The following is a 115,343-nucleotide window of genomic DNA, read 5'->3' on the forward strand; positions in this document are numbered from 1 at the left end:
TTTAGATAAAGATTCAAATGCTTCTATTATACTCGCAGGAATCCTTGCATTAATTATTGGAGTGGGAGTAGCAAGATTTGTATTTACATCTTTACTTCCTCCTATGCTTGAAGATTATTTAACTGTTAGTTTTGCTGGTATTTTAGCTTCTGTTAATTATGCAGGATATTTAGCTGGTTCTATTTTTGCTGTATTCATAAAAGATATATATACAAAGGTAAAGTTTTTTAGACTTGGGATGATTATATCTATTTTAACAACCTTAGTTTTAGCTACAACACATAATGAAACTTTATGGTTAATCTCAAGAATAATCGCAGGATTTGGAGCCGCTATGGCTTTAGTTGTAGGTTCTGCAATTGTAATGTACAAACTAAAAATAGATAATAAAACAAAAGCCATGGGGATACATTTTTCAGGAATTGGGTTTTCTATTTTAGTTACTGATTTAATTGTTCGTGCAGTATTTTATTTCCATGGGACTTGGCAAGAAGCTTGGTTAGTTTTAACTATTTTTGCCTTTTTTGCATCTTTTTATTCTATGTATATTTTATCTTTTGGTAAAAGAGTAGATGCAAATGTGGTAAAACACCATTTTGATATAAAACTGTTTTCACCCTTTGTAATACTTCTTATTATTGCATATTTTTGTGAAGGTGTTGGGTTTGTTGTTCAAGCAACTTTTATTCCTGATATTATTAATTCACTTGAAGGTCTAAAAGGATATGGTAATCTTACTTGGACTCTTGTTGGACTAGCAGGTATTCCCTCTTGTATTATTTGGATGAATTTAGCACACAAATATGGAAGTGTAAATATAATCATTATTGCTATGTTATTACAAGTAGTTGGAATACTAATTTCAGCCCTTACAAATAATCTATACCTTAACCTATTATCTGGTGTTTTATATGGAGGTACTTTTATAGGTCTTGTAGCACTATTTATGAGTCTAGGAGGCAAACTTTCAGGTGCAAACCCTGTTGTTCTAATGGGAGCACTTACAACTGCTTATGGAGTAGGACAAGTTTTAGCACCATTATATAGTATAGCCTTAATAGATAAATTTGGAAACTACACTTATGCACTTTATTTAACTGCTTTTATTGTATTTTCAGGTGTAGTATTATTGTTTATCTCAAAAATTCTAAATATAGTAAAGGAATAGAAAGATTTTTTACAAATCTTGTTAAAAGAAGTTATTAAATATAAGTTCCCTTTAAAATGGGAACATCTTAAAGGAATAAATATGCCATATATAAATGTAAAAATGACCCACGAAGATGGAGGGGCAACAAAAGAACAAAAAGAAAAACTTTCAAAAGGTATAACTGAACTTTTTTCAGAGATTTTTGGAAGAGGAGCTTCAAGTGCTGTTGTTCTTATAGAAGAGGTTTCTACTGATAATTATGCAATTGGTGGAAAAACAATTACAAATATAAGAGAAGAGCAAAAAAAGAATTGATTTAAATCATACTTTTACCTTTTTCTTTTGGCTAAGATTCATTTATTTCTTGAAAAATGGATTAATATATGAAAAAGTTTTTTAAACAATTTAAAAAAGTAAATACTGAACCTATTGAAAGAGCTAATATTATTTGGTCTTGGATAGGTTCATTTGTAGGTATTTTAGCTATCTCTTTATTTCACAGTGATATTCTAAATGATAATGATTTAACTTTAGTAATTGGTTCTTTTGGTGCAAGTGCTGTATTAGTTTATGGAGCTGTAAATTCTCCTCTTGCCCAACCTAGAAATCTCATTGGTGGACATATTTTATCCGCACTTATAGGAGTTATATCTTTTAAACTATTTCATAATCATATATTATTTTGTTCTGCTTTTGCAGTTGCCACTTCTATTTTGATTATGCAAGTAACTTTAACACTTCATCCTCCAGGAGGTGCAACAGCCCTCATTGCTGTAATTGGCAGTAATCAAATACATGATTTAGGATTTTTATATGTTTTATATCCAGTAGCATCTGGAGCTTTTATTCTTTTGATAATTGCAGTAGTTGTGAATAATATCCCTGCACATAGACATTATCCACATTCACATAAAATTTTTAATTTTAAATGGTTTGAAGAAGATTGATTAATCTTTTTTTACATAAACTTTAAATTTCCAAGCTGGGCTTTTTATTTTGCCATCTTCTTTGATTGCTTCATAATCTCTTTGTTGAGCTAAATCCCAAGTTGAAAAATCAATAGGTTCTAAGTATGCATCTGCTTCTCCTGAATAATCAACTTCACTTAAATACATTTTATCAACATACTCAAATAAAGTTTTATAAATAGTAGCCCCACCTATTATAAATAATTCTTCCTCTCCTTTTTCTCTAGCACAATTCAAAGCCTCATATATATCAGAAAATGTCTCCACACCTTCATATTCAAAACCACCTTTTGTTAGTACAAGTGAAGTTCTATTTGGTAAGGGCTTACCTATTGATTCAAAGGTTTTTCTTCCCATTAAAATATGGTGCCCGGAAGTTATAGTTTTAAAGTTTTTAAAATCCTCAGAGATATGCCATAGCATTTCATTATTTAAACCTATTTCCCAATTCTTTCCATAAGCTACTATCATTGATACTATCATACTGTATTCCTTTTAATTGGTTCCCAATAAAAAGGAACCATTTTTATATATCTACTTTTTGACAAAAGAAGGCAATGATTTGCCTTTTGGCTATACTGCCATTACACCTTTTATATGCTCATGAGCTTGGTAATTACTAAGTTCAAAATCTTCCATTTTAAAATCAAAGATATTTTTGATATCTGGATTTATTTTCATAGTTGGTTTTGCAAAGGGTTCTCTTGTAATTTGTAAGTTTGCTTGTTCTATATGATTTGAATAAAGATGTGCATCTCCAAAAGTATGTACAAAATCCCCTACTTCTAAATCACAAACTTGTGCAACCATCATAGTCAATAATGCATAAGAAGCGATATTAAAAGGTACTCCTAAAAATATATCCGCACTTCTTTGATAAAGTTGGCACGATAACTTTCCATTTGCCACATAAAATTGAAAAAAAGTATGACAAGGAGGAAGTGCCATTTTTTCTATTTCTGCCACATTCCAAGCACTTAAAATAAGTCGTCTCGAATCAGGATTATTTTTGATTTGTTCTATTAATTCAGATACTTGATCAATATCTTTTCCATCATTTGTTTTCCAACTTCTCCATTGGCTTCCATAAACAGGGCCTAACTCTTTTACAGTATCACTATTTTCATATCCTAAAGCAACACCTTGATTATCTGCATTTGCAGTCCAGACTGTTTTTTTGCCTATGATATTTTCTGCCTTATCACCATAGTGAATTTCAGCCAATCTTCTCTCGTCAGTTGAACCTTCTAAAAACCAAAGAAGCTCTGAAATAATAGCTTTCAAATGACATTTTTTAGTAGTTACTAAAGGAAAACCTTCACTTAAATCAAATCTCATTTGGTAACCAAATACTGATTTTGTTCCTGTTCCTGTTCTATCTTCTTTTAGTGTTCCATTTTCTAATACATGTTTCATCAAGTCTAAATATTGCTTCATTTCGTTCCTTACATAAGTAGTAAATATACTACTAAATATTGAAGAATATTTTACCTAAGATTATATATTTTATAAATAAATTTTGTTTAAAAGATAAGTAAATCTATTAATGTGTAAGAAATATATAACATCAAGCAGGCAACTGATATATCTAAGATTTTCCAAGTAATTGGTTTTTTAAATAAAGGAATTAAGACTCTAGCTCCATAACCTAATGTCAAAAACCAGCTAGCTGAAGCTAAAGCAGAACCTAAAATAAAATATATTTTTAAGTTGTCTTCAACATTAGCTCCAATTCCACCTATTAATAAAACTGTATCTAAATATACATGAGGATTTAAAAAAGTAAACATAAAAAGTAAAGTAAATACTTCTTTGATAGGATTTGTTTTTATCTCATTATCAATTTTTAAACTCTCGTTTTTAAAAGCTGACTTAAAAGACTTAAAAGAATAAAATAATAAAAAAACTATTCCAAAAATTGCAATGCCATTTATAAAAGTTTGGTTTCCTTTTATAAAAGCACCCAGTCCAAAAACTCCTAAAGTAATCAAAACAAAATCTGAAATAATACAAATGAGTGTTGCTTTTAATACATGTTGCTTAAGTAATCCAAGCTTTAAGATATAGGCATTTTGAGCACCAATTGCCACTATTAAAGATAAGGCTACTATGTAACCTTTTATAAAAATATCAAATTCCACTAAATATAACTTTTAGCTAAATGTATAATTCCTGAAACTATAAATTGAACGGCAAGTGCTCCAACAATAAGTCCCATAAGTTTTGTTACTACATTTTGTCCAGTAACACCTAAATATTTTTTAATATAGATTGAGTTTCTTAGTATTAAATAAAATATCAAAGCATTAATACAAAAAGCCATAACCAAAGTAAAAAGTTCCATAGTATTTTCAACTTGATTTTTAAAAATAATAATTGTAGTAAAAAGTCCAGCTCCAAAAGCAATTGGAATACCTATTGGAATAACTGCTAGTTCTTCATCTTTTTTACTATCTCTTGTACCATCTTGATTTTCATTAGAAGAACTTCCTCTTACCATAGTAATAGCCATCAATAATAAAATCAATCCACCCATAACTTGAAGTGAATCTTCTCCTATACCAAATAGTTTTAAAACTAAATCTCCACTAATCAATACAACAAAAAATGCCACTACAATAGTAATAGTTGTTTTTCTAGCGATTGTAGACATTTGTGTTTTTGAGATATTGGGACTAAGAATTGACAAAGCAATTGCACTTATTCCAATAGGATCAATTATTGCAAAAAATGTGATACTTTGTTGTAAAAAATTTTGAAAAATTTCCAATTAATTCATTCCACCTTTTAAAGCCATTTTTTTCTCTATTCTATGTCCTATAAAACTTAATACAGAAGTTATACAAAGATAAAGTAATGCTACAATTATCCAAGTTTCAAAGGGAGAAAAAGTATTTGCAACAATCTCTTTTCCAACTTTTGTCAAATCTGTAATAGAAATAACTGAAACCAAAGAAGAATCTTTTACTAAAGCAATCATTTCACCAATAAGTGTTGGCAAAGCTCTTTTAAAAGCTTGAGGTAAAATTATATATCTCATAGCTTGAAAGTTAGATATTCCCAAAGATTTTGAAGCTTCTAGTTGACCTTTATCAATAGATTGAATAGCACCTCTTAAAATCTCTGCCATATATGCACCAAAGAATATACCTAAAGATAATACCCCTGCTACAAAACGATCAAATTCAAAAATATTTGCAACAATAAAATAAAATAAAAATATTTGAACTAATAAAGGAGTTCCCCTTACGATTGTTACATATACCGTTGCTAAATCTTTTATAAATACTATTGGAGATAGCTTCATAAAAGCAACAATAATACCAATAAAAAAAGTTAAAACAGCTGCAAAAAAGGATATTTTTAAGGTTATCCATAAACCATTTAAAATAGGTCCTGGTTTTGTTACTGTTTTTGTAGCAATATAATCGCCACTATATACATTTTCACCCACTTTATACTCAAATAAAAAACTACTATCTAACTTATTAAGAGTTATATTTTCATCACCCTTAATATAGTATTTGCCATCTTCTAATACTAGTTTTCCATCTACTGGGGCTTCTATTGTTATAGTTTCTTTATATGCAAAATATTTAGGAACAGAACTCCACTTCCAAACATAATTAATATTTGAAGCTGCTGCATATAAAAAATATCCTAAAACAATAAATAAAGCTAAGGCAATGATATGCCCTAGCTTTTTATTTTGTGTCCATGATTCTCTTCTTGCCATAGATTATTGAACTCTTTTTAACCAAGCAGTATCTTTCAACCACTTATCATTTAACTTACCATAGAAATCAACTACTTTGTCACCCTTCATTTGTCTTAAAAAGTTATTTAACCAATTTAAAAAATCAGGATCACCTTTTCTAATTGCCCATGCTAAAGGTTCAAATGTTAAAGGTTCATCTAAATGTACTAATTTATCTTTACCTTTATCTGCCATAAATAAGATATTGTATGGTTGGTCATAAACAAATGCAGTTGCATTATCATTTAACACTTCACTTACAGCATCTGCTTCAGTTTCAAATGTAACAATTTTTGCTTTTTTATAAAATTTTCTTATTGCAATTTCAGCTGATGTTCCAAGTTTTGTAACAATTGTATATTTTGGATCATCTAACTGTTTTGCAGATGTGATTTTACCTTCTAAAGATTTGTTCATTAACATAGTTTGTCCAACTACTAAATAGGGATCTGCAAAATTTACTTTTAAGTTTCTTTGTTGAGAAACAGTCATACCAGAGATAATAATATCACATTTTCCAGTTACAAGTGCTGCAACTATACCATCCCAAGCTGTAGGAAGAAGTTTTAATTTAACTCCTATATCTTTAGCCATTTTTTTAGCAACATCCACATCATAACCAATAATTCTACCCTTTTTATCTTTCATTTCAAAAGGCATATATCCAGGTTCTAAACAAACTTGCATTTCACCTCTTTCTAAGATTTTATTCAATGTAGAATTCTTCCACAAATTTATATCCGATGCCACTAAATTAACTGTAGCAAATACTAAAATAGCTAAAAGCGTTTTTTTCATTTTTCTTCCTTTTTTATTTAATGTGTTAAAATTTCATTTAAGAATTTTTTTGCTCTATCACTTTTTGGATTTTCAAAAAATTCTTTTGGTGTAGATTCTTCAACTACAACACCATGATCCATAAATACTATTCTATCTCCAACTTCTTTTGCAAACCCCATCTCATGAGTTACACATACTATTGTAAAGCTTTCGTGGGCTAAATCTTTCATTACAGCTAAAACATCACCGATTGTTTCTGGATCTAAGGCAGAGGTAGGCTCATCAAAAAGTATTATCTTAGGCTTCATTGCTAAACTTCTAGCAATAGCAACACGTTGTTTTTGACCACCAGATAAATCCCCAGGATAAGAGTTCGCTTTATCTTCTAGTTTTACTTTTTTTAAAAGTTCCATTGCAATAGTGCTAGCATCCTCTTTTTTTATATTTTTGACTAAATTGGGTGCTAAAGTAATGTTTTCAAGTATAGTTAAATGGGGAAAAAGATTAAAATGTTGGAATACCATACCAACTTCGCTTCTTATAGTTTGTAGATTTTTTTTGCTTCCATGGATATCGATGTTATCAACAAAAATTTCACCGCTATCTATTTCTTCTAAACCATTAATACATCGGATTAATGTTGATTTCCCTGAACCTGAAGGCCCACAGACCACAACAATTTCACCTTTTTTAACATTGAAATCAATTCCTTTTAAGACATGAAACTTGTCATAAAACTTATCGATTTTCTTCATACTTATAATATTATCCATCATCTCTCTTTAATTAGACTAAGACGATATCATAGCTAAATTTATTTTAACATTCCTATAGAGCATGTATATAATTTATACATAAAATAATCTTTTGCTTAAATAAACTATGGGTACAATGCAAATTTTATTTTAGGAGAATAATTGAATAAAAAACTATTAGAACTAAGAGCAGACTTTTTACTTTTAACTGTCGCTATTGCTTGGGGTGTGACTTTTTTAATGGTACAAGATGCTATTAAATCTGTACCTGTTTATGCATTTTTATTTTGGCGTTTTGGAATTGCTACTATTTTAATGGCAATAATTGCATATAAATATTTTGACAAACTAAATAAACAAACTATACTTTATGGAGTTATTTTGGGTTGTTTTTTATTTTCTGCTTTTGCTACTCAAACCTTTGGCTTAGCCTATACAAAAAGTTCAATAATAGCTTTTTTAACAGGATTAAATGTAATAATTGTACCTTTTTTAGCCTATGTTGTTTTTAAAGAATATGTTAGAAAAATGGTTTTTATAAGTTCTCTAATAGCCGTTTGTGGTCTGTATTTATTAACTATGAGTGGAAGTTTATCACTTGGAAAAGGTGAAGTATTAGGAATTATATGTGCTTTACTTTTTGCTTTACAAATACTCTTTACTGACAAATATTCAAAAAGAGTTAATGTATATCTCTTAGTACTGTTTCAATTTATAACTGTAACAATATTATCTTTATTATTTTCACTTAGTTTAGATAGTGTAACTTTTGATTTGGATTTTAATAATACATTTTTAAAAGCACTAATAATCACTTCTATCTTTGCAACTGTTTATGCATTTTTGATTCAAACTTATATGCAACAGTTTACAACTCCTACAAAAACAGCAGTTATTTTTTCTATGGAACCTGTAAGTGCAGGTATTTATGGCTACTTTGTAGGAAATGAACTTTTAAGTTCAATCCAACTTTTTGGAGCTACCTTAATCATACTCGCCCTACTTTTAGCGGAAATCAAATTCAAAAAAAAGTAATTTACTTTTAATTTACCTCATAGTTTTACAATTTCAATATAAATTTTATTTTGAAGAGGTAAAACATGTTAAGCAATCAGTTATTTGATATCAAAAGTATCCATGACTCATACAAAAAAGGTGTAACACCTAAAGATATTGTAACTGAGGTTTACAATAGAATTAAAAAAGTAAATGATGATGGAATATTTATTCATCTACAGCCAATAGAAGATATATTTGCTCAAACTTCATCTTTAGAAAAGATGAATTTAAGTGAAAAACCACTTTGGGGAATCCCTTTTACAGTAAAAGATAATATTGATGTGGAAGGTATTCCTACAACTGCTGCTTGTCCTGCATATGAATATATTGCAAAAGAAGATGCTTTTATAGTAAAAGTTTTAAAACAAGCAGGTGCCATTTGTATAGGAAAAACAAATCTAGACCAGTTTGCAACTGGTTTAGTAGGAATTAGAACTCCTTATGGAGCACCTAAAAATGCCCTTGATGAAAAAATCATTCCAGGTGGTTCTAGTTGTGGTTCAGCGGTTGCTGTTTCTCACCAATTATTTAGCTTCTCCCTTGGAACTGATACAGCAGGTTCTGGAAGAATCCCAGCAGCACTTAATAATCTAGTTGGACTAAAACCAACTTTAGGAGCTTTTTCAAAAAGAGGTGTTGTACCTGCTTGTCTTACAGTTGATGCTGTTTCAGTTTTTGCTTTAAATATTGAAGATGCTTATGATATTTTTGAAATTGCTAGCAAACATGACCAAAAAGATCCCTACTCTAAAAAAAGACCTAAAAACAAATATAAAAATACCCAAGATGTAGTTGTGGCTATTCCAAATAGCGATTCTCAAATCTTTATTGATGATGAAATTCAAAGAAAATCATACCAAGAGACAATCTCACTTATAAAAGAAAAAGGTTTTAAAACTATTGAAATAGATTTAAAACCTTTCTTTGAAGTTGCACAATTATTATATGAAGGTACTTGGTTGGCTGAAAGATACACTGTAATTGGAGATATGATAAAAAATCAACCAGCTGATATTTTAGATATTACTAGAACACTAATTCAAAAAGCAGAAACCTTTTCTGCAAGTGATGTATATAGAGATATTTATAGATTTAATGAACTTAAAAAAGAGATTGAACCAGTGTTAGAACAATTTGACATCTTATGTTTACCTTCAATGCCAAGGGTTGCAAGTGTAAAAGAGATAGAAGATGACCCAATAAAAGCAAACTCTAGACTTGGTATTTATACAAACTTTGTAAATCTATTAGACCTAAGTGCCATAGCAATTCCAGTAAATAAAAGAGAAGATGGTTTTGCAGGAGGAGTTACAATCATAGCAAATGCCTTTGAAGAACTGATGCTTGCAAAGTTTGCAAAATATATCCAAAAAGATATGACTCTAACTTATGGAAATAGTAAGGTTGAAGTAAAACTAAGTGACGATGATACTTTTGGAGTAACTTACGATGAAATAGAAGTGGCTGTTGTAGGAACACATCTTAGAGGAATGCCACTAAATAAAGACCTAGTTAAATTAAATGCAAGGTTTTTATATGAAGCAAAAACAACTCCAAATTACAAACTTTTTAAACTTCAAGATGAAGAAATACTAAAACCTGGGCTTATTCAAGATGAAAATGGAGTTTCTATTGAACTTGAAGTTTGGGCAATACCAATTGAAAATTTGGGAGAATTTGAAAGAACTATTCCAAAACCCTTATGCATAGGTTCAATTGAATTAGAAAATAAAAAAACTGTAAAAGGTTTTTTATGTGAAGCAAGTGCCTTAATTGGTGCAAAAGATATTTCAAGTTTTGGTGGCTGGAAAGCTTTTTTAAATTCAAATCAAATTAAAGGATAAAAAATGGAAAGAAGAGATTTTATGAGAATAGCAGGTGCTGCTTCAATACTGCCTTTTTTAAGATATTTACCAACCCAAGCAAATGCAGCAACGGGAAGCAATGGTGTTTTAGTAGTTGTTAGTGGAAACAATATCAATAGTTTAGATTTACATAGAAAAGGTACAAATAGACCTAGTTATCAAGTTACAGTAAATATTTATGACAGACTTGTGAAATTTGGAGTTAAAACTCTTCCTGATGGTTCAATGGCTTATGATTCTACAAAAATAGAGCCAGAAGTTGCCCAATCATGGGAATTTTCAGATGATAAAAAATCAATTACTTTTAAAATCAATCCAAAAGCTAAATTTTGGGATGGTACACCAGTTACTGCACATGATGTAAAATGGTCTTTTGATAGAGCTGTTACTTTAGGTGGTTTCCCAACTGTACAGATGAAAGCTGGTTCTATGTCAGATCCTAAACAGTTTGTTGTTGTTGATGATATGACATTTAGAATTGATTTACCATTTCCTTCTAAATTAACACTTCCTGATTTAGCTGTTCCAATTCCTTTTATTATCAACTCAAAAGTTGCTAAAGCACACTCTACTGCAAATGACCCTTGGGCTACAGAATATTTACATAAAACTCCTGCTGGTTCAGGACCATACAAAATTTTAAGATGGGATCCGGGTCAACAATTTGTTTACCAAAGAAATGAAGATTATGCGATAGCTCCAAAACCTGCAATAAAAAGAGTAATAGTAAGAGAAGTACCATCAGCTTCAACTAGACGAGCATTATTAGAGAGAAAAGATGCAGACCTTTATACAAATGTTCCTCCAAAAGATGTAAAAGAGTTCAAAGAAGGGGGTAAAATAAAAGTTTCTGGTGCTCCTATTGATAACTGTATACATGTTTTAGGATTAAATGTTAAATATAAACCTTTTGATAATAAAAAAGTTAGACAAGCTATTGCTTATGCTATTCCTTATGAAGAGATTTTATCATCAGCAGCTTATGGAAGAGGAAAACCTATGTTTGGAGGATCTAGTAAAACTCCATCAAATATTGTATGGCCTCAACCATCTCCTTATAATACAAATATAAAAAAAGCTAAAAAACTATTAGGAGAAGCTGGTTTCAAAGATGGGTTTGAAACAACACTTTCGTATAATTTAGGTCTTGCATCATGGCAAGAACCAACAGCACTTCTAATCCAAGAAGGATTGAAAAAAATAGGTATAAAAGTTAAACTAGACAAAATCCCAGGAGCAAACTGGAGAACAGCAGCACTTGTTGAAAAAAGACTTCCTATGCACTTAGAAAACTTTGGAGGGTGGTTAAATTATCCTGATTATTACTTCTTCTGGGCTTATAAATATGGACACTTATTTAATTCATCTAATTATAAAAATGAAAAGATTGAGAAACTAACAGATGAAACACTTCATATGGAAATAGATAATCCAAAATATGAAAATATGATTAAAGAGATGATTGAAATAGTTTATGATGATGTTCCTAGAATCCCATTATATCAACCATATCTAGATGCAGCAATGCAAAAAAATATTGATGGCTATGCTTCATGGTTCCATAGACAGCTTGATTGTACAACCATTACAAAATCATGAAAAATAAAGTAACTCAGATATTAAATAGATTGTTTCAATCAATCCCTTCGATTATAGGTATTGTAATAATCTCTTTTTTATTAACACGAGCGCTTCCAGGTGACCCAGCAGTCTATTTTGCTGGGGCTATGGCAGATAAAGAATCAATCGAGCAAGTACGGGTTTCTTTGGGTTTAGATAAAGGTATTGTTGAACAATTTTTTATCTATGTACAAAATCTTTTTCATGGTAATTTAGGTATGTCTTTAAATACTGGTATTCCTGTTTTACAAGAGTTAACTACTAGACTTCCAGCATCATTGGAATTGACTTTTTTAGGGCTAAGTTTTGCATTAATAATTGCAATTCCCTTAGGAATTTTATCAGCTACGAAACCTGGAACTTGGATTGACCATCTAACTAGAGTATTAGTTACTATGGGAGTATCTTTGCCTACGTTTTTTACGGGACTTTTTTTGATATATATTTTTTATTATCTTTTAGGAGTAGCACCCTCTCCTATTGGGAGACTTGATATTTTATATTTATCACCTCCCCATGTAACAGGATTTTATACTATTGATTCTTTGTTAGCAAATGATATGGAGACATTTTGGGCAAGTGTAAGACAGCTAATGTTACCTGCAATTACACTAGGAATATTTGCTCTAGCACCAATTGCTAGGATGACAAGAGCTTCCATGTTAAATGCTTTGTCAAGCGATTTTATAAGAACTGCAAGAGCAAATGGTCTGCCAAGAAGTAAGATCCTAATAACTTATGCCCTTAGAAATTCTTTATTATCAATACTTACAACACTAGGAATGGTTTTTTCATTTCTTTTAGGTGCAAATGTATTGGTTGAAAAAGTATTTTCTTGGCCTGGGATTGGTTCTTTTGCTATTGAAGCACTTGTGGCTTCTGATTATGCAGCGGTTCAAGGTTTTGTACTTACTATGGCATTACTTTTTGTTGTAGTAAATTTAACTATTGACATAATTTTAACTCTTATTGACCCCCGTGTCTCTATAGATAATTAGGAAAAAATATGAAACAATTTTTTACACATTTTAAATATATTTTAAAAGATAATTTAATTACAGCATTTTCATTTTTCATGTTTTTTGCCTTTGTATTTTTGGCTATATTTGGTTCGGCTATTGCACCTTATGATCCACTTTTAACAAATGCACATGCAGTTTTATCTCCTCCCTCTTGGGAGCATCTATTTGGAACTGATAACTTAGGAAGAGATGTTTTAAGTAGAGTAATAGTTGCTACAAAACTTGATTTATGGATAGCTTTTTCAGCAGTAATTTTATCCTTTATCATTGGTAGTGCTTTTGGGGCAATTGCTGGTTATTTAGGTGGTTGGGCTGATAAAATAATTGGTCGATTTTCTGATGCAATTATGGCTTTTCCACTTTTTGTTTTAGCAATGGGAATTGTGGCAACTTTAGGAAATTCTATTGAAAATATTATTTATGCAACAGCTGTTATTAATATACCTTTTTATGCAAGAGTAACAAGAGCCGAAGTTCTAATAAGAAGAGATGCAGGATATGTACAAGCTGCAAGACTTAATGGAAATTCAGATTTTAGAATCCTTGCTTTTCACATATTTCCAAACTGTATGCCTCCTATGATGATACAAATTTCTCTAAATATGGGTTGGGCAATATTAAATGCAGCAGGATTATCATTTATAGGATTAGGTGTTAGACCACCTGATGCAGAGTGGGGAATTATGGTAGCTCAAGGAGCCACATATATTGTTTCAGGAGAGTGGTGGTTAGCCTTATTTCCAGGACTTGCACTTATGCTTGCAGTATTTTGTTTTAATCTATTAGGTGATGGATTAAGAGATTTAGTAGACCCTAAAAAAAGAACATAAGGAGCTAATATTATGTATTCATTTTTAAAAATAGATGAGTTATCAATAGATTTTAAAACACGAAATGGAACAGTTCATGGACTAAAAAAAGCCTCAATGAATATCCAAAAAGGTGAGATTTTAGGAGTAATTGGAGAGAGTGGTTCTGGTAAATCAATTACAGCTTTTACAGTAATGGGATTATTAGATAGTGCAGGAAGAGTAACAAATGGAAAAATAGAGTTTGAAGGATTTACTTTAACAACTGCAAAAGAAAAAGATTTTAAAGAAATCAGAGGAAGAGAAATCTCTATGATATTTCAAAATCCAAGAGCTGCTTTAAATCCTATAAGATGTGTGGGTAAACAAATAGAAGATGTACTTATTTGTCACCACCAAGCAAGTCCACAAAATGCAAAAGAAAAAGCGATAAAAATACTAGAAAAAGTAAAAATAGTAAACCCACAAGATAGATATTGGTCTTATCCTTTTGAACTATCAGGGGGAATGTGTCAAAGGGTTATGATAGCAATTGCAATTGCTTGTAATCCAAGACTTTTAATAGCAGATGAACCAACAACAGGCCTTGATGTTACTACACAAAAAGTGATAATGGATTTAATTAAAGATTTGGCAAAAGAGCATCATATGGCTGTTATGTTAATAACCCATGACCTTGGAATGGCAGCAATGTATTGTGATAATATTTGTGTTATGCAAAAGGGTGAGATAGTAGAAAAAAATAGTGTTTATGAACTTTTTACAAAACCAAAACACCCATATACAATAAAACTAATAGCAGCATCCCCTGGTCCAAAATCTAAACTTTCAGATTTGACTGCTATTCCAGAAGAGATGGAAGGTGAAAAGATAGTCTCAAAAAAGCAAATACACAATGAAATAACAAAAAAAGGTGAAGTTATTTTAGAAGTTTTAAACTTAGTTAAAAAGTTTCCTCTAAGGGACAAAAGTAGCCTCTTTGCAAAGAAAAAAGAAGAGAATACTTTTACAGCGGTAAATGGAATCACCTTCAATCTAAAAAAAGGTGAAAGTTTAGGGTTAGTAGGAGAATCAGGTTGTGGTAAATCTACAACATCAAATATGATTACAAAACTTTTAGATCCAACTTCTGGTGATATAATTTTAGAAAATGAGAATATCACAGCTTACACATCTAAACAATTTGCAGCCATGAAACAAAGAAATAAAATACAAATGGTATTTCAAGATCCAACAGATAGTTTAAATCCTAGATTTAATGCTTTTGATTGTATTGCAGAGCCCCTTAGACGACTTTTAAAAATGAGAGACAGAAAAAAAATAAAAGAAAAAGTAGAAGAATTATCTTTAATGGTAGGACTTCCTATTCATTTACTCTCTAGATTTCCCCACCAACTTTCAGGTGGTCAAAAAGCAAGGGTAGGAATAGCAAGAGCAATATCAGTAAATCCAAAGATATTGATTCTAGATGAGCCAACTTCTGCCCTTGATGTATCAGTTCAAGCTGTAGTTTTACAATTATTAGATAGATTAAAAAAAGAGTTAGGTATGAGTTATATTTTTGTTTCACATGATTTAAATGTTGTAAAACTATTATGTGAAAGGGTTATTGTGATGAATAGAGGTGAAATAGTTGAACAAGGAACTGTACATGATATTTTAGAAAATCCACAAAAAGATTATACAAAAAAACTCATTGCATCGATTCCTCATTTTGAACCAAATAAACTAAAAATGGCTTAATTTGCAAAGAAGAAGAATAGGATATAATTTCACATGAAAAATATATTAAAGTACCTTACTGTGTTGTATGTTGAAGATGATGATGAAGTAAGAGAAAACATCACGAATACTATTTCAAATATTGTTAAAAAAGTCTATTCTGCCTCAAATGCAAAAGAGGCTTTAGAGATATATGATGAGATAAAACCTGATATTATCTTCACAGATATTGATATGGAAGGGATGAATGGACTTGAACTTATCAAAGAGATAAGAGAAGAAGATAGCCAAACTCCAGTTGTAGTGCTAACAGCTTATAAAACAGAAAGCTTTCTTATGGAAGCTGTCTCTTTACATCTAGAATCTTATATCATAAAACCTATCTCTTATGCTTCTTTAAAAGAGGCTTTATTTAATTGTTCTCAAAAATTATTAGAAAGAAATAAATTTGAAATAACATTTCAAAATGGCGCTAAATATAACTTGCACAACCATATATTTACCAATAATAAAAATGAAATAGAAAAACTACAAAATAAAGAGAGACTTCTTTTAGAAACGTTAATTGAGTATAAAAATGAACTTGTTTTTTATGATATTTTAGAAGAAAATGTTTGGGAAGGTGACCTTTTAAATAAAGGGACACTCAAAGTACTAATTGGAAAACTTCGTCAAAAAATAGGGAAAGAGTGTATTTTAAATGAAAACGAACAGGGTTATAGGCTTTTAATTTGATAGGAAATAAATATAAACTACATGTATCTTCCATAATAATTATTGGATTATTTTTATCTATATCTGTTAGTTATATTATTAATAATATTGAAGAAAAAAATATACAAGGTAGATTTCAAAATATAGTCGATAATAAAACAAAATCTTTTTATAGAGAAATTTTATTAAATCTCGAAACTCTTTACAGCTTATCAATTCTTTACAATAATGGTCAAACTCCTACAAAAGACCAGTTTTCAAAAGAAGCAAAAAAAATAATACAAAGACATGATGCTATTCATGCTTTAGAATGGATTCCAATAGTTCCAAATGAAAAAAGAAAACTTTTTGAAAAGGATTTTTTCTTTACAAAAGAATCAAAAAATAATAATATGAAAAAAGTAGAATCAAAAGATAGGTATTTTCCAGTATATTATGTTGAACCCTTTTTAAATAATGAAAAGGCCTTAGGCTTTGATTTGTCAAGCGATAAAAATAGATTTGAAACTATAAAGAAAGCTTTAAAAACAAAAAGCCCACAAGTTACTCAAGCAATAGAGTTGGTACAAAAAAAGAACAAAAAAGGGTTTTTAGCTTTTTTGCCTATCTTTGATGAAAATGAAGATATCAAAAGTTTTGTTCTTGGTGTTTTTGTTATAGAAGATATATTTAAAAAATCAATTTTAGAAGAAGATGAAACTTCAAACGAGATAAATTTCAAAATATTTGATACTACAAACAATATAAATGAAGAGATTTATTCTCACAACTCTTTAAATAAAATATATAAACACCTAAAATATAAAAAAAACTTACCAGTTATTTGGTCTAGACAATGGACTTTTCAAGCAATACCTAGTTTGAAATATATAAATGAAAGAAGAAGTTTTGTTACAGAACTAAGCTTATTTATTGGAATCCTTTTGACAATCATAGTTTCTTATAGAATCAATAAATTTTATAACTTGAAATATGAATCAATACAAGAGCTTAAAAATAAAGATGAGATTTTGTATATCCAATCTCGTTATGCCACAATTGGTGAAACTCTATCAAATATCGAGCATCAATGGAGAAGTCCCTTATCAAAAGTATCTTCAAATATCATCTCCTTACAAAGTGAGATAGAGTTTAAGGGTATGCCATCCCAAGAAAAACTCCAAAATTCACTTAATAATATGCAAAATACTTTAGTGTATATGAGTAATCTTGTAGATGAATTTAAAAATTTCCATATTCAAGATAAAATCAAAACTAACTTCTTATTTGATGATACGTTAGATATCGCCCTAAAACTTTTAGAACACGATTTTACAAAATTAGAATTAAGAGTTAAAAGGGATAATAAAAAGAATCAAGTAAGAATATATGGCTATCAAAATGAATTTTCACAAGTACTTATTAATATCTTATCTAATTGTAGGGATGCCTTTATAGAAAGAAGAGTAAATAAGCCTTTAGTGGAAATATTTACCTATGAAACAGATAATAAAAAGTTTATAACCATAAGAGACAATGCAGGTGGAATAGATGAAAAACATATAGAAAATATATTTGAACAATTTTTTAGTACAAAACAAAGTTCAGGTATAGGATTGCACTTATGTAAAATGATTATAACTGAACATATGAATGGAAAAATAAACGTAAAAAATGGCACCTTTTATATAAACAAAGAGAAATGTACTGGTGCCACATTTACAATAGAATTTCCTATTTAAAAAATTTATATTTCTTTAGATAAATACTCATACAAGTATAACTGTTTTCGCAACTCTTTTATTGAATCCAAATTTAAACCCTCTTCTATCCAAGATTTTATATTTTGAGGGATTTGGAGTGGTTTTAAAAGCTCTTCTTTTTTCTCTTTTGATATTTTTTCATGCTCACTTAAAACTGAAACATGTGATAAAATAGAAGTCAAACCCAAATCTCTTATTTGTGCTATCTCTTCTACTGTTTTCCCATCTTGAATTAACTCAAAAGTCTCTAAATATGTTTTCGTAAGTTTTTTCAAAGAAACTTTATTTTCTAGTTTTTCACTAAACTCCTCTTTTATACTTTTACATAAAGATAAAAAACTCTCACCATATTTTTCATATTTTACAAGACCTACTCCATTGATATCTAGCATCTCTTCTTTTGTAAGGGGAAGTTTTGAAGCTAGCTCTTTTAGAGTTTTATCCCCAAATATTACATATGCTGGTACTTCACTCTCTTGGGCTATCTCTCTTCTTAAGGTTCTAAATTTCTCATATAACTCTTCATCAAAACTCAGTTCCGTAACTTCTTCTTCAATCTTTTGAGCAATACCAAGTTTATCACTATCTATTAGAACTTTTTCATTTCCTTTTAGTATCTCCATACCAAGATTACTGATTTTTAATGCTCTAAATTCACCTAAATTTAAAGCTTGTATATCTATAAGTTTATCAGCAATAGCCACCCACTCATTTTTACTTTTATCTGCTCCCAAACCATAAACACTAAGTTTATCATGTGCAAACTCTAAAAGCTTTTGATTTTTTGAACCCCTTAAAATATCTATAATATGATTTGCTCCAAATCTTTGACCACTTCTATAAACAGCACTTAAAAACTTTTGTACATCTATACTCACGTCAACTTGTTCAATATCACCTTTTGTACAATTATCACACAAGGTTTTACAATCTTCACACTCATCTTCAAAATAGTTTGCGATAATTTTATGACGACAATTATTCGATACACAATACCGATACATGGCTTCTAGTTTATCAAGTCCTGTTTGCTTATATCCTGTATCTATGGCATCTTCTATTTGTATTTTTCTTTTTACCTCATCGGATTTTGAGTAAAGTAAATATACATAAGACATATCCCCATCTCGCCCTGCTCTACCTATCTCTTGGTAGTAGTTTTCAAGTGTTTTTGGTAAGCTTGTATGAATAACAAAGCGGATATTTGATTTATCAATTCCCATACCAAAAGCAATAGTTGCCACAACGATATCAATCTTCTCATAAACAAAATCATCATAAACTTCATCTTTAACAGCTGGTGATAATCCAGCATGATAAGCCTTAGCTGTATATCCACTTTCACATAAAAATTGTGCCGTACTTTCTGCTTCTTTTCGAGTAAAAGTATAGATAATCCCACACAAGCCTTTATGTACTTTTAAAAAACTTAGTATCTGTTTTTTACCATTTGAAATTCGAGGTTCAACTTTTATATCAAGGTTATTCCTAACTGTTTTTGCCCTAAAGTGTTTTGCCCCTTGTAAGTTTAAATTAGAAGCAATATCAGCTTCCACCTTTTTTGTAGCAGTTGCAGTAAATGCAGCTATTGGAGTATGAGGAAACAATCTTTTTAATTTATCAAGGTTTCTATACTCAGCTCTAAATTCATGTCCCCAAGCAGATACACAATGGGCTTCATCTATTACAAAATAGTTGATATTGATTCGTTGTAACACTCCTACAAAATCATTTGAAGTAAATCGCTCAGGTGCCACATAGATAAACTTCAACTCCCCTCGTAAAAGCTTCTGCATAGTAAAGCCATTTTCTTCACCACTTTGTGATGAACTTATCATGTCAGCTTTTATATCCAAGTCATTGAGTGCTTTTATCTGGTCTTGCATAAGGGCAATAAGTGGAGAGATTACAACTGTCGTTCCCTCCATAAGAAGTGCTGGAAGTTGATAACAAAGTGATTTACCACCACCAGTTGGTAAGATGGTCAATACATCTTGTTTATTGATAATACTATCTACAACTTCCTCTTGAAAGCTTCGAAAGTGTTCATGTCCGAAAATATCTTTTAGTATTTTGTGTTTATTATTCATTTTGTGATGGTATCATAGTTTGAGTTAGGGGAGTATGAAAAGCTTATTTAATCTATTTAAAAGACCTTATAATTGATTTGTCTTATATTCATTGGTTCTAATTCTTCTTTCAATTTCACGCTCTACTGCACTAACTGCATAATTTTTATTGCCACCTTTTATAGAAGTAATTATCTTATCACAATTTTCACATATAAATTCAGTTTTCTTAATAGAACTATATCTATCATAATTCGAACTATCATTATAAACTAATGAAGCATCACAACAAGGACAATAACACCATAAACTTAAAACTTGTTCCCCTGACCACTTCCATCGCCATTTAGCTTGATAAATTGTGTCTTCTACATATGATTTAAATTCTGGTTCTTTTAGCTTACCTTTAATAGTCTTAATAATTGTTATAAGACCAATAAATGCAAAAATAAAAATTAATAGTAAAAACCATCCAGAAAAAGAATAAGACTGAAAGATAGCATTCCAACACAAAGTTATTCCTGCCCAAATCCAAGTAAAAAAACTAATTACATAATCTCTTAGAACTGGAAAATATAAAAGAATTACTCCTGCAATAACAGAACCAATCACTGTATTTCTAATCATTATGTAAGAATCTTTATTCATTATTTCTCTCAATAGCATTTATTTGTTACTATTACATTTTATATAAAATATCCTTAATTATTTAATTCTAATATTCTCATAAATACCTAAAGGTCTTTACTTTCTCTTACTTTGTATGGACAAAGTAAGCAAAACCACCAACGGCTTCAAAGCCCTTTGGGTTCCCTCTCTTATTATTTTTATCTTCTCTACTTGGCAAAACTCGTTTATTAAAACAGTTGCCAATCTTGTTTAGAAAAGAGAAAAATAAACGCTCGGCTTTTGCAAATGTTGGAATAAAAGGTGGGATAAGGACATTTACATTTTTGATTTGTTTAGTCTTTTATCTTTTTCTTGTGTTTCTTAATTTATTGATAGGTTGAACTTCTAAGAGAAAGTAACAACCAAAGAGATTTCTTTCTACATCTGCAGGAGCCGAATATTTATTTTTCATTTTGGAGAAAGCTGAGGACTTATTTGAGTAAAAAAGAGTGATAAACTCACTCTTTTTTAGGAGTTCCGCAAGCTAGAAATTAAAAATAATAAATGAGGGAACCTTTGACTCCGAAGCCGTAGTTGCTTTTGCTTACTTTTCGTCAACACAAAAGTAAGAAGAGCGAAGAGGTTTACCTCTTCAAGAAAAATCTTTATAATAAAATTCAATTTATCTTCATAGAATTGTGCAGTAATTCAATAGAAATAAGTATTTACATATATTCATAGATTAAATATACTCATTTCAATATTTAAAATACATATTAAGGAAAAAACAATGGATAAAAAAGTTTATTTTATAACAGGAGTTTCTCAAGGTTTAGGCTATGAGATGACAAAACATTTTTTAAAGGAAGGTCATATAGTTGCAGGAACAACAAGAGATATTAGTAAAATAGATACTACATTAAGTACAAATACCAATTTTTTAGCTTTAGAAATTGATTTATCAAATAGAAAAGATATTGAGACTTCAGTTAATCAAGTGATTAGGAAATTTTCTAGGATTGATGTTCTTATAAACAATGCAGGATATGGATTATTTGGTGCTATAGAAGAGCTTAGCCAAAAAGAGATAGAAAACAATTATAATATCAATGTTTTTGGACTAATCAATGTATTAAGTGCAGTTTTACCAATAATGAGAAAACAAAGAAATGGACATATTTTCAATATCTCAAGTATTGGTGGATTTATTGGTACTTTTCCTGGTTCTGGTATTTATTGTTCTACTAAATTTGCCGTTGCTGGACTAACAGAAGGTTTAAAAGCTGATGTAGAAGAGTTTGGTATAAAGGTGATACTTGTTTATCCTGGATATTTTAGAACCAATTTTTTAGAATCTACATCAATGAAAGCACCAAGTAACGAAATTTCAGATTACAAAGAAGCTAAAAAGATGGTATCAACGCATCAAAATGATATCAATCAAAATCAACCAGGTGATCCTAAAAAACTCGCAAAAATGATTTATGAAGTTTCACTATTAGATGAAGTTCCTTTTCATTTATTTTTAGGCTCAGATTCGTACTCTTATGCAAAAAATAAAATAGATACTCTGGAAATAGAGTTGGAAAAAAATAAAGAGTTAAGTTTTAGTACTGACTTTTAAATTAAACAAGAGCTTATCCCAAGAGGCTACACCCTCGTAGTCATCAAAAGAACGAAAAGCATTATACCCAAAAGTATTTTTTAGTATCTCATATTTATTATTCATTATGAGATACTATCATACTTTGAGTTAAATAGTATTTTTCCTGTTTTGCCCAAATTGAGGCAATAATTGACCTTGCAATATTATACCAAATACTAAAGATAGCACCAGGAAGAGCACTTAAAGTACTAAAATATTTTATAGAAAGAGCTACTGCTAAACCTGAGTTTTGCATCCCCACTTCTATAGCTACAGATTTACACTCTTTTTTATCATAACTAATTAGCTATATAGTATCCACCTAGGATAAGTTATGTAATACAATACCAGCTAATAGCTATAAACCAACAGTATGAATTTTTGATTCATTTAAAACTACTACAATCGCAATGATAAACACAATAGAGATAATAGACAAAGAAGCAAATAAATCTTGATTTTTCTCAATATATTTATTAAAGAAATAATTCACTATTACACCTATAACAACTTGTGCTAATACTATTTTTAAGATACTAGACAATATACTTGAAGCTGGTACGGGTACGTTTTGTCCTACATAAAATAATGTCAAATAAGGAGTTATTACTATAGATAAAAGTATAGAAACAACTGTCATACTTATGGATAATGCCACATCAGCTTTAGCTAAATATGCTATTACATTTGAAGCAGTACCATCAGATACTGCACCTACTAAAATCATTCCAAAAGTAAGTTCTGTAGAAAAGTCAAAAGCTTTTGAAATAACAAAAGCAGCCAAAGGCATAAGTAAAAACTGTAAAACTACAGTTAATCCAATAGGCTTAGGCTTTTAAAGGTCTATATAAATCTAACTAAAAAAAGATTCATTTTTGTACAATTTTTTTAATATCTCATATTTGTTATTGATAATTAAGATATTTATATAACTTAAACTAAAGCGAAAAAAAAGATTGTTCTTTTTAGAATTTTAAGATTTTAGTATTAAAATAACAGAGGTAAGATAGCCTCTGCTTATTTTATTTTAGGAGATATAAAATTAATTAATACTTTTTTTCAACCAACTTTTCGCATCAGTCACTTTAATATTTTTTTGAAAATTGAATGTTAATTCTTTATCCCATGCTACTCCATCTTCTCTTGCAAAGGCAAGTCTATACTTAGCAGCTATATTATTTTCATCTTTTTCTATATCTTTATTTAAGTCAGCCATATTCAATAACTTCCTTTCAAAAGGCTCTCCCATAACCTCCTCAGTCACATCAGCTAATTTAGCATAAGAAATTGTATCTCCAGCTACAAAAACTACTTCGTTTCTAAGCTCAGGTACAAAAGTAATCTCGGCTGTTAATATTCCAATATCTTCAGGAGTAGTAACAGTAACTTTATAATCCCAATCACCCAAGGCACAAACTACTTTTTCTTTTAGATTTACAATTCCAAAATGTGGAGAAAATAGATAACTAGTAAATATTCCAGTAGATACAATTACCCAATTAGTAATATTTTGAGAATGTAATAACTCCCGAACATCATATTGTTCATCCCAAACTGGTTGACCACTTCCTTTTCCAACAATATCATAATCCACACCAAACTGCCATGGAATATAATTAGTAACTTTTGCTTTTAATACAGCACTAGTAATCTTAATTTGTGTACCTTTCCCTCCTACAAAACCACTACAGTTTACAACGGTTTCAAATTCACAAAAGATTTCACTTAACTCTTCTATTGAATCATTTTGTAAATCGCCGCTTACAACTTCTATCCCCTTAGATTCAAACTCTTTAAGCCTTTGTTCTTTTTCTTTGCTTGGAGTTATTATCGATTCTTTTTTAAGTAATACATATAAAGAGCATTGCTTAGTTTTTATTTTTTTACTAAAGGCATCAATCATTGACATCCCTAGTTCCCCTGCTCCAATTATAAGAATTTTACTATTATTTGAAATATTCATTATCTTTCCTTGTCTTAATTTATTAACAAGGTAAGTATATTTTTTAGACGAAAATATGTAAATAGAGATTTCTATAAATCTTATGCATAATTCTATAAATATAGATCTATTCTAAATTGTACTCAGCATAAGATACTTTTGCATCCTTTGGAGAAAATCCAAAATACTTTTTAAACTCCCTACTAAAGTGTGAAATATTTTCATATCCTACTTTTGTAGCTACTTCATTTACTTGTAGATTTTCTTGGATAATTAGATCCCTTGCTTTTGTTAAACGAATTTTTTTTATATATTGTAAAGGAGTATGTAAAGTGATTTTTTTAAAATGAGTATGAAAAGACGCCACACTCATATCCTCTTCTCTTGCTAAAGATTCTATATCTAAATTATTTGAAAAACCATTATGAATACTCTGTAGCGTTCTTGCAATTTTTGCTTCTTTTGAAGACTTATCAAATAATTTATATAAAAATTTTGCATTTTTACCTTTTAGAATTCTATAAAATAGTTCTTTAAGAAGTGCCTTACCTAAGATTCTTGACTCTTCTTTAGACTTTATAACTTTTATCAATTTATATAAAAGATCTTCTATCTCAGGAGTAACACTATCGACAAAAGTTCCTTGTAAAGTGTCTGTTAGTTCATCACTGAAATCTTCAGATAATTCTTGGATAAGCTGATATATCTCTTTTTCATCTATTGAGATAATCATACTTATCATCGGCTCTTCTTGTGAGGCAAAATATGTTTGACCTTCAAGGGGTAATTTTGATGATGCAACTAAATAATTACTTTTATTGTATTCGAGTACATGATTATTTAATTTTACAGTTTTACTATTTTGAAAAGTAAATACAACCCAATTATCGTAAACACATGGGCTTAAAACCATAGGTGAGCTTACTTTAAACAATTTTAGATTATCTAAGTAAGTATTATAAAGACCATCTTCTTTTAGTAGTTTTTCAAGTTCATTAAGTAATTTTTGATTCATATATTTTTTAAACTCCGGACATGCTTACCAGGAGCCATTCCAAAATAGCTTGAATACTCCCTAGAAAACTGAGAAGTACTTTGATATCCCACATAAAAAGAAGCACCTTCTATATCCATATTTTCTAAAGTCATCAATCGTTTTGCTTCTAAAAGTTTCAGCTTTTTTGCATATTGTAGTGGGCTTATTCCAGTAATAGTTTTAAAATGCTTATGAAAAGATGAAATACTCATGTTTACTGATTTTGCGATATCATCCATTAAAAAAGTTTCGTGCAGATTTTGATTTATAAAAGTAATTGCTTTAGATATTTTATAGGAATTGCTTTCTATAAAAGCTAGTTGTTGTAACTCTATATTTTGATTTGAGACTAAAAGTCTATAAAGTATCTCTTTAAGATATATTTTTGATAAAACCTCTACATCTTTTGGTGTTTCATTCAATTTTACTAGTCTTAAGATAGAACCTTTTAAATTATCATCTAAAGTGTAAGTTGAAGCAGAAAAATTTGTAGTATCTACTTTATTTAAATTCATAGAAAACTCTTCAAAAGCTTGGAATATCTGCTCTTGAGAAAAAAGTATTTGTATAGATATAAAAGGCTCTTTTTCGCTTGCTTGTATAACTTTCCCAGATACTGCTAAAAAAGTTGAAGAGATAAAGTAAGATGCACTATCGTACTCAAATATTTTATCACCCACCATTACAGTTTTTGAGCCTTGTAAGATTATAAACAGTGATGGTTCATACATTGTGTGTAGAACCTCACCACTACTTAAAGATTTGAAGATTTTTACAAATGGTATATTTGTATTATTTATCCCTTCCTCTAAACTTATCTTTTTAACAATTTGTTTTAGTTGTGATAAACCATCCATCTTCAAACCTTTTATGTATAATCATTTTATAATATATTTCTTTAAATAAACCCACCATTTACTTTTATAGTTTGCCCCGTAATCCAATGGGCTTTATCACTACTAAAAGCTCAATCACGTCTGCAATATCTTCAGTCTCACCAAGTCGTCCAAAAGAGTTCATTTTGCTTAACATCGTAATTTGCTCCTCTGATTTACCTTTCATAAATAGTTCAGTTTTCACAGGTCCTGGTGCGATTGCATTTATAGTTATACCTTTTACACCAAACTCTTTAGCAAGTTGTCTAGTTATTTGCTCAACTGCTCCTTTAGATGCAGCATATACACTTGTACTCTTACTCATCTGCTCTCTTTCAAACTCTTTTATGTGGAAATTGTATTAAGATTTAGAAATTAAAACTACTCCAAGATTGCTATTATATTCTATAATTTTTAAAATAAAAAGGAAAGGAAAGTCTCTTTGGAAATTAGATTAAAAGATAGTTTTATGCCTAATCTTAGAGTATTAAGATTAGGCATATTAGAATATTAAATTCTATTTTTAGTTTTTTTCTTCTTGTTTTGCTCAAAAAGAAGCGATAAGTGATCCTGAAATATTATACCAAATACTAAAAATAGCACCTAGTAAAGCACTTAAAGGAGTGAAATAATTAGTTGCAAGGGCAACTGCTAAGCCTGAATTTTGCATTCCCACTTCAATAGCAACAGTTTTACACTCTTTTTTACTATATCCAAATAGTTTTGCTGTATAAAAACCACCAACTAAACCAGTCAAATTATGTAAAATAACTCCCATCAATAAATATAAACCTATTGTCTCAATTCTTGAATGATTTAGTCCAACAACTATTGCGATAATAAAAACAATTGGAACTATTGATAAGACAGCAAAAATATCATTATTTTTATCAATAAATTTATGGAAAAAATAATTTACAATAACACCTAAAACAACTGGTGCTAAAACTATTTTTAATATACTTAACAACATACTTAAAGCAGGAACAGGTACAGTTTGCCCAACATAAAGCAAGGTTAAATAAGGTGTAACTATAATAGATAAAAGTGTAGAAACTATTGTCATAGTGATTGATAAAGCAACATCTGCTTTTGCCAAATACTAAATATAGCACCAGAAAGTGCACTTAAAGAAGAAAAATATTTCATAGCTAGAACAACAGCTAAACCAGAGTCTTGCATACCAAGTTCTATATCTACTTCACAAAATAATATCCAGTGATTAGTCCTAAAAGATTATGACAAATTATTGCTAACATCAATGATAAGAACATTTGCATTTTGATTTGTTTAGATTTCTTACTTTAGTAAATTTACAAAGGATAGTTTGAACTTTCTTTATTCTCAGACTTTGATGAAGCCCAGTAGTTTTAAATTTTTTTCGGAAAAAGTCGAGGATGTGTTTGAAATAAAAAAGAGTGATAAACTCACTCTTTTTTATAAGTCCCGCAGACTAGAAAATAAATTTAGCCTTGCCTTTATCAACTAGTCTGGTTGCTTTTTTGTTTCTTCTTTTCAAAAAAAAAAAAAGAAAAGAGTGGAGAGGTTTACCTCTTCAAGATAAAAGTGGAAACCCTTAGGAGTTAATTTTTAAATTTTGCCTTAGCCTCTCTAAAAGTAGTTTCCAAACTATTCCATGCAGATTCTACGCTCTCTTTTACAGATTCGTATGTCTCTTCTACTGATTCTTTTAAGTGTGTTAGTTTTCTTTTACCCCCCATCAAAATCAGTTTCTAGTTTTCTGATATGTGCATTGAGTTTAATTTGTGCCTCTGTACTTTCGATTGAAGCTTTTGCTTTAAGTTTATCAATATCTGCTTTCCATTCATCCAATTGAGCCTGTTTTTTTTGTTCGTAGAGTTCTTTATCTTTCATCTTAAATCCTTTTATTAATTGGAAATTTGTTTTATACTTATGTGTTATACCTTAATTTTATCTTTGTTTCATTTGATGAGATTGGAACTCTTCTTTACTGATATTTCCATCTTTATTAGTATCTATATCTGAAAATATTGGTTGATTGCCAATATTTCTCATCATTTTACCTTGTGCTGAATTATCTTCCATTCTTTTTTCTCTAGCTTCTTCCATTTCTTCGTCACTTATTACTCCATCATGATTTAAATCAAAGCTTTCAAAACTAGGCATATTGTATCCTCGTCCCATACCTTTGTTATTCATGCCTTGATTTCCTCTGTTCTTCATCATCTGCATATTTTGACCTTTAATTAACTCTGTTTCAGATAGTTTACCATCACCATCAAGATCAAAAAAACCAAAAGTTGGTGTATTTTCTGCATTTTTCATAGGCATACCAGCAGCTACTTTTTCTTCCGTTCGTTTTTCTCTAACATCATAAAACTCTTTTGTACTTATTTGTCCATCATTATTTACATCATATATTGAAAATGGGATTGGACCTCGACTTGGCAATTCTTGTGCCATTATAGAACTTGTAATAACTGATAAAGAACCAGCAACTAAGAAACCTGATGTAATGATTTTAAATAGATTTTTCATAATTTTGTCCTTGTTTGATTATATTAAATAATTCTAACTCATCGCCAAATGAATATTTATTTCTATAAATGCATCATCAATAGCTTTTTTGTGAGCTTCAATCTCTTCTTTAGAAGCTTTTTCAAAAGCTTTTAATTTTGCTTTCCCCTCTTTTAACTTCAACTCTACGATTTCAATTTGTTTGAATAGTTTAGTATTTGCAACGGAATCATGTGCTGAAGCTTTTTCTTTTAGTTCTTTCATTTGTGTTTCATACTCAGCTAATTGTCTCTTTTTTTGTTCTTGATAAAGTTCTTTATCGCTCATCATAAATCCTTTTTCTAATTTTATATTTACAAGTAAGTGCGTGTAGTTTTAAAGTACCCGTCGCCCTTGAATAACTCTAATGAGTATAATAATAACAGCAAGTACTAATAATATGTGAATAAATCCACCTAATGTAAAACTACTAACCAATCCTAATGCCCATAAAATCACAAGTATTAAAGCTATTGTCCATAACATGTTTTTCTCCTTAAATTTATTTTCCAATGGTCATAACACTTTTAACACCATCAACATCTTCCGTTGCTAAAAGAGGAATCACATTAACAAATAAAATAGTTGTAATAATCGCTGCTTTTAAAAATATACTTTGTTTCATAATTTATATTCTCCTTGTGTCTATCATAAGACAATTCATTATCTTCCTATTGACCTTAAAGGGTAGACATAAATAAAAACTAATATCTTTATATTGGTTTAAAAATTTAAGTTAAATTTAACATATTGTTTATAAAAGTAGATTTTAGCTTGACTGATGTGAGAAATTGTGTTGGTTTAAAATAAATACTATTCTTAAATTGTTATTTTGGATTAGTATTTATTTCTTCTTGTTTTGACCAAATACCTGCAAGAATAGAGCCTGAAATATTATGCCAGATACTAAATATAGCCCCAGGAAGTGCACTTAAAGCAGAAAAATATTTCATAGCTAAAACAACAGCTAAACCAGAGTTTTGCATACCAACTTCTATGGCTACTGTTTTGCATACAGTTTTATCATAACCAAACATTTTGGCAAAATAGTATCCAGTGATTAGTCCTAAAAGATTGTGGCAAGCTATTGCTAACATCAATGATAAGGCAATAGTAGAGATTTTACTTTCATTTATACCTATTATAATTCCTATAATAAATACAATAGAAATAATAGATAACAAAGCAAAAATATCATGTCTTTTTTCAATATATTTATTAAAAATTTGATTTAATATAAGCCCAATAATTACAGGTACAAATACTATTTTTAAGATACTAAGAAGCATACTAAGAGCTGGTACTGGTACTGTTTGTCCCACATAAAGAAGTGTCAAATATGGTGTGATGATTATTGATAAAAGAGTTGATACAATTGTCATGGTAATAGAAAGTGCCACATCAGCTTTTGCTAAAAAAGCTATTACATTTGAAGCAGTTCCACCTGAAACTGCTCCAACAAGTACCATACCCACAAGTAATTCATCAGATAGATTAAATATCTTAGATACTATAAAAGCAAAAAAAGGCATAAATAAAAACTGCAATACCACAGTCAATGCTATGATTTTTGGTCTTTTAAAAACTCTTTTAAAGTCATCAATTTTTAAAGTAATCCCCATACAAAACATAATAAGAATCAAAAGTGGAATAATCCAACTCTTAAATCCAACTACCAAACTTGGCTGTAAATATGCAAGAAACGAAAATAAAACTGCCCATAAAGGAAACAGTATAGAAATCTTTTTTATCATAAGCTATCCGATGTTTTTTCTTATTCTACAAAAATAGGTTTAAATTTACTTGTAATTACTTAGAAACTATCTCCTCACAAGAAACCATTTTCGCATAAGTACCTTCAAGTGCTGCCATAAAAGAGTTATGTACTGATTTTGCAGGAACAATTTCTCCTAAAAATTCTAAATCTCTTGTTGTACAAGCATCATGCACAACTGTACAACCATATCCCATATCACTTGCAGCTCTAGTTGTAGCATCTACACACATGTGACTCATCATTCCACATATTACTAACTCTTTTATTTCTTGTATTTTTAACTCATATTCTAAAGATGTATCTAAAAAACTATTTGGAAAGTTTTTTTCTATAATAGGCTCATCTTCACGGGGTTTTAAATTCTCATGTATTTTCATTCCATATGTATCTGGTAAAAAAAATGTTGCGCCTTCATATAAACTTGTATGTTGTACATGAAATACTGGCATTTTATTCTCTCTAAAATATTCTAATAACTCTTTTGCTTTTAAACTCGCTTCTTGGGCACCTACTAGTTCGCAAGTTCCACCTTCAAAATAGTCATTTTGAATATCTATAATTACCAATGCTTTACTCATCTTTTCTCCTTTATTTACTTAAAAAGTCTTTTATATTTTGTGCAACTTTTTTCATAAGTCTATTTCTTGATTCACTTGATCCCCAACCAATATGTGGTGTTAAAAGTAGTCTTTCTTTATTTACAACTTTTAATAATGGATTGGTACGCTCGATTGGCTCTTTTTCAAATACATCAATACCACAATAAATTTTTTCTTCATCTATAATTTTGGCTAAATCATCTTCGTTTATAATTCCACCACGACCAAGATTTAATAAAATAGCACCCTCTTTTATATTTTTCATATTTTCATAAGTCAATAAATTTCTTGTATTTTCATTTAAAGGTGCATGGACAGATATAATATCGCAGCTTTGTAAAAGCTCGTCTAAGTCAACTCTTTTGTAGTCTGAATTAGAATTTTTTCCACTAGTTGAATAATAAACAACTTCACAACCAAAAGCCTCTACTTTTTTTGCTAAGTCTACTCCAATATCACCAAACCCTATAATCCCTACTCTTTTTTTATCCAATTCAAAAAAGATATCATCTGCATCATTAAAAGCTGGTACTTTCCCCCAATTTCCATTATTAAGAGAATCTTGATAGTGATTTAATTTTTGAACAAAATAAAATATCATCCCAAAAGTAACTTGAACTACACTAGAAGTAGAATATCCAGCTACATTTTTTACTTCTATATTTTTACTTTTTGCATATTCTAAATCAACATTATCCGTTCCTGTTGCAGTGATACAAATAAGTTTTATAGCCGAATCATCCATTTGTTCTTTTTTTAGAACTACTTTATTTGTAATAACTATATCTGCATCTTTTGTTCTTTCTTTTGACTCTTCTTCACTTGTTGTAGCATAAGATACAACTTCCCCAAACTCTTTAAATATATCTATATTTATATCTGACCCCAATGTTGCTCTGTCTAAAATAACTATTTTCATTTTATTCCTTTCTTTTTTTTATTTATTAATACTATTCCAATTATTATAGTAAATATTCCTATGATTTCGATAAATTCTATTTTATCACCCAATAAAAAGTATGAAACAATAGCAGCACTAACAGGTACTAAATAAAAAATCGAAGATACTTTTGATACCTCTCCATTTTTTATCATAATATATAAAAGTGACAAGGCACCAATGCTAACTGCAACTGTCATATAAAGTAAAGCAATACTAAAATGAATATTCCAATTTATATGAGAATCTTCAAAAAATAAAAATGGTAAAACTAAGATTGTGGAACTCAAAGTTTGTATTGCACCACCTGAGTAAAGATTCATATGAGAGCAATACTTCTTTTGATACAAACTTCCAATACTAAGCCCCAAAAGTGAAATAAAAGACCAAAACAGACCAAGAGAAGAAAAAGAAGTTTCAAGTTTTGAAAAAACCACAAAACCTACTCCCACAAATCCTATTATCAATCCTATCCAAACTCTTATGTTAATATCTTCATTTAATAATTTTAAGGCTAAAACAGTCACAACAATTGGTTGTAAGGCTATTATCAAAGCATTTGTTGCCCCAGATATGCCATAACTAATGGCTAAAAATCCTCCTATTGAAAATGTCCCAACAGTTAAACTTCCAGCAATGGCTATATGGAAAACTTCTTTTTTAGTTTTAGGCATTGGTAGTTTAAATATAATTGTAATCAAAAATAAGATACAAAAAGCAATAAAAAACCGTACTTCTAAAAAAGCCATTGGAGAGGCATTTTGTAAACCATATTCACAAAAAATAAATCCACTTCCATATAAAAAAATGAAAAAAAATGGCAAAATAGATTTTTGTATATAAAATCTCACACTTAACCTTTATTTACTATAGCTTGAACTTGTTCTTTTTTATTTATCAAATTCATGGCAATAAGAACAATAATAATTCCAATAAATACATTCAACTCCAGACTTTTATCCAATACAAAATAAGCCACAAGAGCAGAAGCTACAGGTAATAAATAAAATAAAGAAGATACTTTTGATACTTCACCATGTCTAATCATATAGTACAATAAAGACATAACTCCAATACTAGCAATCACAGACATATAACTTAAAGCAATTATAAATTCGCCACTAAAATCAACTCTTATATCTTCAAAATACAATAATGGTAAAACAATAATTGCAGAAGCAAATGTTTGGATTACTCCACCTGTAATCAAATTCATATTTGAACAATATTTTTTTTGATACAAATTCCCAAAACTCATACTAAACAATCCCAATATTGCAAATAAAAACCCTATCAACTCATTTTTATTAATTTCTCCATCAAGCCCTAAAACAAGCCCTACTCCAATGAGTCCAAGTATTAGTCCAAACCATGCTCTTTTACTTACTTCTTCACCTAAAAACTTCATTGCAAAAAATGAAACTACAATAGGCTGTAAGGAAATAATCAAAGAACAAAGAGCGGGTGACAATCCATAATCTATTGAATTAAAACAACCAATAGAAAAAAGTCCTACAGATAAAATCCCAGCAACACTTATGTGAAATATTTCATTTAAATTTTTAGAAAACTTTGCTTTAAATATAAATGCAACTAAGAGCAAAACTACAAATGCAAGTAAATATCGTAATTCTAAAAAAGCCATACTGCTTGAATAAGTCAATCCCATTTTTATAAATACAAAGCCAGCACCTGAAAGTATAATAAATGATAAAGGAACTATAAAAGATTTCAATTTTAACAACATTTTTTCTCCTTGACTGTTTAGTCAATTAGAAGTATAGCAAAGTCTTGACTAATTAGTCAAGACTTTTTGAAATTATTTTTTTAGTGAGTTTAAAAACAGATCAAGTTGAGAAAGACAATCATAGAAAACTTGACCATCTTGAGATTTTTTTGCAGTTCCTAAGCATCCTTCAATTGAGGCAACGATATACATAGATAAAGCTCTTGTATCATTATGATTAATCTCTTTATTTTTTACAGCTTTATCCAAAGCTTCTTTTATAATAGATTCAAATCTTAAATAGACTTTTTCTAATGCTTCTTTAAAATCTTTATCTTTAGGTGAGAGTTCTTGAACCAAATTATTAAGCTTGCAACCCAATCTAAAATCAAAACCACCCCTTTGTTTTAGTAAAGACATAATCTCATCTATTATATTTTCATCATAATTCAAAAGAATAGAATACTTAGTCTCAGTATAAAGGTTTATTCTCTCTTTTATAACTGCAAGAGTTAACTCTTTTTTTGACTTAAAGAAGTGATACATACTTCCTTTATTCATATTTGCTTGTTTTAAAATCTTATCAACCGAAGTTGCTGCATAACCATTGTGATATATTTCATCAAAGGCTACATCTAATAATTTATCTCTACTACTCATTTTAGTTTCTTCTTTGCCCTTGTTTTGGTTCAGTGACTTCTTTTTGCAAGTCCACGCTTAGATTATTATAAAACAATTCACCATAATCTGTCAATCTATTTATAGTTTCATATGCTTGTTTTATATCATTATTATATTTTAAAGCATCTTGTAAAATATTTATGATTTATATTTAGTATAAAAGATTATGATAATGCCATAGATAATTTGCATAATAACTTAAGAAGAATAAATAAATTTAATTTATTTACTATTATATAAAAATACTTTTAACGGTGTTTATATTCCCTTTAATCATATAACTAATATTGATAATTGATTTCATTTATAATACTATTGATCTAATTATTCATTAGGGGAAAAAATGTACTTACAAAAATTATTAAAGTTTTCAATAATGTCCTTTACTCTTGTAAATATACTTTATGCAAATAATATTCAGAAATATGATGACATAACTGTTGTAGCAAATAAAGTCGATGAAAATATTCAAGACATACCTCAAAGTATTACTGTAATTGGTTATGAAGAAATAGAAGAAAAAGGGATTAAAACAATTGAAGATGTTATATCTGAAATACCAAATATGACAATAATCCCAGATCGAGGGATGAAAGTAAGCTTTAGAGGATTAAATGCATCTTTATTTACTGAAAATAATCCAGTAGTTATTTATATTGATGGTGTACCTATATCTTCAAAACGTTCTTATATTATTTCTTTAGAAAATGTAGAAAGAGTAGAAGTTTTAAGGGGTCCACAAAGTACACTTTATGGTAAAGATGCCATAGGTGGAGTTATAAATATTATAACAAAAGAGCCTACAAATGAAACAACTGGAACTATTGGAATTGAATATGGTAGTAATAATTATATAAGGAGTACATTTAATTTAAACACCCCTCTCATAGCTGACAAACTTTTTATTAATTTAAATGGAGAAATAACTTCTGATGATGGTTGGGTTACAAATACTTACAATAATGATAGCAAAGCAGTTAAAGAAAAAAATAAAAATTTTGGAACTTCTTTATATTATAAAGCCACAGATAATCTATCTACCAGACTGGTATTAAAAAAAGAAAGAAGTAACAATTATGGATTTAAAGGCTATGGTACAATTAATCCAACTAGCTATACTTTATCAGATTTCAATAGAGAAAAGGCTGAAAATCATGGTTTTGAAAAAACAACTTTTGAGAAATATACTATTAATTCTCAAGGTCTTAATATAAAATACAATACAGATAGTTATACTTTTAATTCTACAACTGTTCATAGAAAAAGCACTGTAGATGGAAAATATGATCTTGATTATACAACAGGTAATTATCTAGATAATTCTCACATGTATAATACTGAGGTATCAGATAATTATTCCCAAGAATTTAGAATATCAAACAATCAAACAAATGGTATTCGTTGGGTAAATGGAATTTATTTAGATACCCAAGATCAAAAACATAATCCTTACGGAGCTAATATTATATATTATGGCACAAATACTGGTAATAGTAATATGAAGTCTAATAGTAAGAGTAATACACAAGCTATTTTTGCACAAACTATGATACCTTTAACTGAAAAACTTGACTTAACATTAGGGGCTAGATACCAAAGAATTAAGAAAGAAATAGATTATGATTATTATATTGATACAATAAGACAAGTAGGATATAATGATAAGAAAGCTTGGAATACATTTATTCCAAAAGTTGCATTAAATTATAAATTTAATGATAATCTATCTCCATTTATATCTATTTCTAAAGGATATATGCCTGGTGGATTTAATAGTGCAGCAACAGATTTAGCAACTGTAAAAGATCATACTTTTAAACCTCAACAATCTATTAATTATGAAATTGGTATTAAAGGGATATTTAATGATTTCAATTTCTCTGCTTCTATATTTAGAATGAATATAGAAGATGTACATGTATATAGAAGAGTTGGTGCAGTAGAAGTTTATACAGATAATGCCGATAAAGCACATTCTCAAGGAGTTGAATTTGACTTTCAGTATTTTCTAACAAATAACTTAGAAATAAGTGGTTCAGCTGGTATTATAAAAACTAAATATGACTCTTATGATGTTGGAGATTACAATTTTAGTGGGAATAAAATAGAAACTACACCAACACATACTGTAAATTTAAGTATCTCATATAATCACCCAAGCGGCTTTTATGCACGTACAAACATAAGAAATCAAGGATCAATGTCTTTCTATGATGATGTTAATAAAGATTTTGCGAGAGAAGATGGTTATACTTTAGTAGATGCAAAAATAGGATATAAGTTTTCTGATTGGAATATTTATGTATATGGTAAAAACTTAACGGATGAAGAATATGTTAATATGTATGAATCAAATAGTACTTTCTCAATGGCAACTTTTGGTGATCCAAAATTCTTTGGAATAGGTGTTAAATATACATTTTAAAAAATAGACTTTTATTAATTTAACATTGAATAGTATTACATAAAAATTCTTTTCAAAAGATAGATAAGCCAATTTTATAATACTATTCTCATAGAATAATATGCACTCATATAAACTCAAAATTCAATCAAATATAAACTTTTTTTTGATTTTTTTTGATTTGTATTGGATTTACACCAAAATGCTCTTTAAATATTTTACTAAAATGACTTACATTTTTATACCCTACCATATAAGAAACTTCATTAATATTTATTTCATTATTCATAAGTATTTTTTTTGCTTCATTTAATCTAAGTTCCTGCAAAAATCCAAATACTGTATTTCCAAAAAGTTTTTTAAAACCTTTTTTTAGTTTAAATTCATTAATTGCAGATTGGTATGCTATCATTTTTAGAGAAGGTGGATGAGAGATATTTTTTATTAAAATATCTTTTGCTTTATATAAACATTTAATATCTTTTGAACTAAATTCAAAATTTTCTTTTAAATATGTTTTTTTGATTTCATTTATTGTAATATAGATTAAATCTATAATTTTTGATTCTAAATATAATTCTTGTAATTTCCCCTCTAAGGAAAATAATGTAGGTAAATCTTCTAAAATTAATATTTGTTTTTCACTTATAGGGATTTCTTCTTTTATAGAAAAACCGTTTATATTATATACGTCCTTTTTTGATAAGTCTTTTTTAATTAAATCATCAAATATCTCATTTTCAATTAAAATATAATGTGTACAATACTGTTTGTTAGCTAAGTAAGTATTAAAAGACTCAAAATTCTCATCAATTTTACCAATTACATAATGTTTAGGCTTAAAAATAAATTCACTTTTTTTGTTTCTTTCTTTTATACTACTAATATTACTAGAACAATTAAACATGATAAAGGATACACCTTTTGAATCATGCTTAGATTCTAAAATTATATCTTTTTTAAAAGAAGACTTGAAAAACATATATGAGGTTTTAAAATTTGTACGATAATGATAAAATGATACTTCTTTAAAGTTCTCATTATTAAACTGCATACTCTTTTTTTGAGCAACAGCTAAAGGATATATTTCTTCGGTTTTATTTAAATATTCTTTTCTTTTTAAAAGTATTGACATAAAATTACCTTATACTAATTATCATTATCATAATAACTTTTGTATACTTAAAATTTCTTATATTTTGAATAATTAAATAAAAAACAATCTTTGTTTAATTACTTATTATTTAGATTAATTCCTTCTTTGTCCAGGTTTTGGGTCACTTACTTCTTTTTGTAAGTCCACGCTCAAATTATTATAAAACAATTCTCCATAATCTGTCAACCTATTTATGGTTTCATATGCTTGTTTTATATCATTATTATATTTTAAAGCATCTTGTAATATTTTTATAATTTTAACTGATTCTAAAAAGTTAATATGAGAAGGTGCTTCTATAGGAGAAGAATAATATTTATGCATACGCTCCACTAAATTTTTATTTCTTATTTCTATAAAAACTGACTCAATTGGGGATTTAAAAAATAGTACCTTTTGTTTTACATTGATTGAGATATAAGTCGTCTCCATGCCATATATTTTTCTTGAAAAAGAGTCAAATAAAAATAGTTTCTTATTGTAATTATTATTAAACAATTCATAAATAAGTTCAAGTATTTTTATCTTCTCCTCTTTTGTATAAAAGTTCCCAATACTTGCAAAACAAAAAGATAGTATAGATTTTATTGAGTACCATTCAGTTGTATCATAATCATATCTAAGCATTTGATTTATTCTATTTTGTTTTAGTGCTTCTATTTCTGAACTTGTTTGGGTTCTATATATTCTTTTTACAGCTGTATCTCTATACATAGGTCCTGGAAATTGTGCTTGAATTACAAATCTTCTATTTTCTTCTATTTCCATAATATATCTCATTCTTCCACAATAATCTTCATCGATTATTCGTACTTCTTTTTGTGGAATTTGAGTGATTGATTTTACAAATTCTTCTTCATTGCAAGCCTCTTCCCAAATATAATCTGGATACCTAAATAACTCACAAATTTTATCTTTGACACTTTTTGAAGGTTCAACATCTGTTACTCTATCAACCCAAGAAGTTACTGTTCTTCTATCTTTTTGAATTAATGATGCAAATTTTGATATACTTAAATTAGATCTTTTATATATCTCTATTAGTTTATCTATACTTGTTTTATAAGACATTTCTTCCTCTTTTTATAATTTTAACTAAAAAATTGTACCATTTTTATACATAAAATCAAATATTGTACAAAATAATCCTATCTGTAAAGAACTTGTGTTTTTCTTTTCAACTATTATACAATACATACATTTCACTATGATGTATACTAACAATATAAAACTACAAAAGGATTTACATGAGCGCAGGAAAAAGATTTAGAGAAGCTCTTAAAGAAGAGAGACCATTACAAATTGTTGGTACAATTAATGCTTATCAAGCCTTACAAGCTACAAAAGTAGGATTTAAAGCTATTTACCTTTCAGGTGGAGGAATCGCAAATGCTTCTTATGGTTTACCAGATTTAGGTATGACTATGATTGAAGATGTATGTATTGATATTAGAAGAGTTACTTCAATTTGTGATACTCCATTAATCGTTGATGCTGATACAGGTTGGGGACATGCATTTAATGTAGCTAGAACTGTTAAAGAATTTATCAGATCTGGTGCTGCTGGATTACATATTGAAGATCAAGTTGCTGCAAAAAGATGTGGACACAGACCAAATAAAGAGTTAGTTTCTACTGAAGAGATGTGTGACAGAATCAGAGCTGCTGTTGATGCTAAAATGGAATTAGATCCAGATTTTTATATCATTGCAAGAACTGATGCACATGCTTCAGAAGGTCAAGAGGCTGCAGTTGCAAGAGCAAAAGCGTATGTTGAAGCTGGAGCAGATGCAATTTTTGCAGAAGCAGTTCATACATTAAAAGAGTACAAAGAATTTTGTGATCAAATGTCTGTACCTGTATTAGCAAACATTACTGAGTTTGGGGCAACTCCAATGTTTACTACTGAAGAATTAGGAAGTGTAGGTATTGAAATGGTACTTTATCCATTATCAGCATTTAGAGCTATGAACAAAGCTGCTTTACATGTATACCAAGAATTAAGAGATAAAGGTACTCAAGAAAGTACTTTAGACACTATGCAAACAAGAATGGAACTTTACGAAATGTTGGGGTATCACGAATATGAACAAAAAATGGATTCATTATTCGCAAAAGGTAAAGCTAAATAATTTAGCTTTACTAAAATATAATAGATAACAAAAACAAAAGGAGACAATATGAGCACTACAACTACAGGATTTAAGCCAAAAAAATCAGTTGCACTTTCGGGGACTGCTGCTGGAAATACAGCTATTTGTACAGTTGGTAAAACGGGGAATGATTTACATTATAGAGGGTATGATATCTTAGAATTTGCAACTCAAGCCCAATTTGAAGAAATTGCATATTTAATTGTACATGAAAAATTACCAAATAAAGCAGAACTAAAAGCTTATAAAGAAAAACTGCAAGGAATGAGAGATCTTCCAGATGGTGTTAAAGTTGCACTAGAACAACTACCAAAAACTGCTCATCCAATGGATGTTATGAGAACAGGTTGTTCAGTTCTTGGAGCAATCATGTCAGAAGACGAATCTCATCCAAAAGAGGAAGCACAAAACATTATTGATAAATTAATGTCTTGTTTCCCTTCTATATTATGTTACTGGTATCACTATGCATACAATGGAAAAAGAATTGAAGTTGTAACTGATGATGACACTATTGGTGGTCACTTCTTACACCTATTACATGGTGAAAAACCAAGAGAATCTTGGGTTAAAGCTATGCACGTATCTTTAATTTTATATGCTGAGCATGAATTCAATGCTTCAACATTTACTTCAAGAGTTATCTCTGGAACAAACTCAGATATATTCTCATGTATTACTGGTGCAATTGGAGCTTTAAGAGGTCCTAAACATGGTGGAGCAAATGAAGTTGCATTTAGAATCCAAGAGAGATACTCTTCAGCTGATGAAGCAGAAAAAGATATCAAAGAAAGAATGGCAAGAAAAGAGATTATCATCGGATTTGGACACCCTGTATATACTACAAGTGATCCAAGAAATGTAGTAATTAAAAAAGTTGCTGAAGATTTATCTAAAGAGAACAATGACATGTTAATGTATGATGTTGCTGAAAGAATTGAATCTGTAATGTGGGAACAAAAGAAAATGTTCCCAAATCTTGACTGGTTCTCAGCAGTTTCTTATAACCAAATGGGAATTCCAACAGATATGTTTACTCCAATTTTCATTATCTCAAGAGTTACTGGATGGGGAGCACATGCAATTGAACAAAGAGAAGATGGGAAAATTATTAGACCATCAGCTCATTATACAGGACCTGAAGGTTTAAAATTCGTTCCTTTAGAAGAAAGATAAAACTAAAAAATATTCTAGTGCCACCTTTGGCAAACACTAAAAGGATAAGCCTTTGCTTATCCTTTTAAATTCAAACAAAATGGATATAAAAATGACAAATGATAAATATCTTAAAAAACTAGAAGGTTTCGATACAAGCTATTATGATGTAAAAACAGCTGTAGAAGATATAACTCCTGGTTCTTTTGAGAAACTTAACTATACTTCAAGAGTATTAGCAGAAAACCTAATTAGAAAGTGTCCAAGTGTTGATTTAAAAGATTCTCTGATTCAACTTATTGAAAAAAGAACTGACAAAGATTTCCCTTGGTTTCCAAGTCGTGTAATCTGTCATGATATCTTAGGACTTACAGCTTTTGTTGACCTAGCAGGTCTTAGAGAAGCAGTTGCATCAAAAGGTGGAAATCCTGATAAAGTAAATCCAGTAGTTCCTACTCAACTTATCGTTGACCACTCACTAGCAGTTGAGTGTGGTGGATTTGATCCAGACGCATTTCAAAAAAATAGAGATATTGAAGATAGAAGAAATGCAGATAGATTCCACTTTATAAACTGGACAAAAGAAGCATTTAATAATGTTGATGTTATTCCTCCAGGTAATGGTATCATGCACCAAATCAACTTAGAGAAAATGTCTCCAGTTGTACACAATATTGATGGAATAGCATCTCCAGATACATTAGTTGGTACAGATTCACATACTCCTCATGTGGATGCACTTGGAGTTATCGCTGTTGGTGTTGGTGGATTAGAAGCTGAAAATGTAATGCTAGGAAACCCATCTTATATGAGAGTTCCAGAAATCATTGGTGTAGAAATTACAGGTGTTAGATCTGAAGGAATTACAGCAACTGATATTGCACTTGCTATGACTTCATTCTTAAGAGAAAACAATGTCATTTCTGCTTATTTAGAGTTTTTTGGTTCAGGTGTTCAGTACTTAAACTTAGGAGATAGAGCAACAATTGCAAATATGACTCCTGAATATGGTGCAAGTGCTGGTATCTTTGCTATTGATGAACAAACTATTGATTACTTAACAGTAACAGGTAGAGATGCTGCTCAAGTTAAACTTGTAGAAGCTTATGCAAAAGCAAATGGATTATGGGCAGACCAATTTGACAATGCTACATATGCAAGAACTATAGAGTTTGATTTATCAAAAGTTACAAGATCTTTAGCTGGTCCTTCTAAACCACATAAATTGGTTCCAACTTCAACTTTAAAAGCTGAAGGTATTGTAAAAGATTGGACACAAGATGGTGATAAAATTCCTGATGGTGGTATTTTAATTGCGGCTATTACTTCATGTACTAATACTTCAAATCCTAGAAATGTTATCGCGGCTGGTTTATTAGCTAAAAAAGCAAATGAACTTGGACTTACAAGAAAGCCATGGGTTAAGTCTTCATTGGCACCAGGATCTAAAGTAATTGAAGTTTATTTAAAAGAAGCTGGATTATTATCTGAAATGGAAAAATTAGGATTTGGTGTTGTTGGATTTGCCTGTACTACTTGTAATGGTATGAGTGGAGCTTTAGACCCAGAGATTCAAAAAGAAGTTGTAGATAGAGATATCTATACTACGGCTGTATTATCAGGTAATAGAAACTTTGATGGAAGAATCCATCCATATGTAAAAGAAGCATTTTTGGCTTCACCTGCGCTTGTTATTGCCTATGCTTTAGCAGGTACTATTAGATTTGATATCGAAAATGATGTATTAGGAAAAGATAAAGATGGTAATGATATTAGATTAAAAGATTTATGGCCAAGTGATGCAGAGATTAATGCTGTTGAAAAATCTTGCGTTAAACCTGAAATGTATAATAATATTTATGAACCAATGTTTAAAAGAGAACTATTAGATAGTATTAAAATCGATCCATTCTATAAATGGAATCCAAAATCTACATATATCAATAGACCTCCTTATTGGGAAGATGAATATATGCAAATGCCAGCACTTAAAGGTATGAGACCATTAGGTGTATTCCCTGATAATATTACAACAGACCACTTATCGCCTTCAAATGCTATTTTACCAAGTAGTGCTTCTGGGGAATATTGTTTAAAAATGGGATTACCTGTAGAAGATTTAAACTCATATGCAACACATAGAGGGGATCATCATACAGCAAGTCGAGCAACATTGGCAAATCCAAAACTATTTAATGAAATGGTTAAAAATGAAGATGGAACTGTTAAGCAAGGTTCATTGACAAAAATTATGCCAGAAGGTACTGAGTCAAGAATGTGGGAAGCTATTGAGACTTATACTCAAAGAAAACAACCACTAATCATCATTGCTGGTACTAATTATGGTCAAGGGTCGTCAAGAGACTGGGCTGCAAAAGGAGTAAGACTTGCAGGTGTTGAAGTACTTATTGCTGAATCAATTGAAAGAATTCATAGAACTAACTTAGTTGGTATGGGTGTATTACCATTACAATTTAAAGATGGTGAGACTAGACATACTTATGCTATTGATGGAAGTGAAACTTTTGATATCGAAGGTAAAATTACTCCAAGATGTGATTTAACAGTTGTAATGACTAGAGAAAATGGTGAAGTTGTTAAATTCCCTGTTTTATGTAGACTTGATACAAGTGCTGAAGTTGATGTTTACAAAAATGGTGGTATTTTACAAAAATTTGCTAAAGATGTTATTGCAGAAGGTAAATAGACCTTAGATAATATCTTACTATTTTAAGGGCGTTTGCCCTTAAAATATTTATTAATTAATCAAAAGATTTTTTAATAAATATTTTAAACTTAATAAAGGAAATTAAATGGCTTACCAACCACAATTTAAAGTAAGAGCAACATATATGAGAGGTGGAACTTCTAAAGGAACATTTTTTAATATAACTGATTTACCTGCACAGGCTCAAGAAAATCAAGAAACAAAAAATAGACTTCTTCAAAGAATTGTTGGTTCGCCTGATGCCTATAAAAAACAAATAGATGGTATGGGTGGAGCAACATCAAGTACCTCAAAAACTGTAATAGTTGGAAAAAGTGAAGTTCCTAATCATGATGTTGATTATTATTTTGGTCAAGTTGCTATTGATAAAGATTTTATGGATTGGAGTGGAAACTGTGGAAACCTATCTTCAGCAGTTGGTCCCTTTGCTATAAAAGAGGGTTTAGTAGATAATGTTCCTCAAGATGGTGTTTGTTGTGTAAAGATTTGGCAAGCAAATATCAAAAAAACTATACTTTGTTATGTGACAATGGCAGATGGAATGGTTAAAGAAATAGGTGATTATGAAATCGATGGAGTTACTTTTCCAGCTGAAGAGATTAAATTAGAGTTTGTTGAACCTGTTGACCCAAGTGAAGAGTTATTTCCAACTGGTAACTTAGTAGATGATTTAGAAGTTCCAGGTGTTGGTACTTTTAAAGCTACTATGATAACAGCTGGTATTCCTACAATTTTCTTAAATGCTGATGAAATTGGATACACAGGAACTGAACTTCAAGGAGATATTAACTCAGATGTTGAGGCATTAAAAAGATTTGAAACTATTAGAATAGCAGGTGCTATGAAAATGGGACTTATGAAAGATGCTAAAGATGCAGAAACTCAACAACATGTACCAAAAGTTGCTTTTGTTGCACCACCATCTGATTTTACAACATCTACTGGAAAAACAATAAAAGCAAATGAACTTGATCTGCATGTTAGAGCTTTATCTATGCAACAATTACACCATGCTATGATGGGAACAGCTTCAGTTGCTATTGGAGTTGCGGCTTGTGTTCCGGGTACATTAGTTAACTTAGCTGCTGGTGGCGGGCAAAAAGATGCTGTAAACTTTGGACATCCATCTGGAACTTTAAAAGTAGGCGCATCTTTGACTAATAAAGATGGTAAATATAAAGTTGAAAAAGCAAGTATGAGTAGAAGTGCAAGAATTATCATGGAAGGTAATGTTTATGTACCTGCTGGAACTATGGAAAAATAAATAAAATTTCAATTCAATTACAAGAGGGGAAAAGATTAATTTCTTTTCCCCTTTTTTAATTTTATTTTAGAGATAATACTTTTTTATAAAAAAGGCTTATTATGAAAACTTGGCAAGATGTTATTAATAAACAAAAAGAGCAAGAGTATTTTCAAAAATTAGAAAATAGTATCAATCATTTATATGAAACTACAACAGTATTTCCAGATAAAAAGAATATATATAAAGCTTTTGATACAACTCCTTTAGATGAATTAAAAGTCCTAATTCTAGGACAAGATCCCTACCATGGAGCAGGTCAAGCACAAGGTTTGGCTTTCTCAACTCCAAAAGAGATAAAAAATCCACCCTCAATGGTAAATATTCTAAAAGAGATAAAAGATGATTTAAAAAGAGATTCTTCCTATCTTGATGGAGATTTAACCCCTTGGGCGAAACAAGGAGTTTTACTATTAAATACTATTCTAACAGTAGAAGAATCAAAGCCAAAATCACATCATAAATTAGGGTGGGAAATATTTACTGATAATATAATTAAACATATCTCAGCAAATTGTGATGATATAATCTTCATACTATGGGGAGCACCAGCTATTGCAAAGACAAAACTAATAGACACAAAAAAACATCATATACTAACATCACCACATCCTAGCCCCTTATCATCTTATAGAGGATTCTTCGGATGTAAGCACTTTAGTAAAACAAATGAGATATTAGAATCATTGGGTAAAAAAGAGATTAATTGGTAAAACACTTAAAAAGTGTTTTACTATTTTACTAAGGCAGAGATGCCTTTAAATTGTGGATGTTTTGCATTTACTGTTAGTTCAAATAAAAGTGACTCATAAGTAGTTGGAATCACACCTGATTGAACAAGTCTTGTAATTGCCACATCTGTATCATTTTGTTTTCTTGAAGTAACACAATCAGTCACTAAAATTACTTTGTATCCAGCTTGTAACAAGTCAATACAAGTTTGAAGCACACAAACATGAGTCTCTATTCCTGCAACTATAATTTGCTTTTTACCTAAAGTATTAATTGCAACCATTGTCTCTTCATTCTTACAACAAGAAAAAGTAGTCTTTTCAAAGTGTGGATAATCATCAACTAACTCTCTTAAAGAAGGAATAGTCTCTCCAATACCTTTTTTATATTGTTCATTTATTATAAATGGAACTTCATGGAGCTGTAAACCTTTTACTAAAGTTAGTAGATTCTTTTCTATCTCATCTTTATTTGTCATATGTGGATAAAGTCTTTCTTGAACATCAACTAGACAAAATGCTACATTTTTTACATCAATTCTCATCTTTACTCCTTATAAATTATGATTTTGAACTATTTATATTCACAAATAATATACTATCATACATAAAGCAGTAAAAAAAATCTAGTAAAATTTAGTCTTTGAAGAGGGAATTAAAACAAAGTGAGAAGTTTATCAACATGAAAGGCAAAAAGCCCTTCAAAATGCTATTTAAATGCTACCTTTTCGGCTCTTGCTAATAACTCTTTTGCACCTTGGTCAATAAAAGTTTGAGCTAGTGCTTGTCCTGCTGTTTTATAATCATTTTGATTAATAACAATTTTTTCTTGCACATATTCACTACCATCTGGCATTCCAACTATTGCTCTTACATCTACTGCATTCTCATCTAAAATAGTTGCTTTTACTCCAATAGGAACTTGGCAACCACCTTCTAAAGTATGTACAAAACTTCTTTCAATAGTTGACTCGATTTCAGCATTTTTATCATGTAAGACTGATAATAATTCTATTAATTCTGGATTATTCAAGGTTTCAATACCTAAAGTTGCTTGTCCCATAGATGGTATCATCTCATCAATAGAGATTGGGGTAAAGTATTTCACCTCATCTTCTATTTGAAGTTTTTGAACACCTGTTGCTGCTAAAATAATAGCATCATATTCACCAGCTTTTAACTTTGCAATTCTAGTATTTATATTTCCTCTTAAATCTTTAAGTTCAATATCTGGTCTTAAAAGTTTTAGCTCCATTCTTCTTCTTAAACTTGTAGTTCCTATTATTGCACCCTTTGGTAGGTCAGTGATACTTGCATATTTTTCACTTAAAAAAGCATCTCTTGGATCAAATCTTTTAGTAAGTGCTGCTAATACAAAACCTTCTTCAAACTCAACAGGAACATCTTTTAAAGAGTGTACTGCTATATCTGCTTCTTTATTTTCAAGTGCTATTTCTAACTCTTTTGTAAAAAGCCCTTTCCCACCTATTTTTGCTAATGGTACATCTAATATCTTATCTGCTTTTGTTGAAAATGTTTTTAGTTCTATAACCATATCTGGATAGTGTTTTAAAAGCTCAGCTTTGATATATTCACTTTGCCAAAGTGCTAATTTACTCTTTCTAGTTGCTATTACAATTTTTTTCATTATTTACTTCCTAAAGTCTCATATTTTAATTTACTGTCATCTCTTTTACCATTTATAAAAATAGTTGGGGTTCCTTTTATCATAACATCATCACCCATTTTTACATCATCTAAAACTCTTGCCATTACTTCGGTAGAATTTATTTGTTCTTTTGTAATATTTGTTTTAAACTCTTTATTAAAAGCACTTAAAATTTTATCTTCATCTTGTGAATCTACAGCAAAATATTGCTCCCAATTAGTAGTGTAAACTTTTTTCTCAACATCTTTTAAACCCATTTGTCTTGCTACATCTATAGCTTTTACCATAGTTGCAGATGCTGGATGAACTCTTAAAAGAGGAAAATTATAATAATAAAGTGCTATTTCCTCTTTATTATCTTTTACATGCTCAATAATTGAAGGAAGAGTATCTATACAAAAAGGACATAAAGGATCAGAGAAAACTACTATTTTATCTTTTGCCTTTGCGTTTCCTGCTATTAAATGGTCTTCTTGATAATAGTTTGCATCAAGTTTTGGTTGTAATAAATCTTTATAAGATGCTCCTGTTTTCAAGTTTATCAATTCTGGTGCTACAATTTCTCCATTTGAAAATATTATATCTTTTGCATTGATTTCTTTATCTTTTACTTTTGCTTTTATTTGCACAATGTAACCATACCAATTTGTCATTGGTTCTGGCATTTTTTCCTTCATGCTTATTTGTATATCTTTTATCTCAACTCTTGCGTTATTTGAAAGTCTTTTTTTCTCAAAATTAATAACATCATTATCAAAATTTGCAGCACTTAAACTAATAGTCATAATAGAAAAAATACATATTAATTTTTTATAATTCATAATACCTCCTAAAATTTATATTTTTGTTTTTACTGTTATTTTTTTTATATCAAATAACTCTTTTGCTTTATTTAACATAGAAGAGTTTAGTAAATCTTCCATTTGAAGCTCCCTTTGAGAAGGTTTTGGATCAACCGTATCATGCATACTTCCAACACAACCTGCACCCATTTCCACATCTTCTACCATTGAGCTTATTTCTTCTTGTTCTTCCTCATTTTCATAGTTTAAATTAACATCTTCTTCGCTTATGTCATTTGTATTTATTTCTACTTTTTTGGGAATTACATCATTTTTTTTTTGCTCTGGAATTTCACCTTTTTTAAAATCTAAATCAATATTTACACCAAAGACATCTTTTGCAAAGGTTTTGATGATGCCAAAATATTTATATAAAAATTTTCTATCATCATCTTGGGCATAAGATACTATATTTAAAATATTGTTTTCAAAACTTTCAAAAATAAAGTTTTTTTCAAAACACTCTCCCAAGTCATGATTTCTCTCATAAACTTTTTTCGTAAGTTCACTGTATAACTCAACATTTGGGTCTACAACTTCTTGTGGTTTTTCAACTACTGCTTGCTCTTCTTTTATATCTTGTACAATTTGCTCTTGGGGTGTTTCTAAAATTTCTTTTGCTATTGGTACTTGTATTTCTGGTTTATTTATTTCATTTGGTAATTCTTCTTTTGCATGTTGCATTACCACTTTTTCATTAACTGCACTTGTCATTTTATTTGCATTTGTTTGAGACAATGTTTCTTTTATTGGTGAAGCTTGAACTTCATCTATTAATTCATCAATTGTTTTTAAATTTGTAGCTTCACTCATTTTAGATAATGTTAATATCAATACAAATGTGGGATCAGAATTTAGTGATAAAAGATGTTTTGCATCCCCTAAGATTCTAAAAAATCTATCATATAAAAAGATATTAAATTTTGGGTCTTTTCCGTATAACATTTTATTTTTTAGATAAATTGTCATCTCATCACAAACAGAACCAGCTTCATATTCTTCAAGTGTTTCAACTATAGGAGTTATATCTCCACAAGATAAAACCACATCAAAAAGTTTATCTAAGAACTCTGGGTCAATAAGTCCTAACATATCAACAACAGCTGTTGTAGTAACTTTCCCTTTTGCAAAAATAATTGCTTGGTCAAGTAAAGTAAGAGTATCTCTTAAACTTCCTTGTCCACTTCTTGAAACGATTTCTAAAGCTTCTGTTTCAAACTCTATTTCTTCTTCATTTAAAATGTGAGTTAAATGATTCATTACATCTTTTTGAGAGATTTTTTTAAATCTAAAGTGTTGAGTTCTACTTAAAATAGTTGCTGGTAATTTTAAAGGATCAGTAGTTGCTAAAATAAATTTTACAAATCCTGGAGGTTCTTCAAGTGTTTTTAATAGAGCATTAAATGCTTGAGTTGTAAGCATATGAACCTCATCGATAATAAACACTTTAAATCTAGCACTGCTTGGTTTATATTTAGTATGTTCTATCAAATCTTTAATATCATCAATACCCCTATTACTAGCAGCATCCATTTCTATAATATCTAAGTGACGATTAGTATTTGCACTCACACAGTTCTCACATACTTCACAAGGTTTTGAAGTAGGACCATTTGAACACAACAGAGCTTTTGCCATAATTCTTGCAGTCGAAGTTTTTCCACTACCTCTAAGCCCTGAAAATAAATATGCATGTGATAATCTATTTGAGTCTAACGCTAATGATAGTGTTTGAGAAACTGTTCCTTGACCAACTAAATCTTCAAATCTCTTTGGTCTATATTTTAAGGCTAAAACTCTTTTTTGTGAATTTTGGTTCTCACTCATTTATATTCCTTACCACTATTTTCCCACCATTATTCCATGAATTTAATATTTTACTTATCATTGTCTCATTTATTTCTGAAGTGAAGTATACATTTACTTTCAATACACCATCATTAAAATGTCCACAATTTTTAGATAAATCTTTTAATCTATTTGCTATAGCATAACCTGTTTCTATTAGATTTGTATTTTCACCCATTATTTTTTTTATTACATTTCCAACTAAAGGATAATGAGTACATCCTAAAACTATAGTATCAACACCCTCTTCTCTCATAGGCTTTAACCAATTTTGCAACATCTCAAAGGTCTTTTCAGTCTCAATATCACCATTTTCAATTTGCTGAACCAAACCCGGACAAGCTTGTTCATGTAAAGTAATATTTGAACTTGAAGTTGAAAGCTTATCAACAAGTAATTGATACTTTTCACCCTTTAAAGTTGCAGGTGTTGCTAAAATTCCTATTTTCCAATTTTTACTTAAAGAAATTGCTGGTTTTATTCCAGGCTCTGTTCCTATGACTATAAGATTTGGAAAGTGTTCTCTTAACTCTTTGATTGCAGCTGAAGTTGCAGTATTACAAGCAACAACTAAAGCATCAATATTGTGTGTTTTAACTAAATAATTTGCAATATCAAAACTATGTTTTAATATCTGCTCTTTTGATTTTTCTCCATATGGTGCAAACTTTGTATCTGCAATATAAAAAATCTCAGCACCTTTTAGTACTTCTGTTATGGCTTTTACGACTGTTAAACCACCAATTCCAGAATCAAATACGCCTACTCTCAATTTATACCTTTTTCATAATAAGAAAATATTCTAGCATAAGTTTTTATATAAAATAATTAGTGAGAAGAGGATATAGAAATTAAATTTAAAGCAGAAGTTTATAATTAAAAATAAAAGACTTGATTATCAAGTCTTTTACTTATATATTAAAATGCAGGAATTATAGAACCTTTATAATTATCAGTGATGAATTTTTTTACTTCTTTTGAATTTAAAACTTCATCTAAAGCTTTAATATAAGGTTTGTTTTCATTACCTTCTTTTACAACAACAATATTTGCATATGGAGAATTTATTGATTCTAATACTATTGCATCTTGAATTGGATTTAATCCACCTGGTAAAGCATAGTTTGTATTGATAATCGCTGCATCTACTTCATCAAGTACTCTTGGTAATTGAGGAGCATCTATCTCTTCTATTTTAAGATTTTTAGGATTTGTTTTTATATCAACTGCAGTTTTTAAATCAACATCATTAAATGTTAATAAACCTTGTTCTACTAACATATCTAAAGCTCTACTTTCATTTGTAGGGTCATTTGGAACTGCAATTGTTGAACCATCTTCTAAGTCATCTAAAGATTTGATTTTTTTAGAATATATTCCCATTGGCTCTAAGTGTACATTTACTGTTTTTATTAGGTGAGTATTTTTATTTTTGTTAAACTCTTTTAAGTATGGTAAATGTTGAAAAAAGTTTGCATCTAATTCACCCTCGTCAACTGCAACATTTGGAGTAACATAATCAGTAAATTCAACAATTTGTAAATCATAACCTTTTGCTTTTAATAATGGTTTAGCAAACTCTAAAATCTCAGCATGAGGTACAGGAGTAGCCCCAACTTTAATAACTGTTTTTTTCTCTACTTTTTCTTCTTTTGAATCTGTACAAGCTACAAATCCAAATACAACAGCACCCAAAAGTGCAAATTTTAAAATATTTTTAATCATTTTTTTCCTTTTATAAATTTTATTTTTTTGTAATTTTATATAAATAATCGCCCAAACTTTGAACACCTTGAACTAAGGCAATAAGTACAATAACTGTATAAATCATAGTATCACTTTGGAACCTATAATAACCATATTTTATGGCAACATCACCCAATCCTCCACCACCAACAGCCCCAGCCATTGCAGAAAATCCTATTACTGTAATTAAAGTTAGAGTAATAGCTGAAATTATTGAAGGTAAAGCTTCCACACACATGACTTTAAATATTATTTGCCAATCACTTGCCCCAAATGATTTTGCAGCTTCCACAACACCTGTATCAACCTCTTTTAAAGCACTCTCAATCAATCTTGCGATAAAAGGAGCAGCACCTATTGTCAAAGGTATAATAGCAGCTGTGGTACCTATACTTTTTCCTATCAAAAACTTTGTCAAAGGGAAAAGTACAATCATCAAAATAATGAAAGGAAAAGATCGCAAAGTATTTATAATCACATCTAAGATTGAATATATTTTTTGATTTTCTCTTAGTCCACCACTTGAAGTCAAGATTAAAATAATAGCTAAAATAAAGCCAATAACAATTGCAAAAAAAGTAGATACCAAAGACATATAAATAGTCTCTACTAGGGCTGGTAATAAAATCTCACTCATTACAACACCTCCCAAATAATATCATGCTCTTTTAGATAATTGATTACTGAGACTTTTTGTTCATCTTTTATATTTATAACCATGTTACCCACAATATGTGTGTTTATCTCTTCAAGTTTTCCCCAAACAATATCAAAATCCATATCTAGCTCTCTTGCCATCTTTGTAATAAAGGATTGAAAGACATTGTCTTTTGGGAAATATATTTTTATATTTACCCCTTCATTAGGTACAACTTCCGTTTCACCTAAGAAGTGTTTCATCTGCTCATCTGGTTTTAAAAATAGCTCTTCCGTATCATCAAAACCGATAATATTTCCATGCTCTAATAACAAAGCCCTTTGAGCTATTTGTTTCACAACTTCCATTTCATGTGTTACAAGTACTATTGTGATATTTAGTTTATCATTAATCTCTTTTAATAAATTCAAAATCGATGTAGTAGTATTTGGGTCAAGTGCTGAAGTTGCTTCATCTGAAAGTAAAACATCAGGGTCTAAAGTCAAAGCCCTAGCAATAGCGACTCGCTGTTTTTGACCACCACTTAATTCACTTGGATAAGAATCAAGCTTTTCATCTAAGCCTACAAGGGCTAATAAATCTTTTACTTTTTTTGCAATTTCATCTTTAGTATATCCCCAAAGTTGCATTGGTAAAGCAACATTTTCAAATACAGTTTTTCGCTGAATTAGTGAAAAGTGTTGAAATATCATCCCGATATTTTTTCGAAATGCTCTTAACTCTTCTTTAGCTAACTCTTTTATCTCTTTACCATTTACTTGCAATGAACCATCACTATAATCTTCAAGTCCATTTATACATCTCATTAAAGTAGATTTTCCAGCACCACTATGCCCTACGATAGCAAAAATCTCACCTTTTTTTATATCAATTGAAATATTATTTAAAACTTGTGTATCACCAAAGTATTTATTCAAGTTTTTTATACTTATCATTTGTATTCCTTATTCAAGGGGGAAATAGTATATAAAATTTGATAAAATACATGTTAAATCACAGCATAAAGGTCTTTTTTGTTTGAGCATTTTCACCCATATGAACCATTTTTAAATCATAACACAGAAAAAATCATAGTAGGAACTCTACCACCTCCAAGATTTTGTACTAACAATTTCAAAGAAAAAGATGTAGACTTTTGTTATGGTTCAAAGGATAATTTACTTTGGCAAGCATGGAATAAAATCTTCAATCTAAACTTAGCCTTTGAAAATACAAAAGAAGAAATAAATAAAAGAAAAGAGTTTTTACTAAAACATAAAATAGGTATTTGCGATATTGTAGAGTCTTGTAAAAGAGAAAAAATAGATGCAAGTGATATTGGCATGAGTGAAATTATCTTAAGAGATATCTTAGGCTATATAAAAGAGCATAAAAATATCCAAACTATAATTTTCACAGGAGGATTATGCAAAAACTCCCCAGAATACTTCTTTAGACAAGTCCTAAAAAAACAAAATATAAGCCTAGAAATAATCTCAGAAAAGCTACCCAAAAAACATCAATTTGAATATAATAATAGAGTCATCCAAACCATAAGTCTAACTTCCCCATCAAACGCAGCAAACAGAAGTATAGGAGCAAAGGCATATTATAAAAAGATGAAAAAAGAAAATCCAAACTACACAACCTTTGATTTTAGAGTTGAGCAGTATGAAAAAGTTTTTAAATAACTATTGCAATATCTCTTTTCGAATACTTGCATAATTTTTAAGTGCAAGTCCAACATGCCACCTAAAAACCTTATCAAAGATTTTTCTAGGTACATTTGCTATTCGAAGCACCTCTTCCATATCATAATCACCAAGATTTTCTTCAACCAATTCTATTATTCTCATAACACCAAACTGAGATTTACTAGGCTTAAATCGATTTTGAAAATAAACATCCAACTCTGATTCAAGATTATCCAAAGTATTCAAAATATCTTTTTGCAAATAAACAGGCTCTTTAACATGGTGCATAAGTTCATCCATAAACTCCTCATAAAAAAAAGAAGCCCCCGCACCTTTAAATCTTATGACGGCTAAATTAATATTCTCAACAGATTTTATAATCATAGATTCTTCATAAGCATTGATTAACATAGCTTGAAAACTATCCAAGATAAAAACTTCCTCATGAATAAGAACTTCACAACTATCATTTTGATTAATCAAAACAATCATCCCACCATTTGGTTTTAGTTCGTAGGTATTTGTATTTTGTATTAAATCGTATGATTCTATGTATTTTTGTAATTTTTTGTGCATGGGAGTATTATAGCATTAAGAAAACTAAAAACAAATCTCTCTTGTGCCCCTTTCAGGGATCACGCCTTGTTACTTTTCCCAACACGACAATAAGTAACCATGATAATTCTGTTTACAGATAAAAGCGCTGTTTCAATATCTGTCGACTTTCTTGTAATATTTGGGATAGTCATGCTGATCTTTTTGGGCGGGGAGTGATAAGTTTCCATTTAGTTCCTAATAATTCTACTCATTAAAAACTTTTATATTTAATTGAAAACTTTTTGAATTTTTAATACAACTTTATTGTACATTTATCTATAATTTAAAAGTTTTCAAAACTATAACACAAAACCTTTATAAAATTCGTTTAAAAGTAATAAGTTATAGTATTTTAATAAATAATTTTTTAAAGAGTTTAAAATGAAAAATACCTTATCAATAAGACCGGAAGCAAGACTAATCAAAACAATAGGTGAAGACTTAATAAAAGACTATTATGCTGCAGTTATTGAACTAGTAAAAAATGCATATGATGCAGATTCTAAAAATATTGATATTATCATATCATATGAAAAAGCTAATATTTTTGATAAAGAAGAAGAATTTATTAAATTTACAATAAAAGATAGTGGTGAAGGCATGTCTCTTGAAATTATTGAAAAAGCATGGATGGTTCCAGCCACATCTTATAAATTAAATAAAAAATATTCTACAGAAAAGAAACGTCCCTTACAAGGAAGAAAAGGTATAGGAAGATATGCTTCTGCAATACTAGGTGACTTTTTAAGAATTGAAACTACTGACAAACTTGGAGAAACTACACTTATTGAAATTGATTGGAGTACATTCGAAAATACTGATAAAGATAATATAAAATATTTAGATGAAATTAACATACCTTATGAAAATGAAAAAACTGATTTAAACTCAGGAACAAAAATTGAGATTTATTCAAAAGTAAAAATAACAAAAGAAAATACAAAAGAAATAATTTGGTCACTATATGACTCTAAAAATTTATTAAAAGAATTAAGAAACCTATTATCCCCACTTGAAAAAGATAAAGATGATATTTTTTCTATTAACTTAATGTATAAAAATTTAACATCTTTTGGAATAGAGGATTTAGATATTGAAATTGAACCTTTTCCTTTAATCAATTTATATGATTATAGAATTTATGGGAAAATATCTAATAATGGTAAATTTGAATTATTCTATGAAAATCAAAATTATAAAGAATCTAATGAGAAAATTGAAATAGACATAGATTTTATTAATAAGCAAAATTGTGGAAATATTGAATTAGATTTAAGATTCTTTGATTTGGAACCAGATGCGATTCAAGCTCTTATTAATAGAGGTTTAAAAGACCCTATAACAGGTGATTATCTTGGAAAAAGTGAAGCAAGAAGCCTATTAAAAGATTTTATTGGAATTGGAGTTTATAGAAACTTGTTTAGAATAAGACCTTATGGTGATGCAGATTATGACTGGCTTATGTTAAACCAAAAAAGAGTAAATAATCCAACATTTAGATTTAGTACAAATCAAGTAGTTGGATTTGTAAATATAGAATCAGAAGATACATCTGGTTTAATAGAAAAGAGTGCAAGAGAAGGTTTAAAAGAAAATAGTAGCTATGAAAGATTAAAAGAAGTTGTAGCAAAAGTAATTTCTGAAGTTGAATCAAGAAGATACATTTTTAGAAAAAATACAAAAAGAGGAAGAAAACCTGAAAACAATGTAAAAGAAGCAATAAAAGACTTATTTAACTTTGACTCAGTTTCATATAAAATACGTAATTATCTTGAAAGTAAAGGATTAGATAATAAATTAATTCTTAAAGTTGAGGATACGATAAAAGCAGAAGAAAAATCTAAACAAAAAGACTTACAAAATATTCAAGATACTTTAGTTATGTATGAAGCGCATGCTGCTCTTGGAAGGCTAGTTCAACTAGTGATTCATGAAGGAAGGAAACCTTTACAATTTATTGGTGATAATTTAAATAATCTTAAAATGGATATAGACTTCTTTCTTAAAAATACTAATAATGAAGATGTTAAAAAAGATATTTATAAGTCATTATCTACTAATCATGAAAACCTAAAAACAATATCTAAACTCTTTGCTTCTTTAGATCCTCTAACAGCAAAAAGATTATCAAGGAAAAAGAATTTCAATATAAATTTAAATATAAAAAAGAATTTAGATTTTTTTAAAACTCAATTTGAAGATAATAATATTAAAATTGAAATAAATGAAGCTAAAAAAATAGATTATTTTGCACGTGAAGAAGACTTTTTTATAATATATACTAACTTAATAGAAAATTCAATTTATTGGCTTAAATCAATTAAAAAAGACAATAAGAAAATTACTATTGATTGTTACAATAAAGATAAAAAAATATTTATTGATTTTAAAGATAATGGACCAGGTATTGATGAGAAATTTGCAAATGAGATTTTTGATGCTGGTTTTAGCAGAAAGCCTGAAGGAGGAACAGGGATTGGGTTAACACTAACTGGTCAAGCTGTAAGTAGAAATAATGGAACAATTGAATGTATAAAATCTAAGGATGGAGCATTTTTTAGAATCATACTAAATGGAGAGATTAACGATGAGCAAAATTAAATTATTGATTATTGAGGATAGTGAAGATGCTATTAAAAACTATGAAGAAACTATTAAAAGGATAAATAGAACTTCTGAAGACTATAAGTATTATTTTGCTAAAAACTTAGAAGAAGCAAATGATTACATTGAATATTTTAAATTAGATTCCGCAATAGTAGATTTAAATTTATCAGGTGAAGAGAGTGATTTATCAAATAATGATGGAAATGCAGTGATTGATGGATTAATATCTAACTTTCGCATACCAATTTTTGTCGTAACAGGAGAACCTCAAAAATTAGATAGTAAGTTTGACAATAATAATTTGGTTTCTCTTATAAGAAGAGGAGATAAGACAACACATGAGATTCTTTCTTCAATAAAAGATAACTATAATTCTCCGACAATTCAATATTTTTCTCGAAATGGTTTTTTAGAAACAAAAATTAATGATTTTTATTGGACAAATTTACAAGAAACTCTTAATTCTTGGAATGCTGTATCGGAAGAACATCCATCTGACATTAATAAAATTCTTTCTCGTCATACTGTATCTTGTTTAAATGAACAATTTTATGTAAGTGGTAATATAGGTAAATTTGACAAGTTTCATAATGGAGAAATGTATATAATACCTCCTATAAAGATACATTATCATACTGGAGATATTATACAAAAAGATGATGAATTATTTATAATTTTAAATCCTGCATGTGATGTTGTAAACATTAATAAGTTAGAGTACTATTTACTTGTAAAAATTATTAAAATTGAAAATATTTATGAAATTAAATATAAATCTACTTCTGGTAAAGAATCTTATTTTGATAGTAATCTACGTAAAGGAAATAAAACGGATAGGTATCATTACTTACCAAAATTTTCTAAAATTGATTCAGAATACGTTATAGATTTTCAAAATATAAAAACAGTCAATATAGGATCAATTTCTAATCCTACAAATGGACAATATATTAATGAACGAGAATTAATTATAAAGAGGGATTATAAAAGAATTGCTTCTATATCTTCACCTTTTTTAAAAGATATTATTTCAAGATTTTCTTTATTTTATTCAAGGCAAGGTCAACCAAATTTATTAAATTAACTCTTTTATCTTCTTAGCAATTTGTTCTGCCATTTTGGGTGGAACAGCATTCCCGATTTGTCTAAAAATAGAAGTTCTTGGACCTTCAAAAAAGAAATCATCTGGAAAACTTTGTAATCTAGCAGCTTCCCTAATAGATAATGACCTTAGCTGATTTATGTCAGGATGAATATAATAATGACCATCCATAGCCATATGAGCTAATATCGTATGAGATGCTTTTTCAGTTGCTTTTATTACGTTAAATCTATTTGTAAATGTCTCTGTATTTTTATGTGTAATCAAATCAGGCCTTCTACTGGCTAATTCCCTATAACATAATCTCTCTTTTCTTTCATCCCAAGCTATTATAGCTTCTTTATATATTTCTCTGTCTCTATTATTATGAGGTCTTGTTTCATGTTGGGTTAATATATCAAATCCATCTTCTCTAATATTACTTTGAACTAAATATTTATTAGTTTCTTTTTTATATTTATTTAAACCAGAAATTTTATTTCCAGGAAAAGTATATGGTAAATCTTTTAATACATCATTAACAGTAATATCATCATCTAATTTGAGTTGTTCAAACTTGGGGAAATCATATCTATCTTTTCCTTCTTCTTTTCTCCAACCAACAATAATAATTCTTTTTCTAGATTGCAATACTCCATAATCGCTAGCAACCATTACATTTTCTTCAATATGATATCCTGCTTTATCTAATGCTTTCTGAAGACTTTCATAATACTCACCATTTCCAGCCGTTTTTAAACCCATAACATTTTCAAAGATAAACATTTTTGGATTATATTTTTCAAGAAATCTGACATAATATTTATATAAAAAATTACGAGGATTATCTTTAACTGTATCTTTCATCCGTGCACGACCAATTACAGAATATGCTTGACATGGCGGTCCACCTATTATTACATCTATATTTTTTAATTTCTTTTCTTTTAAATTTTTATTTATTATCGTAGTAATATCATCAAATGTTTCACTTGAAATTGGTTTGTTTATTACATCATTTGAATTTAAAATATTTGCTTTTTCCCATAATTCTTCAGTAGTTATTTTTTCTAAAAGATAATCATTGTAAATATCTAATTTATTTTCCTTTTTTAAATTCCAATAAGCAGTTCTAGTTTTTAATGTTTTTGAGGCATGATGATCTAATTCTACATGTCCAACAAATGTTGATCCTATTCTAAAAAAGCCTTCTGATAAACCACCAGCACCTGAAAATAAATCTAATACAGTCATAACAGGAGAAATCTTAATTTTTCATTCATTAGTACGTTTTAAATCTTAATCATTCATTCTTATTTTTAAAAGGCTTGAGTTATTAAGATATTTTGGTTTATGTCAAGGCGAATAGAATTTTTTGTGAGGGAGCTTACAAATAGTAAGTGAGTGAATAAAAAGTTTTATTCAACGCAGATAGAGAGCAAAAGAGCTTGATAAATCAAGCCTTTACTTTATCTCTTCTAGCCATATCTCTTTCAACCTCTCCAAAAACAACCTCACTTCTTCTTTATCCGTTTTAAAATTATCTATTTCTTTTTTTGTTTTAATAATGGCTTCTTTACATTCATATAGTATTTCCTCATACTCTTTATTATTTATCATACAAGAATTTTTTGCAAAATTTTTATAGGTTTTATTTTTCCACCACAATTTTCCATCTGATAATCTGAGTGCTGGTATATCTTTTTTTATGTAAACAGTAGTTGTGATTACATCATAAATAGGTGCAAAATATGAATCTGTAAAATCTTTATTATAAAGTATTCCATAATTTTTTAAATGTCCATCTCCATTTTGCAATAGATGGTTCATAATAAGTGCTTTAAAAAAAGTTTTTAATGTATCTTTTCTATTTTCTATTGGTATCACTTCTTTTATAACTTTTACAATCTCTTCATAAGAACCATCATATTTTTCTTCTGTACCTCTAGCTGTTAATACACACATATCTTCAAAACCCAAATAACTATTATCTTCATTTACATCAAATCTCTTACATACAAACATTGATAAATCTTCTGACAGATAAAATTCCTCTGTTTGTAAATTTGCATTTTGAATAGCTCTCATGCAAAAGTATTCATTGATTGCCAATTGAGGATATTCATTTGTCCAAGATTTCACGATATAGTGTTCAAACTTCATTGTTGTTTTGTTTTGTGCAGTTAAAAGTAGTTTGGGTTGTACTCCTGAAACACCAGATGTGATTGCAAACTTTTCAACTAACTCTTCAAATAAATCCTCACTATTATTGTGTAAGATTTCATCTAATTGGAGTGTTTCTTTATCTTTTAAAATTTCATTATACTTAACTCTCCCTAGAACATATGGACCAATTAATTCTAAAAAACCCATTTCATCCATTGTTTTAATTTTAGCAAAATGATTTCGTATTACATCTTTCAGAGCACCCTCTGGTAAATTCATTTGAAATATTGGATGAAGTTTTTTAGAAGACCAAGACTGGGCTCTTATTGGCATAGTTAAAGAGAGTATCTCTTGTGCATCATCTTTATAATTGAAAATAAATTTATCTTCTTCTTTATATAAATTACCGCAACTATTTTTGTTGATAAATACTTTTAAATTATTTTCTTTCATCTTGTAACTCTTCCAAAGTTTTTGGTCTATCTTTCAATCGTATATTAAATTCATAGCCTAATAAATCAAGTATCGTCTCTACTTTTTTTATTCCCACTTCTTCTATAAAGCCATTTTCTATTTTAGAGATAGTTCTTTTTGTTATATTTGAATAATCTTCTAATTGAGCTTGCGAAATATTTTTACTTTTTCGTAATTCTTTTATTTTCTGACCTAAATCTATTAAATTCAAAATGTGCCTTTATATGAAGTATATTTCTTATAATAGCTATTCTAAACTTAAATAGGAATTATACTTCTTATTTATGTAAGAAATTATTTTATTATAACAGTTTCAGAAAGCTGACTATTTTTTAAAAGTGGTAATTTTGGGAGGAGCATACACGCAGTATGTGACGAGCAAAATTTCCGCACTGACGCGGAAATTTGCAAAAAGATGCAGTTTTATGAAACTATTATTCGTTCATACCTGCGAAGAAGTCCTCGTTGTTAGCCGTTTTCAACATCTTACTATAAAGAAATTTCAACGCTTCTACTTCATCCATGCTAGCAATTGCATTTCTTAGTATCCATGTTTTTTGTAAGATATCTGGAGTAAGAAGAAGTTCTTCTTTTCTTGTACCTGATTTGATAATATCAACAGCTGGGTAAACTCTTTTGTTTGAAGCATCTCGGCTAAGTACAACTTCACTATTTCCTGTACCTTTGAACTCTTCGAAAATAACTTCGTCCATTTTTGAACCTGTATCTATAAGTGCAGTTGAGATGATAGTTAAACTTCCACCCTCTTCTATATTTCTAGCAGCTCCGAAGAATCTTTTTGGTTTGTGTAGTGCATTTGCATCAACCCCACCTGAAAGTACTTTACCAGAACTTGGTGTTACAGTATTGTATGCTCTTGCTAATCTTGTGATTGAATCAAGTAAGATTACTACATCTTTTTTCATCTCAACCATTCTTTTTGCTTTTTCAATAACGATTTCCGCAACTCTTACATGATTTTGTGCAGGTAAGTCAAAAGTAGAAGAGTAAACATCACCTTTTACACTTCTTTGCATATCTGTAACTTCTTCTGGTCTTTCATCTATTAATAAAACCATTAAGTGTGCTTCTGGATGATTTCTTGAAATACCATGTGCTAGTTCTTTTAAAAGTTCTGTTTTACCAGTTTTTGGAGGAGCAACGATAAGTCCCCTTTGACCTTTACCCATAGGAGAAAATAAATCTAAGATTCTCCCTGTCATTTTATGTGATTCATATTCGAATTTAAACTTTTCAGTTGAGTATAAAGGTGTTAAGTTATCAAATAGTGGTCTGTTTTTTGATTCGTGGATTGGTAGGTAATTGATTGCTTCGATTTTAAGTAGAGCATAATATTTTTCACTCTCTTTATTTGGAGGCCTAACTTGTCCAGTTACAATATCTCCAGTTCTTAGTGCAAACTTCTTAATTTGTGTTGCACTTACATAAGAATCATTAGATGTATCAGAAAAATTTCCATCCATTGCTCTTAAAAAACCAAATCCACCATCTTTTATCTCTAAAATACCTGTGAAAAGTATAAATCCACCTTGGTCGATTTGAGTTTTCAAAATTGAGAACATAAGTTCTTGTCTTTTAAGCTCTTGAGGGTTTTCAACATCGAGTTTTTTAGCTATTTGAAGTAGTTCTTCTAAAGGATATTCTCTTAGTTTTTCAATTGTATGCCCTTCTACAGGGATATGCGTCCTAGTTTTTCTGCCAGTAGAATTTCCTTTTGCAGGAGTATTCTTTTTAGTTTGAGTTGTTGTCTCTTCCATTTATATTTAGACCTTTGTCATTTTCAGTAAAGTGATTTTTTGTAGTTAATTCTTGTGAATAGAATTTTAAGTGGTGTTATTTTAGTCTTTATTTTATAAATTGTCAAATATTTTGATTTAAATAAAAAAAAGGTGCCAATTTCTTGGCACCTTTTTTTAATAATCTAAATTAAATATTATAATTTATCTGCATTTTTAGATAAATATTCAGCAACACCTTCAGTAGTATCTTTCATACCTTCGTCACCTTTTTGCCAACCAGCTGGACAAACTTCACCATGCTCATTTGTAAATAACATTGTATCTACCATTCTAATCATTTCATCAATGTTTCTTCCTAATGGTAAGTCATTGATTACTGCATGTCTTACAGTTCCATCAGCATCAATTAAGAAAGAACCTCTTAATGCAACTGATTCACCAAATAATACATCAAAATCTTTTGAAATTTGTTTACTTAAGTCAGCAACTAATGGGAATTTAACTCTTCCAATTCCACCATTTTCAATAGGAGTTTCTCTCCAAGCAAAGTGTGAGAATTGTGAATCAACAGAAACACCAATAATTGATACTCCTCTTTCTTTGAATTCATCAGCTCTTTTTGAGAATGCAATGATTTCAGAAGGACAAACAAATGTAAAGTCTAATGGGTAAAAAAATACAACTGCACCTTTTTCACCAATGTTTTCATATAAATTAAAATCCTCAACAATTTGACCGTCTGCAAGTACAGCTGTTGCTGTAAAATCTGGAGCTTTTTTTGTAACTAACATATTTTATTCCTTTATTTAAGTTTTAAGTGATGTAATTATAATATAATAATCTAAAATGAACCATCAAATATTTTGTTTAATTTTATATTTAAGAAAAAATTTACTTTAGGATAAAAATTATCCATAAGATAAACTATTGACTAATATTTATATATTATTACTAATGTATACAAACAATAAATTCACTACATATATATAATAAGTATAATAAATGTGTAAAAATGACATACACTATTATAAGTATTTGAATTTACTTTCTTTCAATTATGGAGCTGATTTTTACTATTTTTGATGAAAATAGACTAAATTTAATTAAAATTGTTTAATATTTTTAAAAATTTTGACTAAAACTCTCTATTTTTAATGAAAATTACTACAATAAATTTTAAAGTTATATTTATATTTGATGTGATAGAGTTACTCAAAAATATATTAAGGAGATCAAATGGCAGTAGTAATTACTGATACATGTATAAGCTGTGATGCTTGCCTTGACGAATGTCCAGTTGAAGCTATAGTTGATAATGACGAAAATCCTACAGGTGAAGATATTTATTATGTATATGAAGACAAATGTGTTGAGTGTATAGGTCATAATGACACACCAGCATGTGCTGATGCATGTCCAACAGAAGGGTGTATTGTATGGGGTGAAAATCCTGATACAGAAGGCGTTGTTGCTGGTACACCTTGTGTAGAAGACTAATTTAGAAATATTTTAAAACAATTTAAAAGGCAGGTGATTTTACAATTACTTGCCTTTTTTTATTTTTTTAGATATAATCCGCGACTTGAAATTCAAAATAGGAAAATATCATATGGAACAAACGTTATCTATCATCAAACCTGATGCTGTTGCTAAAAATGTTGTAGGAAAAATCTTAGATAGATTTGAATCTGCGGGACTAAGAATTGCTGCTACTAGAAAAATGCAATTAAGTAGAGCTGATGCTGAAGCTTTTTATGCTGTACACGCTGAGAGACCATTTTTTGGTGAATTAGTAGAATTTATGATTTCTGGACCTGTTGTAGTTTCAGTTTTAGAAGGTGTTAATGCAATGTCTATCAACAGAGATTTAATGGGTGCTACTAATCCTAAAGAAGCTGCTGCTGGTACAATTAGAGCTGATTTTGCTGATTCTATTGATGCAAATGCAGTTCATGGTTCTGATTCTGTAGAGAATGCAGCTAATGAAATTAAATTTTTCTTTTCAGATAGAGAAATCTGTTAATAAATATTTATGCAAATAGAATTTAGAAAAGTCCCTTTTACTGGAAAAGAGTTCAATGTTGAACTTGATTCAGTTAAATTAGAGGGTACTTTTTGTAAAATGTCGCCTACATTGGCTAAGGTTGAAGCAACTTTAGTAGGTTCTACATCTGTAGATTGTTGTAGATGCGGGGCTGAATACACTATAAACCTTAATGAAAATTTAGAATTTTTATTATCTAACAGAGTGTATGAAGATGAATCTGAGTTGGAAAACTTGGTAATTGAGATAGAAAACGATATGATTGACTTTGATGAAATAATCGAAAGTGAAATTTCATCTATAAGAAGTGATTATCACATATGTGCTCTTTGTTTAGAAAATAAAGATAGTATAGAAAAAGAATATTAAAAGGAGAATAACATGGCAGTACCAAAGAGAAGAGTATCACACTCAAGATCAGCGAAGAGAAGAACTCACTATAAAATTACATTAAAAAGACCTGTAAAAGATAGTGATGGAACTTGGAAAATGCCTCATACGGTAAATCCAAATACTGGCGAATATAAAAACTAATGCTAAAAATAGCAATTGACGCGATGGGTGGGGACTTCGGTCCCGAACCTATTATAGACGGCCTTATAGCCGCACTTAGAATAAACACAGCTTTTTCTGCAATTGCTGTAGGTAGAAAAGAAGAACTACTAAAACTTATCCCACCTGAATACTTACGAAGAATAGAAATCCTTGATTGTAATGATGTTATATCTATGCAAGACCATGCAACTGATGCACTAAAAAGAAAAGATAGCTCTATTTATCAAGCTATTGAACTTGTAAAAAATGGTCAAGCAGATGCTGTTGTTTCAGCAGGACATTCTGGAGCTTCAATGTCTTTAGCTACGTTAAGAATTGGAAGAATCAAAGGTGTTACAAGACCTGCTATTGCAACACTTATGCCAACTAGTGAAAATCAAAATACTTTAGTATTAGATGTAGGGGCAAATGTTGATTGTGATGAAAAGAATCTTTTTGAATTTGCAGTTATGGGACAAATCTACGCTCAAGATGTTTTGAAACTTGATGAACCAATTATTGGATTACTAAGTAATGGTGAAGAAGAATCAAAAGGTAACGAAGTTACAAAAGCAGCTTATGAATTATTAGCTAATTCACAAATCAAAAATTTTGCTGGAAATGTTGAAGGTAGTGATATCTTCAAAGGGACAGTTGATGTTGTTGTTTGTGATGGATTTATTGGAAATATATTGTTAAAAACAGCCGAAGGTGTAGCAGATACTATTGGGCAGATATTGAAAAAAAATCTAAAAAGATCTCTAATCTCTATTGCAGGTGCTGTATTAATGAGAAAAGTCTTTAAATCGCTAAAAGTAAGAGTTGATTATGCAGAATATGGTGGAGCTCCTTTATTAGGTGTTAAAGCTCCAGTGATAATAGCACATGGAAAATCAAATCCAAAAGCTATAAAAAATGCAATAAATCAGGCTATAAGTGCAGCGAGTTCTAGACTAGAACAAGATATAGAAGATAAACTTGCAAAATATAGAAATTTTTAAGGACTAAGAATGGCTTACGCAGCTTTTAGATCAATAGGTGCTTACATACCAGAAAAAATCATGACTAACTTTGATTTTGAAAAAATCATGGACACATCTGATGAATGGATAACAAAAAGAACTGGTATAAAAGAAAGAAGGGTAGCAGCAAAGGATGAATTTCCATCTGATATGGGTGCAAATGCAGCCAGAATTGCTATTCAAAGAGCAGGAATAGAACTAACTGACATAGATATGATTGTCTGTGCAACTGTAACTCCTGATTACCTTTGTATGCCCTCAACTGCTTGTGTATTAGCATCAAAATTGGGTTTAAGAGATGTGCAAGCTTTCGATATAAGTGCTGCATGTACTGGATTTATATATGCTTTATCTATTGCAAAAGCATTTATAGAATCTGGCATGAAAAAAAATGTACTAATTGTAGGTGCTGAAAAATATACTTCTATTTTAAATTATGAAGATAGAGGAACAGCTTTTATTTTTGGCGATGGTGCAGGTGCAGCAATTATATCTGCAACTGATAAAAAAGAAGAAGCAATAGTTGATGTAAAATGTTCTAGTGATGGTGATTATGATCACTTAATCATGACTCCAGGGGGAGGAAGTAGAAATCCTTGTTCACCTGAAGTAGTTGAGCAAAAACTAGCTTGTATCCAAATGAAGGGTGGCGAAACTTTTAAATTAGCAGTTAAAACTTTAACTTCTGATGTAAAAGAGATGTTTGAAAAACATAATTTAAAAGCAGAAGAGATTAATCATTTTATTCCTCACCAAGCGAACTATAGAATTATAAAAGCTGTTGGTGAAGCTTTAGGACTAAATGATGAGCAAACTGTTGTAACTGTAGATAAATATGGAAATACTTCAGCAGCTTCTATTCCTATGGCTATGAACTATGCTTATGAAAAAGGAAGAATAAAAGCTGGTGATAATGTACTTTTTGATGCATTTGGAGCTGGACTTACTTGGGGAAGTGCTTTATTCCCATTCTCACCTAAAAAATAATATAATTAAGATAAATTTATCTTAATTATAACCTTCCCAATTTTACTTTTTATTGAAACTTTTTATTATTTGGATTATTTTTAAATACATTTATTGATTTATGTAAAGAAGCTTTAGAACTAGTGTTAAACTTTTCTACAGTTGCTACTGGATTAATCAATAAAATTGACTCATCAATTACTATTTGAAAAACTGACTCTAGAGGAATTGTAACCGTTGAACCAAAGTTTTCAGAACCAAAACCAGCTTCAAATGAGATAAAATTATCTTCAATTTTTATAGTTGTATAGGTATAATTACTTAAAACAAAAAGTGAAAACTTAGCAAGTTTTTTTTCTATGGCACTTGGTAAAGTAGGATCAAAAGTTGCTCCATTTACATTTACTGTTATTGCAAATTCACTATTTCTTTCCAATAAAAAAACTATCATATCTTTTACTTGTTTAATCATAAGATTCTTAAATTCAACACTTTGTATTATATCATTTACCATATTTTATTCCTTTTTTTAAAAATCCATGATAATATATAATTACATGAAAACAATTACATTTATTTTACTGATTTCAACATTAATATATGGTCATACTCTACAATTTACCCAATCAGATATTGCAAAGATAAAAGATAATCCAAATAAAAATGCAATTATAAAAAGAATACAAAACTATGAGGAATTGGAGAAAAAAATTAAAAATTTCTCTACAATTAGAAAACTTGGGCACATCAATAGTTTTTACAATAGTATTCTTCCAGAACTTGATAAACAAAAATATGGGATAAGTGATTATTGGAGTACAAGAAAAGAGTTTTTGATTGAGGGGAGAGGTGATTGTGAAGATTATACTATTGCAAAGTACTTTTCACTTCTTGAAAATGGCTTTTCTAAAGATAATCTTTTTTTAGCTGTTGTTCAAGTCAAAGGAAAAGCTACTAAACATATGGTGCTACTTTATTTTCCAAGAAGAGATAAAATCCCATATGTCTTAGATAATCTTAGTTTTAGAGTAATACCTTTAAATAAAAGACCCTCCTTGGAAGTGGATTTTATATTTAATGAAAAAGAATCCTATCTTATGAAAAATGATAAAATAAGTAAAAAAGTTAAAGTCAATTGGGGAAAAGAAGATAAATGGAAGAACTTACTTAGAAGAGTTTATGTAAACAAGGAGTAAATTAATTCCTTGATTTACACAATTATTTTTTCTTTTTTGATACAAAAACCTCAGCAACATCTTTTGTATATTGGAGCTCACTTGTAATTCCTACACAAGAACAATTTATCTCTGATAAAACATATTTATCACTTCCATCTTCATTATAATCTAAAATATAATCCATAGTCCAAAGTAAAGGATAATTTTGACCATTAAGATATGGTTTCAAATCTTTTAATCCATTCATTGTAAGTTCTACTACCGCTTTCCATTTTGATTCATTTGGTGATTCATATTTATATTTTGCACCTGAAAATAGTGTTGCAGAGAATTGTCCCTCTTGTGGCTTTTTGTGAACAACTGAGATAGGCTTATCATTTACAAGTAAAACTCTTATCTCTCCCTCACTTATTCGTTCTAAATACCTACACCCAACAAAGCCAGTTTTCCCCGTAAAATATGCGGCATATTCTGAAACATTATCTTCAAACTTTGGTTCAAATTTGTGTAGAAACTCATTAATATCATCATAATAAAACTTTTGATTATTCACAGCTTCCACAGAAAATATAGAACCGTCATCTTTTTTTGATACCAAATAAACACCCTCTCCTGTTGAGCCATAATTTGTTTTTAAAACTCTTATTCCATGCTTATCTAAATCAGCTGGAAATCTTGTAGCAAAATCTGTAAAGGTGTGATAAAAATAACTTTCATCATCTCCTAATTGTGTGCCTTTTAGTTTGGCTAAAATATCTTTAAAATCAAGATTTATCATAACATCTGGGTGAGTATGCACTTCAATACCAGAATTTCCTAAAGCCTTTAAAAATTGAAAATATTCATCCACTTCTTTTAGATTGCCAGGATTGATTCTACTTATAACAGCAACTGCTTTTTCTTTTAGATAATCCAATAAATCATATTTTCTATTTGGTCTATAAAATACAATCTCAGTTTTATAATCTGTTACTTTTTCTATAGCATCCAAGATAGGTTTTGTATCTGGTCTAAAACCATCAAAGCCTTTATCACTTCCTTTTGCGTATTCAATTATGAATATAGTGTTTTCCATTTTGTCTCCTTTTGTTGTCACACAAAAGGATTTTATATTAGAAAAAAAACTTTTTGATTACAAATGGATTTTAATAGATAAAAATTGGATTTTCTATGATGTCAAAATCAATCATTGCATTCATAAGTGCAAGCTTTGAAGCTGATTTTAAATCTTCGATTGTAAGGTCTTTTTCAATGATATTTTTAGATTCAAGATATCTTTGTCTTGTCGTACCATTTAATAATGGCTTTTTAGGTGTATACCAATTAGAACCATCATATAAGGCAATATTTGCAATAGATGTGTCAGTTAATAAAAAATTTTTAAAAATAATTATTTCATCAGCATCTTCTTTTTTAGCATAAAGTTCATCTAAAGAACTTCTATTGAGATATTTTTTTGAATACTCAATTTTGTCATCATAAATTATTTTAAAAGTTTTTATTTCTCTTTTTTTATATTCATCATATCTTACATCTAATATTTCATCGTCATTGTATATAACTTTACATTTTAAAAGTTTACTATTTAAGGGATAGATATATTCATTTAAATCTATATTTTTCCCTATAGTATTGGATATTCTTAAATTGTGAAAAATAAGATTAAATACCTCTTTATCTTCACATTTTATAGTTTCAAAATATTTCATTCTTACCTCTTAAATTAATTAAATATAAAATAAAAAATTAACTCTTTTATTTAATTTTATTTTTGGTAAAATTCTATTTACCATTTTAATATAAGTTATATACTACTTCTATTAAATTATAACTAACCTAGACTTGTGTAACAAGTAGTGTTTATTTTATTAAAACACACCTTCAATATCCAAAACAAAAGAAAATTAAACTTATGAAAAATTACCAAATGATAATTGATGCACAAAAATGTGTGGGATGTCATGCATGTGAAGTAGCCTGTAAACAGGAGTTTAAAGCTCCCCTTGGTTACTTTAGAACAATGACAATGTATTTAGATAGTGGGACTTTCCCAAAAGTAAAAAGAGATTTTTTGCCTCTTATGTGTAGACAATGTAATGAGGCATTATGTTTAAAAGCCTGTACAAAAGGAGCTATTTCAAAAGAAAATGGAATTGTAAAAATAGATGAAAGTAAATGTACAGGTTGTAAAGATTGTATAAAATTTTGTTCAATAGGTGCCATTTATGTAAATCCATTTACAAATATTGCTGAAAAATGTAACTTATGTGAACACCGATTAGAACAAGGTCTTCAAACAGCATGTGAAGCAACTTGCGTTGCAAATGCAATTACAATAATTACAGATAAAAAATATATTCCAAAAGATGCAAAACCATTTAAAAATCACAAAGATGACAAACCTGGAACATTGCACATTGGAGCTAATGAAAAAATGAAAAATAAATTAACTTTTGGAAGAAGTTTTTCTCCATTAAATTATGAGATTGAAAATTGGGCGGTGGATTATGAATAGAAGAGATTTTTTAAGAAATGGAGCTATAACTCTTGCAGCACTAAAACTAGGAGATGTCATATCTTTATCTCCAACAAGCGCACAAGCAAGTGAAATAACAACTTTTCAAGAGTTTAATACTTTGGCTAAAAATATAAAAGGAATAGAAAGAGTTCCAAGTGTATGTTTAAATTGTTCTACGATATGTGGAATGACTGTTTTAGTAAAAGATGGAGAAATTCTTGGAGTTGAAGGGAATCCATTAGATCCAAATAGTGAAGGTAAACTCTGTGCAAAAGCTCATGGAGGAGTTAGTGCAGTTAATTATCCAGAAAGAATTGTTTATCCATTAAAAAGAGTGGGACGAAGAGGGGATGGTCTTTGGAAAAGAATCACCATGGAAGAAGCTTATGATATGATGGCAGGTAAAATCAAAAAATGTATTGATGATAAAAAACCAGAAGGCATAGTTTTTCATGGTGGAAGAAACAAAATGGGAGATATAACTGGTAGATTTATGGATGCAGTTGGTTCTCCAGTGGTTTTAAACCATAGAGCCCTTTGTTCTTCGAATAAAAGAGCAGCAAACTACACTACAATAGGAGATACAAGTTGGGAAACTGTTGATGCTAGAGATTGTAAATATTTTCTTAATTTTGGTTCAAATTTTTTAGAAACTCATCAAGGAGGTTTTCCTCTACTTAAACGATTCATTGAAGCAAAAAATGAGGGTGCAAAATTAGTGACTTTTGATACAAGATTATCAAATACAGCAGGAAGAAGTGATGAATGGTTTGCTCCATATCCATCAAGTGAAGGTGCAGTAGCACTAGCAATGGCAAATGTAATCATGAGCGAAGGCTTATATGATGAAAATTTTATTAATGAATGGTGTAATGTAAGTGTAGATGAATATAAAAAATTTATTGCTCCATATACTCCTGAGTTTGCCCAAAAACAAAGCGGTTTAAATGCTAGTGACATAAAAAGAGTTGCAATAGAGTTTGCAAAAGCAGCTCCAAATTGTGCTGCTTTTACAAATAGAGGTTCACAAGCTCACTATAATGGATTACACAATGATAGAGCAGTAGTAATATTAAATGCCCTTGTTGGAAGTGTAGGGAAAAAAGGTGGTTATGCTTTTGGTGGTTCAAAAAATAAAGGACATAAATCATTCCCTATGCCAAGCCCTATTCCTCCAAAACCAACATTTAGCACAGATTTAGAAGACCCAAAACTTTATCCTTTTGCAAATAAATGGCAAAAAATGAGAGTAAGTGAATTATGTTATGACAAAATCAAAACTAAAAAACATAATATTCAAGTATATATGTCATATACAATATCTTCACCTCAAACTTGGCCAGAAGGCCCACAAACGGCAGTTAAAGTATTAAAAGATGAAAAATTAATTCCTTTTCATGTTTGTTCTGATGTAGTTTATTCAGAGATGGCACACTATGCTGATCTTATCTTACCAGATGCAACATATTTTGAAAGATACACAATAGAAGGACGAAATGCTTATGATTTAGTTCCATATTTTGGTCTTAGACAACCTGCTGTAAAACCCCCTTATGATTGTGAAAACTTTGCAGATACTCTCATAAAAGTTGCAAAAAAAATAGGAGAACCAGTAGCCCAATATTTTGCTTTTGATTCTTATGAAGAGTTTATTAAATTAAGATTTTCAAAACTACCAATCAAAGAAGGGCTTAGTGGTTTTGATTATATGAAAAAATATGGTGTATGGATAGAGGATAAGCCAAAAAATTATGAACCATATAATATAAAACTTCAAGAAAAAGATTTAAAAGATAGTTTTGTAGAAAATGATATTATTTATGTAGATAAAAAAGGTAAAAAACAAGCCATAGGTATAATAAAAGACGGAAAAGCATTTAAAGGATTAAAAACTCCATCAAGAAAATTTGAGATAAAATCGAATGATATTATAATAGATGCCAAAAAACTTGGACTTGATGAAGATGGTTATCCACACTTTAAAATGCCAAAATCTTTGAAAGAAAAAAGTAAAAATGAACTTGTTTTAACTACATTTAAATGGAATGTTCATACACAAGCTAGAACTGCTCCACAAAAATATCTTACTGAAATAGTTCATGATAATCCTGTTTGGATAAATACACAAACAGCAAAAAAATATGGCATCAAAATGGGTGATATAATAAGAATCACTACATTTAGACCAAAAGAAGGTTATAAAGCTTCTAAAAATGAAGTCTTAGGAAGTATGGAAGTAAAAGCTTTTGTAACCCAAGGGATTCATCCAGAAGTACTAGCAATAAGTAACTCTTTAGGAATGAATTATGGAGGTCGAGTACCAAAAGCTAAAAATGGGATAAAAGAGAATATTAAAGGATATACTGAATATCAAGACTTAGATTTAAATGGAAATATTTGGTGGGACAAAAGATTAGGTGGAAGTGGAAATGGATTCAACCCAAATAATATAATTCCAGTAAATCCAGCTCCAATTGTTGGAATGCAATCGTGGAATGATACGATTTGTAAAATAAAAAAAGTATAAACTATCATATATGTAATCAATTAGTTATTTTGCTTTATTTTTTGATAGAATAAAGCAAAATATCACTAGGCCACAAATGAAATATATTTTTTTCTTTCTACTTATATTCAACTTCTTATTTGCAAATTCTCCAAAAGAAATCTTGCTTCTACATTCTTATAATAATGGACTAAAATGGAGTGATGAGATAACAGATGGTTTGCAAAGTGTTATTTCACGATATCCAGATTATGAACTTACAATTGAATATATGGATACAAAAAGGAATTATAGTAAAGAATACTTTGAAGTTTTATCTTTACTATATGCAAAAAAATATGCAGATAAAAAATATGATTTAATTATCACTGTTGATAATTATGCTTTTAATTTTGCCCTTTCAAATAATAAAAAGTTATTTCATAATACTCCTATTATTTTTTGTGGTCTTGAAAACTATGATAAAATACAAATTCCAGATAATATGGAAAATTCTGTCACTGGTGTCATAGAATATAAAGAAATTAAAAAAAATATTCAACTTATAAAAGATTCAATAAAAAATTTAAATACTTTATATATTATAAGTGATAATACTCTATCTTCAAAAGCAATAAGAAATCAAATACTTGATGCTATTTCAGAATATAAAAATAAAATCAATATCATTTTTGATACAAAGATTGATATAAAAACACTAAACCAAAAAATTGAAAAACTTCCCTCACATAGTGCTGTTCTTTTTACAAGTTTATATAAAGATATAAATGGAAAGTTTCTCTATCAAAAAGACTTAAAAGAGTTTTTTGGGAAATCTAAATATCCTGTTTTTGCTATAAATAAAATACATTTAGGTGCAGGGGTAGTTGGTGGAATTATGGTAGATCCATATGAACAAGGAAAACTAGCAGGAAACAAAGCAAATTACTTTTTAAATGGGACACCTATTAAAGATATAGATATATCAACACCTATTTCAAAACATTATTTTGATTATTCTGTATTAAAAAAATTTCATTTACATAATTCAAATATTCCAATACAATCAAGCACAATAAATAAACCAAAAGATTTTTTTGAAAAAAATAGAAAAATAATAGATAGTACTTTTATTTTATTGCCTTTACTCTTTCTTTTGATTATTGGATTAATTGTTAATATTGTAAAAAAAGTCAATTTAGAAATAAAACTATTAGAACAAACTAAATTGGACAATGTTTTGTTAAATAACATTAAAAATATAATTTATTGGAAAAGTAAAGAAGGTATCGTTTTAGGTTGTAATGATGCTTTATGCAAATACTTAAATCTTTCAAGAAATAAAATTATAGGAGAAAAACTAAATGACATTTTCCCTGAGATTTGTCAAAAAGTTGATGATAAAAAACTATTTGTAAGTGATCTTGAAACAACTTTAGAAGGTAGAAATAATGAGGTTCTAAATGTTTTAATTAGACGAAAAAAGTATTTGAATAAGAAAAATGAAGAAGCAGGAATTGTTACAATCATAAATGATATTACTGATTTGAAAAGATTAGAAAATCAAAGAAAAAAAGATGAACAATTTATAGTACAAAGATCAAAGCTTTATGAAGTAGGAGAAATGATAACTTCTGTTGCTCACCAATGGAAAGCTCCTCTAATAGAAATATCAACTATAGCTCAAGAGTTACTTTATAAAAAAGACATCTCAAAAAGCTCTAGTAAAGAGTTTGTTGATGAGATTATGACTCAAGTTAAATATATGACAAGTACTATTGATGATTTTAAAGATTTTATAAAACCTTCAATTAGAAAAAGTGAATTTGAAATAAATTCTGCAATAAATCAACTTCTAAGAGTAATTGAACACAATACAAAATATAACTACATAGATGTAGATGTAAATTATGAAGAGAATAGAAGCTATACAATATATGGTTATGCAAATGAATTTAAACAGGCCATCTTAAATATAATAAATAACTCAAAAGATAGTATTTTGAAAAGAAGACAAAGCCAAAATTTCCAAGCAAAAATCTCTATTTCAATATCTTCTGAAAATGACTTATTATGTATATCAATAAAAGATAATGGCATTGGAATAAAAGATGAAAACTTAGAAAAAATATTTGAGCCATTTTTTACAAGTAAAAAAAATGGTGATGGGTTTGGACTTCATATGGTAAAATTAATAATTGAAGATAAGATGAATGGCACAATAAAAGCTTTGCCTTGTGATGAAGGAGCAAATATTCTTATTTGTTTAGATAATTCTATAGAGAATTAGAATGAAAATATTATTATTAGAAGATAATAAAAGATTATCAAAACTTATTATTGAAGCCCTATGGGAAAAAAAATATAAAATTGATTGGTTCGAAGATGGAAGACATGCTTTGAATGCAGTTCATGATGGTTATGATTGTTTTATTTTAGACATAAATGTACCAGGAATAGATGGTCTTAGTTTATTAAAAGAAATTAGAGTTATGGATAAAAAAACACCCGCAATAATAATAAGTGCAAATGTTGAATTAGAGACTATTAAAGATGCTTATACTAATGGTTGCGATGAATATCTGAAAAAACCATTTTATATATATGAGTTAGAATTAAAGCTTAATAAATTTTGTAAAAAAGAAAAAGAGACTATAAATCTACTTGAAAACTATACTTATAACACAAGTAGTGAACTTTTGTATGATGAAAATAAACAAGAGATAAAATTAGCAAAAAAAGAGATTTTACTTTTAAATTTATTTATAAAAAATTGTGAGAAAATAGTTACCTTTGAACATATAGAACAATATGTTTGGGAAGGTGATTTTACTACAAATGAGAGTATCAGAACACTTGTAAAAAGACTAAGAAAGAAACTTCCAAAAGATACAATAACTTCACAAATTGGGATTGGATATAAACTACAAATTTCTTAAAATGGTAAATAAATTTTATCAAGTATCTCTTGATATTCTAACTTGGCATCACTATCACAAGTAATACCTCCACCACTTTTATAATAAAGATTTTCATCTTTATCTTTTTGAATAAATCTAATCATAACTGAACTATCTAAACTTTTTCCATCAAAAACCCCAAAAATACCAGTATAATAATCCCTCTCATATCCTTCTATTTCTTTTATGATTTCTACAGTTTTCCTTTTTGGTGTTCCTGTTATGGAACCAGCTGGAAGAAGGGAAAGTAAAATATCTCCTAACTTTTCATTCCAATTGCTTTGTAGTTCTCCTGATATTTTAGAACTCACTTGCAGAAGTTTCTTATCCCCTGCTTGTATTTCATCAATATATCTAAACCTATCTACTCGAACTTTAGTTGAAACTATTCCTAGGTCATTGCGAAGTAAATCTACTACCATCGTATGTTCAGCCATCTCTTTCATATCACCCAAGATTTTAGCACTAGCATTATCAATTGAAGCGTCTATAGTACCCTTCATAGGATAAGTATAGATTTTATCTTTTTTAATTTTTATAAATCTTTCAGGAGAAAAGCACACAAACTCATCTTTAAATTTTAATTTAAACTTTGATTCTGATTTTTCATAAATTTCATCTAAACTCAAATCACACTCTATTTTTGTTTTAGCTGTTAAATTTAATAAATAACTGTTTCCAGAAGCTATTTGTTCTTGCACATACTCAAATTTTGTTTTATACTCTTCAAAACTCATTGGATATTTTATCAAGGCTTCGTTTTTTATTGAACTTTTTTTCTCTTTAGGTGAGATTTCATATTTTATATCTTGGGGTAAATCTTTTAAGGGTTTTAAAAAGTAGTTTTTTAAGTCATAACTTATCATAAAAAAAAATGGCTCTTTAGAAGAGCCATAATTATTAAGTTGATTTATTAATTCTTGATTATTCAAATATATACTATTGAGAAAGTATTAGTTTTTTAAGTACTGCCATTCTAACAGCAACACCATTTTTAACTTGTTTTAAAACTTTTGATCTAGGATCCAATAACATCTCATCACTAATATCAACATTTCTGTTCACTGGTCCTGGGTGAAGAAGTAAAATATCTCTATCTCCTAGAACTTCTTTTGTAATACAATAATCTTTTGCATAATCATTAATTGATTGGAAATATATTTCATTGTGTCTTTCTAATTGTGTTCTTAAACTCATCACAACATCAACTTCATCAATTACTTCTGAAATATTATCATATTGCTTATGTTCATTTGTTTCTGATTTAAAACAATCAGGAGCTACAAAACATACATCTAAGCCAAATCTAGGAAGAAGTTTTCTATTAGATCCAGCAACTCTTGAAGTTCTAACATCTCCTACTATTGCAACTTTTTTATTTTCAACTTCTCCATCAAAATGTTCCATAATAGTAAACAAATCAAGTAAGGCTTGAGTAGGATGTGCATGTTTGCCATCACCTGCATTGATTATTGGACAATTTACAAGATCAACTAAAGTTCCTGGTAATCCACACTCTGAATGTCTTATAATAATAGCATCTGGACACATTGCATTAATATTTGCAACAGTATCAAATATAGTTTCACCTTTACTACTTGAACTTGTTCCCACATCAAGTGAAACAATCTCAGCACCCAATCTTTTTGCAGCTATTTCAAAAGCACTTCTAGTTCTTGTAGAGTTTTCAAAAAATAATGTAACTACTACTTTGCCTTTTAAAATATCCCTTGATTTCATATCTAAAAACAGTTTTGCATCATCAAATAATGAAATAATCTCCTCGTTTGTAAAGTCTGAAGTTCTTATGAGGTTTTGCATCTATTATCCTTGCCTTTTTAAAAACAAATTTTATCAAAAAAAAGATTAAATTGGTTATAATATTTTCCTATTCTCCCTAAGGAACTTAATGAAATTTTCACTTTTTTTAATATTTACAATCACATTTTTACTTTCTAATGCAAATGCACAGTTTAATCAAAAAGTTTCCTTTGATGAAGTTAAAAAAAATATCTCGTATGAAAATGATATAAAACCCATACTAGACAAAAGATGTGTAGTTTGTCACTCTTGTTATAATTCACCTTGCCAATTAAAAATGAGCTCACTTGAAGGTCTTTTAAGGGGAGCAACAAAAGAGGTTATTTATAAAAATAGATTAAAAGCCGGTGAGATGACAAGACTCTTTGTAGATGCAACTACAACTGAAAAATGGAGAGAAAAAGGCTTTTATCCAGTAAATGAAAAGATACCAAATCTAAATGCTTCTATCATGTCTTATTTATTAAATCAAAAACAAAAATTTCCAAAAATAAAAGGAAATTATGCACCAGAAGATGATGAACTAACTTGTATAAAAGATAAAGATGAACTTGAGAAATATTTAAATGATAAGCCTTATCATGGTATGCCATATGGTTTTCCAGCTTTAAAAAAAGAAGAACATAACCTTCTTATGACTTGGTTAGATAAAGGAATAAAAAAGCCTAAAATCATACAAACAAAAGAACCAAAAGAGATAAAAATCTTCGAAGACTTTTTGAATAATCAAGATGTAAAACATAAAGTAACAGCTAGATATATTTATGAACATCTTTTCTTAGCTCATATTAAATTTCCTGATAGTAATGATTTTTACGAACTAGTAAGGTCTTATACAAAACCAAATACAAGTGTAAAAGTAATAGCAACAAGACTTCCTTATGATAAAGTAGAAGAACCATTTTATTATAGATTCCAAAAAATAAAATCAACTATTGTTCATAAAACACATATGGTATATAATCTTGATGAAAGTAAATTAAAAAGATATAAAGACCTTTTTATAAATACAAATTGGGAAGCAAAACCTACTTTAGTAAGTTATGATTCAAAAATAGCAGCAAATCCATTAACAGCTTATGAACAAATACCTGCAACATCTAGATACAACTTTTTACTTGATAATATCCATTATTTTATTATGACATTTATAAGAGGTCCTGTTTGTAAAGGTCAGATTGCACTAAATGTTATAAATGACCATTTTTGGGTTGCCTTTAAAGATCCAAAATTTGATGTAACTCTTCATGATAGTAACTTTATACATGACAATTTAAAAAAACTTAGTGTACCAAATGAGTATGGACCAAACGCCCCTATTTTGGATGCTTTTGATTTTTTTAGTTACGACCAAGACACTATAGCTTATTATAAAAATAAAAATGAACTATATAAAAAATATTATAAAAAGGGAATAGATATAAATAGTATCTGGAAAGGCAATAATAGTGAAGAAAAAAACAATGATGCAATATTGACCATATATAGACATTTTAACTCTGCCTCAGTTCAAAAGGGAGCCTTAGGTGATATTCCTAAAACTATGTGGGTCATTGATTACCCTTTATTAGAAAGACTTTATTATTCTCTTGTTGTGGGATTTGATGTTTTTGGGAATACTCCTCATAAACTACTAGTAAGAAAATATATGGACAGATTAAGAATAGAAGGTGAAAGTAACTTTTTAGAATACCTTCCAAAAGATATAAGAAAAACTCAATTTGATAAATGGTACTTAGGGTATACTGCAAAATGGCTAATAACTTATACTCCCTCTCAAAATGAAACCTTAGTAAAATATAAATCTAAAGAGTATAAAAAAGAGTTGATGTTAGATATATTAAAATATACAAATACACCAAAAGATAAATTAAATTTTATAGAAAAAGGGTATAAGCAATCCCCTATATTGAAACAATATAATACAAAAAGTCAAATCGAGCAAAGTCTAAAAGACTTAACACTAAAAAAGAATACAACTCTTTTTAGAGACTATTCAAGTAATAATTTCAATCTTTCATATTTAAGAATACAAATGAATAATAAAGAAGACTATGTTTATTCAATAGTCATAAATAAATGGCATGACAATGTTGCGTTTTTATTTAATGAAAGTGAAAGATTGGATTCTAGCAAAGATAGAATAAATATATTAAAAGGTTTTGTAGGCTCATATCCAAACTTATTTATTGTTGTAAAACAAGATGATTTAAGTGAATTTTTTAATATTTTAATAAATTATAAGAAAGATGATAATGAAAAATTATCTAAATATTTTATTAGTAGAGAAAATAAAAACTTTTGGGAAGTATATGATTGGTTTCAAAATGAATTTAATAAGGAGCAACCTATAGATTCAGGAATTTTTGATTTAAATAGATATTTTAAAAAATCTATTCTTCCTATAACTAATTAAAAATATATTTTCGATATAATAAGCATATTTTTTTAGGAAGTTTATAAAATGTTAGAACAATTAGATAAAGATTATGTATTAAATACTTATGCAAGAAATTATGTTAACTTTAAAAGAGGAGAAAATGCTACTCTTTTTGATGATAAAGATAATAACTACATAGATTTTACTTCAGGTATTGGTGTTGTTAGTGTTGGACATGGAAACAAACAAGTAGCAGATGCTATTTATGATCAAGTTAGTAAGATAACTCATATTTCAAACCTTTATGCAATCGAGCCACAAGCACTTTTAGCTAAAGAAATTGCTAAACTTAGTGGTTATGATGTGGCAACATTTTTTGCAAATAGTGGAGCCGAAGCAAATGAAGGTGCAATAAAAATTGCAAGAAAATATGGGCAAACAAAATTTGCAAATAAAAAATATAAAGTGATAACTTTAGAGCACTCTTTTCATGGAAGAACTATTACTACTGTAAAAGCTACAGGTCAAGATAAATTTCACTCGCCAAATTTTTCTCCATATCCTGAAGGGTTTTCATACAATAAACAAATCAATGACATCTATAACTCAATAGATGAAGAAACTGTTGCAGTGATGATTGAACTTGTTCAAGGTGAAGGTGGCGTTCAACCTTTCGAAAAAGAAGAGATTCAAAAATTAGCTGCATTTTTAAAAGAAAAAGAGATTTTACTTATCGTAGATGAAGTTCAAACAGGTGTTTATAGAACAGGCGAATTTTTAGCCTCAAACTTATATGAAATAGAACCTGATATTGTAACTTTGGCAAAAGGTTTAGGTGGAGGAGTTCCTATTGGAGCTATTTTGACAAAACACAAAGATATCTTTTCTCCTGGTGATCATGGTTCAACTTTTGGTGGAAATTATTTAGTTACAAGAGCAGGATTAGAAGTTTTAAAAATCTTAGATGAATATAAAGATAAAGGTGCGCTAGATGAAGCTATTATCTACTTTGAATCAAAATTAGCTGCTTTATATGAAAAGTATCCAAATATCTTTATTTCAAAAGTTGGTTTAGGTCTTATGAGAGGACTTAGAGCTAAAGATGAAGCTACTTTAGCAGCTATTATTAAAAATAGTTTTGAGCAAGGGGTATTAGTCTTAAAATCAGGAAGAAATACTTTAAGATTTTTACCAGTATTAACTATCACAAAAGAAGAAATTGATGAAGGGTTCAAAAGGCTAGATGATGCAATTTCTAAGATTTAGACTATCTTTAGCAACTATTGTTTTAGTTGCTAGTTCTTCTTTTGCAGCACAAAGTGATAAGTTAGATGACTCTATTCTTTCAAAAAAAAGATTAGAAATATTTGACTTATCAAAAGAGCAAATAGAAGAGAATAGTTCAAAACTTAAAAAAGATTGGATAAATCCAGTAAATTATACCTATTCAAAAGTTTATGGAGATAAATATGATACTGAAAAGTCTCTTATCTCTGTAGACCAACCCATATTTAAAACTGGTGGTATTTACAAAGCTATAAAATATGCAAATGCTCAAAGACTCTATTCTCACCTAGATTTAGATTTGCAAAAAAAAGCTATGATAAAAGATACCACAACCATTTTATTCAATATCCATAAACTGCAACTTCAAATAAAAAAACAAGAACTCTTAGTAAAAAATGGTGAAATAGATATCCAAAGAAAAAAAGAACAAGTACTTAATGGCTTTGCTGATACTTCATTACTAGATAATGCAATACTTGATACAAATACAAGTAGAAATGCTCTAGCTGATTTAGTTTATCAAAAAGAAGAATTAATAAATCAGTTTGGTACATATGCAAGTGGTGATTATGAAAGTTTTACTTTGCCAAAATTTAGCATTTTAGATAAAGAAAATTTCTTAAAAGATAATCTAACTTTAAAAAGAGCAAAAGCAGACATAAGTAGTAAAAAAGACTTCTCATGGATGACCATATCAAAATACCTTCCAACAGTCAGTGCAACCTTTGATTATACAAAATATCACTCAAGTAATAATCCTACAATTGACACAGGAGATGATGTACAAAACTATGGAATAAAAATCACTATGCCACTTGATACAAGAACATTCAATGATATTCAAAGTACTAGAATAGATTATCTAAAGGCAAAATTAGATTTTGACAACCAAATTTTAGAACAAGAAAACTATTTCAAAAGTAAACTATCAAAAATCAAAATGATAGATTCAAAAATAGACATTGCAAAAAATGATTATGTATTATACAACTCCCTACTTGATGTAGTTGTGGAAGAAAAAGAAGCAGAACTAAAAACCCAAAGTGATGTGGATACCCTACTAAATTCCAAAAAAATCAGAGAACTAGACCTCAAAATTTACAATATCGATAAACAAATCGAACTTTTAGATATTTATTCTAAAATAAGCTAAGAGTGTACTAAATATTTCTATCTTATTATATCTTTTGAAAATCTAACTATAATTCTAACTTCCCTTTATATTTTATCGGGAACTCTGGAAAATATAATGGGGCATTTCACAATTAAATCCCGCCTTTATATCTTCTTGGTAGTCCTGGCATTGTTAGTTGTAGTTCATAGCCTTTTTTTATTGTTTCATCTGATAGGTTCCATTTCTCTTTTAAAAATGAGATTATGTATTCTTTTGGTTTTCCATATTCTATTAAATTTATCATATATGCACTTGCCCTTATATCATCATTTAAATTTTGATGGTATAGTCAAGATATACCTTTTATTGATTCAGCACTCTCTCTATAGCTAATTTATAGTATTTAATTGCATTTTGATAATCTTTTAATTCCCTGTTGTATAATAATCCTATATTAAATAAAGAATCAATTGAATCATCTAATAAATACCATTTGATAGAATTTTGATAATCTTTTAAATTTCTGTAACTATTACCTAATCCTAAAGTAGCTTTATTATATCCCATAGAAATAGCTTTTTTATACCAACTTATAGCTTCATAATAGTCTTTTATTTTGTTCTGATATATAACGCCTAAGTTATATGCAGAAACTTTATCCATATCAGAATCTTTATACCACTCAACAGCCTCAGGATAAGCTTTAAGCCTTGGATCCATATCTTTTGTTGATTTGATTACTACTTTCTCTCCTATAGGTTTTTCTTCACATCCTGTCATAAAGATTAAAAGTGCGAGTATTGCTAGTATTTTTATTAGTTTAGTCATTTGTTATTGTTCCTATAAATTTTTCGTCTTCTTGATTTAAAAATGCTTCTTTAAAGTTTAGTACTGATACATATCCTATTTCTCTAGAAGAATATATATAATCATATTTTAATGATATATTTTCTGTTAAAACTATGATTGAGTATTTTTTATTATTTAACTCTGATATTTTTGAAGCTTCAATTATATCATTATTTGATAAATCATAAGTATAGAAGTCTTCAAAAGGTATTCCTTCTTTCTGCATTACTTTATATTTATTTTTATCAGTTTTAATAATTAGTTTAAATTTACTATCATCAAATATTTGTTTAGGTATTTTAGCTCTTGTTGCTTTATATAATCTTGTTTTTTTATCTATTGAATATCTAGAACTAAACAACTCTAAATCCAATCCAAAAAGTGTTTTTTTAAGTACTGATATCTCATTTAACAAAGCAGAATCTAGTATGCCTTTATTTTTATCATAATTATTTCCTATAAAGTTTTGAATATCTTTAAAAGTATTAAATTGTGGTATTTTTAAATCAGAGTCTTTTAATGTTCTATTTAAAATTGTTGTCCTAAATTTTAAACCATCATCTGTTTTTGTTTTATACAGAAGGGATTTATTTATATAGTTTTCTAATTTGCTATCTATTACTTTATGGGATAATAAATACCAAGCTAATTCTACAACTGCAAGAAATAGAAATACTCCTACAGTAAAAGGAACAGCTAAAAAAAGTGTTAAAGTCAAGGCACTTTTTAAGGTCACAAAAAAAGCTGCATCATAGTCTTCATCTTTTGCATATTTTTCTATCTCAAATTCAGTTGATATTATAATTGTTGGTATAGCTAAAAATGCTATTACTTTTCCACTTGCATTTTTTGTGATATTTACATTTTCTTTTGAAAACATTTTTTGCATTTTTTGCTTTTACTATTAATCTAGATTTAGTTCACCTTTATATCTTCTAGGAAGTCCTGGCATTGTTAGTTGTAATTCATAGCCTTTTTTTATTGTTTCATTAGATAGGTTCCATTTATTTCTTAACAAATTTAATACTTCATCTTTTGAATATTTTTCATCAATTAAAGCAATATAATAAGCACTTGCTTTGACATCATCATTTAAGTTTTCATGATACAATAAGCCAATATTTTTTATAGCAGATAAACTCTTTCTCTTTATAGCTTTTTTATACCAATTTTCTGCTTTCTTATAATCATTAAGATTTATTTCATATAGTAAAGCTAATCCTTCTGCTGCTTTTTTATCTCCTGCTAAATATGCTTGTGTGTAATATTTTATACTATTTTTATAGTCCTGAATATCTTTATATGAAGTAGCCATATTTACAAGGTTTTGATTAATAGTTTTAATTGAATCTGAATACAGATACCATTCTATAGCTTTTTTTCATCTTTAATCTTCTCACTATAGATGTTTGCTATATTATAAGCCGCAATCTCATCATCATCAGCTAATTGAAACCATTTCCCAGTATCTCTATAGTTTGTTAATCTATCTTCCCACTCAGGCTTAGGAAGTCTAACTTTTTTTTCACTATTTATCGTACTTGAACTTTCATTATCATCACAAGCACTAAAGCCTAAGGCTAGTAAACTAACTAATACTATTTTTATTATATTATTTCTTATTTTCATTTTTTGTCTCTTTTATCTCTTCTATTTTTTTATAATCTTCTTCATTTAAAAGTTTTTCTTCTAGGTCATCTATCTCTAGATTTATTATTGGAGAGAAACCTTCTGAAGAGTACTCTTTTTTAAATTTTACTTTATATTTAATCTGTGCATGGTCATTTGAAAGTATTATATAACAATCACTTGAAGCTAACTTCTCTATTTCACTTGCACCTTTATTTTGCCAATTATAATCCTCATATTTAGGTTTTATAAAATCATAAATATAATCTTCTTCATATGGTGTTGTATATACTTCTTCATAATTTCCATTTTTAGAAACTAAAAGTATATAAATTATTCATTTTCTTAATTCATTATTTCCCAACATAAAAAGGAGAGTTAGGATTGTGTGAATCTGCTACTCCTTGTTGCATTCTTTGTTCATTATCTACTTCATTTTGTTTATGGATAATATATCTTCCGCCAAAGAAAACAATAAGTACAATTATAATAACTAGTGTTTTATTCATTTTATAATCCTAACTCACCTTTAAATTTAATTGGGAAATCATCTGAGTTTAATTGTAGTTCATAGCCTTTTTTTATTGTTTTGTTTGGGATTTTCCAAGTGTTTTGGAGTAGTTTTAAAACTGACCTTTTTGTATATTTTGTATTGATTAGTGCAATTGCATAGGCACTTGCTTTAATATCATTTTTTAAATCTTCATGGTAAAAAGTTGCAAAACTTTGATAAGTAGAGTGATGATTTTGTGCAATAGCTTTTTTATACCATTTTTCAGCTTCTTTATAATCTTTAATTTTTGAAGAATATAAATACCCTAAATTGTTCGCAGATAAACTATCTTTAGTTTTGTTATATGCTTGTTTATAATATTTAATTGCTTCATCATATTTTTTATTATCTTCATTGACTGTAGCTAATAGCACTATTGCTTTATCCCATTTTAAATCAATAGCTTTTTTACACCAAGTGATTGCTTCATCATATTTTTTTAGTTGTTGCAATGCATAACATGCAAAATATGAGTTTTCACCTAAAGGAATCATTGAATCAGCATATTTATACCACTCTAAGGCTTTTTTATAATCATGTAGCTCTTCTGAGTAGGCATAGCCTATTTTTGTGGCTGGGACTGGGTCTTTTTTGGCATCATACCATAGTCCTATTAATCCCATTTTTCTTAGATTTTCAGAATTAGGAATAAGTAAAGAAGGAGTAAATTTAACTTCCTTATCTTCTTTTTTATTATCTTCACAAGCAGTAAAGCTTATACTTATTATTCCTATTATTAATATCTTAACTATTGTTTTTATCATTTTAATTATTTCCTTCTAATATCTTTTCATCTTCAGGGGTAAAACTTATTTGTTCTAATGATTCTATTTTTATCTCACAATCCATTTTTGGTACAAAATTTGAAGTTGCTATTTTATTTAAATCTTTAAATACTACTTTATATTTTAAATCTATCAAAGAACTTGTAACTATTATATATGAGCTATGATTCTCTTTTTTTATTTTATTTGTAAAACTATTTAAAAGAAAGTAAGAATCCTCTTCTGGGAAGAAATTAAAAATATAATAAATCCCTTCATCTGTTAAAACTTCCCCAATTCCTAAATATTCATCTTTATAAGGAGAAAAGAAAAGTTTAAACTCTTTATCATCTGCAATTATTTTTGGTATCTTTAATCCTTCATAAGCATAGAAATTAATCTCATAACCATTTACTGTTTTTACTTTTTGATGACTTTTTATTCTCTCTTTATCTAATTTATACCCATACATAGCAGACTGTAAAAAGCTTAATTCATTTTTTAATGCAGTATCAAAATACAACTCATTTGTTTTATAATTCTCTCCTATAAAATTTGTTATCTTTTTTGCACTTATAAATCCTTCACTATTTATAGTTTTTAGTTCTTCTTTTTTATTTGTTGTTTCTAATAGATATTTTGATGGAAAGCCTTTTATCTTTTTATCTTTACTTTTTTATTCTATTCATCTAAATCTAACTTCCCTTTATATTTTATTGGAAATTCATCTGAATTTAGTTGTAACTCATATCCTTTTTTTATTGTTTCTTTTGGGATTTTCCATTCATCTTGTAATACTTTTAAAACTGAAGATCTTGTGTATTTTGTATCTATTAGTGCTATAGTATAAGCACTAGCTTTTAAATTATTTTTTATAGTATAAAAATAGAATCTTCCAATATTATGATAAGAGTCTACACTATTCCCTTTAACACCTTTTTTATACCATTCTTCCGCTTCTTTATAGTTTCCTAGTTTTTCATTTGTAAGTCCAATACTAGTAACAGCTATTTTTTCACCTTTTGCATATGCTTTACTAAACCATTTTAAAGCATTTTCAAAATCATTTTTTTTATAGTAAACTGTCCCCAATTGGTAGAAAGCCTTATCCCATTTTAAATCAATAGCTTTTTTACACCAAGTGATTGCTTCATCATATTTTTTTAGTTGTTGCAATGCATAACATGCAAAATATGAGTTTTCACCTAAAGGAATCATTGAATCAGCATATTTATACCACTCTAAGGCTTTTTTATAATCATGCAACTCTTCTGAGTAGGCATAGCCTATTTTCATCGCTGGGACTGGGTCTTTTTTTGCATCATTCCACAAACTCCAGTATTTGTTAATATTATTCTTTGCTTTTTCATCCCATTCTGGCATAGGTAAACTAGCTTTAAATTCATTTTCTCCTTTATTATCATTACAAGCACTAAGTGCTAGTAAAAGTAAAGTTATAAAAGATATTTTAGTTAGTATTTTTATCATATTTTATTTTTTCTCTTCTTTTTTTATAAATTGTTCTAAGTTTTCTACATCTTCTGGTGTAAAACTTACTTGTTCAAAGTTTACTGCATCTAAGTAAACTATCTCTCTGTAGTCATATGTAAATTCATACTTCAATTCTACTTGTGAAGATAGGATTATAATAGATGCTTTTTTATGGTTTATATTAGCAAGTTGATCTAAAGTATTAAATTCTTGTTCTAATAAGTCATAAACTGCATAATCATTTTCTTTTACAAGAAGATTTTGTTTAATCTCTTTATAATCATTACCTATATTAAAAATAAATTTACTATCTTCATTATCAACTAAAACCTTAGGAATCTTCACAAAAGTATCCTGCCATATTTTAGTATCATGTCCATAGTGATTTTTAAGCTTTCTTTCTCTTCTTCTACCTAGAAGTTCTAACTTATATCCAAATATAGATGATTTAAAAAAGCTTAATTCATTATTTAATGCCGTATCAAAATACAACTCATTTGTTTTATAATTCTCTCCTATAAAATTTGTTATATTTTTTGCACTTATAAATCCTTCACTATTTATAGTTTTTAGTTCTTCTTTTTTATTTGTTGTTTCTAATAGATATTTTGATGGAAAGCCTTTTATCTTTTTATCTTTACTTTTTTATTCTATTCATCTAAATCTAACTTCCCTTTATATTTTATTGGAAATTCATCTGAATTTAGTTGTAACTCATATCCTTTTTTTATTGTTTCTTTTGGGATTTTCATTTCTTCTTTTAAAACTCTTAAAACTGAAGATCTTGTATACTCTGTATCTATTACTGCTATTGCATAAGCTGAAGCTTTTATATCATTCTTTAATTTTTCATGATATAAGCTAGAAATATTTTTATATGATTCATAATTATTCAATTTAATTGCTTCTTTATACCATTTCTCAGCTTCTTGATAATTATTTACTTTTTTAGAAAAAATAAATCCTAAATTATTTGCAGACATTTTATCTTTTGTTTTTTCAAATGATTGTTTATAATAAAATACTGCTTTATCATAATCATTTAGTTCCTTATAAATATCTCCCATTCTAAACAAAGCTTTATCCCATTTTAAATCAATAGCTTTTTGGCACCAAGTGATTGCTTCATTATATTTTTTTAGTTGTTGCAATGCATAACATGCAAAATATGAGTTTTCACCTAAAGGAATCATTGAATCAGCATATTTATACCACTCTAAGGCTTTTTTATAATCATGTAGCTTTTCTGAGTATGTGTATCCTATTTTAGTGGCGGGGATTGGGTCTTTTTTTGCGTCATGCCAATTTGCTATATAACCATCTATAGTAGATGAAACTTTTTTATCCCATTCTGGCATAGGTAAACTAGCTTTAAATTCATTCTCTTTTTTATTGTCATTACATGCTGTAAAGGATACTAAAAGTAGGGCTGTGATAGTTATTTTTATTATTGACTTTATCATATTCTATTTTTCCTCTTCTTTTTTTATAAATTGTTTTAAGTTTTCTACATCTTCTGGTGTAAAACTTACTTGTTCAAAGTTTACTGCATCTAAGTAAACTATCTCTCTGTAGTCATATGTAAATTCATACTTCAATTCTACTTGTGAAGATAAAACTATTATAGAAGCTTTTTTATGGTTTAGTTCATTTAATTCTACCAAGGTAGTAAAATTCTGATTTTGTAAATCGAATATGTAGTAGTCCTCTTCTTTAGGTATCATATTTTTATCAATAATTTCGTAATTGTTCTCGCTATTAAAAACAAATTTACTCGATTTATCTTCAACCAAAGCACTAGGAATTTTCACAAAAGTATCCTGCCATATTTTAGTATCATGTCCATAGTGATTTTTAAGCTTTCTTTCTCTTCTTCTACCTAGAAGTTCTAACTTATATCCAAATATAGATGATTTAAAAAAGCTTAATTCATTTTTTAATGCAGTATCAAAATACAACTCATTTGTTTTATAATTCTCTCCTATAAAATTTGTTATCTTTTTAGCACTTCTAAATCCTTCACTATTTATAGTTTTTAGTTCTTCTTTTTTATTTGTTGTTTCTAATAGATATTTTGCTGGAAAGCCTTTTATCTTTTTATCTTTACTTTCTAGATATATATCATCTTTATAAAACAATGACTTTTTTAAATAGCTTTCAAATGCACTATCCTCAAGCTTTAACATAACTATTGCATATGCAATTGAACTTAGTGATACAAACACAACCAAAGGTGTTCCACTTGTTACAAATAAAGCTACTATATTTAAAGTAATCATCCCAACAGTTGCACCTAAGGCATCATAATCTTCATTCTTTTTATATTTTATCGCATCTAGTACAGAGATAACTATTACTGCATATGCTGATACTCTTGCAAAAGCTTTTCCTGCTCCTGCTAGAAATTCATTATTTGCAAGATTTATTTTTATTAGCTCTTTCCCTCCTGATTTTTTATTCATTCTATTTAAAAAAGCTTGTGCCATATTTTCAAACTTTTCATTCTGCATTATCCCTACTAATGCACTATTTAGCCCTGCAAAATCATTTACAAAGCCTATAGTTGATTTTATATCTTTATTTTTATTATCATAGATGTACTCTTTTATTGAAGCAATTGCTAGCATAGAAGAGTAGGCTTTAAAGGCTAAGCCTAATTGTAAGGCTCTTGATTTTGCTATATCTTTTACTTGATAGGTTTCATTATTTGAATACTCTTTCAAAAACTTATCCAAACTTTTATCAATCTGATCTGTTACTCCACACATAAATTTTAAGCTTGAATAAAACTCATTTTCTAATTTTTTAATATCTTTATCTAAATCCAAAGGCTCTATCTTTTTATGTTTTTCATTCATAGCTTTTTTTGCTAGTTTTTGATATTTATCAAAAAACTTTTGAGCTTTAGTTTTTGCCGTTTTACTTGATTTTAAAAAAAGTAGTTCATTTAAAAGTTGTTTAATAATATACTCATCAAAATATTCTGAAATTTGATATTTTCCTAAAAGAAGCTCTTTAGCTGTATCTTCTAGTTTTATTTTTTTTTCTACTATATCATCAGTAAAATTTAAAAGATATTGAATATCTTCACTGGCAAATATTCCATTTACTGCGACTTCTTCATCTAAAGCAATTTTTGTAGAACAAAGAGAATAAATAATATTCATACCTCCTACTACATATTCAAATCTATCTATATCACAACTTTGATATTTTAACAGTAACTCTTCTAAGCTTCCTTGAGAGAACTTTGTTTTAATAATTTTTAATATACTTTTAGGTGATGTAACTGCTTTTTCTTGATAATACTTTATATCTTTTGGAATATAAAGTAGATTGCTTTTAAAATTTACTCTATAAGAGTAATCAAAGGATTTCATAATGTGATGATTATCTATTTGTTTATAATCTTCTAAGAAGTGATTATTCTTTTCATCATTTGAAAAAATCTTTTTAATAAAGTTTTTATTATCTCTTGTTGTTTGACTATAAAACTCTTGCTTTTCTATTAATTGTTTTACATTAGAGATGCTTTTTTGTCCAATATTTGGTAAAGGAACTATTTTTCTATAGGCTATTAAAAACTCATCTCTTATTTTTACTACTTTTGAATAGTCTATAAGATTTTTTAAATCTTCTTCAAAATCGTCTAAAAAGAATAAACAAAAAACCATATGTGCCAAAACTTGCTCTGAATCTTTTTTTACTAAAGTATAATCATCATTTCCTGTAAACTTCATCAACGATTCAGTTTTTTTATCATCAGCAACATGATAAAAAATATTTTGATACTTTATAAACTTATTATTTGTTGAGCTATTTTTCATGTAAGGAATACTATAAATATAATCATTTGTATATCTAAATGCAGAGTTACCAACAGTACCTCTTTTTGAAGGGAATAGAGATTTAAAAGAGAAAAAGTCTTTTTTATAGTTTTCCAATATTTTATAAAAAGCAAAAGCTTTTTTATTGGTATCTTTATGAACTATATTTTCTATATCTTTTAAATCAAGTACATAATTATAAAGCTTTTTCTCAAAGAAAATCATTTCGACTAATTTACTGTAACAATTTTTTAAAATAAAGAGATTTTCTCTATATTCTTTATTTTCAAAGTCAGAAACATAAAAATAATCTACAAGATTAGCAATAGTATATGCATATGAATTTCTTGTCTTTATCTCATCAAAAATCTTTTGATTATAACTATATGCCAATTTATAATTGGTATAATACTCTTCATATAAATCTTCTATTTCTCCTATAGTGTCTTCTAAAAAACCAACAATAATATTTGAATTTTTTTCTCCATTTTGGGGTTTCTGTGCATCTAAAAGTTTTTGTTCAATTTTATTTTTATTGATACTATCTATATCTTTTATATAGATTCCACTTTTACTATCTAGTGATTTGGTATCTATTTTAAGCTCTGGTAGTTTTTGTATATCACTTAGATCTTTTAATTTGAAATTACTATAATAGATTTGATATGAACTGTTTTCTTTAAGTGGGATAAATTTTCTTATTATTTCATTTTGTGTATCATGATAGTAGATGTCTTTTAACTCTTCTGCATTTATTCCACCATCATTATAGATTTTATATTCTAAATATTCATTCCCTTTGACAACATATACAAAAGCTAAGGTATGGGAATAGATATTATCAAATTCTGATTTTTCTTTATCAACTGCATAGGTTTCATCTGCTTTTCTAAAACCTCTTGAAGGTCTTATTGGTTTATATATATCTTGTGATTTTCTTATTAAATAAAGTTTATATTTTATTGTAACTTCATTTTCTTCTTTTAGGTATTGTTCTTTTAACACTTTTTCTTCTGCTATTGTATCTTGATTTTCAAAACTAGGAATAGAAGATATTTTAGAAGTACCTTGTCCTGGGCTACTTAATACTACAGCTCTTCCTTTATCTGTTGTAAAGCCATCTGTTCTTAAAAGATAAGTTTCTCCTGTGGCTGAAACATTTACTTCTGTTCCTGCTGTTGAGATGGAAGCTACTTTTGTACACTTGTTCTTATCCCTTGGACAAGCAACTGGTGCTCCTAAAATATCTTTTAGGTATAAAGGTTTTGCTCCTGCAATCTTTAGGTTTGGAACACTTGATGTTAAGGTTACTTTTCCTCCACAAGCGCATTTTATAACCCCTGCTTCTATTACATTATATTCATTACCCATAATTTATCCAATTATTTTTGCATATGATACTTAAAAGTAATTTAATAGTTTATTATTGTTACAGTAAAGTTATAAATTTATAGTAATTTATATAAGTTTTATGATTTTTTGTAGTTTACACGATAATTAAAGTAAGACAAATAAGAAGATTATTTCTTCTTATTTGCAGGTAGATTTAAATAATATTCAATCTCACCTTCTGTTAGGATTTTGATAGTATTTGTACTTCCTGGAATTCCTGCTGGATATCCAATTGTTGCTATATATGGTCCTGTTTTATCTAAGATATTTCTTGATTCTAGATTTTTAAGCATCTTTTGAATCATCTTAGAAGCTTGTCCCTCTTTTAATACTGTAATAGGATAAACACCCCAAATAGCACTTAAAGAATTTAGAACTTTTCTCTTATGTGAAAATGCTAAGATTTTTGTTTTTGGTCTATATCTTGATATTTTCATTGCTGATTTACCTGAACTTGTAAGTGCTAAAATTCCTTTTGCACCTAAATCATCTGCTAATTTTGTAACTGTTCCTTGAATAACATCAAATTCATCTAAATATGCAAATTTACTTTGTTTATCAAAGTTATAAATCTCTTCTGTTTTAGCAATAATATTACTCATTGTTTCTACAACATTTACAGGGTCTGTTCCTACTGCACTCTCTTCAGAAAGCATTACAACATCTGTTCCATCTAAAACTGCATTTGCAACATCTGAGATTTCTGCTCTTGTTGCTCTTTCATTTTCTGTCATTGAAAGAAGCATTTGAGTTGCAGTGATTACTGGTTTACAAGCAATATTTGCTTTTTTGATAAGTCTTTTTTGGATAGTTGGAACTTCATAATAAGGAACTTCTATTCCTAAGTCTCCCCTTGCTACCATGATTCCATCACTAGCTTCAATTATTTCATCTATGTTTTCAACTGCATCAAATTTCTCTATTTTAGCTATTAGCTTTCCATGATATCCATTTAGAAGTTTTCTTGCATGTAACATATCTTTTTTATTTTGTACAAAAGAGATTGCAAAATAATCAACTTTGTTTTCAACTCCCCATGCAATATCTATTTCATCTTTTTTAGTAATAACATCAATATCAATTATTGTATTAGGAAAGTTCACACCTTTTCTTGAGCCTAATTTTCCATGATTTTCTATTTCTGCTTTTACTTGAACACCTGTTTCAATTACTTTTGCTCTAATAGTTCCATCATACAAATAAATATATTCATCTTTTTTTACTTTATCAAGTAATTCTGGATAGTTTAATGACGCTACATATTCATTCTCACTCTCTTGATATCCAACGATATCATCTTTTACAAATCTTATAGTATCACCTTTTCTTAATTCAAAAGGTTCTTTTAAATCCCCTAATCTAACTTTTGGTCCTGAAATATCTTGTAAAATAGCAACTGTAGTATTTAGATTTTCCATTGCTTTTCTTATATTATTTAATGTATTTAAATGGTATTCATGGCTTCCATGTGAAAAATTAAGTCTAAACATATTTGCGCCAGCTTTAATCAATCCTTCTATTATTTCTATCGTATCACTTGCTGGGCCTAAGGTTGCTAATATTTTTGTTCTTTTATTCATAAATCATTCCTTTCCTCTTTTGTTTGTGATTATATCATAATCCCAGTTACACACTAGTAACATTTTATAAACAGTTTTTAGATATTATTATTTTCATGAATACAAAATTTAGTACTTATTTTAACAATTGGCTTTATGGCAAAGATGGATATTATACAAAATATAAGGTTATTGGAAAAGATGGAGACTTTTTTACAGCACTCTCTACTTCAACATTTTTTCGTGGAAGTATTGCAAAAAAGATTGTTAATACAATCGGAAATAATAATAAAAAGTGCCAAGAAAAGGATTAAGACTTGGCACAATTTATAATTTTTTGAAATTTACCATTTAGTATGTGTTAAATCACACTGAATCATTTCTCCCCTATGAGCAGGAGTTCCTGGTTTTTCAGCTGATTCACAAAGTAAAGTAGTCCCGTAATCATTTCTTTTATCATGAGCATTAGTTCTAGCCCAAACAGATACAAGTGCTTTTTCTTCTGGTTTTGATTCACAAGAGCCATCTACTTGAAAAGCATGTATGGTATTTTCATGTAAATACAAAAGTGAATTCTCACTTTGACTTCCTGCGATCCACATATCAGGTTCATCTTTTGCACCTGAATCAAACTGAACTCTTCTAAATTTTTCATTTACTTTTACTGTTTTTAATAAAGGATTGTCTTCTCTTATTGCAAAACTTTTAAATTGTTTCACACAAGCAGGCATTCTCATATTATAATAAATTTCAGGAATAGCATGATTGTGATAAGGGTATAAAGAATCTACGACTTGAACCGTCATACCAACCTCAGCTCCTACTTTTTGTCCATTAATTTCATCAATTCTTAATAAACCCCAATGACCTAATATTTCAGCATAGGCATATCCTCCACGAATAATAAGAAAGTTTTTGGCATTTCTTTTACTCTCCTCCGCATACATTGGAAACCAACCTGCACTAGCCCAAAGATTAGGTAGAGAATTTGCACTTACATCATAAGGAAAAGTTTTTGGCATTTTAATATCATTACCAGTTACCATTTTATAAAAGTTTTTTGTAAACGCTTTCCCTCTTTTTTTTACATCTTCATTTTTTACTTTTTTGTCAAAGAACTCTTCAAAAGTCATACGATTTGCCCATTTGGCAACAGGAGACTTTTCTTGAAGTTCTCCTCCTGGATTATATATCCAATTTACATCTCTTCTTGCAGAGAAGCAAACTTTTGCTTTTTCTTTATTAAATAAGATTTGATAAATATTTTTAACCATATTTTTCATATCTCTTCTATCCATAATACACATTTTATTGTCTTTTTTTGTTGTATCATAAATAGCTTCATCTGAACTCATACAGTGATTTAAATCTCCATTAGTTAAAGCTAAAGCATAAGCTTTTAGATAAACTAAGGTTTCATCCCAAAGAATATCTACATATTTTTGATCTTTTTTACTATATTTTGCAGGTTCAGATAAACACTTAAACTCTGCATTTAATATATCACTTTTATCCAAATAATTTGGAATTTCCAATCCTGCACCATATAACAAATTTGTTAAAATTAATATAACTCCAAGTTTTTTAAAAATAAACATACCATTACCTTTTTTTCCAATAATAAAAGCTTTTGCAAAAGCCCAAATAAACAACTTAGAAGTTATTTATCATCTGTTTGTATTCCATATTTTTTATACTCTTTTTGAGTTTCAAGTTTTTTCTCTTCCATTTTATCTTTATAAATACTATGTTCTGGATTATAATAATTTAGAACATTTCTTAAATTTTTATGACCAGCATCAAAGTGACATGAGGCGCATGAGATTTGTTTTTCTGTTCCTTTTAATTTAGCATAATGATTATGCATTTTTTGCGCTTGTTTACTTAAAGATACTAAATCTTTTTCAAAGGCATTACCATGGCATTCTAAACATCCAGAATCATATACAAAAGTATCACGATGTTTAGTTTTTTCTTGCCAATCTATTTCGTCAGGATTTCCAAAAAAATGAATTCCAACTTCCACAACTCCATTTTTCGCTTTTGTGAAAATATAATTAGCTAAACTATCATGGGGCAAGTGGCAATCTACACATCTTGCGCTAGCACCCAATTCACCTTTTCCACCATGCGCATCTTGTTTATAAGAAATAACCATAGGATCCATTTCATGACAAGAAACACAAAATCTTTCACCACTTGTTTTATGAATTCCATAATAAGTTCCATAAGAAAGAGATAATCCAACTAAACCACCAATAAACAATAATGCTATTATAAATAATGTAGGTCTCATGGTGTCTCCTTCATCCAAATTTTATTTTCAATCTCTTTTTGATGACATTCCGCACACATATTTACAGAAGGTTTATGTTCATTATGACATTCATCACAAAATAAATTTGGTCCATCATGAACCGAATTATGAGGATTTGCTTTATGAACATCCATAAAAGACAATCTTTGAGCCAAATAAATTTTTGTTTTATGACATGATAAACAAGTTTTTTCTTCTACTACTTCAAAGTGGTCAGGGTTATCACCTTGATTTACATGACAAAAAACACACTCTAAAGACAAACTTTCATGCATTTTTTTTAAAGGATATTTTTCTTTTTGTTCAGGTGTTACATTTACTATATTTTCTTCACTTTGAGGAAAAGGTAAAAGCTTTTCCTCTTTGTCATTGGCAAATAAAAATATTGATAGAAGTAAAATAGTAATGCCACCCATTACTTTTACTATATTTTTCATAATTATATATTTTCTCCTGCTACCATACCAAATACTAAACAATCAGGAATTGAACAACTTCCTAATCTACTTGCTCCATGTGTTCCTCCTGTAATTTCACCAGCAGCAAATAAACCAGGAATTGGTTTTTTAGTTGCAGAAGAGATAACTTGTGCTTTAGTATTAATTTTTAATCCACCCATTGTATGATGAAGTTTTGGTACACCTTTAGTTGCATAAAATGGAGCTTTAATAATTTGTACATTTTCTGTTTTTTCAACTGGTTTACCAAAGTCTGTATCTTTGCTTGCTTTTACAAAATCATTGTATTTTTTAATTGTTTTTTTCAACTCAGCAACTGGGAGTCCATATGCTGCTGCTAAAGCATCAATAGTATCGAATTTTTTAACAACTCCAGATTTTAAAGCTTTTTCTGCAATGTCTGGAATGATTTTATCAACTGCTGTTTGATCACATATATTAATTGGATAAGAGTTTGTTTCTTTTATTACTTTAAACATTGCTTCTGCTCTTGTTCTCCTATCTGCAAGTTCATTCATGTATCTTACTGCTGTTTTAGGATTAACAGAAATTCCATATCTAAATGTTGCATTAATATTAAAGTTTGAAGCTGCACCAAATCCTTTTTCATCTGGACAAGCCCAAGGACCAAATTGAATCCAACTTAAATGAACAGGAACTGCTCCAAGTTCAAAGGCTTTCAATAAAACTCCAGCAGTTGCACCTGGTTGATTTGTTGAATCTGTATCCGCAGGAATTCTTGGATCTTGTTGTTCTCTTAAAAATTTATCTCTACTAAATCCTCCTGCTGCTAAAACAACACCTTTTTTAGCTTTATAATATGTTACTTTACCACCTTTATTTTGAGAATCATCATCTTCTAATTTTTTGTCAAATCTATATTTTTCTCTAACTTTAACTCCAACTACTCTTCCCTTATCATCTAATACAAACTCATCAAATCTTGTTCTTTTTTTGATTGTTCCATTAGGTTGTTTTTGAAAATATTTAAGCATTGGTAAAACAATTCCTGAACCACTACCATTTGAAGAAAGATAAGTTCTTGGAACAGAATGTCCGCCTAAATGAGAAAGCTTTTCATAAAATTTTGCACCACATTTTTCTACTAATTTAAGTGCATCATTCCCTCTCTCTCCAATTACTTTAAGTAACTCAGGATGATTAATATATCTACCTGCTTTCATACTATCTTCCATATAAATATCAATAGAATCTTTAATTCCCTCTTTTTTCTGTTTTGGATTATTTACAACAGCTAAAAGACCTCCATTAATAACTGAGTTTCCACCAAGTCTTCCCATTTTTTCTACAACAACAACTTTATTTCCTTTTTCAACTGCTGTAATAGCAGCAGATAAAGCAGCATAACCTGAACCAATAATTACAACATCATATTCTTCATCATATTTAACATCTTTTGAATCAATAGCCGTAGCATTTGCAGCTGTACTTCCTAAAGCCAACATACCTGCACTAACAGCACCCATTCTAAAAAAATTACGTCTTGTTAAATTACCCATAACAACTCTCCTTAAATAAAATTTATAAAAGAATATTAATATAAATAAGTAATCAAAAAATAACCTTTTTAAATAAAAAGGTCATTTCTATGTATAAAATAGATAAGTGTTCAGTTGTGTTAGATATTAATGGGCGCTATTAATTCTATATCCACATCCAGATACATTTTCTATTATGTCATTATATGTTTTTTGACGTATCTTTTTTATTCTCATTCTTAGTGCTTCAATACTCATACTTTTTTCTTGCCAAGCATAACTCTCTATAGTAGAATATTCGACTATTTTATCTATATTTGAAATTAATAAATGAAGAATCTCCATCTCTAATTTTGTTAACTTTATAAGCTCTGCATTTGCATTTGTTAATTGCTTTGAATTTTTATCATAAATAAAACCAAATTTTAGATTAACTCGAAAATTGTATATATCTTTTGTTGCCATAAGTAAAGAGGTTTGTAAATCTTCAATCACAATTGGCTTTCTCAAATAGTTATATGCACCCTCATTAATACTTTCTGAGATATTTGAAGGGGTATCATAAGAAGTGATTATTATAACTGGTAAGTGAGGAGAGATTTCATGCATAGAATGAACCATATCTAAACCATTCATTTCTGGCAAGTTTATGTCTGATATGACAATATCAGGTTTATATTGTTCAAACATTTCGAAACCTTCTATGCCATCTTTTGCAACATCTACACGTTTACAATGCATGCCTAAAGCTTGCCTTAATGCAAAAGCTGTTGTTTCATCATCTTCCACAATTAATACATGTATTTGAGAAAGTTTTTTTAATACTTTTAAATCAATCATCATTATCCTTTGTTATTTTGGGAAAAGTAAATAAAAAAGTTGTTGGGTCTTTATAAGATATAATAGTCAAATCTCCAAAAAGTTTATTTCTTGCAATTAATCTTGATAGATAAAGACCATTTCCTGTTCCCTTTTCCCCTTTTGTAGTTTTAAAAGCTTCAAAAAGAGTTTTTCTAATAGCGGGTTGAATTCCTAAACCATTATCTTCAATTTTTAAATTATATTTGTCTTGAATCTCTTTTATTGTAATTTTTATAAATTTATTTTTATTATTCTTATCATCAAGTAAAGAATCCCTTGAATTCAAAACTAAAACAGTTATAATTTGTTGTAATTCATTTTTATAACTATAACAATCATATTTTCTCTCTTCATGAATTACCTTAATACTAATGCCTGAGTTTTTAAAATGTGGTTCTAGTATTACTTTTGTCTCTTCTATGGCTTCTATTATATCAAAGGACTCCATTTTTCTACTTGGCAGATAAAAATTCTTGAAAGTATCAATCGTATCCGAAAGATAATGAGCACTAGTAAGAACACGATTTAGATTATCTTTAAACATATCATCACTTAAACATCCCAGTTCCTTAAACTGTAGAATATTCCCTATAAGTAAAGATATTGAATTTAAGGGTTGTCTCCATTGATGGGAAATTGCACCAATCATCTCACCTAAATCTGCCATTTTAGATTGTTGAAATAAAATATCTTCTTGCTCTTTTTTTAACTTTTTAGACATCTCTTTTTTAGTGACATCTTCCACAAAAAAAATAATTCCTTTATACTCTTTTTTTACATCTAAAACAGGAATAGAAGTAAAAAATAAAAATACTTTTTCCTTTTTCTCAAAAAAACAAAAAGTATTAGTATATGTTGTATGTTTCTCTTTTGTTGCTTTTAATTGTTTACTAATACAATCTGTTATCCATAAAGGAAGCCTTTTAAAAAATTCTGTACATTCAAATAGATTTTTATCAGAAAGTTTATTTTCTGATAGATAGAGCAATTTAGAAAACTCATTGTTGCAATAAGTGACTTTTTCTTTGTCATCAGCAATTAAACACCCTCTTATATCTGATAAAAGAAAGTGTTTCATTAAGTTCTTTGATATTTCTAATTTTTCATCACTTTGTTTTTGACTTCTGTTATAAAATAGATTCAACCACAAAAATATAATTAAACTTATTACATATATAGTAAAATTTATTTTTAATTGTAAATCTACTTTTTCATAAACTTTTTCTTTATTTAATTGTGAGATAAGATACCAATTCCCATATTTTATAAAACCTTGAGAGAAAATACTATCTTTTGTGATAGTAAGATATCCTTCTTTATCAATTTTTTGATTAAATTTTTTAAACAATTTTTCTTTTTCTTTATGAACTAAGATTCTTTTATTTTCATCAAGTAAAAAAACATTTCCATCATAAGGTAAAGTTATTTTTAGAATTTCATTTTCTATATATTTTAAGGGAAGAATACCACAAACCACACCACTTTGACCTCTTTTATCTTTTGTGGGACTACAAACAGCAACAACTAATGTATCTATAATTGCTGATACATAAGGATTAGTTATTGTAATATCTTCATTTCTAATGGTTTCTCTATACCATGGCATAGCTATAGTACTATAAGTTAGAGGTTTTATAATAGTTCTACTTGAAATAATTGTATTATCCCCATAACCAACAAACATATAAGGGAAATCGGCAACAGAAGAACTATGTTCAAGTAAATCTTCAATAGCATATTGATCTTGAATATGATCCATATTAGAAATTAGTTTTTCCAAATTTTTTACAACATTAATTTTCTCTTCTGTCCATTTTATAATCTGTTTTGAAGCATTTTCAATAGCGTTTACTTGTAAATCATTTATTGCACTTCTTAAAATATAAAGATTTATAAAATAGTTTGCAAGTACTAAAATAAAAAAAAGCATGCTGACAAATAAAATAAATCCTGTACGTTTAGACAAAGTAAACCTTTAATTATGAACATATGTACATTATAACCTTTAGCCTATTTTAGTTTTCTGAAAAGAAAAGTTATTTTTTAGTCATTTTTTAATAATATAATTATAAAAAGAGTAAAAGAATTTATAATCTATTTATTTTATTTTAATTTTAAAACTTATAGTATAGTATTAATTAAGAAACTAAGTATATATATGTATGAGTAAGAAGGATAAACTATAGTAATATTTAAAAGAAACAACTCCTTGTATTTTTTCATCATATTTTTAATAAGCATAATATTTACTGCTCAATACTTTTATAACAAACAAAAAGAAGAACAGTATTTAATTCAGTTAAATAAGAGTAAGTCAAAACAAATAAATAATTGGATTTTAGGAAAAAAAATTTTTATGGAAAAGTTATCAAAAAATATTGAAAATCAAAACTATAACAAAGAAATTTTTTTAAAAATAATGAAAGAAACAAATAAAAAGATGAAAACCCACAGTATTTTTTTGGGATTAGAAGATGGAAACTATTTAGATACGCAAGGATATTGGATAGATGGTTTTGATCCAAGGGTAAGACCATGGTATAAAGAGACTATTAAACAAGAAAAAACTACTATCACTGGACCTATGTATTATAATGACATAAGTGGGCAAGAAATTAACTGGTGGGCAATATCTTCTTTGATTAAAAAAGAAGGTAAAAATTATGGAGTAATTAGTAGTGAAATAAATCCTGAAATGCTTATCAACCTTTTAAATGATATTAAACACAGCAAAATAGAAGATTTATTTTTATTTGATAAAAATAGTGGAATTATAATCGCTTCTATAAAAAGAGAAAATGAATTGGAATTAGTACAAAATGTTTTTTCTAAAAAGTTTTTTGAAAACTCAACTAAAGCAAAAGAAACAAGCCTTATAAAAGTAGATGAAAATATAAAAGCGATAGTAAATAATATTAAAGAAGCCCCATGGATCTTATGCATGATTGTAAAATAAACAAAGTAAGATTTAGATAAACTTAAATTATGAAAAAACAAAGATTTAGTGATTATTTTAACAATTGGCTTTATGGCAAAGATGGATATTATACAAAATATAAAGCTATTGGAAAAGATGGAGACTTTTTTACAGCTGTTTCAACTTCAATATTTTTTGGTGGAAGTATTGCAAAAAAGATTGTTGATACAATCTTAAATAATGAACTTCCAAAAGATACTACTATTGTAGAAATTGGTGCTCATCATGGCTACTTATTAGCAGATATTATCCAATTTATTTATACATTAAATCCTAAACTTCTTGAAAGTCTAAATTTTGCGATTGTTGAGAGGTTTGAGAACTTAAAAAATGAGCAAAAAAAATATTTAGAGAACTCATTTGGTGATAGTATTAAATTTGATTTTTATGATGACATAAGTGAAATAAAACTTGCCCATGCTTTTATTGTGGCAAATGAGATTTATGATGCTTTCTCTTGTGAATTAATCTATACAAAAGATGATAAATTACAAACTGCATTTGTAGAAAAAGGGGAAATACAGTTCAAAGATTGTTCAGATGAGAATATTATAAATAAATGTAAAAAATACAAAATCACAAAAGGTGAATTAGCTTTAGGTTATGAAGAGTTTGCAAAAAATATTTGTAAAAATATTAAAAACTTCTACTTTCTAAGTTTTGATTATGGAGAAAAATATCCAAGAAATGATTTTTCTTGTAGAATTTATTCAAAACATGAAGTTTTTCCAATCTTTGATGAAAAACTTGATTTAGATAAATTATATAAAAATTCAGATATCACTTATGATGTAAACTTTTCCCATGTAATTGATAGTTTTAATAGTTTTTGTAAATGTGAAGTTGAATATCAAACCCAGTTAAAAGCCCTTGTAGAATTTGGTATTTTAGACTTACTTGAAATTTTACAAAAAAATGTAAGTGAAGAAAACTACCTAAAAGAAGTTCAAAAGGTAAAAACTCTACTTGAACCAACAGGTATGGGTGATAGATTTAAAATGCTACTTATTAAAAAGTAGCATTTTGTCACTTATCAATTTTTATATCATTTTTACCAGTAAATTCTTTTTGATCAGCACTACTTACAATAAGTTTAGCAATTTTATCTGTTGAAACTGCTATTTCATGAGCTTCAGATGATACCATCGCATTTTTTTGCGTTTGTTGATCAAGTTGATTGATAGAATCATTAATTTGTTCTATTCCAAATAGTTGCTCTTTTGAAGCACTCTCTATATCAGAGATTAATTTAATACTTTGAGAAATATTAGCATTTAATTTTTTATATCCTGTTATCATAGTTCCTGCTATTTTTTTACCTGCATTTGCTTTTGATGTAGCATTTTCCACTAAGACTTTTATCTGTTTTGCAGCTTCTGCACTTCTAGTAGCAAGATTTCTTACTTCTTGTGCAACCACTGCAAACCCTTTTCCAGCTTCACCTGCAGTTGCTGCTTCCACTGCAGCATTTAAGCTTAAAATATTTGTTTGAAATGCTATTTGATCTATTATACCGATAGACTCAACAATAGATTGAACTTGTTCATTAATTTCATCCATAGATATTGATGTTTCATTAGCTAATCTTTCTCCTTCGTTTGCTGAAGTTGTCACTTCATTTGAGAAATTAGCCATTTTTGCAATATTATCCGTATTTGATCTAATATTACTTGTGATTTCTTCAACAGCAGCTGCTGTTTCTTCAAGTGATGCGGCAGCTTCATTTGAACTATCATTTAACTTATCAACATTTTTAAGTAACCTATCTGAACTATAATCAAGGGTTAATCCATTTGATTTGTTTTCTACTAGCATTTGAGTAGTAGACTCACCTAACATATTTACACCATTCGCTAATTTTAATAAATGCTCTTTTATATTTGTAGTTGATATTTTATTTAGATAATTGTAGTTTGAATATTCATCTAATATATTTAAAACTTTTTCAATATTATTTTCTAAATTATCAGCCATTTTATTTAACACATCTTTTAATTGTAATAATGATGGATTTGAAACTTTACCTACTAATCTTTTACTTAAATCACCATTTTCAAATTCTCCTAAAACAAAAATAGCTTCATCTATTAATTTTCTATCTTCTTCTATTCCTACTTTTGTTCTTTCAATATTTTGATTTACTACTTTTGCCATTTGCCCAAATTCATCAGTTGTATTTATTTCTATTAAATCTGCTTTATTATTTTCTCTATTTAAGAATGAAAAAAATGAAATAAGTCCATTTTTGAATATTTCTAATTTTTTTGTTATATCAGATATTATTACATATGATAGTAATACGATAATTATTAACGAAAATATAATAACAGTTATCACAAAGTACATACTATTAGAATATATATTTTCAGCTTTTTCTGTCTCACTTTTTGCAACATTTAGTTGTAAAGATATCAATTCTGAAACTTTTTCTCCTATTGGGTCAATTTTAGGATACAGTTCATCAGTAGTAAATTTACTAATAAGTTCTAAATCTTTTTTTTCACAGGCCATTTTTATATTTTTTGAAAGGTCATTTGCAACTAACATTAATTTTTTAGCTTCATTTACTAACTTTTGTTCTTTTTCTGTCAATGATGTTGATAAATAATTATTCCATTCATTTTTTATATTATTTTCTGCACCGTTAATATTAGAAATACACTCTTCAAATGTAATATTTCCATTTCTTGTTTTATGAGTTGTATCAACAATATTAACTGCATATTCATCTGCAATTATTTTTAACTGTTTTAAGGGAACAACTCTATCATAATAAACAGTTTGTAGACCATTATTTACTTTTTTTAATTGAACTATGCTTGAAATTCCAATTATTACTAACCCTATAATTGCAACAAATGCTAAGATAATTAACTTATTTCTTGTACTTATATTTTTCATACTTCTTCCTTTTTTAAATTATCATTTAATTATTCCAAAAGATAGTCAAGAAGTAGTAAAGTTTTCTGATTTTTTTTGAAGTCTTTTTATAAATATAAAATAGAAAAGTTATAACTTTTCTATTTCTTTATACTCTTCATCTGTAAAGATTCTAGATTTTGTGATAAATTGGTAACCTAAATCTATTTCCAGTGAAAAAGAGTTTCCAAAGGCAGCTTTTTCTTCTTTTACATCAATAGTTATTTCTGAATGTCTAAAATACTCAAATTGGTCTTTATCTATAAAAAATTCACATCCACATATCTCTCCCATTTTTACATTTCGTGAGGGAACATGAAAGTCACTTTTTGCATAGCACATAGGAGCTGTGCCATCACAACAACCACCACTTTGGTTAAAAACTAATTCACCATTTTCTTTTTTTAATTGTTCTATTACTAAAGCCGCAGCTTTTGTAACTAATAATCTTTTTAGTGCCATTTTTTATCCTTGAAATATTCCATGTTAAAGGATCTGTTCATATTAGATTTATTTTATCACAATTTAAAAAAAATTGTTAAAGAAACAAACCTTAAAGAGAATAAACGAATTATTCTTTTTATGAAGAAAAAAAATGCATAGAAGAACTCTTCTATGCATTTTAAACTTTTTTGTTTTAAAGTAAAGGCCTAGAAAAATCCCATTGCATCTTTGCTATAAGAAGTTAAGATATTTTTTGTGTGTCTATAAGAGTTTAACATCATCATATGAGTTTCTCTCCCTATACCTGATTTTTTATATCCACCAAATGATGCATGAGATGGATACATGTGGTAACAATTTACCCAAACTCTACCAGCTTCGATTCCTCTTGAGAATTTATGTAATTGGTGAGCATCTCTTGACCAAACACCAGAACCTAATCCATAAATAGTATCATTTGCAATAGCTAATGCTTCATCTTCATCTTTAAAAGTAGTAACTGCTAAAACTGGTCCAAAAATCTCTTCTTGGAAGATTCTCATTTTATTGTGACCTTTAAATAGTGTTGGTTGAATATAGTTTCCATTTGGATATTTTTCACTTTTATATTCATCACCACCAATTAATAGTTCAGCACCCTCTTCTTTACCAATTTTGATGTATTCCATGATTTTCTCTTTTTGAGTAGTTGAACACTGAGCACCCATCATACAAGTTGGATCTAATGGATCTCCTAATTTGATAGCTTTTACTCTCTCTAATACTCTTGCCATAAATGGCTCATAAATTGATTCTTGGATTAATGCTCTTGATGGACAAGTACAAACTTCCCCTGAATTAAATGCAAATAATACAAGTCCTTCAATTGCTTTGTCAAAGAATTCATCATCTTTATCCATAATTGATTCTAAGAAGATATTTGGTGATTTTCCACCAAGTTCTAATGTAGAAGGAATAATATTTTCAGTTGCATATTGCATAATTAACTGACCAGTTGTAGTTTCACCAGTAAATCCAACTTTTTTAATATCTGGGTGAGTTGATAAATATTTACCGATTTTTCCACCTGCACCATTAATAATATTAATTGCACCTGCTGGTAATACATCTTGAATTGTTTCCATTAAAAGTAAAATAGACATTGGAGTTGCACTTGCTGGTTTCATTACAATGCAATTTCCAGCAGCTAATGCAGGAGCTAATTTCCAAGCAGCCATTAATAATGGGAAATTCCAAGGAATAATTTGAGCAACAACACCATATGGTTCGTGAACTTCTTGAGAAATAGTATTTTCATCTAAATCTGCAACTGTACCAGACTCTGCTCTTATAACTGATGCAAAATATCTAAAGTGGTCAACAACTAAAGGAACATCAGCTGCTAAAGTTTCTCTTACAGCTTTACCATTATCTAAAGTTTCAGCGATAGCTAAAGCTTCCAAATTTGCTTCAATTGCATCAGCAATTTTATTTAAAAGAGTACTTCTTTCAATCACAGAAGTGTGCTTATAAGATTCAAATGCTTTATTTGCTGCTTTAATTGCTAGTTCTACATCTTCTTCGTTTGATCTAGGAATTCTAGTTAAAACTTCACCATCAACTGGAGAAACATTATCAAAATATTCACCACTTCTTGGTGCAACCCATTCTCCTCCTATAAAGTTTTCATATTGAGATTTGTATGTTGGTTTTGCGTATGCCATTTTTTTTCCTTTTATCTTAGTAAATATGAAAAAGTTTGATAGACAAATTTTTTCTGTAATGAAATTCTACTCCACAATTATAGCCTGAGTATAGCCAACTATATAGCGCAAATATAGCCATTTATTTTATTTAATACAATGACTATTATATGGGCTTAGTAGCTTTTAAATAGCATTTGAAATTTTATTTATTTTTTATAAAAAAAGTAATTATTTATGTTACAATATTTTCATGAACACTTACAATTATATATATCAGAACCACTCATTTAAAAAAGAAATAGATTATGAATTTTTTAAAGATAAAAAGAATATTTTAATTCAAGTATTTTGTGGAAAAGAAGAAAATACTTTAGAATATATTATTAACTTATTAGCTGATAATATACCTCATGCAACTATACTAGGTACAACAACTGATGGAGAGATAAAAGATAAAAAAGTATCTACTTTTAAAACTGTTATTTCTATATCTGTCTTTGAAAATACTACTATTAAATCATCTATAAAAGAAGGAAGTAACTCTTTTAATAGTGGATATGAAATAGCAAAAGATATAATAACAGATAATACAAAACTAATCATTACTTTTACAGATGGAACAACTACAAATGGAGAAGATTATCTAAAAGGAATAACTGCATATAATAAATCCATAATGGTAGCTGGTGGAATGGCTGGAGATAATGGTGTGTTTAAACAAACTTATGTATCTTGTGGCAGAAAAATATTGGCTAATGGGGCAGTTGCAGTATCTTTAAACTCTGATACCTTACTTGTAACAAATGATCACAAATATGATTGGTCTCCAATTGGAATTGAACACACTATTAATAGAGTCAAGGGCAATAGAATTTATGAAATTTCGGGAATGGATGCCATGGATTTTTATGAGAAGTACCTAGGTAATAGTGATTCTTATACAGAATTCCCACTAATAGTTCAAAGAAATGGCATGTCTGTAGCAAGAGCAGTTCTTACAAGATACCCTGATGGAAGTTTTGGCTGTGGAGGGAACTTATACAAAGGTGATAAAGTGAGGCTAGGTTTTGCAAATGCAGAACTTATAATAAGAAATCCTATACAATATTTGAAAAATATACATGAATATCCAGCAGAAACATTTTTTATATATTCTTGTATGGCAAGAAGAAGATATATGCAAAGCCTAATCAAACTTGAGATAGAACCTTTTGCTAGTATTGCTCCTACTTCTGGCTTTTTTACTTATGCAGAATTTTTCCATGATAATGATAGAAATGAACTTATGAATCAAACAATTACTCTTGTAGGATTGACTGAAAATATTCATACAGTAAAAAAAGATATCCCTAAAATAGAAAAAATAGTAAACCAAAATGAAAGCTCTTATGCTAAGACTATTCAAGCCTTAACAAATCTAATTCAACAAAGTGCTAAAGATCATGACGAACAATCAAAAAGATTAGAAGAACATATCGCTTATTCAGAAAATATACTAAAAAACCAAAAAATGTTTTTAAGACATGCGGTTCATGAAACAAATACTCCATTATCAGTTATCATGAGTAATATAGAACTACATGAGATGCAATATCATAAAAGTGAATATCTTTCAAATATAGAAGTTGCCATGAAAAGTATATTTTCTATTTATGATGATTTAAGTTATTTAGTAAAAAAAGATCAAGTTGAATATAAAGTTTATTCTCTTGATTTGGTGGATTTTGTTAGAAGTAGAGTATACTTTTTCAAAAATGTTGCAACACAAGTATCTTCAAAGTTCAATTTAGAGTCTAATAGGGACAAGATGATGATTAATTTTAGTGAGACAAAATTACAAAGAATAGTTGACAATACTTTATCAAATGCTATAAAATACACAAATAAAGGCAAAGATATAAATGTAAAAGTTGAAGAAGTAAACAATTACTTAAAATTTACAGTATCAAGTAACTCAAAAAAAATACAAGACCCAGATAAAATATTCCAAGAGTATTATAGAGAAGAAAAATCAAACAATGGCTTTGGGTTGGGTTTAAATTTAGTTAAACGAATTTGTGATGAAGAAAGTGTTATCATAAAAGTCGATTCCGACAGTGATACTACTAGTTTTACATATATTTTTAAAGGCATAAAATGAAAATATTACTACTTGAAGATGATATTATGCTAAATAAAGCTATCAAAATTTATTTAGAATCTACTGGGCATGTCGTTCACTCTGTTATGGATGGTAAACATTGTATAGAAACTTTAGAAAAAGAACAATTTGACTTATTAGTTTTTGATATAAATGTTCCAGATGTGGACGGATTAACCATACTAGAAGATTTACATAAACAAAAAAGAATGGTTCCTACAATCTTTATCTCAGCATTAATTGATATTGAAGATATCACAAGAGCTTTTGATATAGGATGCCATGATTATTTAAAAAAACCATTTCACCTAAAAGAACTAACACTTAGAATAAACAAATTTCTAAAAACAAGCCAAGTTCATCAACAACACAAAAGATTATCAAAATCATATAGTTATGATTCTAAAAATATGATTTTATTATTTAACAATGAACCACAAATACTACCTAAAAGACAAATCCAAATAATAGATTTATTAGCTGCAAATAGATCTTTGGTTTGCAATTATGACATGTTTCGAGAATATGTTTGGAATGATGACTACATAGATAATGCCACAATAAGAGCAGAAGTAAATAGAGTAAAAAAAGTATTAAAAGAAGATTTTATTTTAAATATTAGAGCTATTGGCTATATGGTAGAAAGACCAAACTAAGTATCTTTTTAACATAAATAACACTATAGAACTAATAAATAAGCACTAATAAACAACTATTTGAGCAAAAAAAAAGAAGAACTATTTTTTTTAAAACCCTAGAATATGAAAAAATTAAATAGGGAAGAATTATGTCAAAAAAAATTTCTAAAGTCCTAGTAGCAAATAGAGGTGAAATAGCTCTTAGAATAATAAGAGCATGTAAAGAGTTGGATATAAAAAGTGTTGCAATATTTTCAGAAGTAGATATTGAAGGTATTTGGGTAAAGAAAGCTGACGAATGCTATCCGTTTTTAGGAGATCCATTAGATGCTTATTTAAATATTGAAAAAATCATATCTCTTGCTTTAAAAGCCCAATGTGATGCTATTCATCCAGGATATGGATTTCTATCAGAAAGTGCAGAATTCGCCGAAGCTTGTGACAAAGCAGGTATCATTTTCATAGGTCCAAAAGCTGAGCATATAGCACTTTTTGGAGATAAAATGGCTTCAAAAGTTGCTATGAAAAAAATTGGGGTTCCGGTTTTAGAAGGAACAAGTACTCCAATTGTTGATGTAAAAGAAGGTGAAAAAATCTCAAGGGAAATTGGTTTTCCAATTATTATCAAAGCAGCTTTTGGTGGTGGGGGAAGAGGAATGAGAATAGTAAAAGAAGAAAAAGACTTTAAAGCTATGTTTGAAGCAGCAACTGCAGAAGCTAAAAAATTCTTTGGAAAAGGTGATGCTTTTATAGAAAAATATGTGGAAAATCCAAGACATATTGAAGTTCAAGTTATAGCTGATAAATATGGGAATGTTCTTCACTTAGGGGAAAGGGATTGTTCTATTCAAAGAAGACACCAAAAGGTAATAGAAATAGCTCCGAGTCCTAGATTAAACGAAAATGTAAGAAGAGAGTTATATAGAGTTTCAACAAAAGCCATGTTCAAATTGGGTTATGAAAGTGTTGGAACAATTGAGTTTCTAGTTGATGCACAAGATAATATTTATTTTATTGAGATGAATACAAGAGTTCAAGTGGAACATCCAGTAACTGAACTTATAACTGGTGTTGATATTATTCAAAGAATGATAGAAATAGCAGAAGGAGATAAACTTCAATTTTTACAAGAAGAGATAAATTTCAGAGGGTATGCAATAGAATTTAGAATCAATGCAGAAGATCCCAAGAAAAAATTTATGCCAGCATCTGGAACTATAAATAAATACTTAACTCCAGGAGGGCCAGGAGTAAGAATTGATACAAGTGTTTATACTGGTTATAAAATTCCTCCAAACTATGATTCAATGGTAGGAAAACTTATTGTTTGGGCACTAGATTGGGAAGGTGCAGTAAAAAAAGCAAGACGGGCTTTAGATGAGTTTTATATAGAAGGCTTACCTACAAATATTCCACTACACAGAGAAATCGTAAGAGATAAAGATTTTATTGAAGGAAAACTTGATACTAGTTATTTAGATAAAAAATTAGAAAAGTTTAATATGGATGCAATTGATCATATTGAAGAAGAAGAGAAAAAAATGGAAAATATAACTAAGTTAATAGAGCAAATCAAAAAAAACAAACTAAGTGTAAGATAATCTCTTACACTTAGTTAAGCTTCATTTATCAAAGCCAAAGAGTTTTGTTTGTTTCTATAAACTGGTTTGCTATTCGATTTTAAAGCAGTTTGTACTTTATCCAAAACTACTTTATGATAAGAAGATTTATCACAAACAGGATCAGCCTCATTCATATCTTTTGTAAGTGCATATGCTTGACATCTACAACCTCCAAAATCAGTCTCTTTTTCAGGGCAAGTTCTACAAGGCTCTTTCATCCACTTATCACCCCTAAAAAAATTAAATGCTTCAGAGTCATTCCATATTTCTTTTACTGAAAAATCTTTTACGTTAGGAAACTCCAAGGGTAAAGTATTTGCCGTATTACATGGAAGGGCAACCCCATCTGGATTGATAGTTAAAAAAGTAGTTCCCCAACCATTCATACAGGCTTTTGGTCTAGTCGCAAAATAATCAGGTACCACAAAAAACACCTTCATATCATCTCTTTTTTCCCTATAAAAATCCACCTCTTCTTTTGCTTTTTTTAGTTGTTCTTCTGTTGGTAAAAGTGCATCAATATTTTTTAAAGCCCAACCATAATATTGTATATTTGCTATTTCTAAATAGTTTGCTCCAAGAGAGTTTGCAAACTCAATGATTTCACCTACTTGATGAATATTTTGTCGCGTAATACACGAATTAACAATAAGTTGCAAACCATTCTCTTTGCAAGCTTTTGCAAAGGCTAATTTATCCCTTTGGGCATTTTTATTATTTGTAATTAGTGCTGTTGTTTTTGCATCATGTGATTGGATTCCAAGTTGAACTGTTTTTAATCCAGCCTCTTTTAGCTTTGGAACTATAGATAAATCAGCTCCCACACCAGAAGTTATAAGATTAGTATAAAATTTCAAATCTGCTGCTTTTTTAACTATTTCCAAAATATCTTTATTTAGAAGTGGTTCACCACCTGAAAAGCCCAATTGAACAGCTCCCATCGCCCTTGCTTCTTCCATAACTCTAAACCAATCTTCTTTTATCATACTATCTTTTGTATTTGCAAAATCAAGTTGATTATAACAATAGGTACACTCCAAAGGACACTTATGAGTTAACTCTAAAAGCATCCAAAGTGGTGGTTTAATATCATTGTGCATACATCACCCACTTACGCTCTAAAGCCTCTTTTAAAAAAGCTTCCACATCTTTTTTTAAATCAGGCATTTGAAATTTCTCTTCTAAGATTTTTGAAATATCTAAACAGCTTTTTTTACCATCACATAAATTCATTATCTCACCAGCACTTTGATTTAATTGCACCATTCCTTCAGGATACAATAGTACAAAACACCCTTGTGCCTCTTCATATTGTAATTGGAAATGATCATTCACTGCAATTGATTTTTCTAGTTGCATTACATCCCTTTATATTAAAATATGGTGGTCGCTTAAGTTCATATGCTAAATATAAAGCATCACACATAGTCCAAAGAATATCTAATTTAAACTGTAAAATTTCACATGCCTTTTTTTGCAACTCAATAGTATTAAACTCTTCAAGTGTCAAAGCCAAACCATGTTGAACATCACGTCTAGCTTCACTCAATCTTTTTTGAAAATATCTTAATCCATTTTGTTCAATCCAAGGATAGTTTTTAGGCCAAGTATCTAATCTTTGTTGATGAATTTGAGGTGCAAACATCTCTGTTAAAGATGACATTGCAGCCTCTTTCCATGGTCTTTGTTTTGCAAAATTTACATAAGCATCAACTGCAAATTTAACTGCTGGTAATACATATTTGTGAGAAATTAAATCTTCCTTTTTAAGTCCTACAGCTTCACCAAGTTCCAACCAAGCTTCAATTCCTCCACCAACACTATCATGATCAATAATTCTATCTATCCACTTTCTTCTATCTTCTAGTGGTGGATTATTTGACATAATCGCAGCATCTTTAATTGGAATTGCTGTTTGATAATAAAATCTATTTGCAACCCAACCTTGAATCTCCTCTTTAGTACAAGACCCCTCATACATTCTTATATGAAAAGGATGATGAATATGATACATCTCACCCATACCTCTTAGTTTTGCTTCAAACTCTTCTTTTGATAATAATTGTTCCATTTTTTTTGTCATATCATTGTCTCCTTTTTTTATGGTTCCCACAAAAAAAGGGAACCTCTTGTTTTTTGTCTTCTTTTTAACAGGATTTATAAAAAAGCCTTAATCTCTATAAATCGATACTCATACCATCGTAGGACACTTCAATTCCATGGGAAATAAGTTCCTTATACTCTTCATTTTCTTCATCA

At 28.7% G+C, this 115,343-nt stretch carries 115 protein-coding genes and 2 pseudogenes (2 of these 117 running past the window's edge); 41 read left to right on the plus strand and 76 right to left on the minus strand.

Annotation, left to right across the window (positions count from 1 at the left end):
- The 3 genes from ACNI3D_RS14350 to ACNI3D_RS14360 all read left to right on the plus strand — a co-directional run.
- A protein-coding gene (locus ACNI3D_RS14350; RefSeq protein WP_419767482.1) for a YbfB/YjiJ family MFS transporter crosses the window boundary here: on the plus strand, positions 1 to 1,168 show its 3' portion. It extends 17 nt beyond the left edge of the window; the window shows 1,168 of its 1,185 coding nt (coding positions 18-1,185); its start codon lies off the left edge, out of view; the stop codon is at positions 1,166 to 1,168.
- An 81-nt stretch (positions 1,169 to 1,249) separates the two neighbouring features.
- Positions 1,250 to 1,465 (plus strand): tautomerase family protein, encoded by a 216-nt coding sequence (locus ACNI3D_RS14355; RefSeq protein ID WP_129099631.1) that lies wholly within the window; start codon positions 1,250 to 1,252, stop codon positions 1,463 to 1,465.
- 68 nt (positions 1,466 to 1,533) lie between these two features.
- On the plus strand, positions 1,534 to 2,097 hold the full coding sequence (locus ACNI3D_RS14360; protein WP_129099630.1) for an HPP family protein: 564 nt from the start codon (positions 1,534 to 1,536) through the stop codon (positions 2,095 to 2,097).
- Here the strand turns inward: ACNI3D_RS14360 and ACNI3D_RS14365 are convergent, their stop codons facing one another.
- The 7 genes from ACNI3D_RS14365 to ACNI3D_RS14395 all read right to left on the minus strand — a co-directional run bounded on the left by ACNI3D_RS14365 (position 2,098) and on the right by ACNI3D_RS14395 (position 7,431).
- Complete coding sequence (locus tag ACNI3D_RS14365) at positions 2,098 to 2,601, minus strand: dihydrofolate reductase (RefSeq protein ID WP_258238609.1); 504 nt, start codon at positions 2,599 to 2,601, stop codon at positions 2,098 to 2,100. It abuts the gene before it with no gap.
- Between the two features lie 90 nt (positions 2,602 to 2,691).
- Positions 2,692 to 3,555 carry a thymidylate synthase gene (locus ACNI3D_RS14370; RefSeq protein ID WP_129099629.1) on the minus strand — a complete coding sequence of 288 codons (864 nt, stop codon included), beginning with the start codon at positions 3,553 to 3,555 and terminating at the stop codon, positions 2,692 to 2,694.
- Between the two features lie 86 nt (positions 3,556 to 3,641).
- The gene (locus ACNI3D_RS14375; RefSeq protein WP_129099628.1) at positions 3,642 to 4,259 is read right to left on the minus strand and encodes a LysE/ArgO family amino acid transporter; all 618 of its coding nucleotides are present in this window, start codon (positions 4,257 to 4,259) and stop codon (positions 3,642 to 3,644) included.
- Positions 4,259 to 4,888 (minus strand): MarC family protein, encoded by a 630-nt coding sequence (locus ACNI3D_RS14380; protein ID WP_129099627.1) that lies wholly within the window; start codon positions 4,886 to 4,888, stop codon positions 4,259 to 4,261. Before ACNI3D_RS14380 ends, ACNI3D_RS14375 begins: the two co-directional genes overlap by 1 nt.
- Positions 4,889 to 5,854 (minus strand): amino acid ABC transporter permease, encoded by a 966-nt coding sequence (locus tag ACNI3D_RS14385; RefSeq protein WP_129099626.1) that lies wholly within the window; start codon positions 5,852 to 5,854, stop codon positions 4,889 to 4,891.
- A gap of 3 nt (positions 5,855 to 5,857) precedes the next feature.
- A complete protein-coding gene (locus ACNI3D_RS14390; protein ID WP_419767483.1) occupies positions 5,858 to 6,673 on the minus strand; it encodes a transporter substrate-binding domain-containing protein in 816 nt (271 codons plus the stop codon).
- Between the two features lie 17 nt (positions 6,674 to 6,690).
- Positions 6,691 to 7,431, minus strand: a complete 741-nt coding sequence (locus tag ACNI3D_RS14395) for an amino acid ABC transporter ATP-binding protein (protein ID WP_309109216.1) — start codon at positions 7,429 to 7,431, stop codon at positions 6,691 to 6,693.
- A 141-nt stretch (positions 7,432 to 7,572) separates the two neighbouring features.
- Between ACNI3D_RS14395 and ACNI3D_RS14400 the strand changes: the two genes are divergently transcribed.
- The 8 genes from ACNI3D_RS14400 (at position 7,573) to ACNI3D_RS14435 (ending at position 17,942) form a co-directional block, all read left to right on the plus strand.
- On the plus strand, positions 7,573 to 8,445 hold the full coding sequence (locus ACNI3D_RS14400; RefSeq protein WP_419767484.1) for a DMT family transporter: 873 nt from the start codon (positions 7,573 to 7,575) through the stop codon (positions 8,443 to 8,445).
- A 65-nt stretch (positions 8,446 to 8,510) separates the two neighbouring features.
- On the plus strand, positions 8,511 to 10,313 hold the full coding sequence (gene atzF, locus ACNI3D_RS14405; RefSeq protein WP_419767485.1) for an allophanate hydrolase: 1,803 nt from the start codon (positions 8,511 to 8,513) through the stop codon (positions 10,311 to 10,313).
- A gap of 3 nt (positions 10,314 to 10,316) precedes the next feature.
- Positions 10,317 to 11,933: an ABC transporter substrate-binding protein gene (locus tag ACNI3D_RS14410; protein ID WP_419767486.1), complete on the plus strand. Its 1,617-nt coding sequence runs from the start codon at positions 10,317 to 10,319 to the stop codon at positions 11,931 to 11,933.
- Positions 11,930 to 12,952, plus strand: coding sequence for an ABC transporter permease (locus tag ACNI3D_RS14415; RefSeq protein ID WP_419767487.1), 1,023 nt, complete (start codon positions 11,930 to 11,932; stop codon positions 12,950 to 12,952). The genes ACNI3D_RS14410 and ACNI3D_RS14415 overlap by 4 nt, the downstream gene beginning before the upstream one ends.
- Positions 12,953 to 12,960: 8 nt before the next feature.
- Positions 12,961 to 13,806, plus strand: a complete 846-nt coding sequence (locus tag ACNI3D_RS14420; protein ID WP_419767488.1) for an ABC transporter permease — start codon at positions 12,961 to 12,963, stop codon at positions 13,804 to 13,806.
- 12 nt (positions 13,807 to 13,818) lie between these two features.
- Positions 13,819 to 15,528 (plus strand): dipeptide ABC transporter ATP-binding protein, encoded by a 1,710-nt coding sequence (locus tag ACNI3D_RS14425; protein WP_419767489.1) that lies wholly within the window; start codon positions 13,819 to 13,821, stop codon positions 15,526 to 15,528.
- 33 nt (positions 15,529 to 15,561) lie between these two features.
- On the plus strand, positions 15,562 to 16,242 hold the full coding sequence (locus ACNI3D_RS14430; protein ID WP_419767490.1) for a response regulator transcription factor: 681 nt from the start codon (positions 15,562 to 15,564) through the stop codon (positions 16,240 to 16,242).
- Entirely contained in the window at positions 16,239 to 17,942 is a 1,704-nt protein-coding gene (locus ACNI3D_RS14435) for a CHASE domain-containing protein (protein ID WP_419767491.1), read from the plus strand. The genes ACNI3D_RS14430 and ACNI3D_RS14435 overlap by 4 nt, the downstream gene beginning before the upstream one ends.
- Positions 17,943 to 17,947: 5 nt before the next feature.
- Here ACNI3D_RS14435 and recQ read toward each other — a convergent pair whose 3' ends face one another.
- Complete coding sequence (recQ, locus tag ACNI3D_RS14440) at positions 17,948 to 20,053, minus strand: DNA helicase RecQ (RefSeq protein ID WP_419767492.1); 2,106 nt, start codon at positions 20,051 to 20,053, stop codon at positions 17,948 to 17,950.
- A 66-nt stretch (positions 20,054 to 20,119) separates the two neighbouring features.
- Positions 20,120 to 20,659 (minus strand): hypothetical protein, encoded by a 540-nt coding sequence (locus ACNI3D_RS14445; protein WP_419767493.1) that lies wholly within the window; start codon positions 20,657 to 20,659, stop codon positions 20,120 to 20,122.
- Positions 20,660 to 21,431: 772 nt separating this feature from the next.
- Between ACNI3D_RS14445 and ACNI3D_RS14450 the strand changes: the two genes are divergently transcribed.
- On the plus strand, positions 21,432 to 22,265 hold the full coding sequence (locus ACNI3D_RS14450) for an SDR family NAD(P)-dependent oxidoreductase (RefSeq protein ID WP_419767494.1): 834 nt from the start codon (positions 21,432 to 21,434) through the stop codon (positions 22,263 to 22,265).
- A gap of 97 nt (positions 22,266 to 22,362) precedes the next feature.
- Here the strand turns inward: ACNI3D_RS14450 and ACNI3D_RS14455 are convergent, their stop codons facing one another.
- The 19 genes from ACNI3D_RS14455 to ACNI3D_RS14545 form a co-directional block, all read right to left on the minus strand.
- Positions 22,363 to 22,542 (minus strand): hypothetical protein, encoded by a 180-nt coding sequence (locus ACNI3D_RS14455; protein WP_258238608.1) that lies wholly within the window; start codon positions 22,540 to 22,542, stop codon positions 22,363 to 22,365.
- 102 nt (positions 22,543 to 22,644) lie between these two features.
- Positions 22,645 to 23,109: a bile acid:sodium symporter family protein gene (locus ACNI3D_RS14460; RefSeq protein WP_419769001.1), complete on the minus strand. Its 465-nt coding sequence runs from the start codon at positions 23,107 to 23,109 to the stop codon at positions 22,645 to 22,647.
- A gap of 219 nt (positions 23,110 to 23,328) precedes the next feature.
- Complete coding sequence (locus tag ACNI3D_RS14465) at positions 23,329 to 24,249, minus strand: aromatic alcohol reductase (protein ID WP_129099614.1); 921 nt, start codon at positions 24,247 to 24,249, stop codon at positions 23,329 to 23,331.
- Between the two features lie 106 nt (positions 24,250 to 24,355).
- The gene (locus ACNI3D_RS14470; RefSeq protein WP_419767495.1) at positions 24,356 to 25,243 is read right to left on the minus strand and encodes an AraC family transcriptional regulator; all 888 of its coding nucleotides are present in this window, start codon (positions 25,241 to 25,243) and stop codon (positions 24,356 to 24,358) included.
- On the minus strand, positions 25,240 to 26,121 hold the full coding sequence (locus ACNI3D_RS14475; RefSeq protein ID WP_419767496.1) for an AraC family transcriptional regulator: 882 nt from the start codon (positions 26,119 to 26,121) through the stop codon (positions 25,240 to 25,242). Before ACNI3D_RS14475 ends, ACNI3D_RS14470 begins: the two co-directional genes overlap by 4 nt.
- 64 nt (positions 26,122 to 26,185) lie before the next feature.
- A complete protein-coding gene (locus tag ACNI3D_RS14480) occupies positions 26,186 to 26,464 on the minus strand; it encodes an SDR family oxidoreductase (RefSeq protein ID WP_419767497.1) in 279 nt (92 codons plus the stop codon).
- A 222-nt stretch (positions 26,465 to 26,686) separates the two neighbouring features.
- A complete protein-coding gene (locus tag ACNI3D_RS14485) occupies positions 26,687 to 27,238 on the minus strand; it encodes a bile acid:sodium symporter family protein (RefSeq protein ID WP_419767498.1) in 552 nt (183 codons plus the stop codon).
- Between the two features lie 484 nt (positions 27,239 to 27,722).
- The gene (locus ACNI3D_RS14490; RefSeq protein WP_419767499.1) at positions 27,723 to 27,860 is read right to left on the minus strand and encodes a sll1863 family stress response protein; all 138 of its coding nucleotides are present in this window, start codon (positions 27,858 to 27,860) and stop codon (positions 27,723 to 27,725) included.
- Positions 27,850 to 28,014, minus strand: a complete 165-nt coding sequence (locus tag ACNI3D_RS14495) for a sll1863 family stress response protein (RefSeq protein ID WP_419767500.1) — start codon at positions 28,012 to 28,014, stop codon at positions 27,850 to 27,852. Before ACNI3D_RS14495 ends, ACNI3D_RS14490 begins: the two co-directional genes overlap by 11 nt.
- A 57-nt stretch (positions 28,015 to 28,071) precedes the next feature.
- Positions 28,072 to 28,659 (minus strand): EF-hand domain-containing protein, encoded by a 588-nt coding sequence (locus ACNI3D_RS14500; protein ID WP_419767501.1) that lies wholly within the window; start codon positions 28,657 to 28,659, stop codon positions 28,072 to 28,074.
- A gap of 33 nt (positions 28,660 to 28,692) precedes the next feature.
- Positions 28,693 to 28,965, minus strand: a complete 273-nt coding sequence (locus ACNI3D_RS14505; RefSeq protein WP_419767502.1) for a hypothetical protein — start codon at positions 28,963 to 28,965, stop codon at positions 28,693 to 28,695.
- 48 nt (positions 28,966 to 29,013) lie between these two features.
- The gene (locus ACNI3D_RS14510; protein WP_419767503.1) at positions 29,014 to 29,163 is read right to left on the minus strand and encodes a lmo0937 family membrane protein; all 150 of its coding nucleotides are present in this window, start codon (positions 29,161 to 29,163) and stop codon (positions 29,014 to 29,016) included.
- Positions 29,164 to 29,179: 16 nt separating this feature from the next.
- On the minus strand, positions 29,180 to 29,302 hold the full coding sequence (locus ACNI3D_RS14515) for a hypothetical protein (RefSeq protein WP_419767504.1): 123 nt from the start codon (positions 29,300 to 29,302) through the stop codon (positions 29,180 to 29,182).
- Positions 29,303 to 29,504: 202 nt separating this feature from the next.
- Positions 29,505 to 30,431: a bile acid:sodium symporter family protein gene (locus ACNI3D_RS14520; RefSeq protein WP_419767505.1), complete on the minus strand. Its 927-nt coding sequence runs from the start codon at positions 30,429 to 30,431 to the stop codon at positions 29,505 to 29,507.
- Between the two features lie 55 nt (positions 30,432 to 30,486).
- Positions 30,487 to 31,032, minus strand: coding sequence for a cysteine hydrolase family protein (locus ACNI3D_RS14525; protein ID WP_419767506.1), 546 nt, complete (start codon positions 31,030 to 31,032; stop codon positions 30,487 to 30,489).
- 10 nt (positions 31,033 to 31,042) lie between these two features.
- Positions 31,043 to 31,972: a D-2-hydroxyacid dehydrogenase gene (locus tag ACNI3D_RS14530; RefSeq protein ID WP_419767507.1), complete on the minus strand. Its 930-nt coding sequence runs from the start codon at positions 31,970 to 31,972 to the stop codon at positions 31,043 to 31,045.
- A complete protein-coding gene (locus ACNI3D_RS14535) occupies positions 31,969 to 32,844 on the minus strand; it encodes a DMT family transporter (protein ID WP_419767508.1) in 876 nt (291 codons plus the stop codon). Before ACNI3D_RS14535 ends, ACNI3D_RS14530 begins: the two co-directional genes overlap by 4 nt.
- A 2-nt stretch (positions 32,845 to 32,846) precedes the next feature.
- On the minus strand, positions 32,847 to 33,740 hold the full coding sequence (locus tag ACNI3D_RS14540) for a DMT family transporter (RefSeq protein ID WP_419767509.1): 894 nt from the start codon (positions 33,738 to 33,740) through the stop codon (positions 32,847 to 32,849).
- Between the two features lie 72 nt (positions 33,741 to 33,812).
- A complete protein-coding gene (locus ACNI3D_RS14545; RefSeq protein ID WP_129099602.1) occupies positions 33,813 to 34,379 on the minus strand; it encodes a TetR/AcrR family transcriptional regulator in 567 nt (188 codons plus the stop codon).
- A gap of 364 nt (positions 34,380 to 34,743) precedes the next feature.
- Between ACNI3D_RS14545 and ACNI3D_RS14550 the strand changes: the two genes are divergently transcribed.
- A complete protein-coding gene (locus ACNI3D_RS14550) occupies positions 34,744 to 36,825 on the plus strand; it encodes a TonB-dependent receptor (protein WP_419767510.1) in 2,082 nt (693 codons plus the stop codon).
- Positions 36,826 to 36,952: 127 nt separating this feature from the next.
- On the opposite strand, the gene ACNI3D_RS14555 is transcribed toward ACNI3D_RS14550, so the two are convergent.
- Together ACNI3D_RS14555 and ACNI3D_RS14560 are read right to left on the minus strand one after the other, a co-directional pair.
- Positions 36,953 to 37,939: a helix-turn-helix domain-containing protein gene (locus ACNI3D_RS14555; protein WP_419767511.1), complete on the minus strand. Its 987-nt coding sequence runs from the start codon at positions 37,937 to 37,939 to the stop codon at positions 36,953 to 36,955.
- 114 nt (positions 37,940 to 38,053) lie between these two features.
- Positions 38,054 to 39,031: a hypothetical protein gene (locus ACNI3D_RS14560; RefSeq protein ID WP_419767512.1), complete on the minus strand. Its 978-nt coding sequence runs from the start codon at positions 39,029 to 39,031 to the stop codon at positions 38,054 to 38,056.
- A gap of 176 nt (positions 39,032 to 39,207) precedes the next feature.
- Here ACNI3D_RS14560 and prpB point away from each other — a divergent pair, with 176 nt between their 5' ends.
- The 5 genes from prpB (at position 39,208) to ung (ending at position 46,012) form a co-directional block, all read left to right on the plus strand.
- Positions 39,208 to 40,092, plus strand: coding sequence for a methylisocitrate lyase (prpB, locus tag ACNI3D_RS14565; RefSeq protein ID WP_013136520.1), 885 nt, complete (start codon positions 39,208 to 39,210; stop codon positions 40,090 to 40,092).
- Between the two features lie 48 nt (positions 40,093 to 40,140).
- Positions 40,141 to 41,289 carry a bifunctional 2-methylcitrate synthase/citrate synthase gene (prpC, locus tag ACNI3D_RS14570; protein ID WP_419767513.1) on the plus strand — a complete coding sequence of 383 codons (1,149 nt, stop codon included), beginning with the start codon at positions 40,141 to 40,143 and terminating at the stop codon, positions 41,287 to 41,289.
- 91 nt (positions 41,290 to 41,380) lie between these two features.
- Entirely contained in the window at positions 41,381 to 43,975 is a 2,595-nt protein-coding gene (gene acnD / locus ACNI3D_RS14575; protein WP_419767514.1) for a Fe/S-dependent 2-methylisocitrate dehydratase AcnD, read from the plus strand.
- Between the two features lie 106 nt (positions 43,976 to 44,081).
- Positions 44,082 to 45,260, plus strand: coding sequence for a 2-methylaconitate cis-trans isomerase PrpF (prpF, locus tag ACNI3D_RS14580; RefSeq protein WP_419767515.1), 1,179 nt, complete (start codon positions 44,082 to 44,084; stop codon positions 45,258 to 45,260).
- 101 nt (positions 45,261 to 45,361) lie between these two features.
- Positions 45,362 to 46,012, plus strand: coding sequence for a uracil-DNA glycosylase (gene ung, locus ACNI3D_RS14585; RefSeq protein ID WP_419767516.1), 651 nt, complete (start codon positions 45,362 to 45,364; stop codon positions 46,010 to 46,012).
- Between the two features lie 20 nt (positions 46,013 to 46,032).
- On the opposite strand, the gene ACNI3D_RS14590 is transcribed toward ung, so the two are convergent.
- From ACNI3D_RS14590 to ACNI3D_RS14625, 8 genes are all read right to left on the minus strand, one after another.
- On the minus strand, positions 46,033 to 46,575 hold the full coding sequence (locus tag ACNI3D_RS14590) for a hydrolase (RefSeq protein ID WP_419767517.1): 543 nt from the start codon (positions 46,573 to 46,575) through the stop codon (positions 46,033 to 46,035).
- Positions 46,576 to 46,739: 164 nt separating this feature from the next.
- Positions 46,740 to 47,678 (minus strand): hydroxymethylbilane synthase, encoded by a 939-nt coding sequence (gene hemC, locus ACNI3D_RS14595; RefSeq protein ID WP_419767518.1) that lies wholly within the window; start codon positions 47,676 to 47,678, stop codon positions 46,740 to 46,742.
- On the minus strand, positions 47,678 to 48,520 hold the full coding sequence (locus ACNI3D_RS14600) for a DsbA family protein (RefSeq protein ID WP_419767519.1): 843 nt from the start codon (positions 48,518 to 48,520) through the stop codon (positions 47,678 to 47,680). The genes hemC and ACNI3D_RS14600 overlap by 1 nt, the downstream gene beginning before the upstream one ends.
- A 15-nt stretch (positions 48,521 to 48,535) precedes the next feature.
- Entirely contained in the window at positions 48,536 to 50,368 is a 1,833-nt protein-coding gene (locus tag ACNI3D_RS14605) for a DNA polymerase III subunit gamma/tau (protein WP_419767520.1), read from the minus strand.
- A complete protein-coding gene (gene murI, locus ACNI3D_RS14610) occupies positions 50,361 to 51,161 on the minus strand; it encodes a glutamate racemase (RefSeq protein WP_419767521.1) in 801 nt (266 codons plus the stop codon). Before murI ends, ACNI3D_RS14605 begins: the two co-directional genes overlap by 8 nt.
- A gap of 146 nt (positions 51,162 to 51,307) precedes the next feature.
- Positions 51,308 to 52,114: a MetQ/NlpA family ABC transporter substrate-binding protein gene (locus tag ACNI3D_RS14615; protein WP_419767522.1), complete on the minus strand. Its 807-nt coding sequence runs from the start codon at positions 52,112 to 52,114 to the stop codon at positions 51,308 to 51,310.
- A gap of 19 nt (positions 52,115 to 52,133) precedes the next feature.
- Positions 52,134 to 52,772: a methionine ABC transporter permease gene (locus ACNI3D_RS14620; RefSeq protein WP_375724723.1), complete on the minus strand. Its 639-nt coding sequence runs from the start codon at positions 52,770 to 52,772 to the stop codon at positions 52,134 to 52,136.
- On the minus strand, positions 52,772 to 53,728 hold the full coding sequence (locus ACNI3D_RS14625) for a methionine ABC transporter ATP-binding protein (protein WP_419767523.1): 957 nt from the start codon (positions 53,726 to 53,728) through the stop codon (positions 52,772 to 52,774). The genes ACNI3D_RS14620 and ACNI3D_RS14625 overlap by 1 nt, the downstream gene beginning before the upstream one ends.
- Before the next feature lie 78 nt (positions 53,729 to 53,806).
- Here ACNI3D_RS14625 and ACNI3D_RS14630 point away from each other — a divergent pair, with 78 nt between their 5' ends.
- On the plus strand, positions 53,807 to 54,463 hold the full coding sequence (locus ACNI3D_RS14630) for a uracil-DNA glycosylase family protein (RefSeq protein WP_419767524.1): 657 nt from the start codon (positions 53,807 to 53,809) through the stop codon (positions 54,461 to 54,463).
- Here ACNI3D_RS14630 and ACNI3D_RS14635 read toward each other — a convergent pair whose 3' ends face one another.
- Entirely contained in the window at positions 54,464 to 55,042 is a 579-nt protein-coding gene (locus ACNI3D_RS14635; protein WP_419767525.1) for a hypothetical protein, read from the minus strand.
- A gap of 402 nt (positions 55,043 to 55,444) precedes the next feature.
- Here ACNI3D_RS14635 and ACNI3D_RS14640 point away from each other — a divergent pair, with 402 nt between their 5' ends.
- Both ACNI3D_RS14640 and ACNI3D_RS14645 read left to right on the plus strand, forming a co-directional pair.
- Complete coding sequence (locus tag ACNI3D_RS14640) at positions 55,445 to 57,664, plus strand: sensor histidine kinase (RefSeq protein ID WP_419767526.1); 2,220 nt, start codon at positions 55,445 to 55,447, stop codon at positions 57,662 to 57,664.
- Positions 57,651 to 58,754: a response regulator gene (locus tag ACNI3D_RS14645; RefSeq protein ID WP_419767527.1), complete on the plus strand. Its 1,104-nt coding sequence runs from the start codon at positions 57,651 to 57,653 to the stop codon at positions 58,752 to 58,754. Before ACNI3D_RS14640 ends, ACNI3D_RS14645 begins: the two co-directional genes overlap by 14 nt.
- On the opposite strand, the gene ACNI3D_RS14650 is transcribed toward ACNI3D_RS14645, so the two are convergent.
- The 5 genes from ACNI3D_RS14650 to ACNI3D_RS14670 all read right to left on the minus strand — a co-directional run bounded on the left by ACNI3D_RS14650 (position 58,746) and on the right by ACNI3D_RS14670 (position 63,942).
- Entirely contained in the window at positions 58,746 to 60,005 is a 1,260-nt protein-coding gene (locus ACNI3D_RS14650) for a DNA cytosine methyltransferase (protein WP_419767528.1), read from the minus strand. The genes ACNI3D_RS14645 and ACNI3D_RS14650 overlap by 9 nt on opposite strands.
- A gap of 210 nt (positions 60,006 to 60,215) precedes the next feature.
- Entirely contained in the window at positions 60,216 to 61,370 is a 1,155-nt protein-coding gene (locus tag ACNI3D_RS14655; protein WP_375724731.1) for a type II toxin-antitoxin system HipA family toxin, read from the minus strand.
- A complete protein-coding gene (locus ACNI3D_RS14660) occupies positions 61,357 to 61,602 on the minus strand; it encodes a helix-turn-helix domain-containing protein (RefSeq protein WP_129099582.1) in 246 nt (81 codons plus the stop codon). The genes ACNI3D_RS14655 and ACNI3D_RS14660 overlap by 14 nt, the downstream gene beginning before the upstream one ends.
- 223 nt (positions 61,603 to 61,825) lie before the next feature.
- Positions 61,826 to 63,169 carry a transcription termination factor Rho gene (gene rho / locus ACNI3D_RS14665; RefSeq protein WP_013136538.1) on the minus strand — a complete coding sequence of 448 codons (1,344 nt, stop codon included), beginning with the start codon at positions 63,167 to 63,169 and terminating at the stop codon, positions 61,826 to 61,828.
- 176 nt (positions 63,170 to 63,345) lie between these two features.
- Positions 63,346 to 63,942: a peroxiredoxin gene (locus ACNI3D_RS14670; RefSeq protein WP_013136539.1), complete on the minus strand. Its 597-nt coding sequence runs from the start codon at positions 63,940 to 63,942 to the stop codon at positions 63,346 to 63,348.
- Between the two features lie 445 nt (positions 63,943 to 64,387).
- On the opposite strand from ACNI3D_RS14670, the gene ACNI3D_RS14675 reads away from it, so the two are divergent.
- The 6 genes from ACNI3D_RS14675 (at position 64,388) to ACNI3D_RS14700 (ending at position 67,738) form a co-directional block, all read left to right on the plus strand.
- The gene (locus ACNI3D_RS14675; RefSeq protein ID WP_013136540.1) at positions 64,388 to 64,648 is read left to right on the plus strand and encodes a 4Fe-4S dicluster domain-containing protein; all 261 of its coding nucleotides are present in this window, start codon (positions 64,388 to 64,390) and stop codon (positions 64,646 to 64,648) included.
- Positions 64,649 to 64,760: 112 nt separating this feature from the next.
- Complete coding sequence (ndk, locus tag ACNI3D_RS14680) at positions 64,761 to 65,174, plus strand: nucleoside-diphosphate kinase (protein ID WP_013136541.1); 414 nt, start codon at positions 64,761 to 64,763, stop codon at positions 65,172 to 65,174.
- Between the two features lie 9 nt (positions 65,175 to 65,183).
- On the plus strand, positions 65,184 to 65,564 hold the full coding sequence (locus ACNI3D_RS14685; protein WP_419767529.1) for a hypothetical protein: 381 nt from the start codon (positions 65,184 to 65,186) through the stop codon (positions 65,562 to 65,564).
- Between the two features lie 12 nt (positions 65,565 to 65,576).
- On the plus strand, positions 65,577 to 65,729 hold the full coding sequence (gene rpmF / locus ACNI3D_RS14690; RefSeq protein ID WP_013136543.1) for a 50S ribosomal protein L32: 153 nt from the start codon (positions 65,577 to 65,579) through the stop codon (positions 65,727 to 65,729).
- Positions 65,729 to 66,730 (plus strand): phosphate acyltransferase PlsX, encoded by a 1,002-nt coding sequence (gene plsX / locus ACNI3D_RS14695; protein ID WP_129099577.1) that lies wholly within the window; start codon positions 65,729 to 65,731, stop codon positions 66,728 to 66,730. The genes rpmF and plsX overlap by 1 nt, the downstream gene beginning before the upstream one ends.
- A gap of 9 nt (positions 66,731 to 66,739) precedes the next feature.
- Positions 66,740 to 67,738, plus strand: a complete 999-nt coding sequence (locus ACNI3D_RS14700) for a beta-ketoacyl-ACP synthase III (protein ID WP_419767530.1) — start codon at positions 66,740 to 66,742, stop codon at positions 67,736 to 67,738.
- A gap of 49 nt (positions 67,739 to 67,787) precedes the next feature.
- Here the strand turns inward: ACNI3D_RS14700 and ACNI3D_RS14705 are convergent, their stop codons facing one another.
- A complete protein-coding gene (locus tag ACNI3D_RS14705; RefSeq protein WP_129099575.1) occupies positions 67,788 to 68,231 on the minus strand; it encodes a hypothetical protein in 444 nt (147 codons plus the stop codon).
- A 43-nt stretch (positions 68,232 to 68,274) separates the two neighbouring features.
- On the opposite strand from ACNI3D_RS14705, the gene ACNI3D_RS14710 reads away from it, so the two are divergent.
- Positions 68,275 to 68,913 (plus strand): transglutaminase-like cysteine peptidase, encoded by a 639-nt coding sequence (locus tag ACNI3D_RS14710; RefSeq protein ID WP_419767531.1) that lies wholly within the window; start codon positions 68,275 to 68,277, stop codon positions 68,911 to 68,913.
- A 22-nt stretch (positions 68,914 to 68,935) separates the two neighbouring features.
- Here ACNI3D_RS14710 and ACNI3D_RS14715 read toward each other — a convergent pair whose 3' ends face one another.
- Together ACNI3D_RS14715 and ACNI3D_RS14720 are read right to left on the minus strand one after the other, a co-directional pair.
- The gene (locus tag ACNI3D_RS14715) at positions 68,936 to 69,970 is read right to left on the minus strand and encodes a Cj0069 family protein (RefSeq protein ID WP_419767532.1); all 1,035 of its coding nucleotides are present in this window, start codon (positions 69,968 to 69,970) and stop codon (positions 68,936 to 68,938) included.
- A gap of 70 nt (positions 69,971 to 70,040) precedes the next feature.
- A complete protein-coding gene (locus tag ACNI3D_RS14720) occupies positions 70,041 to 70,604 on the minus strand; it encodes an aminotransferase class IV family protein (RefSeq protein WP_129099572.1) in 564 nt (187 codons plus the stop codon).
- Between the two features lie 203 nt (positions 70,605 to 70,807).
- Between ACNI3D_RS14720 and ACNI3D_RS14725 the strand changes: the two genes are divergently transcribed.
- From ACNI3D_RS14725 to ACNI3D_RS14740, 4 genes are all read left to right on the plus strand, one after another.
- The gene (locus ACNI3D_RS14725; RefSeq protein WP_419767533.1) at positions 70,808 to 71,410 is read left to right on the plus strand and encodes a 4Fe-4S dicluster domain-containing protein; all 603 of its coding nucleotides are present in this window, start codon (positions 70,808 to 70,810) and stop codon (positions 71,408 to 71,410) included.
- Positions 71,403 to 73,940 (plus strand): molybdopterin-containing oxidoreductase family protein, encoded by a 2,538-nt coding sequence (locus ACNI3D_RS14730; protein ID WP_419767534.1) that lies wholly within the window; start codon positions 71,403 to 71,405, stop codon positions 73,938 to 73,940. The genes ACNI3D_RS14725 and ACNI3D_RS14730 overlap by 8 nt, the downstream gene beginning before the upstream one ends.
- 76 nt (positions 73,941 to 74,016) lie before the next feature.
- A complete protein-coding gene (locus ACNI3D_RS14735) occupies positions 74,017 to 76,188 on the plus strand; it encodes a sensor histidine kinase (RefSeq protein WP_419767535.1) in 2,172 nt (723 codons plus the stop codon).
- Between the two features lies 1 nt (position 76,189).
- Positions 76,190 to 76,837, plus strand: coding sequence for a response regulator transcription factor (locus tag ACNI3D_RS14740; protein ID WP_129099568.1), 648 nt, complete (start codon positions 76,190 to 76,192; stop codon positions 76,835 to 76,837).
- Here ACNI3D_RS14740 and ACNI3D_RS14745 read toward each other — a convergent pair.
- Both ACNI3D_RS14745 and ACNI3D_RS14750 read right to left on the minus strand, forming a co-directional pair.
- Positions 76,834 to 77,790: an aminodeoxychorismate synthase component I gene (locus tag ACNI3D_RS14745; RefSeq protein ID WP_419767536.1), complete on the minus strand. Its 957-nt coding sequence runs from the start codon at positions 77,788 to 77,790 to the stop codon at positions 76,834 to 76,836. The two genes, ACNI3D_RS14740 and ACNI3D_RS14745, sit on opposite strands and share 4 nt — an antisense overlap.
- Before the next feature lie 7 nt (positions 77,791 to 77,797).
- Positions 77,798 to 78,679, minus strand: a complete 882-nt coding sequence (locus ACNI3D_RS14750) for an aspartate carbamoyltransferase catalytic subunit (RefSeq protein WP_129099566.1) — start codon at positions 78,677 to 78,679, stop codon at positions 77,798 to 77,800.
- Between the two features lie 88 nt (positions 78,680 to 78,767).
- Here ACNI3D_RS14750 and ACNI3D_RS14755 point away from each other — a divergent pair, with 88 nt between their 5' ends.
- Genes ACNI3D_RS14755 through ACNI3D_RS14765 form a run of 3 tightly spaced genes read left to right on the plus strand, consistent with a single transcriptional unit; the run spans position 78,768 to position 83,499 of the window.
- Positions 78,768 to 81,095 (plus strand): fatty acid cis/trans isomerase, encoded by a 2,328-nt coding sequence (locus tag ACNI3D_RS14755; RefSeq protein WP_419767537.1) that lies wholly within the window; start codon positions 78,768 to 78,770, stop codon positions 81,093 to 81,095.
- A gap of 48 nt (positions 81,096 to 81,143) precedes the next feature.
- Positions 81,144 to 82,325, plus strand: coding sequence for an aspartate aminotransferase family protein (locus ACNI3D_RS14760; protein ID WP_129099564.1), 1,182 nt, complete (start codon positions 81,144 to 81,146; stop codon positions 82,323 to 82,325).
- Positions 82,306 to 83,499, plus strand: a complete 1,194-nt coding sequence (locus tag ACNI3D_RS14765; RefSeq protein WP_419767538.1) for a TolC family protein — start codon at positions 82,306 to 82,308, stop codon at positions 83,497 to 83,499. The genes ACNI3D_RS14760 and ACNI3D_RS14765 overlap by 20 nt, the downstream gene beginning before the upstream one ends.
- A gap of 112 nt (positions 83,500 to 83,611) precedes the next feature.
- On the opposite strand, the gene ACNI3D_RS14770 is transcribed toward ACNI3D_RS14765, so the two are convergent.
- The 13 genes from ACNI3D_RS14770 to pyk all read right to left on the minus strand — a co-directional run bounded on the left by ACNI3D_RS14770 (position 83,612) and on the right by pyk (position 95,545).
- Positions 83,612 to 83,764, minus strand: coding sequence for a hypothetical protein (locus ACNI3D_RS14770; protein ID WP_419767539.1), 153 nt, complete (start codon positions 83,762 to 83,764; stop codon positions 83,612 to 83,614).
- Positions 83,765 to 83,823: 59 nt separating this feature from the next.
- Positions 83,824 to 84,288: a tetratricopeptide repeat protein gene (locus ACNI3D_RS14775; protein WP_419767540.1), complete on the minus strand. Its 465-nt coding sequence runs from the start codon at positions 84,286 to 84,288 to the stop codon at positions 83,824 to 83,826.
- Entirely contained in the window at positions 84,281 to 85,198 is a 918-nt protein-coding gene (locus ACNI3D_RS14780) for a hypothetical protein (protein WP_419767541.1), read from the minus strand. Before ACNI3D_RS14780 ends, ACNI3D_RS14775 begins: the two co-directional genes overlap by 8 nt.
- 15 nt (positions 85,199 to 85,213) lie before the next feature.
- The gene (locus ACNI3D_RS14785) at positions 85,214 to 85,624 is read right to left on the minus strand and encodes an SEL1-like repeat protein (RefSeq protein ID WP_419767542.1); all 411 of its coding nucleotides are present in this window, start codon (positions 85,622 to 85,624) and stop codon (positions 85,214 to 85,216) included.
- A 53-nt stretch (positions 85,625 to 85,677) separates the two neighbouring features.
- Complete coding sequence (locus ACNI3D_RS14790; protein ID WP_419767543.1) at positions 85,678 to 85,938, minus strand: hypothetical protein; 261 nt, start codon at positions 85,936 to 85,938, stop codon at positions 85,678 to 85,680.
- A gap of 353 nt (positions 85,939 to 86,291) precedes the next feature.
- The gene (locus tag ACNI3D_RS14795) at positions 86,292 to 86,447 is read right to left on the minus strand and encodes a hypothetical protein (RefSeq protein WP_419767544.1); all 156 of its coding nucleotides are present in this window, start codon (positions 86,445 to 86,447) and stop codon (positions 86,292 to 86,294) included.
- Between the two features lies 1 nt (position 86,448).
- Entirely contained in the window at positions 86,449 to 87,255 is an 807-nt protein-coding gene (locus ACNI3D_RS14800) for a tetratricopeptide repeat protein (RefSeq protein ID WP_419767545.1), read from the minus strand.
- A 1-nt stretch (position 87,256) separates the two neighbouring features.
- Positions 87,257 to 87,778, minus strand: a complete 522-nt coding sequence (locus ACNI3D_RS14805; protein ID WP_419767546.1) for a hypothetical protein — start codon at positions 87,776 to 87,778, stop codon at positions 87,257 to 87,259.
- 158 nt (positions 87,779 to 87,936) lie between these two features.
- Positions 87,937 to 88,743, minus strand: coding sequence for a tetratricopeptide repeat protein (locus ACNI3D_RS14810; RefSeq protein WP_419767547.1), 807 nt, complete (start codon positions 88,741 to 88,743; stop codon positions 87,937 to 87,939).
- 3 nt (positions 88,744 to 88,746) lie between these two features.
- On the minus strand, positions 88,747 to 89,238 hold the full coding sequence (locus ACNI3D_RS14815) for a hypothetical protein (RefSeq protein WP_419767548.1): 492 nt from the start codon (positions 89,236 to 89,238) through the stop codon (positions 88,747 to 88,749).
- A gap of 158 nt (positions 89,239 to 89,396) precedes the next feature.
- Positions 89,397 to 90,209, minus strand: coding sequence for a tetratricopeptide repeat protein (locus tag ACNI3D_RS14820; RefSeq protein ID WP_419767549.1), 813 nt, complete (start codon positions 90,207 to 90,209; stop codon positions 89,397 to 89,399).
- A 3-nt stretch (positions 90,210 to 90,212) separates the two neighbouring features.
- Complete coding sequence (locus ACNI3D_RS14825) at positions 90,213 to 93,944, minus strand: hypothetical protein (protein WP_419767550.1); 3,732 nt, start codon at positions 93,942 to 93,944, stop codon at positions 90,213 to 90,215.
- 149 nt (positions 93,945 to 94,093) lie between these two features.
- A complete protein-coding gene (pyk, locus tag ACNI3D_RS14830; protein WP_419767551.1) occupies positions 94,094 to 95,545 on the minus strand; it encodes a pyruvate kinase in 1,452 nt (483 codons plus the stop codon).
- 95 nt (positions 95,546 to 95,640) lie between these two features.
- On the opposite strand from pyk, the gene ACNI3D_RS14835 reads away from it, so the two are divergent.
- A complete protein-coding gene (locus tag ACNI3D_RS14835; RefSeq protein WP_419767552.1) occupies positions 95,641 to 95,838 on the plus strand; it encodes a hypothetical protein in 198 nt (65 codons plus the stop codon).
- A gap of 30 nt (positions 95,839 to 95,868) precedes the next feature.
- On the opposite strand, the gene dddY is transcribed toward ACNI3D_RS14835, so the two are convergent.
- The 6 genes from dddY to ACNI3D_RS14865 all read right to left on the minus strand — a co-directional run bounded on the left by dddY (position 95,869) and on the right by ACNI3D_RS14865 (position 102,625).
- Entirely contained in the window at positions 95,869 to 97,122 is a 1,254-nt protein-coding gene (gene dddY / locus ACNI3D_RS14840) for a dimethylsulfoniopropionate lyase DddY (protein WP_419767553.1), read from the minus strand.
- 62 nt (positions 97,123 to 97,184) lie between these two features.
- Positions 97,185 to 97,820, minus strand: coding sequence for a cytochrome c3 family protein (locus ACNI3D_RS14845; RefSeq protein WP_419767554.1), 636 nt, complete (start codon positions 97,818 to 97,820; stop codon positions 97,185 to 97,187).
- Positions 97,817 to 98,278 (minus strand): cytochrome c3 family protein, encoded by a 462-nt coding sequence (locus tag ACNI3D_RS14850; RefSeq protein WP_419767555.1) that lies wholly within the window; start codon positions 98,276 to 98,278, stop codon positions 97,817 to 97,819. The genes ACNI3D_RS14845 and ACNI3D_RS14850 overlap by 4 nt, the downstream gene beginning before the upstream one ends.
- Before the next feature lie 2 nt (positions 98,279 to 98,280).
- Positions 98,281 to 99,819, minus strand: a complete 1,539-nt coding sequence (locus ACNI3D_RS14855) for a flavocytochrome c (protein ID WP_419767556.1) — start codon at positions 99,817 to 99,819, stop codon at positions 98,281 to 98,283.
- Between the two features lie 126 nt (positions 99,820 to 99,945).
- A complete protein-coding gene (locus tag ACNI3D_RS14860) occupies positions 99,946 to 100,638 on the minus strand; it encodes a response regulator transcription factor (RefSeq protein WP_419767557.1) in 693 nt (230 codons plus the stop codon).
- Positions 100,631 to 102,625, minus strand: a complete 1,995-nt coding sequence (locus tag ACNI3D_RS14865) for a cache domain-containing protein (protein WP_419767558.1) — start codon at positions 102,623 to 102,625, stop codon at positions 100,631 to 100,633. The genes ACNI3D_RS14860 and ACNI3D_RS14865 overlap by 8 nt, the downstream gene beginning before the upstream one ends.
- A gap of 390 nt (positions 102,626 to 103,015) precedes the next feature.
- Between ACNI3D_RS14865 and ACNI3D_RS14870 the strand changes: the two genes are divergently transcribed.
- Together ACNI3D_RS14870 and ACNI3D_RS14875 are read left to right on the plus strand one after the other, a co-directional pair.
- Entirely contained in the window at positions 103,016 to 103,615 is a 600-nt protein-coding gene (locus ACNI3D_RS14870; protein ID WP_419767559.1) for a PDC sensor domain-containing protein, read from the plus strand.
- Positions 103,616 to 103,644: 29 nt separating this feature from the next.
- Positions 103,645 to 104,655 (plus strand): SAM-dependent methyltransferase, encoded by a 1,011-nt coding sequence (locus tag ACNI3D_RS14875; RefSeq protein ID WP_419767560.1) that lies wholly within the window; start codon positions 103,645 to 103,647, stop codon positions 104,653 to 104,655.
- A gap of 7 nt (positions 104,656 to 104,662) precedes the next feature.
- Here ACNI3D_RS14875 and ACNI3D_RS17000 read toward each other — a convergent pair.
- The 4 genes and pseudogenes from ACNI3D_RS17000 to ACNI3D_RS14890 form a co-directional block, all read right to left on the minus strand.
- Positions 104,663 to 105,877: pseudogene (locus ACNI3D_RS17000) on the minus strand (methyl-accepting chemotaxis protein); the annotation flags it as partial.
- A 126-nt stretch (positions 105,878 to 106,003) separates the two neighbouring features.
- A pseudogene (locus ACNI3D_RS17005) lies at positions 106,004 to 106,537 on the minus strand (MCP four helix bundle domain-containing protein); the annotation flags it as partial.
- A 108-nt stretch (positions 106,538 to 106,645) separates the two neighbouring features.
- Positions 106,646 to 107,017, minus strand: coding sequence for a DUF779 domain-containing protein (locus ACNI3D_RS14885; protein ID WP_129099557.1), 372 nt, complete (start codon positions 107,015 to 107,017; stop codon positions 106,646 to 106,648).
- Positions 107,018 to 107,205: 188 nt separating this feature from the next.
- Positions 107,206 to 108,702, minus strand: coding sequence for an aldehyde dehydrogenase family protein (locus ACNI3D_RS14890; RefSeq protein ID WP_129099556.1), 1,497 nt, complete (start codon positions 108,700 to 108,702; stop codon positions 107,206 to 107,208).
- Between the two features lie 232 nt (positions 108,703 to 108,934).
- Between ACNI3D_RS14890 and ACNI3D_RS14895 the strand changes: the two genes are divergently transcribed.
- The 3 genes from ACNI3D_RS14895 (at position 108,935) to ACNI3D_RS14905 (ending at position 113,063) form a co-directional block, all read left to right on the plus strand.
- Positions 108,935 to 110,824, plus strand: a complete 1,890-nt coding sequence (locus ACNI3D_RS14895; protein WP_419767562.1) for an FIST N-terminal domain-containing protein — start codon at positions 108,935 to 108,937, stop codon at positions 110,822 to 110,824.
- Entirely contained in the window at positions 110,821 to 111,480 is a 660-nt protein-coding gene (locus ACNI3D_RS14900) for a response regulator transcription factor (RefSeq protein ID WP_129099554.1), read from the plus strand. Before ACNI3D_RS14895 ends, ACNI3D_RS14900 begins: the two co-directional genes overlap by 4 nt.
- 131 nt (positions 111,481 to 111,611) lie before the next feature.
- Positions 111,612 to 113,063 carry an acetyl-CoA carboxylase biotin carboxylase subunit gene (locus tag ACNI3D_RS14905; RefSeq protein WP_419767563.1) on the plus strand — a complete coding sequence of 484 codons (1,452 nt, stop codon included), beginning with the start codon at positions 111,612 to 111,614 and terminating at the stop codon, positions 113,061 to 113,063.
- A 14-nt stretch (positions 113,064 to 113,077) separates the two neighbouring features.
- On the opposite strand, the gene pqqE is transcribed toward ACNI3D_RS14905, so the two are convergent.
- The 4 genes from pqqE to pqqB all read right to left on the minus strand — a co-directional run.
- The gene (gene pqqE / locus ACNI3D_RS14910; protein ID WP_419767564.1) at positions 113,078 to 114,184 is read right to left on the minus strand and encodes a pyrroloquinoline quinone biosynthesis protein PqqE; all 1,107 of its coding nucleotides are present in this window, start codon (positions 114,182 to 114,184) and stop codon (positions 113,078 to 113,080) included.
- A complete protein-coding gene (gene pqqD / locus ACNI3D_RS14915) occupies positions 114,174 to 114,443 on the minus strand; it encodes a pyrroloquinoline quinone biosynthesis peptide chaperone PqqD (protein WP_419767565.1) in 270 nt (89 codons plus the stop codon). The genes pqqE and pqqD overlap by 11 nt, the downstream gene beginning before the upstream one ends.
- Positions 114,412 to 115,167, minus strand: a complete 756-nt coding sequence (pqqC, locus tag ACNI3D_RS14920; protein WP_419767566.1) for a pyrroloquinoline-quinone synthase PqqC — start codon at positions 115,165 to 115,167, stop codon at positions 114,412 to 114,414. The genes pqqD and pqqC overlap by 32 nt, the downstream gene beginning before the upstream one ends.
- Positions 115,168 to 115,261: 94 nt before the next feature.
- Positions 115,262 to 115,343, minus strand: partial view of a pyrroloquinoline quinone biosynthesis protein PqqB gene (pqqB, locus tag ACNI3D_RS14925; RefSeq protein ID WP_419767567.1) — the 3' end only. The gene runs 833 nt beyond the window's last position; 82 of the gene's 915 nt are visible here — the last part of the coding sequence; its start codon lies beyond the right edge, outside the window; the stop codon is at positions 115,262 to 115,264.

The sequence above is a fragment of the Arcobacter siniprincipis (SeqCode) genome, assembly GCF_048571125.1.
In the GTDB taxonomy this organism is placed as follows: domain Bacteria; phylum Campylobacterota; class Campylobacteria; order Campylobacterales; family Arcobacteraceae; genus Arcobacter; species Arcobacter siniprincipis.

What these genes read in the sequence shown, in the direction of transcription:
- ACNI3D_RS14885 (WP_129099557.1), bottom strand. Translation starts at nt 107,017, where the DNA reads ATGGCACTAAAAAGATTATTAGTTACAAAAGCTGCGGCTTTAGTAATA.
- ACNI3D_RS14700 (WP_419767530.1), top strand. Translation starts at nt 66,740, where the DNA reads ATGGCTTACGCAGCTTTTAGATCAATAGGTGCTTACATACCAGAAAAA.
- ACNI3D_RS14425 (WP_419767489.1), top strand. Translation starts at nt 13,819, where the DNA reads ATGTATTCATTTTTAAAAATAGATGAGTTATCAATAGATTTTAAAACA.
- hemC (WP_419767518.1), bottom strand. Translation starts at nt 47,678, where the DNA reads ATGAAAAAAATTGTAATAGCAACTAGAAAGAGTAAATTAGCACTTTGG.
- ACNI3D_RS14640 (WP_419767526.1), top strand. Translation starts at nt 55,445, where the DNA reads ATGAAAAATACCTTATCAATAAGACCGGAAGCAAGACTAATCAAAACA.
- ACNI3D_RS14715 (WP_419767532.1), bottom strand. Translation starts at nt 69,970, where the DNA reads ATGGAAAACACTATATTCATAATTGAATACGCAAAAGGAAGTGATAAA.
- ACNI3D_RS14780 (WP_419767541.1), bottom strand. Translation starts at nt 85,198, where the DNA reads ATGCAAAAAATGTTTTCAAAAGAAAATGTAAATATCACAAAAAATGCA.
- prpB (WP_013136520.1), top strand. Translation starts at nt 39,208, where the DNA reads ATGAGCGCAGGAAAAAGATTTAGAGAAGCTCTTAAAGAAGAGAGACCA.
- ACNI3D_RS14820 (WP_419767549.1), bottom strand. Translation starts at nt 90,209, where the DNA reads ATGATAAAGTCAATAATAAAAATAACTATCACAGCCCTACTTTTAGTA.
- ACNI3D_RS14635 (WP_419767525.1), bottom strand. Translation starts at nt 55,042, where the DNA reads ATGCACAAAAAATTACAAAAATACATAGAATCATACGATTTAATACAA.
- ACNI3D_RS14615 (WP_419767522.1), bottom strand. Translation starts at nt 52,114, where the DNA reads ATGATTAAAAATATTTTAAAATTTGCACTTTTGGGTGCTGTTGTATTT.
- ACNI3D_RS14415 (WP_419767487.1), top strand. Translation starts at nt 11,930, where the DNA reads ATGAAAAATAAAGTAACTCAGATATTAAATAGATTGTTTCAATCAATC.
- ACNI3D_RS14530 (WP_419767507.1), bottom strand. Translation starts at nt 31,972, where the DNA reads ATGAAAATAGTTATTTTAGACAGAGCAACATTGGGGTCAGATATAAAT.
- acnD (WP_419767514.1), top strand. Translation starts at nt 41,381, where the DNA reads ATGACAAATGATAAATATCTTAAAAAACTAGAAGGTTTCGATACAAGC.
- ACNI3D_RS14670 (WP_013136539.1), bottom strand. Translation starts at nt 63,942, where the DNA reads ATGTTAGTTACAAAAAAAGCTCCAGATTTTACAGCAACAGCTGTACTT.
- ACNI3D_RS14895 (WP_419767562.1), top strand. Translation starts at nt 108,935, where the DNA reads ATGAACACTTACAATTATATATATCAGAACCACTCATTTAAAAAAGAA.
- ACNI3D_RS14555 (WP_419767511.1), bottom strand. Translation starts at nt 37,939, where the DNA reads ATGTCAATACTTTTAAAAAGAAAAGAATATTTAAATAAAACCGAAGAA.
- ACNI3D_RS14620 (WP_375724723.1), bottom strand. Translation starts at nt 52,772, where the DNA reads ATGAGTGAGATTTTATTACCAGCCCTAGTAGAGACTATTTATATGTCT.
- ndk (WP_013136541.1), top strand. Translation starts at nt 64,761, where the DNA reads ATGGAACAAACGTTATCTATCATCAAACCTGATGCTGTTGCTAAAAAT.
- ACNI3D_RS14470 (WP_419767495.1), bottom strand. Translation starts at nt 25,243, where the DNA reads ATGAATCAAAAATTACTTAATGAACTTGAAAAACTACTAAAAGAAGAT.
- atzF (WP_419767485.1), top strand. Translation starts at nt 8,511, where the DNA reads ATGTTAAGCAATCAGTTATTTGATATCAAAAGTATCCATGACTCATAC.
- ACNI3D_RS14445 (WP_419767493.1), bottom strand. Translation starts at nt 20,659, where the DNA reads ATGATTAGAAATACAGTGATTGGTTCTGTTATTGCAGGAGTAATTCTT.
- ACNI3D_RS14730 (WP_419767534.1), top strand. Translation starts at nt 71,403, where the DNA reads ATGAATAGAAGAGATTTTTTAAGAAATGGAGCTATAACTCTTGCAGCA.
- ACNI3D_RS14855 (WP_419767556.1), bottom strand. Translation starts at nt 99,819, where the DNA reads ATGGGTAATTTAACAAGACGTAATTTTTTTAGAATGGGTGCTGTTAGT.
- ACNI3D_RS14735 (WP_419767535.1), top strand. Translation starts at nt 74,017, where the DNA reads ATGAAATATATTTTTTTCTTTCTACTTATATTCAACTTCTTATTTGCA.
- ACNI3D_RS14650 (WP_419767528.1), bottom strand. Translation starts at nt 60,005, where the DNA reads ATGACTGTATTAGATTTATTTTCAGGTGCTGGTGGTTTATCAGAAGGC.
- ACNI3D_RS14760 (WP_129099564.1), top strand. Translation starts at nt 81,144, where the DNA reads ATGTTAGAACAATTAGATAAAGATTATGTATTAAATACTTATGCAAGA.
- ung (WP_419767516.1), top strand. Translation starts at nt 45,362, where the DNA reads ATGAAAACTTGGCAAGATGTTATTAATAAACAAAAAGAGCAAGAGTAT.
- ACNI3D_RS14710 (WP_419767531.1), top strand. Translation starts at nt 68,275, where the DNA reads ATGAAAACAATTACATTTATTTTACTGATTTCAACATTAATATATGGT.
- ACNI3D_RS14480 (WP_419767497.1), bottom strand. Translation starts at nt 26,464, where the DNA reads ATGAGTAAGAGTACAAGTGTATATGCTGCATCTAAAGGAGCAGTTGAG.
- ACNI3D_RS14750 (WP_129099566.1), bottom strand. Translation starts at nt 78,679, where the DNA reads ATGCAAAACCTCATAAGAACTTCAGACTTTACAAACGAGGAGATTATT.
- ACNI3D_RS14420 (WP_419767488.1), top strand. Translation starts at nt 12,961, where the DNA reads ATGAAACAATTTTTTACACATTTTAAATATATTTTAAAAGATAATTTA.
- ACNI3D_RS14590 (WP_419767517.1), bottom strand. Translation starts at nt 46,575, where the DNA reads ATGAGAATTGATGTAAAAAATGTAGCATTTTGTCTAGTTGATGTTCAA.
- ACNI3D_RS14850 (WP_419767555.1), bottom strand. Translation starts at nt 98,278, where the DNA reads ATGAAAAATATAGTAAAAGTAATGGGTGGCATTACTATTTTACTTCTA.
- ACNI3D_RS14795 (WP_419767544.1), bottom strand. Translation starts at nt 86,447, where the DNA reads ATGAATAAAACACTAGTTATTATAATTGTACTTATTGTTTTCTTTGGC.
- ACNI3D_RS14500 (WP_419767501.1), bottom strand. Translation starts at nt 28,659, where the DNA reads ATGAAAAATCTATTTAAAATCATTACATCAGGTTTCTTAGTTGCTGGT.
- ACNI3D_RS14825 (WP_419767550.1), bottom strand. Translation starts at nt 93,944, where the DNA reads ATGGGTAATGAATATAATGTAATAGAAGCAGGGGTTATAAAATGCGCT.
- ACNI3D_RS14810 (WP_419767547.1), bottom strand. Translation starts at nt 88,743, where the DNA reads ATGATAAAAATACTAACTAAAATATCTTTTATAACTTTACTTTTACTA.
- ACNI3D_RS14675 (WP_013136540.1), top strand. Translation starts at nt 64,388, where the DNA reads ATGGCAGTAGTAATTACTGATACATGTATAAGCTGTGATGCTTGCCTT.
- ACNI3D_RS14890 (WP_129099556.1), bottom strand. Translation starts at nt 108,702, where the DNA reads ATGGCATACGCAAAACCAACATACAAATCTCAATATGAAAACTTTATA.
- ACNI3D_RS14705 (WP_129099575.1), bottom strand. Translation starts at nt 68,231, where the DNA reads ATGGTAAATGATATAATACAAAGTGTTGAATTTAAGAATCTTATGATT.
- ACNI3D_RS14410 (WP_419767486.1), top strand. Translation starts at nt 10,317, where the DNA reads ATGGAAAGAAGAGATTTTATGAGAATAGCAGGTGCTGCTTCAATACTG.
- ACNI3D_RS14475 (WP_419767496.1), bottom strand. Translation starts at nt 26,121, where the DNA reads ATGGATGGTTTATCACAACTAAAACAAATTGTTAAAAAGATAAGTTTA.
- ACNI3D_RS14540 (WP_419767509.1), bottom strand. Translation starts at nt 33,740, where the DNA reads ATGTTGTTAAAATTGAAATCTTTTATAGTTCCTTTATCATTTATTATA.
- ACNI3D_RS14845 (WP_419767554.1), bottom strand. Translation starts at nt 97,820, where the DNA reads ATGAGACCTACATTATTTATAATAGCATTATTGTTTATTGGTGGTTTA.
- ACNI3D_RS14450 (WP_419767494.1), top strand. Translation starts at nt 21,432, where the DNA reads ATGGATAAAAAAGTTTATTTTATAACAGGAGTTTCTCAAGGTTTAGGC.
- plsX (WP_129099577.1), top strand. Translation starts at nt 65,729, where the DNA reads ATGCTAAAAATAGCAATTGACGCGATGGGTGGGGACTTCGGTCCCGAA.
- ACNI3D_RS14775 (WP_419767540.1), bottom strand. Translation starts at nt 84,288, where the DNA reads ATGACTAAACTAATAAAAATACTAGCAATACTCGCACTTTTAATCTTT.
- ACNI3D_RS14550 (WP_419767510.1), top strand. Translation starts at nt 34,744, where the DNA reads ATGTACTTACAAAAATTATTAAAGTTTTCAATAATGTCCTTTACTCTT.
- ACNI3D_RS14370 (WP_129099629.1), bottom strand. Translation starts at nt 3,555, where the DNA reads ATGAAGCAATATTTAGACTTGATGAAACATGTATTAGAAAATGGAACA.
- ACNI3D_RS14355 (WP_129099631.1), top strand. Translation starts at nt 1,250, where the DNA reads ATGCCATATATAAATGTAAAAATGACCCACGAAGATGGAGGGGCAACA.
- ACNI3D_RS14870 (WP_419767559.1), top strand. Translation starts at nt 103,016, where the DNA reads ATGGAAAAGTTATCAAAAAATATTGAAAATCAAAACTATAACAAAGAA.
- ACNI3D_RS14560 (WP_419767512.1), bottom strand. Translation starts at nt 39,031, where the DNA reads ATGTCTTATAAAACAAGTATAGATAAACTAATAGAGATATATAAAAGA.
- prpF (WP_419767515.1), top strand. Translation starts at nt 44,082, where the DNA reads ATGGCTTACCAACCACAATTTAAAGTAAGAGCAACATATATGAGAGGT.
- ACNI3D_RS14835 (WP_419767552.1), top strand. Translation starts at nt 95,641, where the DNA reads ATGAATACAAAATTTAGTACTTATTTTAACAATTGGCTTTATGGCAAA.
- ACNI3D_RS14465 (WP_129099614.1), bottom strand. Translation starts at nt 24,249, where the DNA reads ATGAATATTTCAAATAATAGTAAAATTCTTATAATTGGAGCAGGGGAA.
- pqqD (WP_419767565.1), bottom strand. Translation starts at nt 114,443, where the DNA reads ATGCAACTAGAAAAATCAATTGCAGTGAATGATCATTTCCAATTACAA.
- ACNI3D_RS14515 (WP_419767504.1), bottom strand. Translation starts at nt 29,302, where the DNA reads ATGAAACAAAGTATATTTTTAAAAGCAGCGATTATTACAACTATTTTA.
- ACNI3D_RS14905 (WP_419767563.1), top strand. Translation starts at nt 111,612, where the DNA reads ATGTCAAAAAAAATTTCTAAAGTCCTAGTAGCAAATAGAGGTGAAATA.
- ACNI3D_RS14875 (WP_419767560.1), top strand. Translation starts at nt 103,645, where the DNA reads ATGAAAAAACAAAGATTTAGTGATTATTTTAACAATTGGCTTTATGGC.
- ACNI3D_RS14520 (WP_419767505.1), bottom strand. Translation starts at nt 30,431, where the DNA reads ATGATAAAAAAGATTTCTATACTGTTTCCTTTATGGGCAGTTTTATTT.
- ACNI3D_RS14790 (WP_419767543.1), bottom strand. Translation starts at nt 85,938, where the DNA reads ATGAAAATAAGAAATAATATAATAAAAATAGTATTAGTTAGTTTACTA.
- ACNI3D_RS14785 (WP_419767542.1), bottom strand. Translation starts at nt 85,624, where the DNA reads ATGGCTACTTCATATAAAGATATTCAGGACTATAAAAATAGTATAAAA.
- ACNI3D_RS14725 (WP_419767533.1), top strand. Translation starts at nt 70,808, where the DNA reads ATGAAAAATTACCAAATGATAATTGATGCACAAAAATGTGTGGGATGT.
- ACNI3D_RS14800 (WP_419767545.1), bottom strand. Translation starts at nt 87,255, where the DNA reads ATGATAAAAACAATAGTTAAGATATTAATAATAGGAATAATAAGTATA.
- pqqE (WP_419767564.1), bottom strand. Translation starts at nt 114,184, where the DNA reads ATGCACAATGATATTAAACCACCACTTTGGATGCTTTTAGAGTTAACT.
- ACNI3D_RS14365 (WP_258238609.1), bottom strand. Translation starts at nt 2,601, where the DNA reads ATGATAGTATCAATGATAGTAGCTTATGGAAAGAATTGGGAAATAGGT.
- ACNI3D_RS14430 (WP_419767490.1), top strand. Translation starts at nt 15,562, where the DNA reads ATGAAAAATATATTAAAGTACCTTACTGTGTTGTATGTTGAAGATGAT.
- prpC (WP_419767513.1), top strand. Translation starts at nt 40,141, where the DNA reads ATGAGCACTACAACTACAGGATTTAAGCCAAAAAAATCAGTTGCACTT.
- rpmF (WP_013136543.1), top strand. Translation starts at nt 65,577, where the DNA reads ATGGCAGTACCAAAGAGAAGAGTATCACACTCAAGATCAGCGAAGAGA.
- ACNI3D_RS14525 (WP_419767506.1), bottom strand. Translation starts at nt 31,032, where the DNA reads ATGAGTAAAGCATTGGTAATTATAGATATTCAAAATGACTATTTTGAA.
- ACNI3D_RS14495 (WP_419767500.1), bottom strand. Translation starts at nt 28,014, where the DNA reads ATGAAAGATAAAGAACTCTACGAACAAAAAAAACAGGCTCAATTGGAT.
- ACNI3D_RS14625 (WP_419767523.1), bottom strand. Translation starts at nt 53,728, where the DNA reads ATGATAAGTATAAAAAACTTGAATAAATACTTTGGTGATACACAAGTT.
- ACNI3D_RS14600 (WP_419767519.1), bottom strand. Translation starts at nt 48,520, where the DNA reads ATGAATTATAAAAAATTAATATGTATTTTTTCTATTATGACTATTAGT.
- ACNI3D_RS14395 (WP_309109216.1), bottom strand. Translation starts at nt 7,431, where the DNA reads ATGATGGATAATATTATAAGTATGAAGAAAATCGATAAGTTTTATGAC.
- ACNI3D_RS14505 (WP_419767502.1), bottom strand. Translation starts at nt 28,965, where the DNA reads ATGAGCGATAAAGAACTTTATCAAGAACAAAAAAAGAGACAATTAGCT.
- ACNI3D_RS14360 (WP_129099630.1), top strand. Translation starts at nt 1,534, where the DNA reads ATGAAAAAGTTTTTTAAACAATTTAAAAAAGTAAATACTGAACCTATT.
- ACNI3D_RS14545 (WP_129099602.1), bottom strand. Translation starts at nt 34,379, where the DNA reads ATGAGTAGTAGAGATAAATTATTAGATGTAGCCTTTGATGAAATATAT.
- dddY (WP_419767553.1), bottom strand. Translation starts at nt 97,122, where the DNA reads ATGTTTATTTTTAAAAAACTTGGAGTTATATTAATTTTAACAAATTTG.
- rho (WP_013136538.1), bottom strand. Translation starts at nt 63,169, where the DNA reads ATGGAAGAGACAACAACTCAAACTAAAAAGAATACTCCTGCAAAAGGA.
- ACNI3D_RS14755 (WP_419767537.1), top strand. Translation starts at nt 78,768, where the DNA reads ATGAAATTTTCACTTTTTTTAATATTTACAATCACATTTTTACTTTCT.
- ACNI3D_RS14655 (WP_375724731.1), bottom strand. Translation starts at nt 61,370, where the DNA reads ATGAAAGAAAATAATTTAAAAGTATTTATCAACAAAAATAGTTGCGGT.
- ACNI3D_RS14510 (WP_419767503.1), bottom strand. Translation starts at nt 29,163, where the DNA reads ATGTTATGGACAATAGCTTTAATACTTGTGATTTTATGGGCATTAGGA.
- ACNI3D_RS14720 (WP_129099572.1), bottom strand. Translation starts at nt 70,604, where the DNA reads ATGAAATATTTTGAAACTATAAAATGTGAAGATAAAGAGGTATTTAAT.
- recQ (WP_419767492.1), bottom strand. Translation starts at nt 20,053, where the DNA reads ATGAATAATAAACACAAAATACTAAAAGATATTTTCGGACATGAACAC.
- ACNI3D_RS14385 (WP_129099626.1), bottom strand. Translation starts at nt 5,854, where the DNA reads ATGGCAAGAAGAGAATCATGGACACAAAATAAAAAGCTAGGGCATATC.
- ACNI3D_RS14390 (WP_419767483.1), bottom strand. Translation starts at nt 6,673, where the DNA reads ATGAAAAAAACGCTTTTAGCTATTTTAGTATTTGCTACAGTTAATTTA.
- ACNI3D_RS14765 (WP_419767538.1), top strand. Translation starts at nt 82,306, where the DNA reads ATGCAATTTCTAAGATTTAGACTATCTTTAGCAACTATTGTTTTAGTT.
- ACNI3D_RS14490 (WP_419767499.1), bottom strand. Translation starts at nt 27,860, where the DNA reads ATGGGGGGTAAAAGAAAACTAACACACTTAAAAGAATCAGTAGAAGAG.
- ACNI3D_RS14770 (WP_419767539.1), bottom strand. Translation starts at nt 83,764, where the DNA reads ATGATAAATTTAATAGAATATGGAAAACCAAAAGAATACATAATCTCA.
- ACNI3D_RS14605 (WP_419767520.1), bottom strand. Translation starts at nt 50,368, where the DNA reads ATGAGTGAGAACCAAAATTCACAAAAAAGAGTTTTAGCCTTAAAATAT.
- pyk (WP_419767551.1), bottom strand. Translation starts at nt 95,545, where the DNA reads ATGAATAAAAGAACAAAAATATTAGCAACCTTAGGCCCAGCAAGTGAT.
- ACNI3D_RS14685 (WP_419767529.1), top strand. Translation starts at nt 65,184, where the DNA reads ATGCAAATAGAATTTAGAAAAGTCCCTTTTACTGGAAAAGAGTTCAAT.
- ACNI3D_RS14860 (WP_419767557.1), bottom strand. Translation starts at nt 100,638, where the DNA reads ATGATTGATTTAAAAGTATTAAAAAAACTTTCTCAAATACATGTATTA.
- ACNI3D_RS14900 (WP_129099554.1), top strand. Translation starts at nt 110,821, where the DNA reads ATGAAAATATTACTACTTGAAGATGATATTATGCTAAATAAAGCTATC.
- ACNI3D_RS14455 (WP_258238608.1), bottom strand. Translation starts at nt 22,542, where the DNA reads ATGCAAAACTCAGGTTTAGCAGTAGCTCTTTCTATAAAATATTTTAGT.
- pqqC (WP_419767566.1), bottom strand. Translation starts at nt 115,167, where the DNA reads ATGACAAAAAAAATGGAACAATTATTATCAAAAGAAGAGTTTGAAGCA.
- ACNI3D_RS14740 (WP_129099568.1), top strand. Translation starts at nt 76,190, where the DNA reads ATGAAAATATTATTATTAGAAGATAATAAAAGATTATCAAAACTTATT.
- ACNI3D_RS14645 (WP_419767527.1), top strand. Translation starts at nt 57,651, where the DNA reads ATGAGCAAAATTAAATTATTGATTATTGAGGATAGTGAAGATGCTATT.